The following is a 115,343-nucleotide window of genomic DNA, read 5'->3' as shown; positions in this document are numbered from 1 at the left end:
GCCTCTATTGGTTTTAATTATTGTGTTTGGCCTGCTACTTCATATACAGGAACTGATAATAGTGTTAAGAATTTTGTTTGTACCTACTATAAAGGTGGATCATCGACTGGAGATCAAGATCATACCAACTATACAGGTTATACATGTCGTAAATACGTACATCAGGAAGATAATCTACTTTGGGGCAACCCCGTAAAGCAGAAATTTTACCCTACTTTCCGTTATGCCGAGGTTTTACTAGGTTATGTTGAAGCCATGAATGAAATGACAGGCACATATACTGGAAAGAATGTAAATGATGAAGCAATTACAATAACCAGAGATCCTGCTCAAATTGTTTTCTACTTTAATCAAATTCGTTACCGTGCAGGTCTTCCGGGAATTACGTTGGCAGATGCTTCGGACAGAGATAAAATGAGAAATATTATCAAGCAGGAATGGAGAGTTGAGTTTTTTAATGAAGACCATCGTTATTATGATCTTCGTCGTTGGATGGATGCAAAAAATGCTTATCTAAAACCTGTAATGGGCTTAGATGTATCTCAAAAAGAACAAGCTCGTGCATTATTCTACACAAAAAGAGTCTGGAATACGTTGCCATCAATGAAACGTACCTGGAAGGACAAAATGTATTTCTTTCCTATCTCCCAGTCTACGATAGATAAAAATGGAAGGTTGGTCCAAAACCCAGGTTGGAAATAATAATCAAAAAATTTTAGAATATGATGAAAAATAAAATATTATTACCTTTAGCACTTTTGTCGATCTTGTTTGTAGGATGCGATCAAGAATCTCCTCTGAGCAAAGATTTGTATCCTCAAAGTGTCTATATTGTAGGTGCAGCAGACAAAATTGTTGATAGAGACTTGAACATTGCAGATGCGCCTTATGATACTGTTTCCATTTCTGTGGCAGTGAGTGGTTCACGTCCTAGCGCTAATGATGTAACGGTTACAGTAGGAGAAATGGATACTGCTATTACTATTTATAATACAAAGAATCTATCTGGTACAGCTACTCAGTATAGAAAAATTGCGTCTAGCGTTTATACGTATCCTTCTAAAAGTGTGACTATCAAGGCTGGACAAGTGTATAATACATTTCCAATTTACATTAAACCCGCTAGTTTTCAGTGCGATTCAATGTATATGATAGCTTTGAGATTAACTTCAACTACTGCTTATTCGCTGGTTAAGACAGATACTGTAGCATTGGTAAAGTTAAATATGGTAAATAAGTATTCTGGATTGTACTACATGAATGGTGTAATTAGAAATACGACTAATTCTAAGGATACTGTAATCTATAATATGGCGAGAAACTTGCAAGCTACTGACGACGGTAAAACTGTTCGTATGTACCATTTTGCCAACGAATTTACTCAAGGTGATATTAATGATTATCGCCCTACGAACTGCTTTAAGATTACTGTTAATTCTGATAATACGTTGACCCTTAAAACCTGGGATAAATTTGCAATAATTACAGGAGGTGGGACATATTATCCTGATTTGAAGTTATACTCCATTTGGTACACATTTACCGACGACAAAGGGGTTGTCCGTAAAACTGTAGGTTATTTATACAAAGCAACAAAAACGACTGCTGAACAAAAAGTTATAACTGATTGGATTGAAGATCATCCTCTAGCTAAATAACAGAAGACAAAGGTGTCTGAAACCGATTCTCTTAAAAGGCAATACTTGCAAATATTTCAACCGGAATAATATTATTTATTTCGCAGAAAGATATTTGCAAGTACAACCTTGCTCAACTTTTATGAGATTTGCTTTTCAGACATTTTTGTTAACTGCAAACAGTTGAATCTTTGATAGCTCAAATAATATTTATATTTCTCTTACCTGTATTCTTTTTACTTACGTTTCTCATTGGCATTGAAAAAAGAAGAAACGCTTGTGGATTGTTTCATTGGTGTTTTTCCTATCTATAAAGACAATACAAAAACAAATATTTCTGCGAAGCAGAGATACTGACAATGCTTTAATAGTTAGATTTACATATAAACTCACTTTTGACTTTTTTATCCGTTTATTACTTATTCATGAAACTTCGATCAATTATATTGCTATTCACATTGCTTGCTTTTGGGGCAATCCTTAAAGCGCAAGATTCTATAGATAATCCTGTAAAAAAACTTTTTTACGATCAGATATCTCTTTTTCCTCAAGAAAAAATTTATGTTCAAACAGACAAAAGCGAGTATCTTACAGGTGAAACCATCTGGTTTCGAGCACACTTGGTAGATGCTGTTTTTCTTAAACAAGCTAACGCCAGTCGTTATGTGTATGTAGAACTTGTAAATCCCATGAATCATTTGGTTCAAAGGGTAAAGTTACGACCCGATAGCACAGGATGCTTTTATGGTAATATTGAAACAGAGCAAGAGCTGGGTGAAGGAAACTATTTGTTGAGAGCTTACACCCGAGTTATGCAAAATATTGGAGAAGATTATTTCTTTACCAAAGCAATTTACATCGCTAATCCAATATCCGAAAGAGTGTCGGCCAATATAAAATATCATGCTTCAGGAAGCTCTATCAATGCTGAAATACAATTTTTTTCAAAATTTGATAATAAAGAAATTAGGCCAGATCGTTGTGTGGTTTCTTTGGCTGAAAACAACACCGCTAAAGAAAGAGAAGTTAGTTTTAAGGAGAAAATCGGACTTTATTATTTTAGCGAAAAAGAAATAGCCAAAGAACGAACTTTTCAATTGAAAGCAGAATTTAATGGAAAAATATACAAGAAATACTATAAAATACCCTATTTGAACAAGACATTTGATGTCTCGTTTTTCCCTGAAGGCGGATACGCTCCTATAGGTACAACTATGACGATGGCTTTTAAGTCCATCAATTCAAATGGTTTGTCTGAGGATGTCAAAGGTCAGATTTTTGATGATCAAGGACAATTGTGTAGAGAGTTTGAGACTACTCACTTAGGAATGGGCAGTTTTAATATGTATTATGCACCCGGCAAAAAATATTATGCAGTTTGTACCAATAAAGAAAATGTCTCTAAGAAATTTAATTTACCGGAACCTTCTGATAGTGTTGTTTCTTTGAAAACTTCATGGGTTCACGATAAATTATATGTTAATGTACTAAAGACTCCTAACTATAAATTACAATCGCAAAGTCAATTAATAGCTCATATCCGTGGAGTACCTGTTTATGCAGAACTTTGGGATTCAACTAAAAATTATATTGTATTTGATAAAGATTTTTTTCCAGCCGGCATCGTACATTTTCTGCTTGTCGATTCTAACCGTAACATATTAAGTGAACGACTTGTATTCTCTGCTCAAAAGAGCACATTTACTAAAACGGTTACTCAGCAAGATAAAGATAAATACAAGTTACGAGATAAAATAAATTTGTCTATAAAGATTACTGATGACAATAATGAACCTTTATCAGGAAATGTATCTATAGCCGTAGTTGATTCCAAAAAAACAAACCTAGATACAACCTCCTCAATTGTATCGACCTTACTACTTTCATCCGAACTTAAAGGTTATATTGAGAATCCGATGAGCTATTTGCAAATAAACAACAAAGCTTCAGAACTAGCGCTGGATGTCTTAATGATGACGCAAGGTTGGCGTAGATATGATATTCCCAATCTTTTGAAAGGAAATCCGGTAAAAGATATGAAATACCCTCTTGAACTAAGCGAAGAAGTTTCAGGTAAAGCTGAGGGCGTTTTTTCGACACTAAAAGAAGGTAATTTAAGTTTGCTGGCATTAAAAGACTCTGTTTTGGGAGTGTCTTTTACAAAACCGGACAAAGCTGGGAAATTCATATTTAAAAATCTGGAGTATCCGGAAGGAACAAAATATATAATACAAGCAAATACAAAAACAGGTTCCAGAAAGGTATTTCTTGAAATGGATACTTTAAATCAAAACCCATCTTTCAAAAATTTGCCCAGAATAGAAAAATCGGAATCTGTCGCAGAGGAAGATTCACTGCTCAAAAGAGTGAGTAATGCAGCGATTGCATATGATGGGTTAAAAAATTATGATTTAGCTGAAGTCACTGTTACTGCTAAGCGAAAGCTGCCTTCTATTACAGAGTCTCCATATTATTCAGTTATGTCGTCTTCAGTCATAACCACTAAAGAAATTGATGAGTGGCATCTACTAACGGTATATGATTTACTTAGAAGAATTCCCGGTGTTACGGTTTCGGGCAGCGAAGTCATGTTTAGAGGAAATACACCGATGTTGCTTTTGGATAATGTTCCAACCGAAGGATTCGATTATAATATGTTATCAGTGTCAGACATTCAGGATGCTTTTGTGACACCAGGTACAACAATGGGTGCTATTTTTGGTTCGCGTGGAGCAAATGGAGCAATCGTGATTAACACTAAAAGAGGATTTGTACAAAAGAATACGATAAGTTCTAATATTAAATATGTAAAGGCTATCGGTTATCAGCAGCCGACAACATTTTATTCTCCAGCCTATGAAAGGGAGGAAGATAGAAAATCCAAAAAGCCTGATTATAGAACGACTATTTATTGGAACCCGAATGTACAGATTGGACTAAATGGGATTGCCAATCTCAGTTTTTTTGCTGCAGATAACCCGTCAGATTATATAGTTATATACGAGGGTGTAAGTAAATATGGACACTTAATTCATTCTTCAGATAAATTAATAACTGTATCAGAGGACAAATATTAGATAAATGACAAGTATATATAGATCTTACAACCTTTATTTTGAAAATAAAATTCGTGAAAACAGAATAATCAAAAACTATCTAAATCTTGTTAGTTGAAATAGAATTAATTGAGGCTGAAGGTAGGCTTTCCATTGTATGATTGAGAGAAGATTTCTACGCGAGTAGAAATCTTTTCGCTTTATAGAGTGTGCCTATGATAAAAATTAGAGAATTGGGTAAGGTAATAGTTTTTATTGAAGGTTTTGACTTTTTTTGCAAAGTTTTTAGAGATAGTGCTTGACTTATAACTCCATAATTTAGAGAGAATAACAGCATTAAATCAATTGCTGGAGAAGTTGATTAGTTAAGATCCTGATTTTTTTTTCAAAAGATGTTGTATATTTAAAACATGTTTCTATTTTTGCTTGATAAAAACATGACAGGCAAGATGAATAATTAGAGTTTATTTACAATAAACAGTAAAAAAACATTTTATAACTTGCTTGTATTTCGACAATAAATACTACTTTCGCATTCATTTTTTACGCAAGAAACTGATATGGCCAAATTATCTGCATTAACTACGCAGTTGAAAAAGAACTTCGGGTTCGATAATTTTAAAGGAAATCAGGAGGCAATTATTCAAAATGTACTTGATGGTAAGGACACCTTTGTATTAATGCCAACCGGTGGAGGGAAGTCATTGTGTTATCAACTTCCGTCGTTATTGATGGAAGGAACTGCTATTGTTATTTCTCCGCTTATTGCCTTGATGAAGAATCAGGTGGATGCAATGCGAAATTTCAGTGAAGAAGATGGTATTGCGCACTTTATCAATTCATCGTTGACAAAACAAGCTATTGATCAGGTAAAAAATGATATTTTATCGGGCAAGACCAAATTATTGTATGTAGCTCCTGAATCGCTCACGAAAGAAGAAAATATTGAGTTTCTAAAACAACTTAAAATCTCTTTCTATGCTGTAGACGAAGCTCACTGTATCTCTGAATGGGGACACGATTTCCGTCCTGAATACAGACGCATTCGTCCGATAATAAATGACATTGGTGCTGCACCGCTTATTGCCCTTACGGCAACAGCAACTCCGAAAGTGCAACACGATATTCAGAAGAATCTGGGTATGCTTAACGCTACGGTTTTCAAATCGTCGTTCAATCGTGCCAATTTATATTACGAGGTTCGTCCGAAGACGAACAATGTGGATAAAGATATTATCAAATATATTCGTTCACAAGCCGGTAAGTCGGGCATAATTTACTGCCTGAGCCGTAAGAAAGTGGAAGAATTATCAGAAACACTCCGCATGAATGGGATTTCTGTGCTTCCTTATCATGCCGGAATGGACTCTGCCGTAAGAAGCCAGAATCAGGACAGTTTCCTGATGGAGAAGGCAGAAGTAATTGTAGCCACAATTGCTTTTGGAATGGGTATTGATAAACCCGATGTACGCTATGTGTTGCATTACGATATGCCTAAAAGCCTGGAAGGTTACTATCAGGAAACGGGACGTGGCGGTCGTGATGGGGGCGAAGGCCAATGCATAGCATTTTATGCTTATAAAGATTTAGACAAACTACGCAAATTTATGCAAGGTAAGCCCGTTGCCGAGCAAGAAATTGGCAATCAATTATTATTGGAAACACAAGCCTATGCTGAATCCTCCGTTTGTCGACGGAAATTGTTGCTTCACTATTTTGGAGAAGAATATATGGAGGAAAACTGCGGATGCTGTGATAACTGTATGAAACCACGGAAATTTATTGAAGGACAAGAATTATTGTCGCTCGTATTGGAAACTATTTTATTAGTAAAAGAAAAATTCAAAGCAGAACATATTGTTGATATTTTGAAAGGAAATGAAACATCCGATGTAAAATCTTATCAACACAATGACCTAGATAATTTTAGTTCGGCATCGGATGAAGATGAGCGATTGTTGCATGCAGTCATTCGTCAGGCTATGATTGCCGGATTTATATCGAAGGATATTGAAAATTACGGACTCCTGAAGCTCACCGCCAGTGGTAAAGCCTATTTGAAAAAACCTCAGCCATTCCCGATTGTTAAGGATAACGAGTTTGATGATGAGGAAGAAGAAACCAATGTAGGCGGGAAAAACAGTGGTGGAACTTGTGCTGCCGATGACGTTCTGTTTTCTATTTTGAAAGATCTGAGAAAGAAACTTTCGAAGAAACTGGAAGTTCCTCCGTTTGTGATTTTTCAGGATCCTTCACTTGAAGCGATGGCAACCAGCTATCCTATTACCATGGACGAATTGCAAAACATTCCGGGTGTAGGTGCAGGTAAGGCTAAGCGTTATGGAGAGGAATTTCTGAAAGTGATAAAAGAGCACGTAAAGGAAAACGAGATTATTCGTCCCGAGGATTTGCGCGTTCGTACAGTTGCCAATAAATCTAAATTGAAAGTGTCTATTATTCAGGCTATCGACCGTAAAATAGCCCTTGATGATATTGCACTTTCCAAAGGATTGGAAATTTCAGAATTACTAGACGAAATTGAAGCTATCGTATATTCCGGTACAAAAATCAACATCGATTATTTCCTGAATGAAGTTATGGATCCCGATCATATTGATGAAATTTTTGATTATTTCAGTTCGGCCGAAACAGATAAAATAGATGCTGCTTTGGATGACCTTGGAGAAGACGATTACAGCGAAACGGAAGTTCGTTTAGTTCGTATCAAGTTTCTTTCTGAAATTGGAAACTAAGACCGCATTACAAAATTGATAATAACCGTCGGAAGAATTCTTTCTTTCGACGGTTTTTTTATTCATCTTGGTCATCAAGCTTATTTTTATTTCTGAGAGATTGGATTATCAGTAAAAGTTAAGTATATTTGCACAACAGGATGGAAAGTGTGTGATATAGTATTGAAAATGAAATCGTTCTTTTGTCCTTGTTAGAGACGGTCTATTGATTTTTGTCTCAGTATATTTTGTCTTGGTTTTACTGCAGATTAATTCCCATGTAGGAAAATCGATTTTTTACAAGTGTTTTAGGAATATAAGTTTTAATCAGATAAATGGAAATAGTTATTATTATTGCGCTCATTCTTTTGAACGGCATATTTTCAATGTCGGAGATGTCGTTGGTTTCGGCCCGAAAGTTTAAACTTGAGAGTGCTAAGAAAAAAGGCAGTGCCGGAGCTAAAACAGCTTTAGATTTATCAGAAAATCCTACCAAATTTCTTTCAACAGTTCAGATTGGCATTACGCTTATCGGGATATTGCTGGGGGTGTACAGTGGCGCGAGTCTCACCCACGATGTGGAACTGTATCTGACTCACGTTGACGTTCTAAGCCCTTACGCGCACGACCTGGCAGTGGTAATTATAGTTATAGTTGTTACATACTTGTCTATTGTGCTTGGAGAATTGCTCCCTAAGCGTTTAGGACTTGCATTTCCCGAACCTATTGCTATTTTTCTGGCCAAACCAATGAAAATGTTGTCGGTTATTACTTCCCCTTTTGTTTGGTTGCTTACCATTTCCAACGACATTATCCTTAAGGTATTGGGAATTAAAAATACGATGGAAAGTAGAGTGTCTGAAGAAGAAATAAAGTCGATTATAAAAGAAAGCGCTGAGGGAGGCGAGATTCAGAACATTGAACAGGATATTGTAGAGCGGGTTTTTGAGCTTGGCGACAGGAGAGTAAATTCATTGTACACTCACAAAAATGACATTGTTTTTTTTGTCGAAACAGATGGTTTGCAAACAGTAAGGCAAAAAATTACAGCCGAGAAACATTCGGCATATCCGGTTTGCAGCGAAGATGATATTGATAAAGTTACCGGCATTGTTTTACTCAAAGATTTGTTTACTCCTTCAATTGAACAGGATTTTGATTTAAAAAACTTCATCAAGGAGCCATTATATCTTACCGAAGGAACATACGCCTACAAAGTATTGGAAATGTTTAAGGCTAAACGCATGCATTATGGGATAGTGGTAGATGAATATGGTTCAACAAAGGGAATTGTGACTATGGATGATGTGGTAGATGCGCTTATTGGCGATGTAACAGAACATAATCAGGATGAATATCAGATAACAGTGCGCGATGACAGTAGTTGGTTTGTCGATGGACAATATTCATTTGCGGAATTCTTGCGCTATTTTGATATTGAAATGGAAGAAGAGATTGACGGTGATTTTGTAACAATAGCCGGATTCTTTATTTATAAATTCAATAACCTTCCCAACATCGGAGACACAGTTACGATAGAATCCTATACACTCGAAGTTATTGATAAAGACGGACAGCGTATCGATAAAATATTAGTGACGAAAGGGTCAAGATTGTAATTCATCGTCAGGGAATTTATTCATAAAAAAATGTCGGGAGAACATATTCTTTCGATGTTTTTTTTGTTATTGATATGCTCCACAGCAGATTTGACAGCACTTTTCAACAAAAAAACATTTTTTGGAGTAAAATGCAAATAAAATTAAGTACGGTTTTGTAATTATATCAAATTTATTGATATTTTTGTAATCGAAAACTTCTATTGATCAACATCACATCCAAATCAGATGAAGACTCCTTCCTTTTTACAAAATTTGGTGACATTTTATCGTGACGGCTTCAGGGGTATGACTGTAGGTAAAACTTTATGGTTGTTAGTGCTTATTAAACTTTTTATTATGTTTGCAATACTGAAGGTTTTCTTTTTCCCCAATTATCTGAAAACAAATTTCAAGACTGACGAAAGCAGATCAAATCACGTTCGCCAGGAACTGATAGACAGAACCGACTAAAATACTGCGTAACTCAAACATTGTCACTTTATACTTTTTGATACTCTATCAATAATTTTCAAACAATTATCAAATACTTTAAAAAATTATGAATCTATTGGATGCAACGTTAGTAGATTGGTCGAGGGCGCAATTTGCCATGACTGCCATGTATCACTGGCTTTTTGTTCCATTAACCCTCGGGTTGGGCGTTATCATGTCGGTAATGGAAAGTTTGTATGTGAAAACAGGTGATGAAGCCTGGAAAAAAGCCACCAAATTTTGGATGACTCTTTTTGGTGTAAACTTTGCGATTGGAGTAGCTACCGGTATCATTCTGGAATTTGAGTTTGGTACCAACTGGTCAAACTACAGCTGGTTTGTGGGCGATATTTTTGGTGCTCCACTGGCTATTGAAGCTATTGTGGCTTTCTTTATGGAAGCAACTTTTATCTCTATCATGTTTTTCGGGTGGAAAAAGGTCAGTAAGAAATTTCACCTGGCATCTACCTGGCTCACAGTGCTTGGAGCTACCATTTCGGCATTATGGATTTTGGTTGCCAATGCATGGATGCAATATCCGGTAGGTATGGAGTTTAATCCGGATACAGTTCGTAACGAGATGATTGACTTTTGGAGTATCCTGCTTTCGCCAGTGGCGATTAATAAATTTTTCCACACAGTACTATCCGGTTGGGTGCTGGGAGGTTTATTTGTAGTGGGTGTTAGCTCATGGTTTCTGCTCAAGAAAAGAGATGTTGATTTTGCTCTTAAAAGTATAAAGGTTGGAGCCATTTTTGGACTTGTATCTTCATTACTTATTGCTTATACCGGTGATGGTTCTGCCTACAATGTGGCTCAGCGTCAACCAATGAAACTGGCAGCAATGGAAGGCCTCTATGAAGGGAAAGCAGGTGCGGGATTAGTGGCTGTGGGTGTTCTGAATCCCGAAAAGAAAGCTTATAATGATTCTGTCAATCCTTATTTATTTAAAGTAGAAATTCCGTCCATGTTATCCATTCTGGCTTATCGCGATGTGAATGCATTTGTTCCGGGAGTTAAGGATATTATTGATGGAGGTTATCAGACTCCGAAAGGTACAGCATTATCTTTCGAGGAAAAACATACACGAGGAAAAGCGGCTATTCAATCTTTATCCGATTATCAAAAAGCTGTTGCTGCCAAAGATACTGCAGCTGCAAAAATGCATAAGGCTCAACTGAAAGAAAATTATGCACACTTTGGTTATGGATATATTGATAAAGCCGAGAATTTAATTCCTAATGTGCCGACTATATATTATTCATTTCACCTGATGGTGGCTTTAGGTTTTTATTTTATTGCATTGTTTGGACTGGTACTTTTCTTTAGTTATAAGAAACAAATTGAAAAGTATGGCTGGTTGCTCCGGATTTGTTTGTGGAGTATTCCGCTTGGATATGTTGCCGGTCAGTTGGGTTGGGCTGTTGCTGAGGTTGGTCGCCAACCGTGGGCAATTCAGGATGTTCTGCCATTGAACGCAGCCATTTCCAATATATCAACTTATTCGGTAAAGATTACTTTCTTTTTGTTCTTAATTCTGTTTACAGCTTTGTTGATTGCCGAAATACGCATCATGCTTAAACAGATAAAACAAGGACCGGAAGTTCATTGATACAAGTACATTCTTACAATCAAAAAAATAAAATATTATGATAACATATTCATTTTTACAACACTACTGGTGGTTTCTGATATCACTTCTTGGTGGAATTTTGGCATTTTTACTTTTTGTTCAAGGCGGGCAATCGTTGTTATTTTCGCTCTCTAAAACAGAGGATGAAAGGCGTTTACTGGTGAACACGCTAGGACGAAAATGGGAATTTACATTTACAACGCTGGTAACTTTTGGAGGCGCATTCTTCGCATCTTTTCCTTTGTTTTATTCTACAAGTTTTGGTGGAGCTTACTGGGTCTGGATGGCAATTTTGTTCTGTTTTATACTTCAGGCTGTTTCCTACGAATTTCAGTCGAAACCGGGCAATGTGTTTGGAACCACAACCTATCGTGCTTTTCTTTTTGCTAACGGATTGTTGGGTACATTCTTAATTGGTGCAGCTATTGCTACATTCTTTACCGGTTCTGATTTCATTGTAAACAAAAGCAACATTACGGTACAACTGGCACCGGTTATCAGTTCGTGGGGTAACGAGTGGCATGGGTTGGATGCACTATTTAATCTTCGAAACTGGATGCTTGGATTTGCCGTTTTCTTTCTGGCACGTTCTCTTGCAGTTTTGTTTTTTATCAATAGATTGAATCATGAAGTACTAGAAGCCCGATCCAGAAAATACCTGTGGTATAATGCTATTCCTTTCGTGGTGTTCTTCCTTGTTTTTGTTATTTGGACACTTTTCTCCGAAGGTTTTGCCGTTGATGCTTCAACCGGAGTTGTATCGATGGAAAAATATAAATACTTTACCAACCTAATGGAAATGCCAATAGTTTTGGTGTTGTTTTTATTAGGTGTAGTGGCTGTTTTGTTTGGTGTAATAGCTACCTGGATTTCACCTAAGTTCAAAAAAGGAATCTGGTTTGCCGGAGTTGGAACTATCGTGACAGTTTGTAGTTTGCTGTTGGTGGCAGGTTATAATAATACTGCTTATTATCCTTCTGTAAATCTTCAGAGCTCTCTTACTATTTTCAATTCATCTTCCAGTTTCTTCACGCTGAAAGCTATGTCACTGGTATCTCTTCTTATTCCGATAGTACTGGTTTATATATTTATTGCCTGGCGTTCGATGGAAAAAAAGAGAATCGATATTGAAGATGTGAATGGCGATGACCATGCATATTAAAAGGAGAAATCTCTCTCTTGCCAGATAAAAAAACAGGCTTTCCAATATTGGAGAGCCTGTTTTTTTATAAGAAAAATGAGAATTTATTTAATTCCCAGTTTTTTCAGAATTTCTTTTGGTACTGCATCTTTGTGAACTAGAATATCAATGGTTTTGTGCATTACAAATGCTTCGCTGGCATACCAGATTCCTTTGTATTTTGAATCAGTTCCCCACGAATTTTTTACCAGATAATACTTCGTTCCGTTCTGATCTTTAGCCGTTCCGAAAATAACCATACCATGGTCATCGGTTGTCTGATAGTTGTCAAAACCAGCCTGACGAATTTCCGGAGTTACTTTTACTTCGGGTTGAGGACCTTGTACTTTGTAGATTTTTTCCTCCATCTCTTTTTGCGATATATTCAACCATTTTGCCTGATCGGTGCCGGGTAAATTAGCCACTTTCACTTCAGGGTCAACAGCTATACCGTTGCGGGTAAATCCTTTTTCGCTTACGTCCGACGCCCATGCAATGCAGTATCCTTTGTCGATAGCATTATCAAATACCTGCATAAACTCATTAAGCGGTAAATTATACGATTCGTCATTGCGCCAGTTATCAGGAATTTCTATGGCAAACTTAGTGTAGAATGGATGGTGAGTAAACGAGGTCAATGATACATAATCATCTAAGTTTAATCCTAAAGATTGTTCGTAGCTTTGTGGAGTGAACTTCTTACCGGCTACAGTAAACTCTTTTGGGGTTTGACCCAGATAGGCATCCAGAATTCCATCAAATCCGGCTTTCCAAGCTGTAGAAAGCTTTTTGTTGGGATTAGAAACAATAACCTTCACATAGGCAGATGTCAACGCATCCAACTCACCATGTTTATGTTTTTCTTCACCATAATTTAATCCGGTCATAAGTGTTTCTGGAACAATACCGTAGTTTTTAAGTACGTATACCACATCGTAGAACGAACCTCCGCCTCCAAAATTAGAAGTTCCGTTCATTCTAACATATTTATCGGCTTTATCCGAGTAAGAGTGATGAACCACGAACATTTCAGACAAATCAACTTCCGGCTTTCCCATTCGAAGCAACTCAGCTTCAAAGAATCCTAGGCCGGAAAAACTCCAGCAAGTACCTGAGCTGGCCTGATTTTTTACTGATGTGATTTTGTTTTGTTTTACTACTGTAAAATTGAAAGAGTCAACTTTAGCGGCTGGAACTTTCACTTCTTGAGCAAAGGTAAAGCTACAGCTCAAAACAATCACTACTAACAAAAGTGCTTTTTTAATCATATACTTATTTTTAAATTTATATTTATATTATTTTTTGGGGTCTAGTGTGTCGTTGATGAGGGCAAGCAGATCAACAAAGTGTGCCTTGGTAACACCGGAACTTACAACTGAAGCTTTAGCTATTTCAGATTTCAACGTCAGTAAATGAATGCGGGCAATACCACTTGCATCGGAAGCACTACGAGATGTGCCTGCAGGCTGCAAGGCAGCGCGAACTCCACCGGCATTATTTGCCAGATCAAGCAATGCGTCAATGTAAAATTTTTGCAGGTTGCGTCGATATATATCTACATTTTTACCGGTTCCAAGTTCACTCCAAATACTTTTTTTCAAATAATCAAGCAATTGAAGCGGTGTAAAAGCTGTGCTACCGTTAAAGGACTCATTCTGTAACATTTTATCAAATGTGTTTTTACTGATCAATCGTTGAACGACTGTACGCTGGATACTTCCTATTGAGGTAACAGGATTAACATCCAATTTTTCAATTATATCTTTATTTACTAACCATGCAGGAGTATTGAATAATTGAACGCTCAGAAATGCCAATGCTTCCTTTTGAGTTGCTGCAGGAACGAATTCATACAATGCACCCGGTTGTTCCACTCGTTTTGGAGTGCTGTAAATGCCGGCTACATTTTTAGTAACATGAAGCATATAACGTCCAAACTGGCTTATAATCTGCGTATACATTTTCGTAGTATTGCTGTAATCCTTATTTGGTTCTTTAGTCCAATCAAGCAAATTTGGTAAAATACGTTGCAGATTTTTGATTCCATAAGTGCTGGCTTTCATTGAATTATCGCCCAGATCTTCGCTTTGGTTGCGAGGATCGTTCGGGTCCATTTCTGTGCCAAAAGTAAATCGCTTATCGGAATTCAGTTTTTCAATCACCCTTTTATTCAAATAAGGAATTTCATCTTGCGGAGTCTTAAATTCGGGTAGCCATTTATAGCCCCATTCTATTGACCAGTCATCATAAATGCCAATTCGCGGAAATATACCAGCAGGTCCAACGTGATCTTCGGGTTGAGCAACATAGTTGAAGCGCGCATAATCCATAATGGAAGGTGTGTGTCCATTAGCTTCCACCCATGCCTTGTCGCGAAGTTTTTCAACGGGGACGGTGCTGGAAGAACCGAAGTTGTGACGCAGACCAAGTGTATGTCCTACTTCGTGAGATGAAACAAATCGAATTAATTGTCCCATCAGTTCATCGCTAAAATGCATTTTACGTGCCGCAGTATCAATTGCCGCAGTTTGTACGAAATACCAGTCATGAAGGATTTCCATCACGTTGTGATACCAATTTATATGTGTTTCCAGAATCTCTCCGGTACGTGGGTCGTGTACATGCGGACCGCTGGCGTTGGAAATACTGGATGGTTTATACACAATGGCCGAATGCCGTGCGTCATCGATACTCCAGCTTGAATCTTTGGGAGCTTCAAGAGCGTAGATGGCATTTTTAAATCCTGCTTTTTCAAAAGCCTTTTGCCAATCGTTTACTCCTTGTATCAAAAAAGGAATCCATTTTTTCGGTGTAGTCGGATCAATATAAAAGACAATCGGCTTTTTGGGTTCTACCAGCTCACCTTTTTTGTATTTTTCTATATCTTCGTCTTTTGGTTCCAGTCTCCATCGTGAAATCATGGATATTTGCTCAACTCCCTGCGGATTTTTATCAAAATCGGTATAATTTGCTGTGAAATAACCTACTCTGGGGTCAGCGTAGCGTGGTTTCATCAATACCTTGGGCAAAATTACGATAGACGTATTTAGTTCATACGTAACCGGATCGGGCGTTATTCCTGACGGTGTTTCCGGTTTTTGCATATACGTTTTTACCGTTCTCACCTCTACATTTGTAGGGAATGATCTGATCGTATCAATATAACTACGATCGGGTATAACTCTATCCAGTGAAAAGTTCCTTTTCACTCTTTCGTCAAAAAACCAAATTGAATTATCGCCGTTGGCAAAATCGGTGATTTCTATAACAGAGCTTTGAGCTTTGGATACGGAGTCTTTTTTGTATGCTTTTATATCAAATGCCCCTACTATTGGTTGTACATTTGATTTGAGTACAGAGAAGAACATGCCCGATGAATCTTTTGATTGCTCTGAATAGGAAATAGACTTCATGAACAATTTGTCGTTCGGCCCTTTCTCAAAGCGGATGACGTTTTCTCCAATTTCGTCGCCGGCATAGCCTGAAAAGCCTTTTCTGATATCGGCTGCCGATTTAGAAATACGGTTTACCACCAATAAATCCCGATTTAATACAGAATCAGGAATTTCGAAGAAATAACTGTTATCTACCTTATGAACCATAAACAACCCCGATGTTGTCTTGGCTTTATTGGTTATTACCTGCCTGTATGGCTTTGGTCCTTTAGCTGCCGGTTTATCGGCAACTGCCTCTTTTTTCACTTCCTTCTTTTTGCTTTTGAAAAACAAAAAGTCGGCATACGTCTCTGAACAAATAACAAAACAAAGCATTACGCTTATAAACAAGCTAAATCTCCGCATCTTTCCTCCTTTTTTAAAGATTATTACTAATATATTGCCCTCTCAATTTATAGAATTTTTAAAAACAAATAATCCGATACCAATACCCTCTGCTAAAAGAATATTATAAAAAGATAGTGACCCTTTACCGTGGTTCACCATCTTTTATAATCTAATACTCACACCAATCTTAAGTCCTACTTTAATGGTATATTTTCTAATGTTGCCACTAAGAAATCCCAGAATTTCTGAACAGTAGCGATGTTTACTTTTTCGTCGGGCGAATGTGGGTAGCGGATGGTTGGTCCGAATGAAATCATATCCATTTTCGGATAATGAGTTCCAAGAATACCACACTCCAATCCGGCATGTATTATCATTATTTTTGGGGTAATGCCGTATTTGTTTTCATATACTTTGATCATTTCTTTTAATATGGGCGATTCCAGGTTTGGTTTCCAGCCTGGGTATCCGCCTACCAGCGCGACTTTTGCACCAGCCAGACTGAATACACTCTCTACCATCGATGCCAGTTCCTCTTTGCGCGACTCAACCGAGCTACGAATCAAACAACGTACAGTGATGGTGCTTCCGTCGGATTTTACGATAGCCAGATTATTCGAGGTTTCTACCACGGTCGGCAGTTCGGGGATAAAACGTGCAACGCCGTTAGGGCATGCTGTGATGCTGTTGATTAAGTCATCCTGAACTACTTCGGGAATTAACCCTGTAGGAAGCTCAACCTGTTCGACCGTGAACGAGATTTTGTCCTCCACTCCTTTAAATTCTTCAATGAAGAGTTCTTCGTATTCTTTTACGAATTCAATGATATCTTCAACTCCCTCTTCGGGAACAGTGATAACGGCAAATGCTTCACGCGGAATGGCATTGCGCAGGCTACCTCCGTCTATGCTTGCCAGTCGGGCTTCGTAGTCGGACACAGCATCTTTCAGGAAGCGGAACATTAACTTGTTGGCATTAGCCCGTTGTAAGTGAATGTCCACACCGGAGTGACCGCCTTTGAGTCCGGTGAGCGAAATCTTCAAAGCCACATCGCCTTCTTCAATTTCAACTTCGGTATAGCGGAATGTGATATCTCCGTCAATACCCCCGGCGCAACCCACATACAGTTCGCCTTCGTCTTCGGAGTCCATATTTATCAGAATGTCACCTTTCAGAAAATTGGGCTGCAGACCAAAGGCACCAAACATGCCCGTTTCCTCGTCAACAGTTACAAACATTTCGATAGCGGGATGTGGTATATCTTTCGATTGCAAAACAGACATAGCTGCTGCCAGTCCTATTCCGTTGTCGGCACCGAGGGTAGTATCGCTAGCAGTAACCCACTCGCCATCGATGTGTGCATCAATGGGGTCTGTCTGAAAATCATGTGTTACGTTACTGTTCTTTTGGGGTACCATGTCCATGTGGGCTTGCAGAACCACTGCTTTGCGGTTTTCCATGCCCGGGGTGGCCGGTTTGCGAACCAGCACATTGCCAATTTCGTCGCGGAGGGTTTCTAATCCGAGTGATTTTCCGAAGTTTTCGAGGAAAAGACCGATTTCTTCTTTTTTGTGCGAAGGGCGTGGTACTCTGGTTAGATTATAGAAGTTTTGCCAGAGCGCTGCAGGCTCTAACTGTCGAATGTCGTTTGCGTTCATAAGTAGATAATTCTTGTTTTACTATTGTATATTTATGCTAATTTTAGCAAGTACAAATATCCGCATTTTTTTTGGAATAACCATTTTTATGTAAAGCCTTTTTCGGATAAATTTGATATAAGTAGTTGCTGGTATTTAATGGTATATTTTAGCACAATAGCACACATAGAAATTATGAGATAAAAAGACTTAGGTCACATAGTAAAAGTATCTGACGATACTCCTACTCAGTCTGAAATTATCACGTATTCGGGATAATGCTATGTGTTCTTAGTCTTATATCTCCTATTTAAAACTAGTATGAACTATGTAAAAAAAACATATCAATAATAATTATCATTCCGCTTTTACTTCCTTATTTGGAGCTGTTGTGAATCATATCTTTAATTACAGAAATTTTTCAGTAATTAGTGCTGCAATTACAATGTCAATCAAAATATATTTGGTAATTTTGCGCTCGAATTCCGGATAAGGTCTGTATTTCGGTTTTTTGGCATAAAATCAAACTAACATATTCAAACATAATCAATTGTAAATCGTAGGATTATCAATTGTAAATCAAAAAGTCATGCATAATACGTATAAATTTGTTACTGCCGAAGAGGCAGCAAGCTATGTAAACAACGGCGACGTTATCGGATTTAGCGGTTTTACACCTGCAGGATGTCCAAAAGAAGTTCCAACAGCGATTGCCAAACGTGCTGAAGCATTTCATGCTGAGGGTAAAGAGTTTAAAATAGGTATGTACACCGGAGCTTCTACCGGCGACTCATTGGACGGTGCTTTGGCTCGTGCCAATGCCATTCTGTTCCGCACACCTTATCAGTCTAACAAAGACTTGCGTACTGCTCTGAATGCCGACCGTGCTCCTTACTTCGACATGCACCTTTCGGTATTGGCGCAGGAATTACGTTATGGATTTATGCCGAAACCAAAATTTGCTATTATTGAGGTTTGTGACATTACTGCCGATGGCGAATTGGTTCTTACTTCGGGTGTAGGTATTTCTCCAACTATTGCTCAGTTGGCCGATTTTATCATCGTAGAATTGAATCACAACCATCCGAAAGAGCTTCGCGGATTTCATGATGTTTATCAACCGTTGGATCCTCCTCACCGTAAAGAAATTCCGGTTTACAAACCATCAGATCGTATTGGTTCTACAGTGTTGAAAGTTGATCCTAAGAAAATTTTATGTGTGGTTGAAACAGAGCGCAACGACGAAGTGGGTGGTTTTACTCCAACTGATGCGGTTACAGATCAAATCGGAAACAATGTTGCGTTGTTCCTGGTTGACGAAATCAAATCGGGTAGGATTCCTGCCGAATTTTTACCTATCCAGTCGGGTGTGGGAAATATAGCGAATGCTGTTATGGCTTCTTTGGGAGCAAATCCGGATATTCCACCTTTCGAAATGTACACCGAAGTAATTCAGGATGCAGTTATCAGCCTTATCCGCGAGGGTAATGTGAAGTTTGCCAGCGGTTGTTCGCTTACTGTGACCACTCCGGTGTTGCAGTCAATTTATGCCGACTTGGATTTCTTCCGCGATAAATTGGTGCTTCGCCCTCAGGAAATATCTAACAACCCTGAAGTTGCACGTCGTTTAGGCTTAATTACTATCAATACGGCATTGGAAGCCGATATTTTCGGAAACGTAAACAGTACGCACGTGTTGGGTTCTAAAATGATGAACGGTATCGGTGGTTCGGGCGACTTTACCCGCAATGCTTATATCTCTATTTTCACTACGCCGGCTACTGCCAAGGGTGGAAAAATCAGTTCAATCGTACCGATGGTATCGCACGTTGACCAAAACGAACACTCGGTGAACGTAATCATTACCGAACATGGTATTGCCGATCTTCGTGGTAAATCGCCAATTCAGCGTGCCGAAGAAATCATTGCCAACTGTGTGGCTCCTGAATACAGAGAAATGCTGAGCGAGTACGTGAAACTGACCACCGGAACACATACGCCTCAAAACCTTTCGGCTTGTTTCGGCATGCACGACGAGTTTATCAAAACAGGTAGCATGTTAGGTACCAAGTGGGAAGATTACAAATAAAAATTCTGTTTTTATACATATTCAAAAGCCCTGTTCAAGTAAATTGAACGGGGCTTTTTTGATGCTGGGAATTAGTTTTGATATTACCGAATCTCCTTGCTTAGCAGGAGAGAAATCAGACGAAATGTCCTTTAGTCGGTGCATGGGTACGATTAACTATAGAAAAAGCAGAGTTGATAGGCTCTGCTTTTTTTGAAAAATAGATGATTTTCTTTAGCTTGATAATATCAATCACAGTCTTTCTTTTGAACTAAATCAAAAAAAAGTTTCATCTCGCTATAGGTATAATCAACACCTTCTTCATCTTTCCGTTTAATAGAGCTTTCAGAACGTAATTTTGCCATCTCTAAATCGCCTCCATTTTTAGTAAAGTATTGATGAAGTCCTTTGGTTGAAAGAAAGAATTTTTCTGTTTTTTCATATGCACAATACCTCTTGATTTCCCTTATTAATTCATTTTGACTAAGGAATTGAGCCGTTGTGTTTTTGAAATGGAATAAGAACCAGATTTCTAAACAGCGTTCATTCTCAAAAAATATGATTGTACTTTGTGTCCCTCTACTTGCATTTTTGAAAGTCTTATTATGGAATCTGTCTTTTATTTGTCGATACCGAACTCTATCTTTTACATCTGTTTTATTGTCCATATCAATAAGAACAAATATATTGGAATAACCATTATCAATACATTCCTTAATCTTATCCTCAAGAAATTTGTTACCTGTAGAGTGCTGCGGTAGTTTTGGGGTTATTTTTGCTTTGACGTTGGGAATTGATTGCAAATAATACTGCTCAGTGATTCCTTCACCAATTACAGCGATAGCATTACTATCTAGTGTTGCTCTTTTTCCTGTACTTCTACCCATAATCTCAATTTTCTAGAAATATAGAACCTAATTCGGGCTTTGCTCCAAGCTTACCCACTTTATAGGCTTTATATAGGGAGATATTTTTATGCAATCCAAAATCAGATGCAGAATAAAGTTCCGAACCACCAGTTTCTTTGGATTTATCAGTAAACCAAATCATATCTCTCCGAATAAAATCTTCATCTAGCAAAAGTTGATCGTGTGTCGTGAAAATTAGTTGAGATGCTTGGCTATTCATCATGAAATGACTCAAATAGTGAATCAACAAGTCATAATGAATATTCTTCTCAATTTCATCATATAAAAAGATATGATTCTGATTTACCATTTCATAAAGTTGATCCAATAATTTTATATAGAAACAAGTTCCGGTTGACTCAGAACCAGAGGTTAATTTGAAATCACCATCTTTAGTGTGATGTTGAAATAAAATCTCTTCTTTAGTGTCTTTAAGTAATTGTTCCTTGAAAGACTTTGGGAGCTGAGGATCATTTTCAATTTGTTTTTTGAAATTCTTTGGAATCTCATTTTTGATTTCGGTCAATTCAAATCGGGTTATGTTGAAATCGGCCTTGCACAAAGATTCTAATATGAATTCAGTCTTTTTTTTGTCGGTCAATACTTTTTTTGTTATATCAATCAAAGAGTTATTAAGATTGACTTCATGTACATAATCCTTAATCCAATTGTGAACTTTTTTAAAAGGTTCTGCATCCACAGATATTTTAAGGTAGGTTGAAAGTAGGGTGTGATTGTTTAGTGTATTGTCAATGAGTGTTTTTTTTGATTTAGCGCTAATCCCCAATAAATCCCCAAATTTGATGGCTGGAACCTTATCTTCACCAACAAAATCTCTTTGATAGAAAAGAGACATTACACCGTTCGGAGCATAGTCCATCTTTTCGTGTAGGATATTCTCCTCATTATAAGATAAGGTGTATTGATATTTAACTGAATCTAAATAGAAGGTTATACCTGATTCTGTTGGTATATCTGATGTCAATGCAAATGGACTAAATTTTATATTTTCTTCCTTACTGTTTTTTGGGTAAAACAATATAGACCACATGTTCTGAATAGCGAGTAATAAATTGGACTTGCCTGAAGCGTTTGCTCCATAAACAATAGCCATCTTTAATAGTCTCAAGTTTGGTTTCACTTCAAAAGTCAAATACTCTAATGATGTAGTGTCGCTTGTTGCCTCAAAAGATAAGACTTGCTCTTCTTTGAATGACATGAAGTTCTTTACTTTAAACTCTTGAATCATGATTCTAGTTGGTTGTTTCGTAATTATTTTACAAATATACAGTCAAAAACTGAAATTCAATGTGTTTTGTTCGGAAATATTGAATAATTAACGGAAACGTGTTTTTGTGTCAAATCAAATAAGGCCACCCATTTCTAAGTAGTCTTGTATTTTATATTCGGGGCGCGACTTTAAGTCGAACTCCGAATACTTTTCACTAAATCATTTTTTAATTACCACCTTATCCCAGCTGGGCGGTGTAACACCCATCAGGTTTTTCACAAAGAAGTCGAAGCGTTTGTGCTCGCCATAGTCGCCACCCATGGTGTGCGGCACGCCGGGCAACACTACCAGCTCGAAGTCTTTATTGGCTTTTATCAGTTCGTTGCATACCTTGTAGGTAGTCGAAGGATCTACGTTGTCATCCATCTCGCCTACAACTAACATAAGCGGGCGGGTAAGCAGGTGTGCATTTTCCACATTGGAACTGGCAATGTAACTGGAGTCGACAGGATAGCTCATCCACTGCTCGTTCCACCATATCTTGTCCATGCGATTGTCATGGCAGCCGCACGAAGAATAAGCTGCTTTGTAGTGCTCGGGGTGAAACAGTACGGCACCCATCGCTTCCTGTCCGCCTGCCGAAGCTCCGAAAATACCCATACGCTCTATGTCCATATACGGATATTTGGCAGCCGCAGCTTTTGCCCACAGGATGCGGTCTGGAAATCCGGCATCTTTCAGATTCTTGTAACAGATTTCTTCGAATGCTTTGGAACGGAACGAAGTTCCCATACCATCCAGCTGAATAAGGATAAACCCGAGCTCGGCAAGAGCGGACATGTTCCGGTTGTACGAAATAAATGTTTTGGGAGTATACTGGCTACCCGGTCCGGCATAGATATATTCAATGACTGGATATTTCTTAGTCGCGTCAAAGTTGGTCGGACGGTAAATAATTCCCCAGATATCGGTTTTTCCATCGCGCCCTTTGGCTACAAAAGGTTCGGGTGCAATCCATCCGGCTTTGAGCAACTCGCTGATGTCGGCTTTTTCGAGCGGCATAATGATTTTTCCATCCGCAGCGCTGCGTAATACAGTCACCGGAGCTTTGTTGACCATCGAATAAACGTCTACCAAATACTTTTTATCGTCGGAGAACCAAGCCTGATGCATTCCTTCCTCGGGCGTAAGGCAAGTAAGTCCCGTACCGTCAAAGCGGATGCGGTAATAACGCACCAAATACGGATCTTCATTGGCTTTCATCCCGTTGGCCGAGAAAATGATTTCACGCTTTTTCTCATCCACATTCAGCACATCGCGTACGTACCATGCCCCTTTGGTTATTTGGTTTTTCACCGTCCCTGTCAACCTGTCGTACAGGTATAAATGATTCCAGTTATCACGTTCGCTCATCCAAATCATCTCTTTGCCGTTGTTTACCGTCTGGCGGAAATAGCGTGTGTAGTTCACAAAGGTTTTGGCTGTTTCTTCTACCAGAGTTTTTATCTCGCCGGTCTCAGCCGACATTTCGAGGACGCGATAAACCTGATGTCCGCGCTGATTATATTCGAACAGGACAGATTTACTATCAGGCAACCATTCGAAACCCTTCAAATCCATCTGACTTTTGAAAAGATCGTTTGATGCAACTTTCCGATCGCCACTTGCGATGTCAAAAATAACCGGTGTGCGGGCAGGTAATACGTCGCCCGGTTTCACATAGTCGCGGGTTTGGAGTTTTGGTTGAAACTGATCGGCAGGCGATGACTCTATCAGATACAGTTGCCGGGTTTCAGCACCGTGAATACGCATCACAGCCACTTTCTTTGAGTCTGGCGACCAATAGGGGTAAGCCGAATAATAATCTTCTTTGGTGCCACTTGTACTCAGCGCTTTTTCGATACCTGTTTTCAGGTCTTTCACGTACAGATTATTGTCTTTGACAAAAGCCGAGAGCTTTTTATCGGGCGAAATAACCGGTTTTCCTTCCCTTTCCGTATCTACTTTTCCCCAATACTCTTCTTTTACCGCTACCACTTTGTCTCCTTTTTTGAGTGAGTTCTGTTTAATGGCATACGTCCAGTTGTATGAATTGTACACAAAGTACAAACTGTCTAGCGCTTCGGTTACTTTCAACGATTGAAGAGGCAGTTTAAGTGCATCGACCGGTTTATCAGTAGCCAATGTCAGTTCCAACGCCAGTTTATTATGATCGAAAAGATGGGTATGAGTCTTCTTTTGTGCATCAATGAGGATGTAGGTTTTTCCCTGCGGCGCATTTTGTACATACCAGAATAGACTAGAACTTCCAATCCACTGAGGAGTTACGTTGGCGTAAAATACTTTGTCTTTAAATTTATCCTGAAGCGAAAAGGCCCGATTGTACGATTCCACCGTGCCCTGAGCTAAAAGAGACTGGCCCATAAGCCAAAGTCCGAATGAGAGAAGAGTAAGTTTTTTCATTGAAATATAGCTGAATATTATTTTTGTGATGAATTCCGATTTATTTATTTTCTCTTGCCAGTACCACCAAACCGACCAGCAACGGTATAACAAAATTTACCAACCAGATACACATTCCGGCTAGGGCTATACTGACCACCTGACCGGAAAAAACACCGATAACCAACACGGCATACGAACTACGCACCGCAACATCCGAAAAGGCAAACGTGGGTGTGAATGTCACAAATAGATACGTGGTGGGAATAGAAATTAGTGCCTGCTCCATCGAAAGATCAACTCCAAAAAACCGCAACATAAAGAAAAATTGCGTACAAAAAACCACATAACGCCCAAGTGAAATAAGCGTTATCTGCACAAGGTCTTGTTTTGAGTAAAGAGATAAACAATCGGTGAAGGCCTTTATCTTTTCGGAATAACGACTCCTGTTGAGCATTCTGCTAAATCGGGGAAGCAGAAAGTAAACTATTCCAAACAGTACTAACCCTGCCGCCAAGAGCCATAAGTAAAGACTGGTATTCATTGCGATACTTTCTTTGTGCGAATTTATAAACAATGCACAAGCCGGGACGCCACATAAAACCATGATGATGTTTTGTGTAAGGCCGTTTAGCAGCGTCAGGGTTATTCCGGCTTTACGATGTTCAGGGTTGAGGAACATCACTCGTCCTACCAGTTCACCCACGCGGTTAGGCGTCAGGAATCCGGTGGCGATGCCGACCAATACTCCTCTGAGTGCATCCGTGAGTTGTAGTACTTGAATCTTTGAAACCAGTTGTTTCCATTTAGTGGCTTCAAGTAGCATATTTATCGGAAGTAATAGAAAAACAGCACCCAACCACCAGAACTGCGACAGCGACAGTTGCTTCCATTGCGTAATCAGATCATGATATTGATTAAATGTAAGAAGTTTGTAGGCGAGAAATGAGAATGCAAGGGGCAAGACTATCCATTTCAACAAATTGAGCCAACCCTTCGACGGAATTTTCGGCATGTCGGATTTGTCAGCTGAGAAGTCCATTATTTTACGGTAGAATGATTCTGTTTCTTAGGAGCTTTGAATGTGTATTTCTTTTGCGAGAAATAGCTTATCAAAACGCAAAAGAATGTAGCCACCACTTGCGATGGTGTTGTCCAGAAATGAAATTCATCTACCAAAATTTTCAGGAAAAACGTGTTAATCCAAAAGTTAGCAATTGCTACCACAAAATATCGGTACAGCTGAATGCGTCCTTTCAGGTCGGATTCGGTAAACGTCACGTATTTTTGCAACAAGAAACCGAAAAAAGTAGAAATAGGGAAAGTGATAACCAATGTACCGATGTGCGAACTAAAGGTGAAAAATCCCAGGGGCAACATTTTCTGACCTAACACAAAATTATAAACCAAAAAATACAAAACCAGAGAAAATCCTACATTTACGGCACCGGTAAAGCCATACCGAAAAAACTGTAGTGTCATGTATTTGCGAAATGGTGGATAGAAAAAGTCGATTGCACAGCAAATACGACGACCAAGTGATATGAATTTCTTTCTCATTCGGATGACTTTGAGTTATTCCGGTTGGGTTATTCCGTTGGGAATGTCGAAATAACGAACAATTTTAGTTACTTTTGTGCGCCTTCTGAAAGGCATTAAACATACTCTGCTGTGCAAAGATAGTATTTATGAATTGACAAATAACAATTGGTAATTGACAATTTTACAGCAATTATTTTTTTAACCCAAGTTACACCGATTATCAACAATATGAATCAGGTAAGAGCAAAGAAATATCTCGGACAGCACTTTCTCAAAGACATGGGAATTGCTGGTCGCATAGCCGATAGTCTGATACTGGATGGCAAGACTTCAGTACTCGAAATTGGTCCGGGAATGGGTGTGCTGACTCAATTTCTGCTTCAAAACCCGTTGATAGATCTCACGGCAGTAGAGTTGGACAAAGAGTCGGTGGAATACCTTCATCAACACTATCCACAGCTGAATGTCATTGAGGCCGACTTCCTGAAACTGGATTTAAAAACCATTTTTCCGGATAAATTCTGTGTTATAGGCAATTTCCCGTATAATATTTCGAGTCAGATTTTCTTTAAAATGCTCGACAACAAAGATTCCATTCCTTGTTTGGCCGGTATGATTCAGAAAGAAGTGGCGGAACGCATTGCTGCTCCGGCAGGCAGTAAAACTTATGGAATTTTAAGTGTGCTGATGCAGGCCTACTATAAAATAGAATACCTTTTTACGGTTCACGAGCATGTTTTCGATCCGCCACCCAAGGTAAAATCGGCAGTCATCCGCTTTACCCGAAACGAAGTGTCGAAAATTGATTGCGACGAGCAACTGTTTAAAGCTGTGGTAAAAACATCGTTCAACCAACGCCGTAAAACATTGCGAAACTCCCTTAAGCCGCTTGTAGAGGCCGGTCATCCGATGTATGCCGATCCGATTTTCGATTTACGTCCCGAGCGACTGGATGTAGCAGCATTTATCGATCTTACAAAAAGAGTAGAAGCAGCTTTGGCATCAAAATAACAAGATACGGTAAATCTGTAGCCAAACATTTTTAGCAGAAATAAAGCCCGAATGAAACTATCATTCGGGCTTTATTTATTTCTCTGATGAAAAATCGATTTTAGGCTACAGTCATTTCGCCACATAAACTAACGCTCAGGCGGTGCTTGATGTCGTCTGCAGAATCAAATTCTCCCAGTAGGTGCATCAATTTGGTAACAATGGCTTCGGTGGTGCAATCATAAGCACTCATAACACCGGCATTTACCAGATTCAGACTTGTTTCATAGCGTCCCATTTCTACAGATCCTGTGCTGCACTGAGTTTTATTTACGATCAGTATGCCTCTGTCGGTAGCAGCTTTCAGTGCATTATAGAACCATGTGCGGCGGGGTGCATTTCCGGCACCGAAACTTTCAAGCACCACGGCTTTAAGTCCGGGAATATTCAGAATAGAATTTACCGTATGCTCCGAAATTCCGGGAAAGAGTTTCAAAATGGCTATATTCTGATCAATTTTGGTGCGAACGCGCAAACTGGTATTTGCTGCCGGATAATGGATGTATGATCTGAAGTATTTTATATGTACACCTGCTTTGGCCAGTGGCGGATAATTATATGAATTGAAGGCACTAAAATGCTCGGCATTTTTCTTGGTTGTGCGGTTGCCTCTGAAAAGCGTATCCTCAAAAAATATACACACTTCGGGCACAATAGGTTGTCCATTTTCCTGAGCCGAAGCAATTTCTATTGCAGTAAGCAGGTTTTCTTTAGCATCCGAGCGCATCATGCCTATCGGTAGCTGGGCTCCGGTGAAAATGACCGGCTTAGACAAATTTTCAAGCATGAAACTCATGGCCGAAGCCGTATAGGCCATCGTATCAGTGCCATGCAATATCACAAATCCATCAAATTCATCGTAGTTTTCCTGAATGATTTCAGCCATACGTTCCCAAACCGGAGGATGAACATCCGATGAATCGATAAGTGGTAAAAAAGGGATACTTTTTATACGAACTCCCGTCTGTTTCAGTTCGGGCATATATTCCTGAAGTCTGTCGAAATCGATGGGACGCAAAGCTCCCGTAGCAGGGTCTTCGGACATACTGATAGTCCCACCCGTAAAAAGCAATAATACAGCACTTTCTTTTTCCACGATTTTTTTGTAAAAAAATTTAGTGCAAAGTTAGTATAAATATCCATGTCATGGACAAGCAATCGGACATTATGAAATCATTTTTTGCTTTTTATTTACAGCGAGTCTGCCTCTTGACAATTTATTCGTATTTTTGCTTTCAATAAGTTCGAAACGCAAGTATTTGATTTCAAACATGAATAGATTATAAGAATGAGAAGAGTTTTTCTGATTGGGTATATGGGTTCTGGGAAAACCACCATTGGCAAGCTGGTGGCCGAGAAACTTGGGTATGGTTTTGTGGATATGGATGTGTACATTGAAAACAAATACTTTAATACCATATCGCAGATTTTTGCAGAACTTGGCGAAGAGCAGTTTCGGCTGATGGAACAGCGATGCCTGCATGAAGTGTCTGAATTTGAAGATGTAATCATTTCTACAGGAGGAGGTGCTCCATGCTTTTTCGATAATATGGAATACATGAAGTCAAAAGGGTTGACGATTTACCTTAAACTTACTGCGGCCGAACTTGCTGAGCGGCTGGAATCCTCTCAAGCCAATAAACGTCCGTTAATAGCAGGTAGGAGTGGAGATGAATTAAAGGATTTTATTGCTGATGGATTAGCCAAGCGGGAGGCTTTTTACTCACAGGCAATTTATGCGCTGTCAGGGGATATCGACGAAACAGTAAATGAAATTTGTACGTTAATATCGAGACTCTAAGTCGCTGATAAATATAAGCGAGGTGATTTCTTTACATCATATAATCTTATTTTATGACCTTATATCTCAATTTTATATTTAACTTTGCCGCCTAAATAAGCATCCCGATGCCTATAATCGGTTTTTTTACTTATCAGAACATTATATTTAAAGCATGAATACAAACATCTACAGTGTAATTACCGGAACCGGAAGTTACATCCCGTCACGAGTAATTACAAACGAGGATTTTCTTACAAATGAATTCTTTGAAACAAATGGCGAGAAGCTGAATAAACCAAATCAGGAGATTACCGAAAAGTTTTTAGAAATCACTACTATTGCCCAACGACGCTATATTACTGACGATCTGACTACTTCAGACATGGCTTTTTTTGCTGCAGAGCAAGCCATTAAATCGTCCAATATTGATAAAGAAGAACTGGACTACATTATCGTTGCGAATAATTTTGGTGATACGAAGGTCGACAATCGCGCCTCGGATCATGTTCCGGCCATGGCATCGAAAGTGAAACATAAACTGCAAATTAAAAATCCAGATACAGTCGTTTACGATTTGACATTTGGTTGTCCTGGTTGGGTACAAGGTGTTATTCAGGCTGATTATTTTATCAAATCGGGTGATGCGAAGAAAATTTTGGTTATCGGTGCAGAAGTTTTATCCAGAATCAGCGATCCGCACGACAGAGATTGCATGCTATATGCCGATGGTGCAGGAGCTGTGGTACTCGAAGCCAAAGAAAGTACAACGCCAATTGGAATACTTACTCATAAAACGCGTTCAGACACATTTTCACATGCCGGTTTGCTACACATGGGACCATCGTATAACCCTGAATACGAAAAGCCGAATGATTTGTTCCTGAAAATGAATGGTCGCAGGCTGTATCAATACGCTCTCGAAACTGTACCTCCGGCGATAAAGGCTTGTCTTGACAAAATTAATATGCCTATAACTGAAGTTAGCAAAGTGTTGATTCACCAAGCTAACGGAAAGATGGATGATGCTATGCTAAAGCGGCTTTATGCTCTTTACAATATCGATGAAGCTCCTGAAAATGTGATGCCAATGACGGTACATGAACTGGGTAACACTTCGGTGGCAACTTTGCCTACTTTGCTCGACTTAATTTTGAAAGAGAATTTGGCAAATCACAGCATTGGATCAGGAGATGTTTTGGTGTTTGCCTCGGTGGGTGCCGGTATGAACATTAATGCATTTATTTATAAAATGGCATAATCGTTTTTTTTATAGTTTGCATCCCGTTATAGCTGTAGTTTTGCTACGATTATAACGGGATTTTTTATTCCTCTCCGGGGTCAATGTCCGTAGAATACAGGCATAATAAATGGTCGGGTTACCCATTTTCGCGCAAAAACATCGAATTCGCGCTCGGCTCCGGTTATTATACCCCACTTGTCGGTAACTTTAAATTCAAATGATCCTCCATAAAACGAGTTCGGATAAAGTGTGGATAAATATGGAGGTATTCCGTTTTTAGCTCCACCAATGGAATATTGTCCGAAAGTATTCAGGAAAACTCTGTCAGATAACCTTAACCGGAGGTTTCCATTTAATCCGGAACTGTTGCCAAAGTTGTTGTAAAGATTGTATTTCGAAGCAAAAATTCCGGCTGACAGAACACTGAAGTTACCAAGCTTCATGTTGTAATTTGCACCAACCATATTTACTCCTCCGAGGCCGAAGTAATTGTTCATGGTGCGCGAAGTACTTATCCAGCTCCAGTCGTTGACGCTAAACTGATTGTACAGGTTGTCGGTCAGATTAATTTGCGGAATGTATTTTATAGAAAGCGCAGAAGCATTGAATGTAGGAGTCTGTAGGAATATGCTACCGGATTGTTTTTTCGGAAATAAATCATTTTGTTTGAATAAAGAAGGCTGGCTGTAGTAAATTGGGCTATCTGTCAGAGAACTCTTCCCGTCAAATGTAGTTTTGGTAGTTTCTGTGCCGCTTTGAGCAAAAATTGCTGAAGTGTAGAAAAGGAGTAATATCAGGTAGTTTTTCTTCATGGCTAATCAGATTTGTGTTGTAGAATCAATCGTTTGATTATCAACAAAAATCTTGCCAAATTAAGCAAAAACTATTTTTTCTCCAGCTCCAGTTCCACTCTTCCCAGGTACAATCCGCTTTTGCCAACCTGCGCTATCACAATGGGTTTTCCGGCAGCATTTTTTTCGGTTGTATTGTTTATCATGCTGTGCGAGTGTCCGCCTATGATCACATCAATGTACCGGCTTTTATGAGCAATGTCAAAATCATTTACTTCAGCACCGTTAGCTCCCAGGTGAGATAAGCAGATAATTACATCGCATTTTTCCTCCTTTTTCAGCAAAGTAGAAATCTCATTGGCTTTGATAAAGGGATCTTCGTACTCCATGCCTTTGTAATTTTTGTCGAATATAAGGCTTTTGGGGTTCACATCCAATGCCATAATTCCGATACGTAATCCTGCTCGTTGAAGCACAATGTATGGTTTTATCATACCGGACAAAGCCGTTTTGCCAAAATCATAGTTGGAGCTAATCAGCGGAAAGCGGGCAGTTTTCAAAACCACGGCCAGGGTGTCAATTCCGTTGTCGAATTCATGATTTCCAAGTGTTCCCGCATCATATTGCATACGGTTCATTGCATCAATTTCTACGCGTCCGTTGAAGAAGTTAAAGTATGGACTCCCTTGCGAGTAATCGCCCGCATCAACAAGCAACACGTTCTTTTCCTGCTGTCTGATTTTACTTATTTCACCCATTCGCCGAGCATAACCGCCCATGTCGGATGTTTGCAGACTTGATTTTTCTGTTGGTTCTACCTGACTGTGCGTATCGTTGGTATGCAGGATAACCAGTTTTATTTTTTGTTGAGAAAAAACCGAAACCGATATAAACGCTAACATCAAAAGAAAACCCCTAACCCCTGAAGGGGAACTGAAGTTACTTTTGATTTTTAAATATGTATGTTGTTTTTTCATATGAATTTATGTGAATGGTTTGTATGGAATGTGCTAATCTTAGTCTCCTTTGTAGATTAGGGGTTTGTTATCTTGATTCTTCCGTCTAATTTTGATTGAATTTTGTTCCCTTTTTTTGTCTCGTTCTGGATGTAATTGAGCAGCATGTCTCTAATTTTGATATTTGTATTCAGCCTTTTTTCGTACTGAGCCAGTTGTATCATTTGGTCATTTCCACCTGCCAGATAATCGTTGGTAGCGATGCTGTACACTTTAGCATCATCCAGCGCTTGCCCGTTGATGGTTATATTCACTGCCTTTTTTTGTTTTATTTCCATGCGCAACCCTGATACTCCTTCGCCCCCCATGCTTGCAAAATACTGTAGCAGATCATTGAGTTTATCGCCTTTAATCCAAACAATAACCAATTCGTTCTCGAAAGGCATTAATTCAAACACTTTTCGAATAGTTATATTGCCTGCAGGAACAACGGTGCGCAGACCTCCTAGATTGACGATAGAGATATCCACCTTCGAACCTAAAAAATCTGATGCTGCTTGCAGATAAACATCAGCGCTCAGATTTGACAAAAGGCTTTCCGGTCCGTGACCTTTCATTGTTTCTGCTGTCTGACCAATTACCACATTCATCTGAGCATCTATTTTTTGTTTCATAGGTTGCAAATAAGCTTCATAATTCTTATCCACAATAGCGTCAGTGGTGCTGTCAATTGCAATTTTTGATGAAGTAGCCTGTGTGATTGTCCATGTTTTGCAACTGTAGGAAAGCGTGCTAAAAACTATAAGGCTTATAAACAGGAATTTATTCGATTTCATTTTGAACGGGAGTTTTGTTAGAATAAAAGCGAAAGTAGTAAAAATTACGTAATCTATGCAGGTGTTTGGAATAATTTAAGTCTTAAAAACTTACAGGATGAAGCATTGAATTTATTATTGTTCGTAAAACTAAAAAGTAGTATCTTTGCACGTTCAAAAAAGAAACAGTTGATAATAAACACAAAACGATATAGACAATGAATTTTATCGAAGATCTCGAATGGCGCGGAGTAATTCATACCATGATGCCCGGAACCGAAGAACAGCTAGCAAAGGAAGTTACATCAGCATATATTGGCTTTGACCCTACTGCCGATTCGCTTCATATTGGAAGTCTGGCTCCGATTTTGCTTCTGAAACGCTTTCAGTTGGCAGGTCATAAGCCCATTGCATTGGTTGGTGGTGCTACCGGAATGATTGGCGACCCATCGGGAAAATCGCAGGAACGCAATTTGTTGAATGAAGAAACTCTGGAAAAAAATCTGGCAGGAATAAGAAAGCAACTTGCCAAATTCCTCGATTTTGAAACCGAATCGCCAAACAAGGCCGAAATGGTGAACAACTACGATTGGATGAAAGAGCAAACCTTTCTGTCTTTCATTCGCGACATTGGTAAGCATATTACTGTCAATTACATGATGGCTAAAGATTCGGTAAAAAAGCGTCTTACCGGCGAAACCCGCGATGGAATGTCGTTTACTGAATTCACTTACCAGTTGGTGCAGGGTTATGACTTCTACTGGTTGTACGAAAACATGAACTGCAAGCTCCAAATGGGTGGTTCCGATCAGTGGGGAAATATAACCACGGGGACTGAACTCATTCGCCGAAAAGCAAGTGGTGAAGCTTATGCGTTGACAATTAACCTTATCACTAAAGCTGATGGTGGTAAATTTGGAAAAACCGAATCGGGTAATGTTTGGCTTGATCCTGAAAAAACCACACCCTATGCTTTCTATCAATTTTGGTTGAACACGGCCGATGTTGATGCCGAAAAATACATTCGTGTTTTCACGTTTATGTCGAAGGAGGAAATCGAGGAGCTTATCGAGCGCCATCGTCAGGCACCTCATTTGCGTGAGCTTCAAAAGAAACTGGCTCACGATATCACTATCATGGTTCATTCCGAAGAAGATTACAATGCGGCGGTTGAAGCTTCAAATATTTTGTTCGGAAATGCTACTTCCGATGCCCTGAAAAAGTTGGATGAAAACACCCTGCTTGCAGTATTCGATGGTGTTCCGCAATTCAAGATTTCGAAGAAAGAGCTGGAGGAAGGCGTCAAAGTTATCGATTTGCTGACCGAAAAAGCTGCTATTTTCCCTTCGAAAGGCGAAATGCGCAAGCTGGTTCAATCGGGAGGCGTGAGTATTAACAAAGAAAAACTCGATAATCAGGACGAAGTGTTAGATGGTTCGAAACTTCTCAATAACAAATATTTATTGATTCAGAAAGGCAAGAAAAATTACTTTTTACTTATAGCTGAATAGGCTCAATAAGGCGGTTTTCTGAATAATTTTTCAAAAACATTTTGGGGCAAAGAAAAAATTCGTATCTTTGCACCGCTTTAGAAATAAGGCACAATGATTGTCTCATGGTGTAATGGTAGCACTGCAGTTTTTGGTTCTGCCTGTCCAAGTTCGAATCTTGGTGAGACAACCAAAGCAACGACGGTTGAAATTCATTTTAGGATTTCAACCGTTATTTTTTAGCCCGAAAGGCTTGTAAAAACGATTTTTTTTTGTAATTTTGACACGCAAAAGATTTTCAGAAATCTACATTTAGTAGAAGTTTTTTAAAATTGTCTTATGGTGTAATGGTAGCACTGCAGTTTCTGGATCTGCCTGTCTAGGTTCGAATCCTAGTAAGACAACAATCAATCCCTTGTGAACAAATGTTTGCAAGGGATTTTTTATTTGTAATCTCAAAACAGAATCAGAGGATTTCTTGTTGTTTATATAATTAGCAAACATAAAAATGAACAAGACAAGATTAGAAGCTTTTAGCGATGGAGTAATTGCTATCATTATTACCATCATGGTGTTGGAACTCAAAATCCCAAAGGGTTCGGATTGGCAGTCACTTTCTGGTCTGGCATTAAAGTTCATCAGTTACGTCATAAGCTTCATTTACGTTGCCATTTATTGGAATAACCACCATCATTTGCTTCATACCGTAAAACGTGTAAACGGAGCTATTCTTTGGTCAAATACGCATCTGTTATTTTGGTTGTCGCTAATTCCGTTTGTAACAGCATGGGCAGGCGAAAATCATTTTGCTGAATTGCCTGTAGCTACTTATTCTTTTGTATTAATGATGGCCGGAGTTGCTTACTTCATCCTTTCGAAAACAATTATACATGTTCACGGAAGGGATTCGGTCTTGTCAACGGCCATTGGAAAAGATATTAAAGGGCTTATCTCAATAATAGGATATGCCATAGCTGTTGCCTTTGCGTTTATATACAGAGAGTTGTCAATTTTTATTATTGTGGCAATTGCCGTTTTATGGCTCGTGCCGGACAGACGAATAGAGAAAAAAGTAGATGAAAAAGATTGAAATATAACGAATAAAACACAGAGTAGGTTAAACTGAATGTCAATCTTTTTTGTAGCTTTGTAGCAGGATTCTTTTATAACTTTAATGCTCATGAATAAGCTAGATTTATTTCAGAATAGAAGCAATAAACGAATGACCCTTTTTCTTCTTGTAATGGGTTGTTTGATAATGTTTACTGGCTGCACAAGTTATCAGTATGTGTATGTTGACAGTCATTTGAAAAAGAATGAGTTGAAGGAGTTTGTTCAGGAAACTGATTCTTTTAAAATAAAGTACAATTTTTCCGGGCAGGATTTTGGATTCAAGATTACTATTGAGAACAAGCTGGATAAACCTGTTTATATTGATTGGCGTAAAACTTCGGTAATTGTCAATGACATACAGGAAGATGGTTCTTTTTATAACGATAATCAGGTGGCTGTTGTAGCGCCGAATTCGTCTGTGACAGTAACGAGTAATACATTTGTAAATCAGTTTATCAATCCTACACCGTATGATTCAACGGGTTTAGTGAAGCACGTGAAGGATAAGAGTAAAATACACTTTTACGATGAGAATAATACACCGATTTACTTCAGGAATATTCTGGCACTTACAACTCAAGAAGATCTATCATCGCCGGTCTTTTTTGATAATGATTTTTGGGTTGCGGAGATATTTCAGACAAGCAATAATCTTATCTCCAAAAATTCCCGACCGGATTTGTTTTATATAGCTAAACCCACCGGTTTTGGCAAGTTCATGGGTTGGACTTCCACAATTTCGTTTGCGGTGGTAGTGGGTATAATTGATGGCATGAACAATTAGAAGTTTTGACTCAGAAATTTTTGTTTTATCTTTTGCCCGGTTTTCCTGACGTTCTGTTCCCTTTTGCATTTGATGCAGATCTCGACGGATTTGTTTTCTTTCCTGCCTGACCTGCATAACCTCCACGCAGTTCTTTTGATTTAGGGTTGGGGTTTGATGTACGGTCTGTTTTTGAAGGTTTGGAACCGGACATAGGTCTATCCATTGTTTTTCGCCTTGGTTCCTGATGCTGTATTTTGCTTTCCCCACCATTGCTTTTGGGCTTTGCTGTTGACGATGAATCTTTTATAGCCATCATTATTTCATTCATCTCTTCGGCTTCCAGTTGTCTCCATTCGCCCAGCGGTATTCCTTTCAAGCCAATGTTCATAATGCGAATGCGCTCAAGTTTTACCACCTCGTATTCAAAATACTCGCACATCCTTCGTATCTGACGATTTAGCCCCTGAATCAATACAATGCGAAATGAAAATACGGACTCTTTTATTACGCTACACTTTTTGGTCATTTCACCAAGAATGGGTACTCCATTACCCATTTTGAGGATAAATTCATCGGTAATCGGTTTATTGACTGTGACCAGGTATTCTTTCTCATGTTTGTTTCCTGCCCGTAATATCTTATTCACAATATCACCGTTATTAGTAAGAAAGATTAGTCCCTGAGATTCTTTATCGAGTCGTCCGATAGGAAAAATACGCTCGTGGTAACCTATATAATCAATAATACTGTCTTTTACGCCAATTTCTGTGGTGCTGATAATTCCAACGGGTTTATTGAAAGCTATAAAAGCAAAATCGGTTCCTTCTTTGGCTTCAATCAAATTGCCGTTTAATGTAACCTTATCGTGTTTGGAAACCTGAGCTCCAACAGTGGCTCTTCGCCCATTAATAAAAACATGACCTTGTTCGATATATTTGTCGGCTTCACGACGAGAGCATACACCGCTGTCGCTGATAAATTTATTCAGTCGGATTTTTTCGGTCATTGTTTTATTGGTTGAGTAAGTTTATTGTTTCAGTGATTCAGCACGTCTAGTAGTTCGCTGGTTATCATAGCGGTTGCTCCCCATATTTCAATACCATTAATAGCAAAGTAGGGAGCTTTGATTGTTTTTCCGGCTGTGCCTGTACTGAATTCCTTTTCAAAGATACGGTTTTCCGAGTAAAAATCAGCTAAATCTATTTCAACTACAGCTTGAATTTCTCTCGGATCAAGCTTATATGCCGGTTGATGGGTACAATATCCGACGAAAGGTTTCACTATAAAATTGCTAGGCGGGATAAACAAGTCGGAGAGTTGCCCGATTATTTCTATTTTGTCAGCCGTTACACCAATTTCTTCAAATGTTTCACGCAGGGCAGTAGCTTCAAAACCAGGATCTGTTTTTTCCTGTTTTCCTCCGGGAAAAGCAATCTGGCCGCTATGCACTCCGTCGTATTCGCTGCGTTTTATATAAATAGCCTGTAGTCGGTTGTTGGAAGGAAAAAGTAAAACCATTACAGCGCTTTGTCTGGCAGTAAGGAGATGATTTTCCTTTTCAAGCAATTCTTTTGCCCGGTTTGGTGGTGCCATTTTGAGGTGTGAAGCTGTACCCGGTAATGGTTGTTGGAATTTTTGTTTTAGTTCTGTTTTACTGAATAGCATGGTTTAAAATAAATTTCCCGCAGATTTCTACAGAGCTGATTTCTGCATTTATCTACGGGAAATAAAAATAATTATAGTTTTTTATTGGCAAATTACGCAGCCTTCGCATTTGGATAATTCTCCGCGCAGGCGTTTTTCTACCAACATTTTTATCCTGTCTTGCAATGCCGGAATGCGGATGAATTCAATCACATCGTTGGTGAAAGCAAACATCAGCAACAGGCGTGCTTCCGGCTCGGAAATACCACGTGACTGCATGTAGAATTTGGCCGTTTCGTCCAACGACCCGATAGTAGCGCCATGCGAACATTTTACATCGTCGGCATAGATTTCCAGTTGCGGTTTGGTACGCATCTTAGCCGTTTTGTTCAGCAAGATGTTCCGGTTTGTCTGGAATGCAGCTGTTTTCTGTGCATCTTTTGCCACCAACAGTTTTCCGGTAAACCCACCTTTTGCAAAATCATCCAACACATATTTAAAGAGCTCGTGACTATTGCAATTTGGTTTGTTATGAATAATGGAGGTAAAGTTATCTACCTGCTGGTTTTTATCACCAATCACCATGCCGCAAAGCTGGGTTTCGCAATGTTCGCCATCCAGATCTATTTCCACCGTATTCCGCGTTACACCGTTGTGCAAGGTAATTACATTGGCTATCACATTGGACGACGCACGCTGATCAATCAGCAGCGTAGACAGGTTGGTGGTTTTGGTATGTGTATTTTCGAGTTTGTAATGCTCGTAAGTGGCATGTTCGCCCACAAACACTTCGGTGACGCGATTTGACAGGAAGCGGACTTCATCCACCGTGTGGTCGCATACCAATAGTTGTGCTTTGGCGCCTTCTTCCAGAATAATGAGGTTATGGCTATTCGCCATAAAATCGACGTCCGAACGCATAATGTTTACGAGCTGTACAGGTTTAGTCAGTTGCACGTTTTTCGGTACGTACATAAAGAATCCGTCCTGAGCAAAAGCTCCGTTGAAAGCAACGAGTCCGTCTTTTTTGGGAGTGCTCAGCTTGCCATAATATTCTTTCAATAATTCGGGACGCGTTTCGGCAATCTCTTTCAGGCTACCAATAATTACTCCTTCGGGCAGTTTTAATGCTTTTGGATCCATAGTTGGATAAAATGCATCATTCACCACAAAGAAAAGGTAAGATTGAATGCCCGGCACATCACATTTAAACGCATCGTACGGATTTACCGGAATAGGGATGCGGTTAATGTTTAAGCCATAATCAATAGACAGAGCCGCCTTAAGGTCGGAATATTTATAGTCTTCCAACGCCGTTGTAGGAAATCGTAATTCTTCGAACAGCGCAAAAGATGCGTCGCGGGAATCGTTCATCACGGCAGCCGAATGTTTTTTTATGCTTTCGTGATGTTGTTTATATAAGTCGATATACGAAGCCTCCCCAACCCCTCCCAAAGAGGGGCTTTTTGAGTTAGTTTCGGCTATTATAGTTTTGTTTTCCATTTGTACAATTTTTCTTTACATCCCTTATGAGGAACTTAGATGGCGGCTTCCTCAACTTCTTTTTTTATCCAGTCGTAGCCTCTTTCTTCAAGCTCATAAGCAAGCTCTTTACCGCCCGATTTTACAATACGTCCGTCGTACAATACGTGTACAAAATCAGGGATAATATAATCCAGCAGACGTTGATAGTGAGTAATGACGATGCTCGCGTTGTCAGGACTTTTCAGTTTATTTACCCCGTTGGCAACAATGCGCAAAGCATCAATGTCGAGGCCTGAATCGGTTTCGTCCAGAATAGATAAAAGAGGATTCAGCATGGCCATTTGGAAAATTTCGTTACGCTTTTTCTCACCACCTGAGAAACCTTCGTTTACCGAACGGTTCGCCAGTTTGTTGTCCATTTCCACCAACTCTTTTTTCTCGCGCATTAGTCGAAGAAAATCGGTAGCTGAAATAGGATCCAGATTTTTATATTTACGGTGCTCATTCACGGCTGTACGCATAAAATTGACCATGCTTACGCCTGGGATTTCCACCGGATACTGAAAGCTCAGAAAAATTCCTTCGCGTGAACGATCCTCGGGGCTTAGTTCCAACAGATTTTTACCATTGAAAGTAACCTGCCCTTCGGTAACTGTAAATGCAGGATTTCCTGTCAATACTGATGATAATGTTGACTTGCCGGCACCGTTTGGTCCCATGATGGCATGTATTTCGCCCGCGTTAACGGTGAGACTTAATCCTTTTATAATTTCTTTGCCATTGATATTGGCGTGTAAGTTTTTTATTTCTAACATATGTTTTGTCTAATGTCTTTTATCTAAAGTTCCTGTCGGGAAACAATTAATATCGCGACCGGAGGGAGTAAATATCGCAAAGCAAATATCGCCGTTAGGCTAATAACTTTTATCCTACTGAACCTTCCAAGGTTATTTGCAGCAGCTTTTGTGCTTCTACGGCAAACTCCATGGGAAGTTTGTTTAATACTTCTTTTGCATACCCGTTTACAATCAATCCCACGGCATCTTCGGTGGAAATACCACGTTGATTGCAATAAAATATCTGATCTTCGTTTATTTTTGAGGTGGTAGCTTCGTGTTCCACAATGGCAGTATCATTATTTACTTCCATGTACGGAAAAGTATGTGCACCACACTTGTCGCCGAGTAATAAGCTGTCGCATTGCGAAAAGTTACGGGCATTTTCAGCTGCCGGATTTACTTTTACCAATCCGCGATAACTGTTTTGGCTCTTTCCGGCCGAAATTCCTTTGGAAAGGATATGACTGCTGGTGTTTTTACCAATGTGGAGCATCTTTGTTCCGGTGTCGGCTTGTTGGTGGTGATTGGTTACAGCCACCGAATAAAATTCGGCCGAAGAATTATCGCCGAGCAAGATGCAACTTGGGTATTTCCAGGTTACGGCCGAGCCGGTTTCTACCTGAGTCCACGAAATCTTAGAATTATCGCCTTTGCAAATACCCCGTTTGGTTACAAAGTTGTAGATTCCTCCTTTACCGTCTTTGTCGCCCGGATACCAGTTTTGTACCGTAGAGTACTTCACTTCGGCATTTTTCATGGCCACAATTTCCACAATGGCCGCATGCAGCTGATTCTCGTCGCGCATTGGAGCTGTACAACCTTCGAGATACGAAACGTAACTATCTTCGTCGGCTACAATAAGAGTCCGTTCAAACTGACCGGTATTCATAGCGTTGATGCGGAAATAAGTGGAAAGCTCCATCGGGCAACGAACGCCCTTAGGAATGTACACAAATGAACCATCCGAAAAGACGGCACAGTTTAATGTAGCAAAAAAGTTATCGGTATAAGGCACCACCGAGCTCATGTATTTCTGAACTAAATCGGGGTGATGTTCTACAGCTTCGCTGAATGAGCAAAAAATAATGCCCAACTCAGACAGACTTTCTTTGAAAGTTGTTTTTACCGAAACGCTATCCATAACTGCATCCACCGCTATTCCCGATAAGGCCATTCGCTCATGAAGCGGAATGCCCAACTTTTCAAATGTTTTCAGTAATTCCGGATCCACTTCGTCCAGACTTTTCGGAGCATTTTTGCGTGGAGCTGCGTAATATGATATGCTTTGATAATCAATTTCCGGAACAGTAAGATGCGCCCAGGTTGGCATCTCCATGGTGAGCCAGTGGCGGTAGGCTTTTAGGCGAAACTCTAACATCCATTCAGGTTCGTTCTTCTTCGCCGATATAAGACGTACGACTTCTTCACTGAGCCCGATTGGAATGATGTCAGTTTCAATATCGGTCGTAAAACCGTATTTATAATCTCCCTGGGTAACTTGGTCTAATATATCTGTGGACATGATTTTTTATATTCAAAATTATTAATTTATAATTCCATATAAAAAGTGATACTTTGAATATGAATTAAAAACGAAATTAATGCTACAAAGGTACAAAAAAATGTGTTTTAAAGCATAATTCTGTAACTTATTACAGTACAAAACATAACGTAAAAGGGTCTCTTTTTGTTTTTATTCTACCGGATATTGTGTATTTTTAGAAAAAAGACACAAGTACAATAAAATGAATAAAAAATCGGGGAATAAAATTTCTCCTATTCCCCGGTTTGAATTTTAAAGTGGCTGCTATGCGCTCTTTATTTCTTTTCGAGTTTTTTCTGTATTTTTTTAATCGCAGATTCAATAGACTTTTCGGGTTCTATGACATTGTATTCGCCCCAGAAGTCGGAATCGGTAAAGCCCGACGCTTCATCGGCAATAATTACTGTTGGTTTTAATTTTTCACTAAAGCTTGCTGATTTATCTTCAGAACTTTTGCCCCAGTCAGTTACAGCCATTTCTACTGTCGATAAATAGTTGGTATTAAATAGTTTCTTTTTCCAAATTATTTTCAATCCCAACTCAATACGGCTGTATGAATAATACCATTTACCATCTTTTTCCAGAAAATCTATCCTGTATTTTGCTTCTGTAGGATAAACTCTTGCATTAAAAGGTTTTTTCTTGATAAACAGATCGGCCGCAGCAACCTTATCTGTTAGATTAAGGCTGAATACGGCACTTTTCAAAGCCATATTCTGAGAATCAATGTATAATTTGCCATAATATAAAGGCTCGTTTTTATTATCTCGTTGTTTGAAGTCGATAACGTAGATAAGTTTATTGTCAGCGTAGATGGTATGGTCAAAAGTAAATTCATAATTGGCCAACATATCATACGTGAACACAAATTCAGGATATTTCATTATGTCCAGATACAATGAACTATAGGGTCCGCCCTGAAGCTTAAATGTCAATGTGTCCAGCTTATCGTAGTCGGCTTTTTTTCGGGCTTTATACAGTCTTACAGCGTCATCCTTGTGATTGGTGTATGATTGCTTGTTAATCTCAACTACGGCTTCGGCCAACGAAACGTAAGATCGGTTTTTCTTGATCGTTTCGCGGTAGAATGCGGTCATCAGCGTAGGTGTGTTGAAATAGTTTTCGCCTTTTTTTTGCAGTACGCTCCGGATAATTTCATCGGCATTCTTGGATATTACATTTAGTTCGGGAAGTTGAACGGATGTAGACTCCAGTTCAATTTTGTTTTTTTCGGATTTTAGGCCGGCAAGTGGAACGGATTTATTTATATACCCAATGTAGCTGATTTTTATTTCGGGATTATTTAAATCGTTTGGTACCTTGATTGAGAACTCGCCTTCGGAGTTTGATATGGTAGAAATATTTGTGCCTGCAATAATAATTCCTGCATAGGCCAGGGCATTCCCATTCTTTTTGTCAATAATTTTACCTTTATATTCCGTGTAGTTTTCCGAATCACCTTTTAGTGAAGCTTCAGTCGTGTTTATTGCCGTAACCTGATTTGGAAGTAGAATCAAGAATAAGGCAAAGGTGCATACAAACATGAGTTTGTAAAACGAAAATTGTGATTGTGTGCTCATACTCTTTGAATTTGGTTTTTAAAGTCTACAAAACTATAAAAAAATAATCTATTGTAGAAATCATTATATACGTAATCGATTAAAAATAAAACACTTTTTCGTGAATTATGTTGTCCGAATGGCGTAAATAGACTTTATCGTTGTTGACAATTATGGTAAAGAAAGCCTGAAATACTGTATTTATATTCGGTTGAATTCAAAAAGAAAGGCGTACTTTTGTCATTCGTTTAACTGCAAAATTAAAAGTTATATGAAAAAATTCGTTACGACTACAGTATTCACATTGATAGCATTTACAATAAGTATGGCACAAGAAAACCTTACGTATCAAACGCCGCCGGCAAGCATTATGCGTCTGGCTGATTACGAACGCGCTCCGCAAGTATCTATTGACACCAAGAAACAATATATGTTGCTTAGTTACAGGAATACTTACAAGACGCTTGATGATCTGAATCAGCAGGAAATGAGCATGGGTGGATTAAGAATTAATCCGGTAACGAATATAGCTTCGGCTACAAATTATATCAGTAACCTCAAGGTAAGAAAAGTGACTGACAAGGAGCCGGTTCAGGTAAAGGGACTGCCTGTGAATGCCCGTATTGCTTACGTTACGTGGTCGCCTGATGAGAAAAAGATTGCCTTTACCAATACCACCTCGCATGGCGTAGAACTCTGGGTGCTTGATATTGTTTCGGCGCAGGCTGCCAGACTTACCGAGCCTGTGGTGAATGCCAATATGGGCAATCCGCTTAACTGGTACCGGGATAGTAAGCAGTTGTTGGTACGATTATTACCTAAAAATCGCCCGGCTTTGTTAGATACTAAAAGCGAACTACCCAAAGGACCGATAATCTCAGTAAGCGATGGTTCAAAATCGCAGAATCGTACCTATCCAGATTTGTTGAAAAACGCTACCGATGAAGAAAACTTTGTCACCCTGTCATCATCGGAACTATACAAGGTAGACTTGGATGCAAAATCAGAATTGTTCAAAGGTAAAGATATGTATGCCGGCGAGTCTTTTTCGCCTGATGGAAATTATATATTGGTCACCACATTGAGCAAACCGTTCTCGTACATAGTTCCGTTGAATCGTTTCCCTCAGCTATCGGTTGTGTACGATCTGAAGGGAAATCTGGTAAAAACGGTAAACGAAGTGCCGCTTTCGGAAGTATTGCCCAAAGGATTTATGGCTATTCGTAAAGGCAAAAGACAAATGAGTTGGCGTGCCGATGAGCCTGCCACCTTGTATTATGTGGAAGAGCTCGACGGTGGCGACCCGCAAACTAAAGCCGACTATCGCGATGCCATTTATCTTTGGAAAGCTCCTTTTGCCGAAAATCCAATGTTGATGACCAAAACAGTTCAACGATTTATGAATATCATCTGGGGCAATGCCACTGTGGCTATAGTGCAGGACGAATGGTACGATACGCGCAACGAAAAGACTTATCTCGTTAATCCTTCTAATCCGAAAGAGGAACCCAAGGTAATTGATGACCGTAACTTTCAGGATCTGTATTCCGACCCCGGGCACTTTGAAACATGGAAAAATGTTTATGGAAAATACGTATTGGCCATCAACGATAATTGTTTGTTTCGCATTGGCGACGGACATACGCCCAAGGGACAATTTCCCTTTATTGATGAGTTGAACTTATCCACCCTTAAAATTACTCGGCTTTATCAGTCGGCTTATACGGATAAGATGGAAGAAATTTTTGATATAGAAGATTTCAAAAAAGGGGAGGCGCTGGTGCGTATTCAGTCGAAAAACGAATATCCGAATTATTATTTCCGTAATTTCCGTAAAAAGAATGCACTGACACAGATTACTCATTTCCCTAATCCGTTTGAGAGTATTAAAGATGTGTACAAAGAGCTGATAAAATACAAGCGAGCCGATGGGGTAGAGCTGTCGGGTACGCTCTACTTGCCCGTAGGTTATGACCGCAAAACCAGGAAAGAAAAACTTCCGTTACTGATCTGGGCTTATCCTGCTGAGTACAAAGATAAAAACAGCGCTGGTCAAAGCGCCGCTAATCCGAACGAGTTTACTTTTCCTTACTATGGTTCCTTTGTGTATTGGGTGACGCGCGGTTACGCCGTGCTCGACGATGCTGCTTTCCCCATTATCGGTGAAGGCAAAACCGAGCCGAACGATAACTTTATCGAGCAATTAGTAGCCAATGCCAAAGCGGCTATCGATGCGGTAGATTCGTTGGGCTATATCAACAGGGCAAAGGTAGCTGTCGGTGGACATTCATACGGTGCTTTTATGACGGCTAATCTGCTTACACATTGTAACCTGTTTGCTTGTGGCATTGCCCGAAGCGGTGCTTATAACCGTACACTGACACCTTTCGGTTTTCAGAGCGAACAACGCAATTACTGGGATGCACCGGAAGTCTATAATGCGATGTCGCCGTTTCAGAATGCAGACAAAATGAAAACGCCGTTGTTGCTGGTACATGGCGAAGCCGACAACAATCCCGGCACTTTTACCCTGCAGACTGAACGATACTTTCAGGCACTGAAAGGACTCGGAGCACCTGCCCGCATGGTGATTTTGCCCAAAGAACAACACAGTTATGTGGCTCGGGAGAACATCCTGCATTTGCTTTGGGAGCAGGATCGGTTTTTGGAGAAATATCTGAAGTAAATTATGTAAAGTGATGTCAGTTCAGCCCGGATTGGCATCTCAAGTTCACAACGTGAAGCTAAAGAGACCGAATGATTCATCATTCGGTCTCTTTAATTATTAATTGTGCATTATAAATTATGCATTATACTTACAGGCTTTCTCCAAAATCAGCTTTGAATTTAGCCATAAGTTTCTGAGGCCAGTCGCTGGTAGGTTCCAGTCCTCCCATAAAGAAGCGAAGTACAGGTGGTTCATAGACAAACCTCAATCCACCGATAAGTTCGCGATTGTCATATAACCAATGCATACGGTCTTCCACATATTTTATTTGCGAAAGTGTGAACACTCTGCGTGGCACCGCCAGTCGAAGTAATTCCATGTCGGCATACGTTTCGTTTCCTTCTTCATCACGTTGATTGGATATAGAACCGCGTTCCATACCACGAATCCCCGAGATTAAAAATAAAGCAGCAGCCAATGCTCCGGCAGGATATTCTGTTTGTGGAATGTGCGCACAAACCTGCATAGCATCTACGTGAGCACCTAACACTCCTGCAGGTTTAATCATTGGAACTCCTTTAGCATATAATGAGTCAACAAGATATTTAATGAAATTAGGGCTTTGACAAATCATTGTTTCGTCCAGTGTTTCATAAAGACCAACTGCCATCGCTTCAATTTCGCGAACGGAAATACCACCGTAAGTAAGGAATCCTTCATAAAGTGGCACCAATGCTTCCAGTTCTTTCATTATTTCAAGGCGATCGGTACACATACCACCTCCGCGCGAAGAACTTATTTTACGGGCAGAGAAATAACACAAGTCTGCTAATCCGGTCATGGTCTTAAGTACGGTAGCCATGTCGGAATTTTTAAATTCTTCTTCACGTTTCAGTACCAAATAAGCATTTTCTCCCAACAAACTACAGTCAAGTACAATACGAATACCATATTTGTCGGCTATTGCGCGAACATCTCGTAAGTTTTGAACCGAGAATGGTTGTCCGCCAATCAGGTTGGTCGATGCTTCCATTCTAATAAAAGGAATGTTGGCTGCACTATGACGTTTGATTACTTCTTCCAGTTTTTCGATATTCATGTTCCCTTTAAAAGGATGGTCTGAATTTACCACATAAGCTTCATCGTAAAGTAGTTCCACTATTTGTCCGCCTTTGTCGGTAATGTGAGCCATAGCAGTAGTGAAGTGATAGTTCATTGGCACCAGACTGCCTTTTTTTACATAAGCCAGTGCAATAATGTTTTCTGCGGCTCTACCCTGGTGAACCGGCAACAGGTATTTTTTTCCAAGTACATCTTGTACAGCTTTTTCCAGGCGGTAGAAACTTTGTGAACCGGCATAAGCATCGTCGCCTTGCATCATGGCCGCAAGTTGATTGTCACTCATGGCGTTTGTACCGGAGTCTGTGAGCATGTCAAGGAAAACGTCTTTGGTACTGAGGCGGAAAGTGTTGAACCCACCTTCGTAAAGTGCTTCCAAACGACGTTCGATGGGTACTAAGTGTAGTTTTTGTACAATGCGTACTTTGTGCAATTCCAATGGAATGTTTTCTCCACTGTAAAATTTGATTTCTTGCATGGTGTTAGAGAATGATTTTTAAATTTTATGATTTATTTATGGCTGTTTCTTTCAAAAAATCAGCGTGCTTTGATTAATCAGCCTGCGTTTTGAATAAATATACCTGTTTTATTACAGATTTAAAGTTTGTGACAGGCAAAGGTATGAATATTTCTAAAATAACAATGAATAGATAAAGGAATGACACAAAAATGGCATAATCTCCGATGTGTTTAATACGTATTAAAAACATTTTCAACCCGGATTAATTATTAGTTGTTATTGTAAATAATGGGCCAATGACTCAATGAGTATAACTCCACAATTCGTTTATTCAATAATTAAAAAATGCTATTACCTACAAATACTTTTTCGACTCAATAATTTTTGATGCTGAATCAGGGTTATTATCAAGAATATTAGATGTTAATCTGACTGTTTAGGAGAAAAGTGTTATTCTGGTTTTGCAATAAAATATGTTCTGTAACATGTTTTATGAACGTTATCTCGATCTTGAACTTGTCAGAAAAGTATAAGTTTTATCGATGTTTTTGATAATTCAGCCATCAAACAGCAACATTCGTAGAAAAAGTATCATATAAGGCTAAAATAATATAGTTATTATCGTTCCCTATACTATACTTTTGCACAGTCGGAATACATCAATTCCAACAATAATTAACCTTTTAATATTAAAACTAATTCCATGAAAAGAAAAATCAATTTTCTAATGGCGCTACTCTTATTTGGAGTATGCTTTGTTTCTGCCCAGCAGAATCTTTCAGTTTCGGGAGTTGTTTCAGATGCAAGTGATGGAAGTCCAATGGTGGGCGTTTCTGTATTTGTCAAGGGAACTACATCTGGAGCAATTACCGATGTCAATGGGAAGTATACCCTAAATGCTCCTCAAGGATCTAAACTAATTTTTTCATACATTGGAATGAAAAAACAAGAAGTTTCTGTCAAAAGTAATGTAATTAATGTAAGCCTTGAATCAGACTCTCAAGTTTTGAATGAGGTTGTAGCTATTGGTTACGGAACCATGAGAAAGAAGCTTGTTACTGGTGCGACAGTTCAGGTAAGTGGTGAAAGTCTTCAGAAGCTAAGTACAACAAGTGCTTTGACTGCTTTACAGAGTCAGAGTCCAGGTGTGAGTATTACACAAAGCTCAGGTCAACCCGGTGAAGGTTTTAAAGTAAATATTCGTGGTCTAGGGACTGTAGGTTCTTCAGGTCCTTTATATGTTATAGATGGTGTAGCTGGTGGTAATATTAACAACTTAAACCCATCAGATATCGAATCTATTGATGTTTTGAAAGATGCGGCTTCAGCAGCTATTTATGGTGCACGTGCAGCAAATGGAGTAATCCTGGTAGCAACAAAACAAGGAAAATCTGGTAAGACTTCAGTTTCTTATGATGCTTATTATGGTGCGCAATACGCATACAAAATGCCGGCTTTACTGAATGCAAAAGAATACATGGCTGTTGAAGACATGATAAATTTTAATGAGGGTAATCCTGCAAATAGCTGGTCTACTTTGCTTCCTGCAGCTCTGTATAAATCAATTCAGGACGGAACATGGAATGGCACAAACTGGCTGAAAGAATCCTATAACAAAGCTGCTCCTGTTCAGAATCATGCAATTAACCTTACTGGTGGTACTGAACTATCCAAATTCTCTTTAGGATTTTCTTATGCCTCTCAGGACGGTATTTTTGGAAAACCTGTTGCATCTAGTTATGATCGTTATACAGCTCGTATAAATTCTGATCATGTAATTTTGAAAGTGAATAACTTTGATGCGATTAAAATCGGAGAAACATTGAACTATTCTTATAATACTAAGTCTGGTGTTTCTATTGGTAATATCTATTGGAACTCTATTCACAGCTTGTTAACAGCTAATCCATTATTGCCGGTTTATAATTCAGCTGGTGGATATTACGATTATGCATCGAAGGCTGCTGATGGCTGGAATTTTGATGCAAATGCAAGAAACCCTATTGCAAATACTGCTCTTTCGAGTCAAGGCTTAAATCTTTCCAAAAATCATAATCTACAAGCAACTGCTTATTTGCAAATTCAACCAATTAAGAATTTGATTTTCAAATCTCAATTTGGGTACAAAATGAGTGCTTCTTCTTATCGGTCGTATGACAGAATAAGAAATCTTAGCTCGGATACTCAGGTTTCAACAGAAACAGTTAGCCAGAATGAAAGTGTAGGTACATCTTGGACGATAGATAATACATTGTCTTATAAGTTTAAATTAGAAGACAATACATTTGATGTTATGGTTGGTCAATCTGCTGAAAAATGGGGATTAGGTGAAAATGTTAGTTCTTCAGGACAAAATTCTTTATTCTTGGGCTCTTGGAAAAATGCATATGTTGACAATACTAAGTCTACTGCATTGTCTCAAATAGCAGCAGGTGGTAGCCCTTGGGGTGAAGGAGATTTATCTTCTTACTTTGGTCGTTTAAACTATGACTATAATGAAAAGTATATGGCTTCATTTACAATGCGTGCTGATGGTTCCTCAAACTTTGCTCCCGGCAAACAATGGGGTTATTTCCCTTCAGGATCTGTTGGTTGGGTAATGACCAGTGAGCCTTGGATGGAATCTACTAAGGATTGGATGGATTTCTTGAAACTTCGTGGAAGTTGGGGACAGAATGGTAATTGTAATATTAGTGGTTACCAATATTTAACAACATTCTCTTTTGATGTTACTAATGGTTACTACTTCGGTGGTGATAAATCTACTCAAACAACAGGGGGGTATGCGAATATTCTTAAGAACCCTGATGTGACCTGGGAAACATCTGAACAGACTGATTTAGGCTTTGATGCACGCTTTTTTAATTCGCGTTTAGGAGTTGCTCTAGACTTATATAAGAAGACTACTAAAAACTGGTTGGTTCAAGCTCCTATTCTTTCTACTTACGGTCTAAATGCCCCATATATTAATGGTGGTGATGTTGAAAACAAAGGTATTGAGTTGGCTCTGAACTGGAGGGATAAAATTGGAAAAGATTTCAATTATGGTGTTAATGTAAATATATCAAACAATAAGAACAATGTAACCCGTATCGCAAATGCTGAAGGTATCATCCATGGAGCTTCAGATGTTTTAAGTCAGGGAACAGCAGAGATGTACCGCGCTCAGGTAGGTTATCCTATTGGTTATTTTTATGGATACAAAACAGATGGTGTTTTCCAAAATTATGATGAAATAGCAGCTTATAAGGCAGCAGGTAAAGGTGTGTTAGCTGGAGCTCAACCTGGAGATGTTATCTTTAGAGATGTTAATGGAGATGGTAAAATAGATGATAAAGATAAAACTATGATTGGCGATCCAAATCCTGATTATACTTTAGGTTTAGGTCTTAATTTTAGCTATAAGGGCTTTGACTTTAATGTTGCTGGTGCTGGTGCATTCGGTCAGCAAATTGCCAAATCATATCGTTCATTTGCTGATAGTAAGAATCAAAACTTCACAACAGATATTTTTGGTTGTTGGACAGGTGAAGGTACTTCCAATAAATTACCTCGCTTAACTTCAGGGTCAAATACTAACTGGCAGAATATCTCTGACATCTATATTGAAAATGGCGATTATTTGAAAATTCAAAACGTAACTATAGGTTATGATTTCAAAACCCTCTTCAAAAAATTACCACTTCAACAAGCTCGTCTCTACTTTACAGTTCAAAACCTTTATACCTTCACTAAGTACTCTGGAATGGATCCTGAAGTTGGTTATGGAAATGACCAGTCATGGGTAAAAGGAATCGATTTAGGATTTTATCCAAGTCCAAGAACATTCTTAGTAGGTGCTAATATTAAATTTTAATAGATAATAAAATGAAAAAATTAATATATTTACTAGTAGTGGCTTTTCTGTTCTCAAGTTGTGATAATTTCTTGACTACAGAGAACTTGACACAGAAAAATTCATCGAATTTTCCTCTGAATGAAACTGATGCTACCCAAATGATTACAGCTATTTATGCAACCATGAATATTGCAGTTCAAAAGGGTGTAAATAAAACATATTTCTATGTGGCTCAATTGGCCTCAGATGATTGTTATGGTGGTGGTGGTGAAAATGATAAAGATGCTCAGGCTACAGATCACTTAATGATCAATACTCCAAGTATTTTTGGCGATTTTTGGTCTGCACGTTATCAAGGAATTAACCGTGCAAATATGGCACTGGCTAATTTGGACAATGTGGCTGATGAGACAATCAGAAATCAAAAGAAAGGTGAAGCACTTTTCTTACGTGCCTACTTCTATTTTGAATTGACTCAAATGTTCGAAAATGTGCCATTAATTTCTGCAGCGCCAGAAAATGTTGCACAGGCTCAAACACCCCCTGTGCAGATGCCTGCTGATTCTATTTATGCGCATATTGCTTCTGATTTAAAAAAGGCTGTAGAAATCATGCCTGCCACTAAATGGGTTGCAAACAGTTCAACTAATGGTGCTGCAACACGTTGGGCTGCAGAGGCTTTGTTGGCTCGTGTATATTTGTTCTATACAGGCTTTTATCAAAAGGATGCTCTTCCATTAGTTGATGGAACTAAATTGGCTAAAGATTTTGTGGTAACCGGTTTGAACGATTGTATTCAAAACTCAGGGCATAGCCTTGCTCCTGACTTCCGCAGTTTGTGGCCGTATACAAATTCTGCGACAAGTAAAAACTCTACTTATCAGATTGATAAAACAACTAAGACATGGTTGAAAGATGGTTCAAATCCTGAACAGGTTTTTACTCTTAACTTCTCTTATCAATCAACTTGGAATGGTGATAAACTTGGATTTGCTAATGAATATGCGCTTTTCTTTGGTATTCGTGACGGAAGCACAGACTATGGATTGACTGGAACTTATCCTATCGGACAAGGTTGGGGACAAGGGCCTGTTGCAGCTAATTTGTGGAATGACTGGAGTACTGAAGAACCAACCGACATTCGTCGCGGAGCTTCTGTTTATCAGGTTAAATCAGATTTTCCAAAAGGGCGTGATAGTCAGATGGAAGAAACAGGTTTGTGGCAATCTAAAATTGTTGCAACTCGTGCCATTGTTGGTGCTAATAATCTTCCTAGTTTTTGTTCTACAACTGATTACTATGGAGACGGAACCACTAGCCATTTTCAGGTATCTCATGCTCAGAACTTAAATTTAATTCGTTTTGCAGATGTATTATTGATGCATTCAGAATTGACCGGTACAGCTGATGGTATGAATAAGGTTCGTGCTCGTGCAGGTCTTTCTAATATTGCTTATTCTCTTGATGCGTTGAAAAAGGAGCGTCGTCATGAGCTAGCTTTTGAAGGTCTTCGTTGGGGCGATATTCGTCGTTGGCATGATGCTGAAACAGCTTTAGCTAAGCAGGTTGGTGAGACTATCTGGAATAAAGGTCAGGAGACTACAATGAAAGATCAGGGAACAGGATATGTAGCTCGTTATAAAGCCACTAGAGGATTCTTCCCGATTCCAAAGACAGAGATCGATTTGTCTAACGGTGCTTTGAAGCAAAATCCGGGTTGGGATGACGCATCGGCTAATTTCTCAAGCTGGAATAACTAATAATATAAATTATTAAATAGTAAGAAGAATGAAAAAGTCAATTATATTTTCAATGCTTGTGGGAACTGCAATGTTAATTGCTTGTGACCCTATTGAAGACCGCGATACAATGACTGGAGGCATTACTGCTGATCAGTTGAAGATTTCGGCTACTCCGGTAATTAAAGAAGGTGTAAAGTCGAATTACATCGAGTTGAATAGCGAAGGGAATGCCTGCTTAACTTCCTGGGATTATGGTTTTGGGGTAGTAACCAAGACCAAAGCTACTGTTAAAGTAATGATGGCTGGTGATAATGAAATCGTGTATAACGGTATGAACGCAGATGGAACTATCATAAAGAAAACATTAATTGTACATGTAGATAAATTGTTTGATGTAGAACCTGAATGGGCTGTATTTTGTGGCGATAAAGGGACCAAAACATGGGTTTGGGATGATGTAATGGGAACACCTTGGGGTAATGGTGGTTACCTGGGTAACACAACTCCAGGATGGTGGACTAACAATGTAGATGCAATTGAAACACAGGCTATAGAAAAAGGCTTTCCTGGTGATGGAAAAAACGGATCTATGGTGTTTTCTCTTAAAGGTGCAAAAATAACTAAGAGTGATGGAACTGTTGGATCATTTACTTTCGACATGTCCAAAAAAACTCCCGCAGGAGATAATGTATGGGGTATTGGTAAATTATATACTAAAAGTGTAAATGTACTTTTGGGTATTCAGCCGAATGCTGGAAATAAAGTGATCAATGAGTATGATATTCTTAAGTTAGATGCAGATCATTTGTATTTAGCTTGTCCTGAAGCTGGTGCAGGAGCTTGGGGTACTTGTTGGTTCTGGTGTTTTAAAGCTAAATAATTTATTGTAGATCAAAATCAGTAAATTATAATTTATATATAGGGCGAAATTTAAACTAAATTTCGCCCTATATTCTTGTTAAATATATAGTATTGGGATATTGAGATAAGGAACAACATCTAAAACTATTTGCTATATTTGTAATACGATTAACCTACAATGATAATGCAAAATAAAACACTATACGTATTGCTGCTTATAACTTGTTGTATAAGTTGTAACTCTCCCAAAAAAGATTTCAAAATTACGGGTTCAGTGCCATCAACAAAGTACGATGGAGAATGGATTTATTTAGTCCCCATTGAAGGAGCAAATTCCCACACTGTTGATTCTGTAAAAATTGCAAATGCTTCCTTTACTTTCGAAGGTAATATTGAACGGATGTCTATTATTCGGTCACGAGCACTTTTACGCTTAAAATTACAAGAATTGTTGATTGTTACAGAGCCCGGCACTACTAAGGCTATTCTTGATTCTGTCAGTTCTGCTCATGGTACACCACAAAATGATGCACTGCAATTGTGGAAAGAAGAACGAGAAAAATCGATGTCTGCTTATAGCTTTGTTACAGCAGGATTACGCTCGGTGAGCGGAAAAGACTCGCTTCGTTGGCTATCTCAAAAGGATGCTATCATTAAACGCGAGAAGTTATTTAACGAGCGCTTCCTCAAAGAACAAGGCGATAATACAGTTGGAACGTTTGTCCGGAAGTTAACAGGTAACTCCAACAAATAAGAACAACAACTGTTTCCGAAATTCGGGATAACAATATCCAGAATTAAATCATCTTGCTAGAACGATTAACCTTATTTTATTTATTTCCAAAACCTTAGGTTTAGCCTCATTACGCACATTGTTAAACTAGGAATCTTAAATATAATACGATGAAAGAAATATTAAACACTCACATAATAAAAACAAATACACTACTATCAATCTTATTGGGAGTGTGTGCTTTTATTTTCTTTAATTTCTACTATCCTTTTCATGTTCAATATCATGAATTATTTCAGATGTTTCTGTTTACTCCGAGCTATTTTTTTGAAACAGTATCTGAGCCGGGTGGAATGGCTCTATATTTAGGACGTTTCTTCGTCCAATTTTTTTATTATTCTTGGGCCGGCTCACTCATTATAGCTGTGCTGTTGGTTTTGTTGCAAAGAGAAGTTGCCTGGCTTACAAAGAAGTTGGGTTGCAATAACGCGTTCTATCCAATAACATTTTTGCCTTCTATTGCTTATTGGATTTTGCTGTGTGACGAAAATTATATGCTTTCCGGATTAATTTTATTAATAATAGTATTGGCAGCAGTTATTGTTTGCACGACCATTCATTCCCGTACATTTCGAGTGATATCTACTATTGTCCTTACTCCAATACTGTATATTTCTTGTAGCGGTTGCTTCTGGTTTTTTGCTGTATTTATGGTACTGTTTGAAATTAACTATTGGAGAGTGAAAATAGATTTTCGTTGGTTCGTAATGTCTATTGGTTCAGTACTATTGATCATATTTTCTCCTTTACTATCTAAATATTTCTATCAATATCCGTTAGAAAACTTGTGGTTCGGGATTGGCTTTTATCGCTTTCCAAAGATTTCTCCTTACGGACAACTAATTGTTTGGTCGTTAGTATTTGTCGTGTCAGTTTTGCCTCGTTTCTTACCAAAGATAATTTCAGCAAAGAAGTACATTATAGTAATGGCATTACAAATTGCATTGCTAATAATAAGTGGAGGCTACTTGATTGGCAACGCAGCTAATTGGAATAAAGAGGAGCTAATGGGATATGCTCATTATGTGAAAATGCAAGAATGGGACAAAGTCATCGTAATGGCGGCAAAAAAAACTCCAACTGCACCAATGTCGGTTTCTTGCTTGAATCTTGCTTTAGCCAAGACTGGAGTACTTGGTGATAACATGTTCAGTTATTATCAAAATGGAGTACAGGGCTTAATTCCTCATTTTGAACCGGATTTTACTTCTCCTCTTCCAACAAGTGAGATCTATTATCAGTTGGGAATGATAAATACAGCTCAGCGTTTAGTGTTTGAAGCAATGGAATCGATTCCGGATTATCAAAAGAGTGCAAGTTGTTTTAAACGTTTAGCTGAAACAAATTTAATTAATGGACAATATAAAGTTGCTGCTAAATATTTGAGAGTATTGCAGCATACACTCTTTTATCGTAATTGGGCAACAGAAACATTGACTTATCTAAATGATGAAAAACGAATAAATACGCATCCTGAGTGGGGAAGATTAAGACAATTACGTTATAAAGCCGATTCCCTTTTTAGTGAAGATGAACTTGACGTTATGTTAGGAATTCTATTTCAGAATAATAAAAGTAATCGTATGGCTTATGAGTATTTGATGGCTTGTACTTTGCTTAGTAAAGACATGCAAAAATTCATCAATTATTACCCATTAGGTAAGGATATAGGTTATAGCCATATACCTAAAAGCTATCAAGAGGAATTATTATTTATTTGGAGTTTGAAACATCACCCATTAAAGGAAAAAGCCCCATGGCCTATTGATCCTCAGATAACAGAACGTTTACTGGAATATGCTCCGATATATTTGCAGGAAAAAAACGCAGGCCCAATATTAAAAGAACGATTCGGAGATACATATTGGTATTACTTACATTTTGGAGCTAAAAAATCATGAAAAGAATAAAACGTATAATCTGCCTTCTATTGATTATAATGGCTGGTATTTCTTGCAATAATCAAGTGAAATCACCTTCTCAAATAGATAAATACCCTCTTATTTATCCTGATTATGTAGGTGTAACAATACCGGCTACTATCGCACCTCTGAATTTCACACTGCCTGAAGAGGTTTTTGATAGGATAGATGTAGTTGTCAAAGGTAAAAACGGGAACGAAATACACTTTAGCGGTGATGACGTATCTTTTTCTTCTTCAGAGTGGAAAAGTTTGTTGGAAAGCAATATCGGTGACAGTCTTTTAGTAACGGTTTGTTTGGAGCAGACAGGGAAATGGAGACAATATAAACCGTTCCCAATTTATATAAGTAAATATCCTATTGATTATGGATTAGTCTATCGATTAATTGCTCCAGGATATGAGATTTATAGTAAAATGGGTATTTATCAACGCGAGTTATCATCTTATAACCAGACACCATTGTATGAGAATACTCTTGTTATTGGCTCTTGTGTTAATTGCCATAGTTTTAATAAAACAAACCCAAATTATTCAAGTATGCATGTACGTGGAAAAAATGGAGCTACTTATCTGAATATCAATGGTAAATCTGTGTTTCTAAATACCAAAGCAGATGAAACTATAGGGTCCTTTGTTTATCCATATTGGCATCCATCGGGAAAATATATAGCTTATTCGGTTAATAAAACCCGTCAGGTATTTCATGAGGCAAAAGAGGAGCGCATTGAGGTGGTAGATTTAGAGTCGGATGTAATTGTATATCAACCGGAAACGAATCAGGTGTTGACAACTAATCTTTTAAAAACCCCTTCGTTTGAGACTTTTCCTGCTTTTTCTGCTGATGGGCGTACATTGTATTTTTGTTCTGCTTCGCAGAAGAATATTCCAAAGGATTACAAAGATGTGAAATATAGTTTATGCAGCATTGGTTTTGATCCTAAAAAAGGAACTTTTGGTAGTCATGTAGATACACTTGTGTCTGCAAAGGTGCTGAATAAAAGTGTATCATTTCCTCGTCCATCTTATGATGGTAAATATATAATGTTCACCCTGTCTGATTACGGAAACTTTTCAATTTGGCATAAAGAAGCTGATTTATGGTTACTTAATCTAGCTGATAAAAGTATAAGGAGACTGGATGAAGTGAATAGTGATGATACGGAGAGTTATCATAATTGGAGTAGTAATTCGCATTGGTTTGTGTTTAGTAGCCGCCGTGGTGGAGGATTGTATACGCGTTTGTATATAGCTTCCATAGATGATAAAGGAGTTATAAGTAAACCTTTCCTTTTGCCACAGAAAAAACCTTTCTGTTATTATGATGAGTCTGTCTATTCATATAATGTACCTGATTTTGTGTCTTCACCTGTAAAATGGAATAGAAGAGAAATGGAAAGTGTACTCACATCTGCAGAACGTATACAAGTAAAAGTTAGAAAATAAATGAAATATAGGTCTTATACATTTTCCACTCATAATGTAAATGTAGAGCTTTCTTTTTTTGGAGAGACCGGGCATGCAATGGAGTACCATCTCATGCTTCATGTAAAAGGAAGAGATTTAAATTATGAAACTCAGTTACAAAATTTGCATCGGGCTTATAGAGAGTTTCTGGAAGATGAATCAATGAATGGTGCGAAACCGGTCCTGAAACGTTATTTTCTTAGCGACGCAGCTAATCAAGCTGAACAACTACAGGAAGAGCTGAAATTGTTTCCTGCATGCCCAACTTCCATTCTTCAACAGTCTCCTTTGGATGGTAGTAAGATTGCATTGTGGTGTTATTTAATAAAGGATACTAATCCTGTATATGAACACTATTGGATGGCTGGTTTAGGAATTGCTTCTGGAAATTCAGAAGAGCAGACTCATCTGCTTTTACAAAAATACGAGTTGGAGTTACAACAATATGGGTGTTTATTGGAAAGAGATTGCATACGTACTTGGTTCTTTGTTCAAAATGTAGATGTAAATTATGCCGGATTAGTGAAAGCTCGTCGCGAGAACTTTGTAGAACAAGGACTTACGGAGCAGACTCATTATATTGCAAGCACAGGAATTGAAGGTCGTCATGCAAACCCTAATGTTTATGTATTGTTAGATGCATATGCAGTTAAAGGATTACAATCAGGTCAAATGAAATATCTTTATGCATTGAGCCATATGAGTCCTACGGCTGTATATGGTGTGACATTTGAAAGAGGAGTTTGTGTATTGTATGGAGATAGACGACAACTTTATATTAGCGGTACAGCTAGTATTGATAGTAAAGGAGAGGTACTATATAAAGGGGATGTGGTATCTCAGGCTCGCAGGATGTGCGAAAATGTAGAGAAGCTTCTGGAAGAGGGAGGTTCTAACAGGGAAGATTTAGCACAGATTATTATATATCTGCGAGACGCTGCTGATTATTCTGTTGTCAAGCCTATTCTTGACGATCGATATTTAAGGATTCCAAAACAATTTGTGCTTGCACCTGTTTGCCGTCCAACTTGGCTTATTGAAATGGAATGTATCGCTTTGAGGAAAGATAAAAATGATAAATTTAGTAGTCTTTAAGCACAATGACATTAACATATAATTTTTAGCTCCTTAATCTGTAATATGATAAAGGAGCTTTTTCATATGCAATTAACTGTTTGATAGGCTGATACAAAAGTATTAGGTGCTAAAACTCGCTGTAGTGCTACATTGTTTATTTTTTCGCATAACATTTTTTTATTGCCTTACAACGTCAATTTTAAATTCCTAAAAATGTTGTTTTTCTATCATATACATTAAAAAAATGGAATAAAATAAAGATAAATCCCTTTGAATATAGGTTCTTGATCAATGGCATGTTTTTCTCTTTAATCAATATCGTTGAAAATGAAAAAGGGAATGTTTTTTCACTTCTAAACTGCAGTAAGATTAGATTTTTTATTCTTGATGTAATTATTACTCCAATTTTAAGTCTTATTCTTCTAAATTGTACTATTGAATATTAGTGTCAAAAAATCAGCTACTTGTGATGCTTCTGAATAGGGATAATCACTGTCGAAAACTGATTTGTAATTGTTTTTAGCTAATTATTCCTTTTTTGAACACATTAAGGCTTTTGATTTCTTCAATTGTTTGATTATTCTCGGTTGAAATATTCACCAATTCGAATTAACTGTTTAAGTGTAAATAATAATCAAAGAGTAGAAATAGTATCATGTATGGCTAAATAAATATGGTTTTACTTAGTACGAATGCTTTATTTTTGCGTGTCGAGAATAATTTGTTTCGGGTTGACCTCATGGAAATGTTTAATGGATACTCGTTTGCATTATTATTTAAATTCAATACAATGAAAAAATTACTTGTACCAATTCTTTTATGCCTTGCTTTAAATACTTCAGCGCAATGGGCTTTTCGCTTACCGTCTATTATTAGTAATCATGCTGTATTACAACAATCTACAGATGTGAAATTGTGGGGCTGGGCTCAAAGTGGCAGCACCGTAAAGATAAGTTGTAGTTGGAATCCAACGGATACCGTGAAAGCGGAACCCCGTAAAGACTGGACATGGGATGCTATTGTAAAAACGCCGAAAGCAGGCGGTCCTTACACCATTACATTTATCAGTAGCTCACAAAAAGTGGTTATTGAAGATATTTTAATTGGAGAAGTTTGGTTATGTTCCGGTCAATCGAACATGGAATATGCTTTTAACTGGGAATCAAAGCCCATCGATGTTGGTGATGCAGTGGCTAAATCGGCCAATAATCAGTTGCGCTTCTTTCAACTTTCGCATACTTACAGCATTTACCCCAAAGATAACTCGGATGGTGAATGGAAAATCAGTTCGCCCGAAACTACTCCATCCATGAGCGTTGCCGGCTATTTCTTTGGCAAAACAATCAATGAAAAAACGAAAGCTCCCGTGGGACTCATCGCGTCGTATTGGGGTGGGACAAATGTACAGTCGTGGATTCCAAACGAAGTTTTTGCGGAAAATGCGGAACTAAAAACACTGGCCGAAGATACCAAAGCGGTTAATTGGGCACCGGTCGCACCAGCTGTCATCTACAATTCGATGTTGCAACCGCTGGTGAACTATAAAATTGCAGGAGCTATTTGGTATCAGGGAGAAGGCAATACCGGCGAACCGCAAAACTATAGCAAACTGTTTGAAGGGCTTATAACCGGTTGGAGAAAGGCATTCAATAACGACTTCCCATTCTATTTCGTACAAATTGCGCCATGGAGCGGCTACGGGAAAAACAGTGCGGCTTACCTGCGCGAACAACAGGAGGCAGTACTTCATTTGCCTAAAACGGGGATGATAACAGTAGGTGATTTAGTAGACAACATCAAAGATATTCACCCCAGAATAAAGAAAGAAGTGGGAATGCGACTGGTAAACCTGGCATTGAAAGAACACTATGGTTTTCAGGATGTAAATCCATACCATCCTCGTTATAAAAATTTCAGCATTAAAAAAGATAAAATCAATATTCGGTTTACAACTAGCGGAAAGTTGATTTGTAAAGCCAAAACTCCGGCTAATTTTCAACTGGCAGGAGCCGACAACCAGTTTTTTCCGGCTGTAGCTAAAATAGAAAAAGATGGTTCTATCACTGTTTCAAGCAAAGAAGTGAAAGTGCCCGTGTCAGTTCGCTATTGCTTTACAAACGACGCTACGCCCGATTTATTCGATACCAATGGCTTACCATTAATTCCGTTCAGAACGGATATGATTCAATATAAGCCGTAAATGACGACCCCTAACCTCCGTCAATTGACGTATAAACTCTAAAAGAAAGTAATAGAATAACTTCTAGCCCTTGAAAGGGGGGGACAATATTACTTATGATATTTATAATGATATAACTGTGAGAATGAAAATTAAAGAATATAAAAAAAACAGAACTAATCTAATTCCCCTTCAGGGGTTAGGGGTTCTTCTATTTTTATTAATATCTATGAATGGTTTTGCAAAAACGTCTATGTCTTTTGTAAAAACAAATACCAAGGGTAATTTCGTTCAAAATGGACAGCCTTATTATTTTGTAGGGACTAACTTCTGGTTTGGAGCTATTCTGGGCTCAAAAGGCCAGGGTGGTGATAGGGCACGTTTGATCAAAGAACTGGATTTTATGAAGGAAAACGGGTTGGTGAACTTGCGTGTACTTATTGGTTCCGATGGAAGCAATGGTATTCCATCGAAAGTAGAGCCAACCTTGCAGATAAAAGCGGGTGTCTACAACGATACTATTTTTGATGGATTGGATTTTTTATTGTCGGAATTGGGCAAGCGCGATATGAAAGCGGTATTGTTTTTTACCAACTCATGGGAGTGGTCGGGCGGATACAGCCAGTACCTTAACTGGGCTGGTAAAGGAAAGAATCCAATTCCTTCGGTTGATGGTTGGCCCGCATATATGGAGTTTGTAAAACAGTACGCTGGTTGTGATGAATGCCGTCAGATGCTGAAAAATCACATTAAGCATGTTATTACCCGCACTAACCGTTACACAAATAAAAAATATACTGAAGATCCGGCTATTTTTTCCTGGCAAATTGGTAACGAGCCACGCGCTTTCTCAGATGCCAACAAACCTCTTTTTGCTGCTTGGTTGAAAGATATTTCGGCTTACATTAAGTCGTTGGATAAAAATCACATGGTTTCTATCGGCTCCGAGGGACAGTGGGGCTGTGAAATGGATATGGGTTTGTTTGAGCAAATTCATGCCGATAAAAATGTCGATTACCTGACCATGCATATCTGGCCTAAAAACTGGAGTTGGTTGGATGTGAAAGATATGCCGGGTACTTTACAAAATAGTATTGATAAAACAGCTGAATACATGAATAATCATATGGCTGTTGCCCGTAAGTTGTCAAAACCAATCGTGTTGGAAGAGTTTGGTTTTCCACGTGATCATCATCAATATACGCTCACAGACACTACCAGCTTGCGCGATACTTATTATACTTCCGTTTTTGAAAAAATCCTGAAATCTTCGAAAGAAAAAGATGTTCTGGCCGGATGTAATTTCTGGGCATGGGGTGGTTTCGGTCGTCCCAATCCAAAACATGTGTATTGGGTTAAAGGCGACGATTATCTGGGCGATCCCGCTCAGGAAGAACAAGGTCTGAATGCAGTTTTCAATACAGATGCCACTGTGAAGTTGGTAAAAAAATATGTGATGAAAATGCAAAATATTCCGACGTTGGTGGATATAAACGCTACGCCAAAAACGCAAGCGTTGTTTTACAACATGTTCAATAATCTGGGCAAAGGCATTATGTTGTGTCATCAGGATGACCCTGCTTACGGACACGGTTGGTATGGCAAAGCAGGCGGATCCGATGTAAAAGCAGTTACAGGTGATTATCCGGCCATGGTGGGTTGGGAGTTAGGTCATCTGGAAATCGGTGCAGCATATAATCTTGATTCAATTTATTTTACTGACATGAAACGCATGATGCGCGAAGTGTATGAACGCGGCGGTATCAACACTATTAGCTGGCATGGTGATAACATTGTTACCGGAAAAACTGCTTGGGATTGTGCTCAAAATACAGTGGTAAGCAGTGTATTGCCGGGTGGAAGCAATCATGCGAAATTTCTGACCTGGCTGGATCGTTTGGCCGTTTTCTTTAATGATTTGAAAGATTCGAAAGGCGAAACGTTCCCTGTTATTTTCCGCATGTTCCACGAGCATACCGGTAGTTGGTTTTGGTGGGGAGCCAAACAATGTACTCCTGACGAATACAACCAATTATATCGTATGACCGTAAGTTATTTGCGCGATGTAAAGGGTGTTCATAATATTTTGTACGCTTTTTCGCCAGCAGGCATAACTACCGAAACTGAATTTCTAAGCCGCTATCCGGGTAACGACTGGGTGGATGTGGTAGGTTTCGATAATTATTGCGGTTCAGATAAATTGTCTATCGAAAGATATAAAAAGGATGTGACTGCAGGATTACATGTAGTGACTGATTATGCAAAGCTTAATAATAAGATTCCCGTTTTGGCAGAAACAGGTATGGAGTCTATTCCGGTAGCCGATTATTTTACAAACATTCTGTTGCCAATTATAGAGCCTTTCAACATTAGCTATGTGTTGCTTTGGAGAAATGCATTTAACAAAGAAACTCATTTTTATGCACCCTACCCAGGGCACTCGTCGGCTAATGATTTTAAAAAATTCACCGAAAGCAAGAGGATGGTGATGAGTAACAATATGCCACCCATGTATGTACCGTTAAAATCTCAGAAAAGTATAGTCCGGAACTAGGCAAACCTGCTATCGAAGCAGGACAAGGTAGTTCGGGACTAGGAAAACCTGCTATTGAACCAAGATAATGTAGTTTAGGAGTTGGATAGCCAACTATTGAACTAGAAAAAGGTAGTTCGGAAGTAGGATTACCTGCTATTGAAGTAGGATAAGGTGGCTCGGAATCAGGAAAATTATATTTGGAAATTTAAAATAATGGGTTGCAACGAATAAATATCAGTAGAAATGATAAAAAAGAATATCTCTTTAGCGCTAATTCTATTTCTTGGGGTGATGTCTGTTTTTTCGCAAAACGAAAAGACAAGCTTTTCTACACAAGGGCGGGAGAGGCTGTTGATGGACTTCGGCTGGCGTTTTGCACTGGGTCATGCCACCGATTATACTAAAGATTTTACAACAGGAACAAGCTATTTCACCTATTTTGCCAAGACTGGATATGGTGATGGAGTTGCGGCGGCGCAATTCAAAGACAGCACCTGGCGCGAAGTGGATTTACCGCACGACTGGGCAGTAGAGCTTCCTTTTTCGGGCGATGCAAGTCATAGTCACGGATATAAAACCATCGGTTACAAATACCCCGAAACATCGGTGGGATGGTATCGCAAGAAATTCACGGTACCTGCATCTGATATGGGACGTAAAATAAGTATTCAGTTTGACGGTGTGCACCGAAATGCAACAGTTTGGGTGAATGGTTTTTATGTGGGTAACGAGCCAAGCGGCTATGCTACTTCGGTATACGACATCACTGATTATCTGAATTATGGTGGTGAAAATACAGTTGCTGTTCGCGTGGATGCGAGCATTGAAGAGGGTTGGTATTACGAGGGTGCGGGCATTTATCGTCATGTGTGGTTGAATAAAACTGACCGACTACACGTAGCTCAGTTCGGTACATTTGTAACAACGGAATTGACCGGCAACAATGCTGAACTTACTGTGCGTACCAAAGTGCAGAATCAACACGATAAGTCGTCTGTATTTACTATTGAACAAAGCTTGTTGGACGCTAACAACCAGCAAGTCTTATCTAAGAAACTTGAAAACGTAAGTTTGAATGGAAATGTAGACAATACGTATTTCCAAAAAATAAAGGTGGAAAAGCCAACCCTTTGGTCGCTCGAAAATCCCTATTTATATAAACTGAAAACCAACATTATTACTGATGGTAAAATTGTGGACAGTTACACCACTAATGTAGGTATTCGTACTGTTCGTTTCGATCCGAATCAGGGATTTTTTCTAAATGGTAAAAGTGTAAAGATTGTTGGCACCAACATGCATCAGGATCATGCAGGGGTGGGTACAGCCATTCCCGATGCTTTGCAGGAATTCAGAATCAAAAAGCTCAAAGAGATGGGCAACAACGGCATTCGTACTTCGCACAATCCGTCTACACCGGAAATGTTGGATGCTTGTGACCGTCTCGGAATGCTTGTTCTCGACGAAAACCGCCTGATGGGAATCAATCAGGAGCATTTTGATTTGATGGAACGCTTTATGGTGCGCGACCGTAACCATCCTTCGGTGGTTCTATGGTCGGTAGGAAATGAAGAGTGGGCTATCGAGAGCAACGAAAAAGGAGCACGCATCACCAAAACTATGCAGGAGTTTGCACAGAAAATTGATTCGTCGCGGGCATTTACCGTTGCCATCTCAGGCGGTTGGGAAAATGGAAGCGGAAAAACAACCCAGGTAATGGGCTACAATTATATTGTTCAGGGAAATATTGATGAACATCATAAAAATTTTCCTTGGCAAAGCGGTATCGGTACCGAGGAAAGCAACACGATAGGAACACGTGGCGTTTATGTGGACGATAAAGCTAATGGGCGCATGGCTGCTAGCAATCGTATGCCGGAAAATGTGGGTACCGAGTCGGGTTGGAAATTCTATGCAGCCCGTCCATTTTTGTCGGGTCTGTTTTTCTGGACAGGATTTGATTACAGAGGTGAAGCGAACCCACTGTTGTGGCCAGCCGTAAACTCGCAATTTGGCATTGTCGATCTGTGCGGTTTCCCGAAAGATATTTTCTACTACCTGAAATCGTGGTGGGGAAAACAACCGGTGATGCACATAATGCCACACTGGAACTGGAAAGGCTGTGAAGGGAAAAATATAAAAGTAACTATTTACAGCAATGCGGAAGAAGTAGAATTGGTATTGAACAAAAAATCGCTGGGCAAGAAAACCATGGAGAAAAACGGACATCTCGAGTGGGAGGTGGCGTATCAACCCGGAACACTTGTTGCCAAAGGATTTGTAAACGGAAAACCAACCGTTTCGGAACAAGTTGAAACAACCGGTGCACCGGCTAAAGTAGCACTATTGGCTGATCGCTCGCAACTGAATGCCGATGGAGAAGATGTTGCGGTTATCACTGTTCAGCTAAACGATTTGAAAAACCGTTGGGTGCCAACAGCCAATAAGGAAGTTGTTTTCACCTTAAGCGGTCCTGGCAAAATCATAGGTGTTGGCAATGGTGATCCGGCTTCGCATGCTCCAGAGCAATTTGTGGCAACGGCATCGAATCCTACACCACAATGGAAACGAGAGACCTTTAACGGACTGGCTCAGATTATTGTGAAAACAACAAAACAAGCCGGTGAAATAACGCTGATAGCAAGTTCGGAAGGAATGACTTCATCCACATTAAAACTGACTACAACTACCTCGGTTTTGAGACCAACTACAGAAATAATTAAAAAATAAATATAATAGAGCATGACTGAATTTATCAAAGCTTTGAATCACCTCAGAGCAAACCACGAGGAATTATTAAGTAAGAAAAACGAGAAATTACCATTTGGAAATGGAATTTACGACCGTTATACAAATCCTGTACTGACAAATGAGCATGCACCCATCGAGTGGCGCTATGATTTCAACCCTGAAACAAATCCTTATTTGATGGAACGCATAGGCGTGAACGCTACTCTGAATGCAGGTGCTATGAAATGGAACGGCAAATATATTTTGGTGGTACGCGTGGAAGGTAACGATCGCAAATCGTTTTTTGCCATTGCAGAAAGCGAAAACGGGGTGGACAATTTCCGCTTTTGGGACGAGCCTGTAACCTTACCCGAAACTGACGAGCCGGATACCAATGTGTACGATATGCGTCTGACAGCTCACGAGGATGGTTGGATTTACGGTGTTTTCTGTAGCGAGCGCAAAGACCCGAATGCACCGGTAGGCGATTTATCGTCGGCAGTGGCTGCAGCCGGTATTGTACGTACCAAAGATTTATTGACCTGGGAGCGTCTTCCCGATTTGAAAACAAAAAGTCAACAACGCAACGTGGTGCTTCACCCTGAATTTGTTGATGGTAAATATGCTTTGTATACCCGTCCACAGGATGGATTTATCGATACCGGTAGCGGCGGCGGAATCGGTTGGGGATTAGTGGATGATATGACCAATGCGGAAGTGAAAGATGAGAAAATCATTAATCACCGTTACTACCATACGATCAAAGAATTGAAAAACGGCGAAGGTCCGCATCCTATCAAGACAAAAGAAGGTTGGTTGCATTTGGCACATGGTGTGCGCAACTGTGCTGCCGGACTACGCTACGTGCTGTATCTTTACCTTACCGATTTGCAGGATCCAACAAAACTGATTGCTGAACCGGCAGGATTTTTTATGGCTCCTCAAGGCGAAGAACGGATTGGTGATGTATCGAACGTATTGTTCAGCAACGGTTGGATTGCTGATGAGGATGGAAAAGTATTTATTTATTACGCTTCGTCTGATACCCGCATGCATGTGGCTACTTCTACTATCGACCGTTTATTGGATTATTGTATCAATACTCCTGCTGATGGATATCGTTCATTTAAATCGGTAGAAACGATTAAAAAACTGATTGCAAAAAATAAAACATTGGAAAATCAAAAAGCTGTGTCGGCGAAGAACTAAGCAGTGTATTCAAATCACTTAAATCTAATTGAATCAAAAATGAAGAATACCCGTTTTTTTCTATTGTTAGGCTGTGTTTTGCTGGCTTCGACAGTTATGCAGGCGCAGAAATTTCAGGGATTGGCACTCACACCTCCAATGGGTTGGAATAGCTGGAATAAATTTGCTTGCAATGTAAGCGAAGAATTGATCCGCGAAACAGCCGATGCCATGGTGGCTACCGGTATGAAAGATGCCGGATATGAATACATTGTTATTGACGATTGCTGGCAGGTAAGTCGCGATAGTCTTGGCTTTATCGTTGCCGACCCGAAACGTTTTCCATCAGGAATAAAAGCATTGGCCGATTATGTACATGCTAAAGGATTGAAATTTGGCATTTATTCATGTGCCGGAAACAAAACTTGTGGTGGTCGTCCTGCCGGTCGCGGACACGAATATCAGGATGCTTTGTCGTACGCCAAATGGGGTGTCGATTATCTGAAGTATGACTGGTGTGATACTGAAAACCTGAATGCCATAGGTGCTTATACCACCATGCGCGATGCGTTGTTTGCTGCGGGACGTCCCATCGTTTTCAGCTTGTGCGAATGGGGCAACAATAAACCGGAGCTTTGGGCGAAGGAAGTCGGACACCTCTGGAGAACAACCGGTGATATTTACAATTGCTTTGATTGTGTTCAGAATAATGGAACATGGAAAGCTTTTGGAGTGATGCAAATTATGGATAAACAAGACGGATTGAGAAAAAATGCAGGACCGGGTCATTGGAACGATCCTGATATGCTTGAGGTGGGCAATGGAATGTCGTTGAACGAATCGAGAGCTCATTTTTCGATCTGGTGCATGATGGCGGCTCCACTTATTGCCGGTAATGATTTACGTTCTATGAATGCAGAGACTTTGACGGTACTTTCGAACAAAGAAGTAATTGCCATCGATCAGGATTCGTTGGGAGTTCAGGGATTCAGACATGCGGTTAAAGACAGTGTGGAAACCTGGCTTAAACCCCTCAAAAATGGTGAATGGGCAGTGTGCCTGCTGAATCGGAGTACTACGCCAAGAGTTGTAGCGCTCGATTGGAAAACATTCTCGGTGATCGACTCATTGTCGAACCGCACACTCAACACTTCAGCCAAAGAAGTGTATAAGTTACGTGACTTGTGGTTGAAGAAAAATGTGGGAGACACGCGCAAACCTTTTAAAGCGACAATTCCGGCTAGAGATGTTCTCTGTCTGAAGTTATTTAAATAAAGTATCGGCTGTCTCAAAACAGTACTGTTTTAGAAACATTCGATGCTTTATGTTTGGCTAAGAATAGATACTTTTACGCCCTAAAAATAAAGTTTACCTCTGAATTAAAATATTAAAAAACACAAAACAAACAATAATATGGATATTAAGAAACTCAGTTTAAAAGAAAAAATTGGTTATGGTTTCGGAGATGCGGCTTCGTCGATGTTCTGGAAACTTTTCGGAATGTATATTATGTTCTTTTATACAGATATCTATGGTATCCCTGCCGCAATAGTGGGAACCATGTTTCTGATTACTCGTGTAGGTGATGCCATAATCGATCCGTTTATCGGAATCATGGCCGATCGTACCGAAACCCGTTGGGGTAAGTTTCGTCCGTATTTACTTTGGATGGCTATTCCATTTGGCATTATCGGGGTTTTGACCTTTACAACTCCAAATATGGGTATGACGGGCAAAATTATTTATGCTTATGCTACTTACTCGCTGATGATGATTATCTATTCAATGATTAATGTGCCTTATGCTTCGTTAATGGGCGTAATGACATCGGATGGTAAAGAAAGAACAACCCTTGCCACTTTCCGTTTTATCTTTGCTTTTGGAGGTAGTTTTCTTGTGTTGGCATTGTTTCAACCGCTTTTCGACGGATTCGGAACTAAAACGGTTAGCAACTATAGCGAACCTAAATTAGTTCAGTTAACTGACAGTACTCAGGCTTCTGCAGCAAATTTATATGTTTGGAACGGTCAGATTACTTCCGAGTTAAAAGACAAACCGGTTGATTCTCTTCTTTTTGTCTCTGCAAAAATTATTACTAAATCGAAAGATGCATTTAAAATTGGTGTTTTAAATACAACCACAAACCAATACAGTTGGGTAAACTTTGCGGCTGGAAAAGATACATTGGGACTACTTCGTGATGGAAGCACAAGCAATGTGCTTATTAGACTATCAAGCATTGTTCCAAAAGAAACACTTAATAATCTGGGTATTTTAAAAGTAGTTTATTCATCTGAAAAGGATAGTGATGTAAAATTCACCAAAGTTGCCATCAAACAAATTGACTACAAAACAGGCTTCCAATATGCTGTAATGGTTATTGCTATAATGGCGGTTATCTTCTTTTTGTTGACATTCTCATGGACTCGCGAACGAGTGAAACCAATTTCAGAAAAGACCAAACTGAAAGATGATTTGAAGGATTTGACTAGAAATATGCCTTGGTTTATCCTGTTGGGCGCAAGTGTTTCTACGATTTTCTTCAATACTATTCGTGACGGTGCAGCAGTTTATTACTTCTTGTATTATTTCAAGGGCGAAAGCAGTATAGAAATTACATCTACTACAGCATTGGCAATCAGTACTGTATATCTATTGTTAGGTCAGGCTGCGAATATCGTTGGAGTTGTGTTGGCTAAACCTGTTTCTGACAGAATAGGTAAGAAAAATACGTTTCTTGTCGCCATGTTGTTTGCAACGATATTAAGTGTTATTTTCTACTTTGTTGACAAATCAAATCTTTACGCTATCCTCGGGTTCCAGTTCTTAATCAGTATCAATGCCGGTATTATTTTCCCATTAGTATGGTCAATGTATGCCGATACAGCCGACTATTCTGAATGGAAAAACAAACGTCGCGCAACAGGGTTGGTATTCTCAGCAGCTTCAATGTCGCAAAAATTCGGAGCTTCATTGGGTATTGCCGCTGTGGGTTGGATTATGGCTATGTATCATTATATTCCCAATGTCGAACAAGCTATTTCAACTCAAAATGGTTTCCGAATGATGTTGAGTTTGTTCCCGGCAATTGGGGCTTTACTTGCAGCAGTTTTCATGTTTATCTATCCGTTGAATGAGAAAAAGATGAAAGAAATAGCAACTGATTTAGCCGTAGAAAGAGATAAAAAATAAGCATTCTTCAAAATAAATAAAACAATACTAACTTCTCTTGTTCCCCTAGGGGCTAGGGGTCATTTCTAATTATGAAATACGGACATTTCGATGACAACAGACGTGAATACGTCATTACCAATCCACGTACGCCATGGCCTTGGATTAATTACCTCGGCAATGAGGACTTTTTTAGTTTAGTTTCCAATACCGGTGGTGGATATTCTTTTTATAAGGATGCCAAGTTCCGCCGCATTACACGCTATCGTTACAATAATGTACCGATGGACAGTGGTGGAAAATACTTCTATATCAACGATGGAGAATCGGTGTGGAGTCCGGGCTGGAAACCCTGTAAGACGGAATTGGATAGCTACGAGTGTCGTCACGGGATGAATTACACCACCATCAAAGGGGTGAAAAACGGGGTAGAAGCAGAGGCTTTGTATTTTGTGCCATTGAAAACATGGGCCGAAGTACAAAAACTGACGCTTAGAAATACCACGAACGAAGTAAAAACGCTGAAGATTTTCTCTTTCGTGGAGTGGTGTTTGTGGAATGCAGCTACCGATATGGAAAACTTCCAACGTAACTTCTCAACCGGTGAGGTGGAAATAGAAGATTCGGTGATTTATCACAAAACAGAATACAAGGAACGTCGCGACCATTTCGCTTACTACTCGGTAAATGAACCGATGCAGGGCTTTGATACCGATCGCGAGACTTTCTTTGGCTTGTACAATGGTTTTGACGAACCACAAACCGTACTCGAAGGTGCACCGCGCAACTCGGAAGCACACGGTTGGTCGCCTATCGCTTCGCACTATGTAGAAGTAGTATTGCAACCGGGAGAATCGAAAGAGTTGGTGTACGTGTTGGGTTACGTGGAAAATGCACAAGACGAGAAATGGGAAAGTAAAAACGTCATCAATAAAACCAAAGCGAAAGCCACTATTGCGCGTTTTGATACAGCTGCCAAAGTGGATGCTGCCCTTGCAGAACTGAACGCTTATTGGGATAATTTATTGAATGTATTCACGATCAAAACCGGCGAAGAAAAACTGGATCGCATGGTAAACATTTGGAATCAATACCAATGTATGATTACCTTCTGTTTCTCGCGTTCAGCTTCGTTCTTCGAAAGCGGTATCGGACGTGGAATGGGATTCCGCGATTCCAATCAGGATTTGGTGGGTTTTGTACACCAGATTCCGGAACGTGCCCGCGAACGTATCATCGACATTGCTTCCACGCAATTCCCCGACGGCGGTTGCTATCATCAATATCAACCGTTGACCAAAAAGGGAAACAACGAGATCGGACAAGGTTTCAACGACGACCCTATGTGGTTGATTCTCGGAACAACGGCTTATATCAAAGAATCGGGCGATTTCACTATTTTGGATGAACCTGTTCCGTTTGATAATGAAGTGGGTTCGGAAGTCTCACTTTTCCATCACCTCACCGTTTCGTTCAATCACGTGGTGAATAACCTCGGACCTCACGGTTTACCATTGAGCGGTCGTGCCGATTGGAACGATTGTTTAAACCTGAACTGCTTCTCCAACGATCCGAACGAAAGCTTCCAGACTACCGAAAATAAATCGGAAGGCAGTCAGGCGCAAAGTTTAATGATTGCCGGACTTTTTGTGGTGTACGGTCGCGATTATGTGGAATTGTGTAAAGTAATTGGAAAAACCGAAGAAGCGGCGCGTGCTCAACAACATATTGATGCCATGGTGGCAGCCATTAAGTTGAACGGATGGGATGGCGACTGGTTTATTCGTGCGTACGATTATTTTGGGAATAAAATTGGGTCTAATGAAAACGAAGAAGGTAAAATCTTTATCGAATCGAATGGATGGTGTACTATGGCCGGCATTGGTTTGGAAGAGGGCATGGTAGCCAAGGCACTGGACTCAGTAAAAGAACGTCTGGACTGCGAACACGGTATTGTGCTCAATAATCCTGCCTACACAAAGTATTATATCGAATATGGCGAAATTTCCAGTTATCCTCCCGGTTACAAAGAAAACGCGGGTATATTTTGCCACAACAATCCGTGGATTATTATTGGCGAAACCGTTCAGGGACGTGGCGACAGAGCGTGGGAGTATTTCCGCAAAATTTGTCCTTCGTACACCGAAGAAATCAGCGATTTGCACAAGGTAGAGCCTTACGTGTATGCCCAAATGATTGCCGGTAAAGACGCTTTCAAACCGGGTGAAGCGAAGAATTCCTGGTTAACCGGAACGGCGGCCTGGAACTATTACGCCATTACACAGTACATTTTGGGAATTCAACCCACTTACAACGGTTTGAGAATAGAACCTTGTATTGCCCCCGAATGGAAAGGTTTTACTGTAACCCGTAAATTCCGTGGAGCGACTTACCTGATCGAAGTCAAAAATCCAAATGGATCGATGAAGGGTGTTGCCTCATTAACCGTCGATGGTAAAGCCATTGAAGGAAATACTATCCCATTGATGCCTGTAGGTGGAACTTACAAAGTAGAGGTGGTTATGAATTAAATAAGGTTTTATCTCTTCCCGGTTTAAACCGATGGGAGAGATAAAACGTAATAAAATAGCTTGCTAATTGAATTAGCAAGCTTGCCAGAAGCAATAGCAAGATGGCTAAAAGCATTAGCGAGCTTGCCAGGAATAATAGCAAGATAACTAAAGGGATTAGCAATCTTGCCAAAAGCAATAGCAAGGTGTCTAAAGGAATTAGCAATCTTGCTAAAAGCAATAGCAAGCTAGCCAAGCGTGTTGGCAAGCAGGTTGTGATAAACAGCCGGATTACTTTTTACAATGAATTTGTTTACTACACAATATGAAATACGAACTTCTTCAACTCAAACAAGAACTTAAAGAAGAGTTGACGCACAATATCCTTCCGTTTTGGATGGATAAAATGATTGATGATATAAACGGTGGTTATTATGGTCAGATGACAGGGAGAAACCAACTGATATCTAATGCACCCAAGGGTGGCATATTGAATGCCCGCATTATGTGGACATTTTCGTCGGCTGCATTGTATTTCAACATTCCGCTTTACACACAATATGCCAAACGTGCCAAGGATTACGCCTTCCAGTATTTCTTCGATACCGAAAATGGTGGAACCTATTGGATGTTGAATGCTGATGGATCTCCTGTTGATACAAAAAAACAAATCTACAGCCAGGCATTTTTCATATATGCTTTAGTGGAATACTACCGTGTTACAAACGATGCAGCATGTTTGGATAAAGCTATCGATCTTTTTCGCTTAATCGAAAAATATAGTTTTGATGCCACGCAAAATGGCTATTTCGAAGCTTATAGCAAAGAGTGGGTTCTGTTGGAAGATTTGCGTTTAAGCGAGAAAGATGCTAACGAAAAGAAAACCATGAATACGCATTTGCATATTCTGGAAGCTTATACGAATTTATATCGCATCTGGAAGAACGAAGAACTGGCTAAGCAATTGAAAAACCTGATTGATATATTTTTAAACAAAATTATTAATTCGAAAACATATCATCTTGATTTATTTTTCGATGAAAACTGGAATTGTAAATCAACCTTGTTTTCGTACGGTCATGATATTGAAGCGGCATGGTTACTCGAAGAAGCCGCTGTTGTCCTTGGTAATGCTGATGTATTGAAGACAGTGCGTGATGTGGCACTGAAGGTTGCCGATGCGGCGGCGGAAGGTATTCAATCAAACGGCTCAATTGTAAACGAGAAAAACTCAGCAACCGGACACGTTGATACTAACTGCGATTGGTGGCCGCAAGCTGAAGCCATGGTTGGTTTTTTCAGTGCGTATGAATTATCGAAAAACGAAACTTATGCCATGAAGACACTTGCTACCTGGGAGTTTATAAAAGCGAACATTATCGATACCGAAGATGGAGAATGGCATTGGTCGGTTTCGTCAACCGGTAAGGTGGATAATAACAATGATAAGGCCGGGTTCTGGAAATGTCCTTACCATAACGGGAGGATGTGTTTGGAATTAATGCATCGGATTCACGATTGATTTTTCTTATATCAAATTGATTTTTCGAATAACCTTTAAATAATATACAAAATGAAACTCTCAACTAAAATTGCTTTGATTTTTATTGTTGTGATGCCTATAACGCTATGTAATGCTACATCGAAAACAACAAAAAAGATTCCTCCTGCAAACTCTCCCGTTGCCTTAAATGGCAAACTTCAGGTTATTGGTACTCAGTTATCAAACTCAAAAGGAAATTCTCTGGCACTTCATGGTGCTAGCCTTGGATGGCATAACCTTTGGCCACGTTTTTATAATGCGGGAGCTGTAAAGTGGCTTGTTTCCGACTGGAAATGTAATGTTATCCGTGCTTCAATGGGCGTGGGTTTGGACGACAGCTATCTGGAAAATCCTGATTATGCACTCAAATGCATGACAAATGTAATCGATGCTGCCATCAAGAACGGAGTTTATGTATTGATTGATTTTCATAGCCATAAACTACATACGGCTGAAGCAAAAAAATTCTTCACAGGTATGGCTGCCAAGTATAAAAATAGCCCGAACGTCATCTACGAAATATGGAATGAGCCCGATTATTATTCATGGAAAGTAGTGAAACAGTATTCAGAAGAAGTTATTTCAACGATTCGTGCCATTGATCCTACTAATATAATTCTTGTGGGCTCTCCTCATTGGGATCAGGATATTGATTCTGTTGCAGGTGACCCAATCGTTGGACAAAAGAATATCATGTATACTATGCATTTTTATGCAGGGACTCATAAGAAATGGTTGCGTGACAAGACTGATGCCGTCATAGCAAAAGGAATCCCGATTTTTGTTTCTGAATGTGCCGGAATGGATGCGACAGGAGATGGACCGATTGACCAAGCAGAATGGAAACTGTATATCGATTGGATGGATAGAGCTAAATTAAGTTGGTGTGTATGGTCAGTTTCAGATAAGAACGAAACTTGTTCGATGTTACTTCCACGCGCTTCTTCTACCGGAAACTGGGACGATGGACTGTTGAAAAGCTGGGGTAAAATCAGTCGTTCTTCTATTCGCGAAATGAATAAATAGAAATTGAAAATAGCCTTTGAATCTGCTTATATTAGTGTTCTAATGGCGGCATTTGTTTTTTAATAAAAACCTATATTGTTTATTCAATGATAATTTGTACAATTGCAACTTGATAGAATCATGATAACTATGCAACCATCTAACCTCTTTCGCGAAGTAACACTTCTTTCCGACGAAGACTGCTTTGTTGTTAACTCCAGAGTGAAGTCGGATTTTACATATCCTGTACATGTGCATCCGGAATATGAACTGAACTTTATTGAAAATGGCAAAGGAGCCGGTCGTTTAATTGGCGATTCAATTGAAGAAATTGACGATTTGGAACTCTGTTTGATTGGCAATGAGAATTTGGGCCATGCTTGGATGAATGGTCATTGCTCATCAGATGAAATTCACGAAATCACCATTCATTTTTACAAACAGCTTTTATTTGACAGCTTATTGAAGAAAAAGCAGTTTCACTCCATAGCGGTAATGCTTGAGAAAGCAAAGAAAGGAATTGTTTTTTCGAGAAAAACAATTGAGTTAATAAAACAGGATCTATACATATTATCCAGTAGTTCGAAAGGCTTTTATTCAGTAATCGATCTGTTTACTATTTTATATAAACTATCACTTGATACAGAATCTCGTATTTTATGTACGGGAACATTTGTTAATCAGGATGATTCCTCAGAAAGCCGCAGAATCCAAAAAGTAATAAGTTTTTTAAACAACAACTATCAGAAGGAAATCCGCTTACTGGATGTAGCCAATCATGTAAGTATGTCTGAAGTTTCATTTAGTCGGTTTATGAAAAAGCGGACCGGGAAAAATTATATCGAGTACCTGAATGACCTGCGCTTGGGTATTGCTTCGCGCTGCCTGGTCGAAACTTCAAAGACAATAGCCGAAATAAGCTACGAATGCGGTTTCAATAATTTATCCAATTTTAATCGGATTTTCAAAAAACGTAAAGGTTTTACGCCCAAAGAATTCAGAGAAAATTATCACAAAATGCGTATTATGATTTGAAATGGATGCTGTTCAAACTCAATCTTATATTTTGTGCCAGAACTATGTAAACAAAGAAAGCCAACTATTATAGTTGGCTTTCTTTGTTTTATTGTACGAATTCAAAACCACTTTTTCTTAAACCGAAAAGCAACATTAACCAGAGCTATCATGACGGGCACTTCTACCAAGGGACCAATAACGGCGGCAAAGGCTTCACCCGAGTTTATTCCAAAAATGGCAATCGCAACAGCAATGGCCAATTCGAAATTATTGCTGGCAGCAGTAAACGACAGGGTAGTGGATTGCGCGTAAGTAGCCCCCACTTTTTTGCTCATAAAGAATGAGCCTACAAACATAATTACAAAATAAATAAGCAGAGGTATTGCTACCAGAACCACATCCAGAGGTATTTTTACAATATATTCGCCCTTAAGCGAAAACATAACCACTATGGTGAATAGCAAAGCAATCAACGTTAGAGGGCTGATGGCAGGTATAAACTTGGTCTGATACCACACTTTGCTTTTTACCCTCACTAACACGAAACGAGTAAGAAATCCGGCAATAAACGGTATGCCTAAATAGATAAAAACACTCTCGGCTATCTGCTGAATCGTTATTTTCGAAACAGCATCGCTGGTAGGAATGCCAAACCACGCAGGTGCCACGGCAATAAAGAAATAAGCATAGACTGAGAAGAATAGCACCTGAAATACACTGTTGAAGGCAACCAAACCGGCGGCATATTGAGTATCGCCTTTAGCCAAGTCGTTCCACACTATCACCATGGCAATGCATCGGGCCAGCCCTATCATTATTATTCCATACACATAAGGCAGGTTGGAATTATTCTCTCCGGGGAAAAACTTAAAGAGAAGAACAGCCAGTGCGAACATCAAAACCGGACCAATAATCCAGTTTTGAATCAGCGATAGAGCAAGTATTTTTGTGTTGCGAAAAACTTCACCCAGTTCTTCATACTTTACTTTTGCCAGTGGTGGATACATCATTATTATCAGTCCGATGGCTATGGGAATGTTCGTAGTTCCTACCGAGAAGCTATTCCAGAATTTCGCCACATTCGGGCTAATCCAACCGGCAAAAACACCTATAAACATGGCTGTGAATATCCACAGTGTCAGGTATCTGTCAAGAAATTTTAGTTTTGTTTTCATATTTTTTAGTTTATATCAATGTTTTGTTAGTTGTGAGCTAGGGAAGTTGATTTAAAGCCGGATATCCCAGCATATCCAGCAATTTTTCATTCAACCGTCGGTTTTTACCTTTATACGGATGGCAATGAATGTGTATTGCGGGATTGAAATTTAATTCAATTATAGCGTAATTGTCTTCAGTTGCTTCCTGCTTATAATCAGGGATAATCATGTCTAACCCTGTGATTTTTACTCCTAAAGCCTGAGCCGCTTTTACGGCTATTTTTTTATAGGAGGCTGGAATCTCGTCCGTGAAATCAATGCTGTCGCCACCCGTACTGATGTTTGAATTCTCACGTAAAAATACGACTTCATCTACCCGAGGAACATAGTCAAAGTCTTTATCCTGAGCTTTGAGAAAAATAGATTCGGCTTCGCCGAGTTGAATTTTCTCCAGCGGTGTGTGATAACCTTTACCGCGCAATGTATCTTTATTTTTTTCAATCACAAGTTCACGAATCGAAAGTACTCCGTCGCCGGTTACATTAGCTGGTACTCGATGTAAGATACCGACTACTTCGTCATTCATAACGAATATTCTAAATTCTTTTCCATCAATAAATTCCTCGATCAGTATGCTCGCATCTTGCTCAAATGCTATATCGATGGCTCGTTCATAAATAAGGTGATCGCTATTTTCTTTAATGATAGTTATTCCGAGTCCAAAATTTGTAGATTTGGGTTTAATAACCACGGCTGTATCTCTAAAATAATTGAAATCGGCTTTAGCGCTGGCTTTGTCGGTATAATTTAATCCTTTGGGTACTCTGATTTTATGTTCTTCCAGTATCAGTTTTGTAACTACTTTGTTTTCCATAGCCAGAATGCTGGAATAATTGTCGAGCGATGTTTTGGTAGCCTGACGCACATACTGAATATTTCCATCTCGCTTTAGACGAACAAAATTTTCTGCTCTATCTAAAATCTCAAAGCTAACACCTCGTCTTACCGCTTCGCGAAGAAGAAGCTGCGTGGAGAGTTCCATATCTTCGAGCCCTTTAAAGTTGTAGCTGTTTTGCTCACTCAGTATTTTATATTCTGCTGCTTTTTGAAAGTGAAATGGAATGTAACCGTTTTCACCGGTTAGTTTTATTATTTGATGAACTGGTCTTAATTCCGGTTGGGTGGCTATTTGCAGAGCATATTCCAACGCCCGCAAATAATCTGTTTGATTTATTTCGAGTGCAGAATATAATTCTATCATTTTTTGTATAATTGCTTTGGCCTCACTAAATGCATTTACTTCTTTGCCCGACATTGTTTTAACCGGAATTTTATCGTCTAAGCCATGCAGAGCAACGTACCTGAAGTTTGAGTTTGCGATGGTTTGATATTCATTAGAAAAATCATCATGCTCTTCAGTCAACAATCCGTAGATAGCCATCCAATGTATAAAATGAAGCATTTCGGGTGTTACGCCAACCTTTGTCAGGGGATTAATATCTACAAAACGGGCTTCCACGTATGAAATAGACTTGGATTGATTGAGGAACTTTGGTCTTACTGATGCATAAAGTTCTTTGGAAGCCATTAGCTTATTATCTTCAACCATTTTTTGAATACTTCGATTGTACCTATCGGCAGTACTGTAATCAGGATAAAGTTCTTGCTTGTTACCATATCCATAGCAGCTGTTGCGAAGCGACAATCCCCAGGTTTTAGTACATATACGAACAGGAAAGTTTTGGCATTTTAGGTCGAAAGTTTGATTGACAACCGGGCTAAACCCGAAAACCAACACATAAATCCAGCGGTTTCGCAACAGTTGGCGTGTTATCTTTAAATATATTTCATCTTTAAATTGTTCAAAGCTAAGTATTTGAATTGATTGCTGATACAATGCTTGCAGCAGAGTTTCATTTAACGAGATATTGAAATGAATTCCAGAAAGAGTTTGTTTCTTCTTTCCGTATTTTTCTGCCAGTTTTTTTCTGTATTCTTCGTTTTTCTTTCCTGCTTCGCAGTAACGCGCAATGGGGATATGGTCATCATCAGGAAGAACCGGAGGCATACTTTGTGGCCAGAGAAGCTCTTCGGAAAGTTCTATACTTACCAAATCATGTATGGTTTCCAGAAATCCTAATGCTTCATTCACAGACGACATCGGAGGCGTTATCATTTCTACCTGACTTTCGGAAAAATCGGTAGTGATGTACGGGTGGGTAAGCTTGTCTCCATACACAGCAGGATGTGGAGTTTGCGATATCACACCTTGTTTATCAACACGGATGTTTTCTTTTTCGATGCCGAACAATCCTTTAAGCCAGATATTTCCCCTGACTGCGGATTCTTTATATGTGATATTCATACTCATTTGATATGTTTTTTTGAGAAAAGTGTATTATTGTAGCCGGTAAATCATGCAAATTGCCGTACTGGGACAAATAGAAGAAAATTCGTTCGTTGACTGTATATCATCCGGCACTTTTGATCTTTCGATTGTATTCCAACCGAGTTTTTCGAAATAGGAATCAGCCGTTGTGGTAAGTAAGAAGAATTCGCTTATACCCAGATCCTGTCCCATTTCTAAAACCTTTTCGGTAAGTGTCAGGGCTATTTGCATGTTTCTGTAAAGGGGCTTAACTGCGAGCGATCGGAACAATGCTTTACCACTATAAGCTTCAAGTCCGGCACAACCGACAATTTTATGGTCAATTTCAGCTACAACCATGTTTTGTTTTTCGACAGATAAATCCGAATGAGGCAAATCACATTCGGCAAGAAGAGTTTTTATTTCAGGAAAATCGTCATCAGAAGCTCTCCTGTAGCTTATAAAATCGAACTCTTCTATTGGAGTTGTATTGCCTGAACATGAGTATTGCACTCTCACCAAACTATTTTTTGCAAGGTCCGTGTATTTCTCACGAAGGTTTATTTTTTTAGTCTTATCTTGCATAGTTCATAACTGAGGTCTAATTTGTTCTATATAGAACTTATAGAAACCTTCTTTGATTTCGTCGCGAACGCGTACAAACTCGCTTCGGATAAATTCTTCTGTTCCTTCGGCATGGCTTGGGTCGTCGTAACCCATGTGTAAGCGATGTTTTACCTTTCCAAAAAATGCCGGACACTCTTCGTTGGCACCTCCACAAACGGTAATTACATAATCCCATTCCTCTTTCAGGTATTTGTCTACCGAATCTGAAGTGTGGTTGCTAATGTCTACTCCAGCTTCTTTCATTACGGCAACAGCCTTTTGATTAAGTTTACCTGAGGCTTGAGTTCCGGCAGAACAAACTGTGATGGAGGAGTCGAACGATTGTAGGAAGCCGTGTGCCATTTGACTGCGGCAGCTATTTCCGGTGCAAAGTATTAATATTTTCATAATGTGTAATTGTTTTTAGTGTTTATCTTCGTTCTCACAAGTGATTTGTTTAGGATCAATTTTTTCGAAGAAGTTGTTTAGCATTGAAATGGATTTAGAGATGGATGAGCAGCACAGACAGTAATTAATTTTCAGTCCGTCTATTTCTCCACGGATTAGTCCCATATCGCGCAGTTCTTTTAAATGCTGCGAAACGGTGGTACGACTTAGCGGTAATTTATCCGATATATCTCCTGAAATACAGGTTCTTGTTTCAGCTAAATACTTTAAAATAGCCAGGCGTGCCGGATGCGAGATTACTTTCGCAAAACAGGCCAAATCTTGTAGCTCTTTATCAAATACTTCCGGTTTTCTCATTTTGAAATGTTTTATGTCGCAAACATACGACATAGTTTTGAGAAATCCAAATTTCCGGAATGAAATTTATGTTACAATTTTACTCACTCGCGAATAATTCACTCATTAGGAATGATTTGTTGATAGTTGAAATTATTTACTTTAATTTTGTTGTGAGTTTTTTTCATTTTTGATGTTATACTTTCGTCACTCAGTCGTCATAGTTATAAATGAGTCAGGAACGATTTAAGGCAGAGATATTGCCATTACGTGAAAAGCTTTTCTACATTGCGCAAAAGATACTTGTAGAAGAGCAGGAAGCAGAAGATGCCGTACAGGAAGTTCTTCTAAAGCTTTGGCACACGCGTGACTCATTGGAAAAGTATGATAGTCCTGCTGCATTTGCCACCACGGTTACAAAAAATCATTGCCTGGATAGATTGAAAGTAAAAAACAGGCAGGATTCATTGGACGAAACATACTACGCCAGGGCAGGCAATGATAATCCTTACCTGCAACTGGAAAGGAAAAACACTGAAGAGATACTACAGAAAATAATTGAGAATCTTCCGGCATTACAGCAAGCAATTATCCGAATGAAAGATATGGAAGAATATGAAGTAGAAGAGATTGCTGAAATAACAGGAACTAAAGTAGAAGCAGTAAGAGTAAACCTCTCGCGAGCAAGGAAAAAAGTAAGAGAAGAATACATTAAATGGACAAACGTATGATAATCAATATAAAACGAAAACTCGATTTTGTCGAAGCAGACCGATTGATAGAGAGATACTACGATGGATTTACTACGGTGGATGAAGAAAAGAAGCTCCGTAAATTCTTGATGCAATCTAACCTTCCTGAGCGTTATCAGGTGGAAAAAGATATCTTGGGATTTTATGAGACTAAAAAACAAAAAGCTAAGGTTCATACGATGCCATTTGCACGTTGGTCCGCTGCTGCCGCCATTTTGGTTGTGTGTTTATTATCGGTAAAAGTTTACACAACTGCTACTCCGAGAAGTTTCGCTTACGTCAATGGGAAAAAAATAACCGATGTTCAGGAAGTAAAACAGACAGCCTTGGCATCGTTAACCGAAATATCTTCAGCAGACAATGACGTAGCTGATGGTTTGAATTCTTTACATGACAACGAGTTGATTGATCAACAACTCGATGTTTTTACAAATAATTAATCTACTCAAAGTGAGTTAATAAGGAGAAAATACAGATATGAAATCAATTAAAATGCATTTTGTGCCAATTCTGATATTGTTACTGACAATATCGCCTTCGCTACTTGCTCAAAAAGATTTGCAGATAAGTAAGGTTTTTGATCAGTATGGAGAAAAAAAAGGAGTAGTAATGGTTGACCTGACGAATGAGATGCTGGATGGCTACGATTTTTCGTCGTTCAAAAGTATTACCATTAAAAATAATCCTTCGGCTGCCGATTTTATTCGAAAATGTCTTGAAAAAGATCAGGAAGGAGCCAAGAAGGTGAAACAAGTGGTAGCTAACGGGGTATTAACATCGGTGTATTTGCAGCTTCCCCGCAAGGGTCAGTTGTATCGGCTGATTTTGTTTAACGAGACTTTTAATCCCGAGAATAAAATCACACTGATTTACATTGAGTCGAAAAACGATTCGGAGAATATTCTGAAGCTAATTTTAAAAAAGAAATAGATATAAACCTCTAATAATAAACAAAATGAAAAAGATAGTTTTTAGTATAATTGTATGTTTTGTAGCAATCGCTACTGTAAGTGCAGTCGAAATAAGTAAAGCAGACACCACGGTTTTTTACAACAAAAAACGGATTGAACTCAAAGATAGCGTGGGTCAGATGAAAGTAAAAGTATTTGATGCTGCCGGAGTTAATGATTCAGTTCCTTACAAGCCGGTGTACGAAGGGATTTTTTCAGACGGAAAAACCTATGAGAAATGGACGGTGATGGAAGAAATTGGACTTCAGATTCCATTTATGAAGAAAACATTAAGTAGACATTATGGAAAAATGGAGCCTCACTGGGCCGGTATTGGCTGGGGATTTGCTAATATCTCCGACGCATCGCTTAAGATAAACAATATAGCTGGTGTGCCGTTGAAGTCGGGTTCAAGTACTGAGTTTTTCTTCAACCTGATCGAAAAAATACTTCCGATATATAAAAATCGTGTAGGGATAACCACCGGTTTGGGTTTCAACTGGCGAGCTTACTACCTAGATGATAATACGCACCTGGTAGAAACAAACGGAGTAACCGGTGTACAACCTGCACCAGCGGGAGTAAACTATGAATACAGCAAACTTAAAATAGCTCATATAACTTTACCTGTACTCGTTGAGTGGCAGCCCGCTTTGGGCAATCCTCATGATAAGTTCTTTGTATCAGCCGGTTTAGTTTTTGGGATTAAAACGTATTCAGTTTCAAAAACCAAATTCAGAAATCAGGATGGAGATATGGTTAAGCGTGATGAAGCTAAAGGGCTGAATGTGTTGCCACTTTCGCTTGATTATATGGCTCAGGTTGGATACGGCGATTTCAATGTTTACGCTAAGTATTCTCCTTTCAGTATTTTTGAATCCGGCAAAGGTCCCAATGTAAGAGCCGTTTCGTTAGGACTGATGTTGAATTTTTGATGTATCTATAGAGAAAAAAGTGCGGGCTAGCTGTTGAGAAAAAAACGCTAGCCCGCACTTTTTTTAATAGAATATGTAGTTGAAAATGAATCCTACTATCATAATTCCAGTACCAACAACGGCAATGAATGTTAGAATTAAAGGCATTTTCAGTACTTTGCGGAGAATAATCATTTCGGGCAATGACAAGGCAATTACTGACATCATAAATGCCAGAGAGGTTCCAAGTGCAGCCCCTTTTTCGATTAATACAGAAACGATTGGAACTATTCCTGCCGCATTAGAATACAATGGAATACCAATCAATACAGACAGTGGAACAGCATACCAGACATCTTTGCCCATTAACGATACCATAAAAGATTCAGGTACAAAGCCATGCGCTCCTGCACCAACTAAAATACCGAATGCCACATACAACCAAACTTTACCGACTATTTCTTTTACAGCATCGTAACCCATCGTAATGCGTCTTGAAAAAGAGATTTTATCATCTTCTGCTTCGCCCTCGCCCAATTTGGTAGCATACACCCATTCTTCCACCCATTTTTCCAGTTTCAATTTGCCAATAATCCAACCAGCCACAATGGCAATGGTTAAGCCTGTTCCGATGTAGATGGCAGCCACTTTCCAGCCAAACATTCCGTAAAGAAGTATGATGGCAACTTCGTTTATCATGGGTGCTGCAATAAGAAACGAGAATGTCACACCTAGCGGCACACCGGATTCAACAAAACCCAGAAACAGCGGAATAGCCGAACAAGAACAGAAAGGCGTTACAATCCCCAACATAGAAGCCATGATGTTCCCCATAAATGTAGATTTACCTTCCAAGGCTTTACGGGTACGTTCGGCAGTAAAATAACTACGAAGAATACCCACGAAAAAAATAATTAATGCCAACAGCATTAATACTTTCGGAAACTCGAAAATAAAGAATCGCAGTGCTTCTGTTATATGAGAGCCTTTTGTCATACCAAACACGGTATCTACAAGCCAATCGGCTATCTGTTGGAGATTGGCATATACCATATACCAAGCAGGCAATAGAATGATTGGTATTATTATGTTTTTATTGAGTTTCATTTTTTAGTTTAAATAAAGAAAATGGCTATATAATATATCCCAACCACAATAAATATGACAGAAACAACCCGCCTGAACCACAATTCAAAGGTTTTAATTTGATTGTACAATTTACCTACATTTCCGACGGCGTAAGCTAAGAGCCACGCAAAAACAATGACAGGTAAACCGGTGGCAATGGCAAATAAAACAGGAAGATACAGACCGCTTGCACTGGCTACGGTCATCGGAATTAGCATCGCAAAATAAAGCACTCCGCTATATGGACAAAAAGCCAGAGCGAAAACCATTCCCAATAACAAAGTGCTCCAATAACTTCCTTTGCCTTTCTCTCCAATTTTATCGGTCAGAGCCGAGAATCCGGGGAATTTGATTTTAATCACATCGAGCATAAACAACCCTATGAGAATGAGTGCAGGACCTAATAGTTTTTCACCCCAACCCTGAAAAATCATGGAAATATGCATTTTGCTTGCACCAAAGAAAATGATTAGTGCCAGAACGGTATAACTAATGGTCCGGCCGAGTGTGTAAACTAAGCCATTGATAAAAACACGACGGTGGTTTTCGATGTCCCGACTGATAAAGCCAATAGCTGAAATGTTTGTTGCCAAAGGGCAAGGACTAATGGCTGTCATCAGTCCTAGCAGAATGGCTGTAACAAATGAGTATTGTGAATTCTCTAATATGCTTTGCAAAAATTCCATGATTTCAATTTGACAATATGCAAGTTACAACAATGGGTCGATGGTCTTTTTTAGCTCGGCTTTTAGTTTGTTCGGGGTGCTTTTGGCATACATAAATCCCTGTTCGGTAAGATCAATACGTTTGCCGCCACTAATGACTAAAAGTGCCTGACCTTCAGCTTTACATTTCTTTGCTAATGCTTCAGATTTTTTTTCGTCGAGGTTCACGGCAGTAAAAGTAATCAGCCCCTTTTTAGCTTGAGCAGGGTAAAGTGCCGCAATGGCCGATTTTGTTTCGGTTTCTACAGCCTGACAAGTTACGCAACGGCGGGTAAAATGGAAGTAATACACTTCGACTTTAGCTGCTTTGGAAACTGTTGTCTGCGTTTTCTTGTCGGCAGCAAGAGTATTTACGGATAAAAATGATATTGCTAAAAGTAGTACTGACAATAAAATTAACTTTTTCATATTGTTGAATTATTATTTGATGAGTAATTGTTTTAATTCGTAGTTGGAAGGTACTCGACCTTTTACCACAACTTTACCATCAATTACCAAAGCCGGTGTGGTCATAACGTTAAATTTCATTATTTCAACAATGTCTTCAACTTTAGTGATTGTGGCATCGATATTGTTTTGAGCTATTACTTCGCGAGTGGCTTTTTCAAGTGATTTACACTTTTGGCAGCCTGTACCTAAAACCTGAATGTGCATAAAGATAAAATTTTGACTACAGCAGATAAATGGCTGTATTATTGATTACTAATAATTATTTGAATTGATAATATTATAAAATAGCAATTGCAAACTACCCCTTTAGGAGTTAGAGTTGCAACAACTTGTTTTTTCTTTCTTATTTGCGAAAAAGGTTTCAAAATAGATTCTTGCTTTTTCCCAGTTTTCCTTGTTGATACAGTATTTCACTTTGGGAGTTTCTATTTCTCCCTGTATGAGTCCAGCGTCTTTTAGTTCTTTTAAGTGTTGAGACACCGTAGCTTTTGCGATAGGCAATTCTTTATGTATTTCGCCAAAATAACAACTATCCATAGATGCTAGGAAAAGTAGGATCGTAATACGTGATGGATGTCCCATGGCTTTAGCAAATCTTGCAAGTTGTTCGTTTGTAGAAGAGTAGTCTTTTTCTGGCATGTTTTATCGGATTGGATTTGAAAACTGTTGTTTGTTGTTCGCAAAACTACGAATATTAATTTCATTGACAAAAAAATACAGCCTCAAATTTTCAAAAATGTTTCTGTTTAGAGTTAAACACCGTGTAATCCTATTTTTTTATTGAAAAATTAGGCGAGAATTTTCTTTTGTTTAAAATAATGATTACATTTGCTAAATTATTCTCAAAAGCAAATTTTAAATTCGAACTATATGAAATTCATTGTTTCAAGCACCGACCTATTGAGCCATTTACAAGCCATCAGCCGTGTAATAAACAACAAGAACTCACTACCAATATTAGATAACTTTTTGTTCCACCTGGAGGGCAAAACATTGACCATGACGGCTTCCGATATTGAAACTACATTGATTACGTCGATGGAAGTGGAAAGTGCAGATGGAAATGGAAAAGTTGCAGTAGCATCTCGTTTATTGCTTGATACCCTTCGCGAATTCTCCGAGCAACCTCTTACTTTTTCGATAAACGATTCCAATTTAGCCATGGTTATTACCTCTGCCAATGGATCGTATAATTTTATCGGTCAGAATGGTGACGAATATCCACGTTTACCACAGTTGCAGGATGATGCTCAGTCGCTAACATTGCCGGTGTCTACGCTTTCCGCTGGAATTTCAAAAACACTGTTCTGTACGGCAGATGATGAATTACGTCCGGTGATGAATGGTGTGTTTTTTGATATTGTGGCTGATAGCCTAACGTTGGTAGCTACCGATGCACATAAACTGGTACGTTATAAAACGTCTCATACTTCGGCATCAGTAGAAGGTGAAGAAACTGTCAACTTTATCTTGCCGAAAAAACCGGCAAATATGCTTAAGAATATCCTGCCAAGAGAGAGTGGAGAGGTTGAAATTCGTTTCGATAACAAAAACGCTCATTTCAAGCTGGCTAATTATACCATGATTTGTCGTCAGGTTGAAGGACGTTATCCAAATTATAATGGCGTAATACCGAAATCAAATCCGTTTAAGATTATTATTGATCGTGTAACATTGCTAAATGCATTGAAGCGCGTTTCGGTTTTTGCTAATCAGGCAAGCAATCTGGTGAAACTGGCTTTTGGTCAGAATCAAATTCATATTTCGGCTCAGGATATTGACTTTTCTATTTCTGCAGAAGAAACCATTACCTGTCAGTTCGATGCCGATCCGATTAAAATTGGATTTAAATCTTCATTTTTGATTGAAATTCTTGGAAACATCAATGCAACTGACATCATTTTTGAATTATCGGATGCATCGCGTGCAGGATTGATACTTCCGTTTGAGAACGAAGCTAATGAAGAGATTCTAATGTTGTTAATGCCTATGCTGCTTAACGATTAAAGTCCGGTACATATTAAGTATAAGGTCTAAAGGTCGAAAATCTTTAGACCTTAATTTTTTAAAACAATTGAAATCAAATATATAACAAGCGGAAGTGCGTAAGAGTCTGCACTTCCACCCATTGCCAACTAAAGAAATGAAACTCCAACTAAAAAATCCTATAGTCTTTTTTGATCTGGAAACCACCGGAACTAACATTGTAACGGACCGTATTGTAGAAATAGCATACCATAAGGTTTCGCCTAACGGGCGTGAAGAGACAAAGTCGATACGTATAAATCCGGAAATGCACATTCCTGAATCTTCTTCGGCTATTCATGGTATTTATGATGCTGATGTTGCCGATTGTCCTACATTTAAGGCTGTTGCAAAGGAGATTGTACGTGACATTGAAGGTTGTGACCTTGCGGGATATAACTCGAACAGATTTGATATTCCGCTGTTGGCAGAAGAGTTGCTACGTGCCGATATTGATATTGATTTGATGAAAAGAAAATTTGTAGATGTGCAGGTGGTGTTTCATAAAATGGAGCAACGTACGCTGGGTGCAGCTTATAAATTCTATTGCGATAAAGATTTGGTTGGGGCTCATGGAGCGGAAGCCGATACACTGGCTACGTACGAGGTACTTAAGGCGCAATTGGATCGCTATCCGGAACTTAAGAACGATGTTGATTTTCTGGCAAAATTCACCACGCAGAGTAACAATGTGGATTTTGCAGGAAGAATTGTTTATGATGACAAAGGCGAAGAGATAATCAATTTCGGAAAATACAAAGGCCAAAAGGTGGTTGATGTTTTGAAAAATGATATGGGTTATTATGGTTGGATGATGAACAGTGACTTCTCATTGCATACCAAAAAAGTGCTGACAAATATAAAGTTGCGAAACTTCAATAAGTGATAAAGTCTTATAAAGAGAGAATTTAGAGGCTTTGCGGGAATTAAATCAGAATGAAGTATTTAAGGGTTTCTGGCACAATGATTGTTATGCTATTAGTTGCTTCAATAAGAAATTTCGCGGCAATATGAAAACTGTAAAACTGATTTTGCTTTTCTTTGTACTCATACTTAAACTCCCGGCTTTCAGTCAGGATAATACAGTTGTGCTGCAAAGAACTCCGGAACAGGAGGCGGTGAAACAGACTGAGAAATTACAGAAGGAGCTGAACTTAAATGCCGAGCAGGCGAAACAGATTTATGAAATTAACCTGCGTTATGCGCGTGAACGTTTAATTTCCAGTAAACGTAGCGAAGGATTGGAGCGGGCGAAGAATAAAAATGCTGAAATTCAGCAGGTGCTTAGTGCTGATCAAAACGATAGGTTACAGAGTAAACGCTATGAGAGAACCTCGACTGATCGTCAGGCTATTTATAATAGTCAGCAGGTCAATCCGTCCGGATTCAGGTCAACCACCAACTTCAGAACTAATCAGGCTGAGTTAAACTCCAGAAATGCAAATCGTGCAGTCAACCCGAACTTTCAGAATGGTAATCCCACGAACAGACCTGTAAGAACGACGCTTCCATCTAGTACATTTAGAGCCACCCAGAATCAGGATAACCAAAATGCAGCAAGGATGTCAACCGGTAATCCGAATAGTTCTTCGGTGCGAAGATCTGATAATCAGGCCCGACAAACCGTGGCACCTAGCAGGTCGCAGTCGATGCCAGCTAATGAACCTCGAAGAGAAGCTACAACCAGAATACAGAACACTCCAACACAGACTGCGAGTCCTTCCAGACAAACGGAAAACCAACCGGCTACGAATAGGAGATAATTATGTCCAATCCATATTTCAGATTTAAACAGTTTACTGTCTTTCACGATAAATGCGCGATGAAGGTTGGCATAGATGGTTTTATGTTGGGCGTTTGGGCACCCATTGGCGAGGCTAAGAATATATTGGATGTTGGTACAGGTACCGGCTTGATAGCTTTAATGCTGGCGCAACGAAGTTCGGCAATGATTACTGCAATAGATATAGATCAGGATGCTGTGTTTCAGGCCAGAGAAAATACACTGAATTCTCCGTGGAAAGATAGAGTAGCAGTTCAAAGTTCTTCTTTGCAGGAGTTTACTGCAAATGAGTCTGCTACTTTTGATTTGATTGTTTCCAATCCACCTTACTTTGTGAATTCTCTGAAAAATCCGGATAAGAACAGAGCTACTGCCCGACATACCGACTCGCTTACACACGAGGAGCTGATAAATGGCTCTCTAAAGTTGTTGAGTGCCGGGGGGAGGCTTTGTATTATTCTACCGGTAAATGAAGGAATGCAATGTGTGGATTTTGCTCAAAGCAAAGGATTGTTTTGCTCTAAGCTGGTTAAGGTGTTTCCTAAGCCGGGAGTTGTGGCCAAGCGGTTGTTGCTCGAATTTGGTTTTACTAAAGTAGATACCGTGCTTTCTGAGCTTGTGATTGAAACTGAAGAGCGCCATCAATACTCGGATCAGTTTTCCCTGCTGGCAAAAGATTTTTACCTGAAACTATAGAGAATACATAAGAATAGCCTTTTTATTGCTAAGCAGCAATAAAAAGGCTATCCACGTTTGTATATAATATCCGACAGATTAAAGCAGAGCCTCAACTTTAGCTACTAAAGACGATTTTTGCGTTGCACCAACTTGTTTGTCTACCAATTGACCATCTTTGAAGAACAAAATAGTAGGGATATTACGAATGCCATATTCGTTAGGGGTGTCCACATTGTTGTCCACGTCCATTTTACCAATAACTACTTTTCCGTCGTATTCTTTAGCCAGTTCTTCTACAACAGGGCCAACCATGCGGCAAGGTCCGCACCACTCTGCCCAAAAGTCGATAACTACAGGTTTTCCACTGTTAATAAATTCTTTGATGTTTTCATCTGTAAATTCTAATGCCATAATATTTAAGTTTTAAAATGTTTCTTGTAAAGTATGTATTTAAACAGTTCCTGGTCGAAATTGTTTCTTATTCTAATAGAAATATGCTTATTGAGAAAATCTATGGATTAATTAATGAACCTGAAATTCAAGTATTTCTTCTTGCTGAGCGCGTTTCAGAGCATGATATACTTTGGTGTTTATCTGTATGCGATGATGACGCGAAAAGAGCATTACTTTATTCGGCGAAAGTTCATCTACCACCTGAATATACAAGTTTACATTCCCTTTGTTCTGCAAAGTTAATTCATTTAGTTCAATTGCGAAATCTTCGGTCAGTTGCTGAAGTCGGATTGTCAGGGTCAACGTATTGATTAATTTGTCTTTAATGTCCGAGAATATTTCTATTTTTTGAATCTTTAATTCCAGTTCTTTAGGAATGTCCGGATTTGTGTTTTCTTGTTTCTTAAATTTATAATCTGCCCCTCTCTCCTGAACTATAGCATTGATAAACAGATATAAATCTTTAATCATGTATTTGCCAAATTCAATATAATTTTTACCGAACAGGGCAAACTCAAATGCTCCGGCATAATCTTCCAGCGTGAAAATTCCATAGGGATTTCCTGCTTTCGATGTCCCGTGTCGGAAATTGGTAACCATTCCGCCTATTTTCAGTCCTTTACCCTGCAAGCTCGATAAATCTTTCAGGTCTACAGTGGTGGCATTGCATATATGATTAATCTCAAACTCATATTCATCCAACGGGTGAGCAGAGAGGTACATGCCAATCAGATCACGCTCTTTATTTAGTTTTTCAAGCGGCGACCACTCAGGGGCATACGGAATTTCAGGCTTGGTAATTTCAACCGAATCCAGTCCGCCAAACAATGAATTCTTTGTCATCGCCAGATCGGTCTGATATTTATTTCCGTAGCGAAGTATAGACTCGAGAACCTGCTCGCCTTTGCTGTTCTCTACAAAAAGCTGTTCGCGATGCACATCTGAAAAACTATCGAATGCACCCGATAATGCCAGACTTTCCATAGCTCTTTTGTTGCAGGCAGTCAGGTTCACGCGTTCAATAAGATTGAACATGCTGGTGTATTTTCCATTGGCATTTCTTTCATTTACAATGGCTTCTACGGCTCCTTCACCTACGCCTTTGATGGCTCCCAATCCAAACCGCACATTGCCATCGGCGTTTACTGTAAAGGTCAAATCACTTTCATTGACATCGGGACCCAGTACATTCATGCCCAGATTTTTGCATTCGTCCATGAATTTGCCGACCTCGGTAATATCATCCTTGTTGCGCGTTAAGTTGGCAGCCATAAATTCTGCCGGATAATGTGCTTTGAGGTATGCTGTCTGGTAAGCAATCCACGAGTAACAGGTGGCGTGCGATTTGTTGAAAGCATATTTCGCAAATTCAGCCCAGTCGGACCAGATTTGTTCCAATTTTGCTTTCGGTCCGAAACCGTTTTTCTCACATCCGTCCATGAATTTCACTTTCAGCGCCTCCATCTTGTCGATGAGTTTTTTGCCCATCGCCTTCCGAAGCTCATCCGACTGACCACGGGTAAACCCGGCCAAGTCGCGACTTAAAAGCATGACCTGTTCCTGATAAACCGTAATACCATAAGTATCTTTCAAACGGTTTTCCATGATAGGAAAAGGATATTCTATTTTTTCCCGACCGTGCTTTCTGTTGACAAACTGAGGAATGTATTGCATTGGACCCGGACGATACAAGGCATTCATCGCAATCAAATCTTCGAACTGGGTAGGTTGAAGGTTGATAAGGTGTTTTTGCATTCCGGCAGATTCAAACTGGAATGTCCCGACGGTTAATCCCTTGCTGAAAAGTTCGTATGTTTTACAATCGTCTATCGGAATACTGTCAATGTCAAGATCAATTCCTTTGGATTTTTTGATGTTGGACAGGGCTTCTTTTATAATGGACAAGGTTTTAAGTCCCAAAAAGTCCATTTTTATTAGCCCTATTTCTTCAATGACAGACCCCTCGTACTGTGTTACGAGCATTTCTTCATTGGTTTCCTTGTCCATTGCCGTACTTAGCGGTACTAAATTGGTCAGGTCGTCGGCACCAATAATGACACCGCAAGCATGCACTCCGGTTTGGCGCACAGTTCCTTCCAACATCTCTGCATACCGCAAAGTATTAGCCAGATTTAAGTCCGAAGAGTTGCGGGCAGTTTGCATCTCGGGCACATATTTCAGGCAGTTACTAATGGTAATTTTAGGAGCTTTACCATCGGCTCCTTCAGGAAATTTATCAGGGATAAGTTTTGTCAATCTGTCGGCTTCCGAGAGTGGTAGCCGCTGAACACGCGCCACATCTTTGATTGATGATTTGGTGGCCATTGTTCCATAGGTGATGATGTGAGCTACCCGCTCTTTTCCGTATTTTTCAGTCACCCAGCGCAAAACCTGTCCGCGTCCGTCATCATCAAAGTCAATATCAATATCGGGCATGGAGATACGATCCGGATTGAGGAAACGCTCAAACAGCAAGTCGTATTTAAGTGGATCGATGTCGGTAATTCGGAGGCAGTACGCCACTACTGAACCCGCAGCCGATCCACGACCCGGACCTACTGATACTTTCATGTCGCGGGCTGCTCGTATAAAGTCTTGTACAATAAGAAAGTAACCCGGGAAACCCATGGTTTTCATTACTTCCAGTTCAAAATCTATACGTTCTTTCTGGTCGGCAGTAAGCTCGCTGCCATAGCGGACGGCAGCACCTTCGTAAGCAAGTTTTGTCAGGTAATCAGCTTCCAGTTTTACGCGAACCGCTTTTTCATATCCTCCTAGTCTGTCAAAACCTTCTCCAAATTCCGAACGAAGCATCTCTTCGGAGAATTTAGCGCGGTATTGTTCTTCAGTGCCAAAGCTTTCGGGGATGGGAAATACCGGCATCATGGCATTGGAGTCAATATCGAAAAATTCAACTTTCTCGGCTATCTCCAACGTATTGTTAAGCGCTTCGGGTATATCGGCAAAGATTTGCCACATTTGCTCAGGCGACTTAAGCCATTCTTGTTTGGTATAGCGCATACGGTTCGGATCGTCCAGATCCTTGCCAGTGCTTAGGCATATCAGACGTTCATGAGCTTCGCCGTGTTCTTCTTCAACAAAGTGTACGTCGTTGGTAGCAACTATTTTAGTGTTGGTTTTACGCGCCAGTTTAATGAGCTCCTCGTTTTGGCGCATTTGTTTATCGAAAGTAGAATAATCCGCGTTTGGTTTGTCGGTTTTGTGTCGTTGAAGTTCGATATAGAAATCATCACCAAACACTTTTTTGTACCACATAACCGATTTCTCGGCTTCATCCATATTGCCGCTTTCTACTTTCTTGTGTATCTCACCTCCAAGGCATGCAGAAGATGCGATCAATCCTTCGCTGTATTTCTCTAATATATCATGGTCTATGCGTGGACGGTAATACATCCCTTCAATCCACGACATCGAAACAAGTTTACACAGATTTTGATAGCCTTTTTTGTTCTTTGCCAGTAGCACGAGATGATATCCGCTTCTGTCTTCGGTACCCTCTTTTGATAAGCGTCCGCGGCGGGCTACATAGGCCTCACAGCCAATGATCGGTTTAAAAATTTTGTGTTTGGCTTCTTCTATTTGTTCCAGAATAGAGGTTTTTTCTTCTTCCGTCAGGCCTTCCGCTTTTAGTTGCTTCTGTAGGTCGGCAATCTGCCCCTTTACCTTACCATTTTTTTTCTTGGCATAGTTGAAGAACTCCTTAACGCCAAACATATTTCCGTGGTCGGTCAGTGCCACGGCATGCATCCCACTTTTCGAAGCTTTATCTACAAGCCCTGAGATGGTAGACATCCCATCCAATACTGAATAGTGAGAGTGAACGTGAAGATGAACAAAGGAATTCATGTTAAGCGGTTGTTTATTGGTACATTACAATTCCACTTGTGGAATTGTTTTTTGGCTGCTAAAGATACTGTAATTTTTGAAAGCGAATAAAATTTTTACTATGAAGTTATCGACAATTTTCATAAAAGACATCAATGTATTCATTGAAATAATCATGAAAAACACAATAATTTCTTAAATATTTACACTGTAGCGCAGAAAAAAGTTACTTTTGTCGTTCAACAGATTTTATAAAAGGGTCTTCTAATTCTGGCCTTAAAAAGAACATATTTGAAGAAAAAGAGTTTTATAAAAATAAAAAAGGATTATGACGACAATTGTCCGTTGTGTAATATCTGAGAACAGCTTTTAAACCTAAGTCGTTTCGTATTGTCTGTATTATAACATTAAATATAAATTTCAAAAAAAATAAATTGATTCAGGAATGTTTAGAAAAATAGTTTTTGTATTGTTGTTGGTAGGAACAGTAGCGTTCGCACAAGAGAGACCGGGAGGAGGAAAGGAAAAAAATCCTGTATTGCACGAAGTGTCTAATAAGGATGTAGTTCAGAGCGTTTACCCTGATGCAGTAAAAGTAGAAAAAGTAAATGACTATTGGTATCGGATACTCAATGCCAAGAATAAAACCATAGGTTTTGCGATGTCGAGCATTTCGTTTTGCAAAGATGTGAAAGGATACAACGATTTGACTCCGGTGATGATTTTGGTGGATAAGAGCAAGGTTGTTAAGAAAGTAGCATTATTGTCAAATTGGGAGACTCCCAGATTTGTGAGTAAGCTTGAGCAAAATGGTTTTTTTGACTCGTGGGTTGGAAAAGATTTACAGTCGGCTAAAGCCGTTCAGGTAGATGCGCGTACAGGTGCTACTTATACGGCTAAAGCAGTTGCCAAGAACGTAGATTTTCTTCTGAATACTGCTGTTGCCAAGCTGCCGAAGAAATAAAACAGGTTTTGTCTGGAAATTAAAAAAGCAAGGTTTATCGCCTTGCTTTTTTTGTTTAATGATGTGGCTTGTTGTTATTGTTTTGAAGCTGTTTTGCGAGTAACATATCCGTAAATAAGTAATGCAATGACCGATATCAACCCTATACCTACAAAGACATACCAAATATAATGAGCATGTGATGTAGCGGCTACAAAGTCGGCTTTTGAGGCAAATTTGCGTGGGTCGGGGCAATATTTTTCAAGTAAAAAGCCAGATAATCCGAAAGCAAACAGGTAAGAGATAAACGAGTGTAGATGGCTGAATCCCAAATAAAGTCCTTCTTCTCCCTTTGGAGCCTGCATGGAAAAATACTCTAAATAACGGGGCGAAATAAAGCATTCGGCAATGGCTTGTAAGGCAATTCCCACAATCATCATAAATGCTACGGGGTGTAATCCAAGGATATATTCTGCCCCAATCTGGGTGCCAAAAGACATAGCAAGAGCCGAAAGCGGGATGATAAGCATGCCTATTGTCATGGATGTCAGAGCAGTTTGTTTTTTCATCAGTGAAGTAATGAAATTTACGCATACAAATATAATCAGGGGGTTGACATTGGCATACCAGCCGGGCGAGGCCTCGGCTCCAATCATGCGGATAACGTATTTAGGCATAGTGGCGTACATTTGACTTTGAATCATCCAAAATCCGCTGATAATAAGAATCAAGATGATAAGTCGTCCGTTTCCCAGCACTTTTAGTAAGCCTTTCCCCAGTTCAGCAAAGCTTTTCCCTTGTCCTTCAGTCTTTACTGATTTATACATGAAGAATACGGCTACAAATGCAAGCAATGTCATACCGGCAGAGAAAAAATTGAGATAAACAAGTCCCTGGTCTCCGAGGCTTTTGCGTAACGGATCAACCACTGTTTTGCCCATGAAAGCACCGATGTTTACCATCATGTAAAAAACGGCATAACCACGAGCACGCGTCTCGGTAGTGGTTTCGCGGGCAACAGTTCCGGAGATAACTGCTTTGATAAATGAACCTCCGATAACAATTAACGTCAGTACCGGAACGATTGTCCAACGGAGTGGACTGGTGTCTAGTCCATTAAAGGAGGTAGTCATTTCGTATTTCACCAATCCAGCGCTTTCCAGCAAGGTGGGAAGAAGTCCCAGGCCTCCATATCCGAGTGTCAACAATCCGAAAGCTATCATTATAGCTGATCGGAATCCTATTTTATCGGCATAAGCTCCTGCGAAGGTAGGTAGTAAATACAAGGTTGCTGAGAATACTCCGGAAATGAAACCTGCTTCTACATCGCTGAATCCCCATACATTTGACAGATAAAGCGTTATAACTATAAAGACGGCGTAATAAGCAAGTCTTTCTAATAATTCAACTGAGTTGGCAACCCAGAACGGGCGAGAAAATTTAGTCATGCAATTGCTGTTTTGTTGGTTTAATATTCGACAAATATACAAATAACCCATCGATACTTAAAGGGTTAATTTCCTAATTATGATTAAATCAGTGGTTTAATGAAATTGCGGAAGTGATTATATATAAAATGAGTGATTAAATCGTTTTGGGTAAGTCTTTGATAGTATTTATCCTATTCGAGGTGTAGTGAAGTTTTGTAAGATATTCGTTTATTTTGTCTTGATAATCAATCAAGTAATCGGGGTGAAGTTTTTTTGTAATTAAGTTGATAAGTCGCTTAAGCAACAATCCAACTTTGTAGTCGTAACCGGAGAAACGGGCTCCAAATACATTTATCGGGTGGCTGAATTGCTTTTCGAGTACATGGAGTACTAAATCGGCTTCCAGCTTTTTACTCTTGGTCTCGATTGTGAATTCGCCGATTCTTTTGGTACAAGCATTAAGCTTTTTGACGAGCTGATGTTGAATAGTTCTCCCTTTAAACTCCTTCTGAAAGAGTTGATCAATATCTTCCCGGGCTTCTTCAAACAAAGTTTGTTCTCCACCATCTTTATCCAGAAAATTGACCAACAGAAATTCATAATTGTAGCGTTTCCCAGCAAGTTTCAGCACCATTTCGGCTAATTCATTTTTAGAAAGTTGTGCAAGTTGTTCTTTGAGAATAGCTTTGTCGCGTGGCATGGGAGTTGGAGATTTATTTTGGCATACAAATATATGCAAATTTTGAGAATTTGTCCGTATCTTTGCGTCCCGTTTCAGGTTATTGGTTTGTAAGTTAATTGGTTGTTGTGAAAAACAAGCCGGAAAACCAATAAGCCGATTAAGCGATCAACAAGTTGATCATTCAACTATTCAACTAATCAACAGATTATCTACATGACTAATTTCAAACGTACCACCGTTACTTCTGCATTGCCTTATGCCAATGGTCCTGTTCATATCGGACATTTGGCGGGTGTATATGTTCCTGCCGATATTTATGTGCGCTATCTCCGCCTGAAAGGCGAAGAGGTACTTTTTGTCGGAGGCTCGGATGAGCACGGCGTACCCATTACCATTAAAGCTAAAAAAGAAGGTGTTACACCACAGGATATTGTGGATCGTTACCATGGAATTATCAAGAAATCATTTGAAGATTTTGGTATTTCGTTCGATATTTATTCGCGCACCACTTCTAAAACGCATAAAGAGCTTGCTTCTGAAATTTTTAAAACCATCAACGATAAAGATGGTTTTGTAATCCAAACCAGCGAACAGTATTATGACGAAACGGCTCAGCAGTTTCTGGCTGATCGATATATTACCGGAAAATGTCCGCATTGTGGCAACGAAAATGCGTATGGCGACCAATGTGAAGCCTGCGGAACCTCGTTGAATCCAACGGATTTGATTAACCCAAAATCGGCTATCAGCGGTTCTGCTCCTGTAATGCGAGAAACCAAACACTGGTACTTGCCGCTGGATCAGCACGAAGCATGGCTTCGCCAGTGGATTTTGGAAGACCATAAAGAATGGAAACCAAACGTGTACGGACAGTGTAAAAGCTGGCTCGATATGGGCTTGCAACCCCGTGCTGTAAGTCGCGACCTCGATTGGGGAATTCCTGTGCCTGTAGAAGGAGCCGAAGGTAAAGTGCTGTATGTGTGGTTCGATGCGCCGATTGGTTATATCTCTAATACAAAAGAACTTTTGCCGGATAGCTGGGAAAAATGGTGGAAAGACCCCGAAACCCGTTTGCTTCATTTTATTGGAAAAGATAATATTGTTTTCCACTGTATCGTTTTCCCGGCTATGTTGAAAGCCGAGGGTTCGTATATTTTGCCTGATAATGTTCCGGCTAACGAATTTTTGAACCTTGAGGGCGATAAAATTTCTACTTCGCGCAACTGGGCAGTTTGGTTGCATGAGTACTTGGAAGAATTTCCCGGGAAACAGGATGTGTTGCGCTATGTGCTCACTGCCAATGCTCCCGAAACCAAAGACAACGACTTTACCTGGAAAGATTTTCAGGCGCGTAATAACAACGAGTTGGTGGCTATTTTTGGCAATTTTATCAATCGTGCGTTGGTGCTGACTCAAAAATACTACGATGGCAAAGTGCCTGCTTTGGGGCAGTTGACCGATTATGACAAACAAACGCTCGACGAATTTGTAAATGTAAAAGCCGATGTAGAAAAGCTACTCAATAACTTCCGTTTCCGTGATGCGCAGAAAGAAGCTATGAATCTGGCACGTATCGGTAACAAATACTTGGCCGATACCGAGCCGTGGAAAGTTGCCAAAACAGATATGGACAGGGTATCCACCATTATGCATCTGAGTTTGCAGATTGCGGCTAATCTGGCCATTGCTTTTGAGCCGTTTTTGCCGTTTACGTCCGAAAAACTGCGAACGATGTTGAATCTTTCTACTTTTGACTGGAAAGAGCTGGGGCGTATTGATCTGCTGAAAGCCGGCGATCAGTTGGGAACTCCCGAACTGTTGTTTGAGAAAATTGAAGACGAAACAATTGCTGCTCAGGTACAAAAACTGTTCGATACCAAAAAGGCTAACGAGGCTGCGGCTTATAAACCCAATGATGTGAAAGAAAACGTGGCTTTTGATGACTTTATGAAGATGGACATCCGTGTAGCTACCGTGCTCGATTGCCAAAAAGTACCTAAAGCCGACAAGCTGCTTCAGTTTAAACTGGACGATGGCATGGGCGAACGCACTATTCTTTCGGGTATTGCCGCTTCATATCCAAACCCTGAAGAGTTGATTGGTACGCAGGTTTGCTTTATTGCCAACTTTGAACCCCGCAAACTCCGCGGTGTGATGAGCGAAGGTATGATACTCTCCGCTGAAAATGCTGATGGTAAGCTGGTACTTATCCGTCCGAGTGTCAAGGTTACGAATGGCGTGGAAGTAAAATAAGGAACAAAATATAACTTATAGAATCGTCCGATCGGTTGTTGAACCGGTTGGGCGTTTTTTCTATATGCTTCAATTAAACAATATGTAGTTTTAAAAAGAAAGTAAATAAATAAATATTGCGACAATATGATTGTTATTATTTGATATTAACGGATATTTGATTATATTTGTGCTGTAATTAATTATTCAATCAATAAACGTATATGTCTAAACAGAGTGTAGAAAATCTGCTTGCAAAGGGAGGCAGTGATAAGGAATTTAGAGTGAAGTATGATAATGTAATGTCGAAGGAGAAATTTGTTGAGTTGGCCATAGCTGATGGTTATGATTTCACTATTGAGGAGCTAACTCAAGTCATTCGTGAAAATGGCGACCAATTCGAAAATTACGGAAATCCACCCAAACGCAGTATTTGGGGGTAAGTTAAGGTCTATTAATGTCGACTGAACTATTTTTAGATTTGTGGCAGTAGCTCTTTACTGATTTAAAAGAAACTTTTAAGCAGTATTGCACGATTAAATTCGTTCAATGCTGCTTTTTATTTTGCTGATTTATAGCGTGATAAATTATTTTTTGAAATAAATTCTCAAAAAACATTGTTTTTTGTTTTGTAAATTAAAAAATTGTCCGTTATTTTGTGGCATAGAAACATAGGTCACTAAACTATTATGCCATGATCAACATTCAAAACGTATCATTTCATTACAAAAAGAAGTCGCCGCTGTTCAACGATTTTTCGTTGGAGGTAGAAAGCGGACGCATCGTTGGACTGCTCGGTAAAAACGGAGCAGGCAAATCGACCCTGCTGCATTTAATCTCGGGATTAATTCAGCCCAAAAGTGGAAAAATCAAAGTAAACGGGTTTGTACCGTTCGATCGCAATCCAAATTATTTGGCAGATATCTATATGGTTCCCGAAGAGTTTGCATTCCCTTCCATTGGTATTTCTACTTACGTGAAAGCATTCAGTCCGATGTATCCTAACTTCGATTATCACAAACTGTATGACATTTTTAATGAATTTGAATTGCAGCCTTCTTCTAACCTGAACAAACTTTCGCACGGGCAGCGCAAGAAATTCCTTATAGCGTTTGCTCTTTCCACCAATTGCAAAATGTTGGTATTTGACGAGCCTACAAACGGACTTGATATCCCATCCAAAAGCCAGTTTCGTAAAATTCTGGTGAGCTCGGTGACCGAAGAGCAATTGGTCATCATTTCCACCCATCAGGTGAAAGACATCGACACGGTGATTGACAAAGTGGTGGTAATTGAGAACGGTAAAATGATTTATCAGGAAAATATTGAAGAAATAACTCAGAAATTGTATTTCGATTTGGTTCCATCGCTCACCGGAGTAGAAAATGTGCTTTATAATGAGCAATGCCCACTGGGACAAAAAATTATAGTTCCTGCAACCACTGACAATGAGTCAAGCATCGATTTAGAACTTTTATTTAATGCGATTATCAACAAGAAAATCTAATTCCGGAAAAATATGAATTCAAATAAGTTTTTTAGTGTCAGCAGGTTTTACCTTCTTTTGAGGAATGACTTGTTAATCAATTATAAAAAATACCTGCTCACCATTGTGGGTGGGTTTATTCTGGGCTTTATTTTTATGCGAATGTACATGCCAAGTTATATCTATAGTAGTACAACCTATAAATTTGATGCTTCAAGGTATAGAGATCTTTTTTCAATGTGTCTTGTGGGACTTGGAGCATTTGTAGGTTCTGGTTTTTCAGAGCTAAGCTCAAAAATTAAAACAAGCAACTATTTGCTTATGCCGGCATCTACATTTGAAAAATTTCTTTGCCAGTTTGTTCTCAGAGTTTTAGCAGGAACAGTAATATTTTTAGCTATTTTTTGGATTGATGTGCACTTAGCACGTATAGCAGCACTTAGACATATAGAATACTCGAATGGACAATTGGCAGGACCTGAAAAATACAGCTTTATTGAAAAATTCCATTACTCCATGTTTTTGATTAAAAATAATTATCCAATCGTAAAAAACTGGAGGCTGTTTGAAGGAATTGGTATGATCCTGATAATCTTTTCATCGGGTATGTTTTTATTTTCAGTAAAGATATTCTTTCGGAAATTAGGGTTAATAAAAACCGGAATTGCACTTGTTGCCGCAATATTTTTGATAGTATTTTTAATGGTAGGCGTTTCTTACCTTTTCTATCCTGAAACAAAAGGTTTTAACGTGGCCAATATCGGCTATTTCTTATCCAATGGTTATATAAATGAGGAGATATTTCTTTATTCTATTGCTTATTTGGCACCTTTATTTTTACTTCCGCTGGGTTATTTTAAACTTAAAGAGAAACAACTATGAGTATAGATTTTAAATCGACCAAAGGTATTTTTCAGCAAATAGCTGATAACCTTTGTCACCAGATACTGGAAGGCAAGCTCAGTCCCGGCGAACGTGTACCTTCGGTGCGCGATCTGGCGGTGGAGTTTGAAGTAAACCGAAACACGCTCTTACGAACGTATGCCATACTGCAGGATGCAGGAGTGATTGATAACAAACGCGGGATTGGATTTTTTGTATCCGAGGATGCTCTGGATCGTATTCTGAAAACCGAAAGAGAAACCTTTTTCAAGAATGAATTGCCCGAATTTATTCAAAAAATTAAAGTGCTGAAACTTACAAATAATGATTTAACGGACTTACTAACAGCTATACAAGAAAATGAAAACAAGTAACATAATTATAACCGCTTTTGCTATCCTTATCGTAGGAGCAGTATTTTTTTTATTTGCCGACTCAAAAACACACAAGGAAGAAGAAAATAATAAGATTAGCTATAAAGAATATGTTTTACCAAGTTTTAAGGTAATTGTAGCAGAAGAAGCTTCGGATATTCATGTTGACCGTTCTGACAGCAATCTAATGAGGGTAGAATACGTGAAGGGAATAAAAACACCCAGAAAATTGTATGAGGTCACTCATGATACCTTGCACGCTTATTGCGGACTCAGAATGTTTATAAAATGTAAACAAATTTCTCAAATTGTTGGGAAAAAACACTTGTGGATAAATGTTAGTAATTTTGAACCGGACTCGTTAATGGTTAAAGTGACGCGAGGAAGATTTGTTTACAATAGTGATCAGGATAAAAGATATACAATTAATAAAAAATATTACAATATAAGCATCATTGCAAATGACAGTGCTCATGTTGATCTTGATAACTCCAAATTTGGAAATCTCACTATAAAATCAAACAACGCTTTTGTAAATAATTATTGCGAGACTAATCGCCTTAGTGCTGTGTTAACAAATTTCTCCAGATTTTATAGCAAGGATAAAAATGGATACATTGCCATTGAGAAAGATACAAATAGCAATGTTTTTATTGACGATAACAATTATGCTGCAAATAGATAAGATTTCGCCTCATTTAAGTATTGCTTAAATGAGGCGAAATTGTGTTTGCTTTATGCGAGGGTATTTGCTAGATGTGTTAATAAGTGTTTAGCCACTTTCTTGTAAGAGTGACAAGTATCAATGTAGAGAGTAGTTTTAGCAACTTCAGATTAACTGTTTTTGCAATATAAATAAAAGATTGTTAATAATGTATAACTAATTTATTAGTTGTATGGATATTTATTTACTTTGCTTAAAATTTAAATCATAGGGAATCTCATCTCAAAGGAGATAACCAAAAATAAAATACTTAAATCAATTAAATCATTTACTTTATGAAATTAAAATCACTATTACTGTTTATTCTGTTTGTGTCATTTAATCTTCATGCACAAAACAAGTCTGCTAATTATCAAATCTCAGGGCAAGTTATTGAGGCTACTACAGGGAAAGACATACCTTATGTTACGGTGACAATACAGAATGATAGCGCTAAAATAATTAAAAAAATCAGTTCTGATGCATCAGGAAAATTCACTTTCACTGTTGCAGAAAAGAAAACATATTCACTCATATTCACTTCTATCGGATACTCTGAAGTTACTAAAAAAATCGATGTAACAGATACCAAAACCGATTTAAGTAAGATAAAAATGGATGAGGGCATCGCTCTTAAAGAGGTATCGGTAAGTGTACAGAGACCCTTGGTTAAGGTTGATGCTGATAAGATAACCTACAACGTAGAGTCCGATCCGGATTCGCATACCTCTAACGCGTTGGATATGTTGAGAAAAGTTCCACTCGTTACAGTCAATTCGGAAGACGAAGTGACTCTTAACGGACAATCAAACTTCAAGGTGTTGATTAATGGGAAAAGTTCTTCTATGATGTCAAATAATTTTAAGGATATCATTAAGACAATTCCTGCAAACAGTATAAAAGATATAGAAGTGATAACCAATCCATCTTCTAAATATGATGCTGAAGGTGTAGGGGGTATCATTAATATTATTACAACAAAGAAAAGCATTGCCGGATACAATGGGAGTGTGACGGCGGGAGCAGATTCTCGTGGGGGATTAAACGGGAGCTTATATCTGGCTGCCAAAATCAATAAATTCGGATTTTCTGTCAGATATTCGGACTCTGAATATAAAAATGCACCAAATTCAAATACTTCTGAAAGAAAAAATTATCTGAGCGATACTTACAGAACGACTAATTCTACAGGATCATCTAAATCTTCTGGGAATTCATCTAATTTTTCAGGAGAACTAAGCTATGAGATTGACTCATTAAACTTGATAAGTTCTTCGTTTTGGGGTTACGGATATACTGCGCGAAATAATTCACAGGGCATTACCAATACACTTGATATAAACAATGTCAGATCGCAATATTACGAAAGCCTGAGTAATGGAAAATATACCTATAATACGTTGTCGGGCAATATTGATTATCAGAAAACCTATAAAAAGCCGGATAAAACTTTCACGCTGTCTTATAAATTAGACAATTCTCCCAATACATCTAATTATGAGACAGATGTGATTAATACGCTTAATTACAGCCCTTATGCTCAACGCTCAGTCAGAGATGCGTTATCGAGGGAGCAAACACTACAGGTCGATTATTATGATCCACTGTCTGCAAACCACCAACTAGAATGTGGCGTGAAGGCAATTTACCGCCAGAACGACAGTAATTCCGATACGTACAGGCTTAACACAACAACCAATTTGTGGGAGTATAGCCAAACAAAAAGTAATGATTTGGATTACAATCAATATATTCTTGGTGCTTATGCAGGCTATGTGTTTAAATTAAAAACTCTCACTGTAAAAGGTGGACTTCGGGCGGAATATACCTGGAATAATGCAACTTCTAAATCAGACTCAGTAATTAAATTCAGTAATAAGTTACAGAATGTAGTTCCTTATGTCACCTTTAATTATCAAGTTAAGCCGGGGCGTACTTTGCGAGCATCTTATACACAACGCCTATACCGTCCGGGCATCTATTATCTAAACCCATACGTTGACACTTCTACTCCCCAATACATTTCTTATGGTAATCCTCATTTGAAGTCAGAAGTTTCTCATTCATTCGAATTGGGATATAGCACTTTCACACAAAAATTAAATTTGAGTCTGACAGGAAGGGGCTCGTTTACAAATAATTCCATAGAAAGTATTTCTACTGTCAATGCAAATGACGTTAGAACTACAACTTATGAAAACATTGGTACTAACATGAATGTAGGATTGAATCTTTATTGCTCGTATCGCCCGAACGAAAAATTCAACATTTATTGTAACGGCAATGGCTCATACATCAAGATGGAGGCGAATAATGGAACTACATTGTCGAATAAAGGATATATGTATTATGGATCTTTTGGTGCGAGAGCAGTATTGTGGAAAGATAACTCTATTTCCATTAATGGAAATGTCTCATCTCCGTCCATTATGCTCCAGGGAAAATCTTCGGTATACTTCTATAATGGTGTAAGTATATCCCAAATGTTTCTTAATAAAAAGTTAACTCTGAGCCTATCAGTAACCAATCCATTTAAAAGATTCATGACACAATCCTATTCAATGACAGATCAGAATTCTATACAAAATTATGAGTATAAATATGAGACTAGAAACGCAAGATTTAGTCTAAGTTATAATTTTGGAAAAACTAATATGGAAGTCAAAAAAGCAAGACGAGGAATCTCAAACGACGATGTGAAAAGCGGCGGATCAAGCAATTAATTATAAGAGATTATTTCTATCTTTGTCTGGTTGACAAAAATAAAGGTAAGGATATGAATATAGAAGAACTACGTGATTATTGCCTGAGTATGAAAGGTGCAACTGAACATTTTCCTTTCGACGAATTTTCGTTGGTGCTCAAAGTACAGGGGAAAATGTTCGGGTTGATACCGCTAGACAATACCGAACCACAAATAGCGCTTAAATGTGACCCGGAAAGAGCTATACAGCTTCGTGAAGAATACGAAGCGATCACTGCTGCCTATCACTTCAATAAAAAACACTGGAACTCCGTACGCATCGATTCGTCTATTTCGCAGTCGTTGCTGCTTGAGCTGATACAGCACTCTTATGACCTGGTCGTGGCAGGGTTGCCCAAAAAACTGCGTGAAGAATTAGCATAGAAATTCAGTCTTATTGACAGGTAATAATTATATCTGCTTCTCAGGTTTATTGTACTTAATTGATATTAACTACGATATGACCTGAATAATATCTTAAATATTCTCAATTTGTCTGAGGATTCCAACCATAACTTACAAAATACTCCAAAATCTATCCAATTAAAGTTTTTTTTTAGGCGTCGGTTGTTTAGCACTCGTAAATAATATGTAAATTTGCAAGCAATTTTTAATTGTGGATAACTGCTATCAACCATATCATAGAAACTAATAGAACGTCAATAACAAATTTATGAAAAAAATAATTCTTTCGCTTCTTTTACTTTTAAGCATTTCACCTCTGAAAATGATGGCTCAAAAAAACGTTGTTGACGAAGTCATTTGGATTATTGGCGATGAAGCTATTTTAAAATCAGAAGTTGAAGAACAGCGCTTACGGGCTCAGATAGATAATACCCCGATAGATGGAGATCCGTATTGCGTAATTCCTGAGCAAATAGCAATTCAGAAGCTCTTTTTGCATCAAGCCGTACTTGATAGTGTTACAGTAAATGAATCATCTGTAATCAATCAGGTAGAAAAGCAATTAAATTATTACGAGTCTCAGATAGGATCGAAAGAGAAAGTGGAGGAGTACTTCAAAATGAGTACCAAAGAGCTTCGAGAGCAATTGCGTGAAATAACACGTAATCAGCAAATTATACAAGACATGCAACGAAAACTGGTGGGAGACATAAAATCAACCCCTTCTGATGTTCGTCGTTTTATGAAAGATCTACCTGCCGACAGTATACCTACTGTACCTGCCGAAGTAGAGTTGCAGATAGTAAGTTTTGAGCCGCCGGTACCGGTTACGGAAATCAATAGAATAAAGGAAAGACTGCGCGACTTTACCGAACGTGTAAACAGCGGTTCATCGGATTTCTCTGTATTAGCTCGGTTGTACTCGGAAGATAGTGAAAGTGCAAAGCGCGGTGGTGAACTTGGATTTATGGGAAGAGGTCAGTTAGTTCCTGAATTTTCGGCCGTTGCGTTTAATTTGCTTGATCCCAAAAAAGTTTCCAGAATTGTACAAACCGAATTTGGGTTTCATATTATTCAACTAATAGAAAAGCGTGGTGACCGAATAAATTGTCGTCATATTCTCCTAAAACCACGAATTGCTGCAGAAGATAAAGAAAAAGCAATTCATGTGCTGGATTCAATTGCCAATCAGATTCGCGAAGACAAAATTACGTTCGAAAAAGCTGTATTAAATTTCTCTATGGATAAAAACACTGCTATGAATGCTGGATTGATGTTAAACGAAAAATCAGGGACTTCGAAGTTTGAATATCAGGACTTACCACCGGAAGTAGCCAAAAAGGTTTATGATATGAATGTCGGTGAAGTATCAAAACCGTTTTCGATGATAGATAAATCAACCAATAAAGAAGTCGTTGCGGTAGTAAAGCTCAAGTCTAAAGTTGATGTTCATAAAGCAAACCTGACTGATGATTATCAAATGCTGAGAAACTTCTACGAATCAAAGAAAAAGCAAGAATTCATAAGTACCTGGATAGCCAAAAAGCAAAAGGAAACTTATATAAGTATTGATCCAGCATGGCAAAATTGTAAATTTCAATATCCGGGTTGGATAAAGAAATAAGAAAAGGAATATTTATATTTTATAATCATTGGTCAATTAAGAAATCATTGAAGTCTCTTCTTAATAAAAGCAACATAAATCACAGGCACATCGTAATTTTCGGTGTGCTGTGTTTGTTTATTGCCGTAATTCACGGTCAGCAGATTCGCCCTAAGCAGCTGCGTAAGGAAATAATGCAAAACCAAATGCCTGCCAAACCTGTCAAAAAGGTTAGTCGGCAGAGATCGATCCAGCAAGCTCAAAAACCATTGGTGCCAATGGTAAATCCGTTGAGCAACAAAAGGGCGACATTGGTTTATCTCGAAAACTCAGAAACAATAACTTACGATGATGTTCTCAATCCCAATGTACAGGTGTTGAAGGGTAACATCAGGTTCAGGCATGACAATGCCCTGATGTATTGTGACAGCGCCTATTTTTTTGAAAAAAACAACTCTATGAATGCTTACGGCAATGTACGCCTTGTGCAGGGTGATACTCTTTTTGTTTATGGTGATGTGTTGTATTATGATGGTAATACGAAACTTGCAAGGTTGAGGCATAACGTGCGGATGGTGAACCGAAAAACCACGCTTGTAACCGATAGTTTGAACTACGACCGGATGGCAAATCTGGCATATTATTATACCGGCGGACAGATATCCGATCCGCTCAACGTACTTAACTCGGTATGGGGCGAATACTCTCCATCGACTAACGATGCTGTTTTTAGGAATAAGGTAAAGCTGAAAAATAAGAATTTTGTACTAAGCGCTGATACGCTGAAATATAATACCAAAAGCAGTATTGCCAACATTGTAGGTCCGACGCACATTCTTTACAACGAGGAAACAAACATTTACAGTAACCGTGGCTGGTACAATACAGCTACAGAAAGGTCGATGCTGTTGAATCGCTCAAGAGTAGTCCACAAAGACGGTAAAACACTCGTTGCAGATACCATTTTCTACGATAAGAAACAAAACTATGGCGAAGGTTTCAAAAAGGTGGTGATGACGGATTCCGTTCAGAAATCGACTCTGTATGGTGAATATTGCTACTACAGCGATAAAACAAAGAATGGATTGGCTACGGATTCGGCTTTGCTGGTAGATTGGTCAAGCAAAGATACCATGTCTGTTCATGCAGACACGCTTTTTACCTCGAAGGATTCAATATACAATGTGGTAAAAGGCTATTATCATGTTCGGTTCTTTAGGAATGATGTTCAGGGATTGGCTGATTCGATAGCTTATTCGTCGCGCGATTCGATAATGAACCTGCACGGTGAACCGGTGCTTTGGGCTGAAAATAATCAGTTGTCCGGTGATTTTATTCAGGCTTTTACCAAGAACAAAAAAATTAATAAGGTTTTTATTCAACAACAGGCGGTAGCTATTCAGCATGAAGATTCGGTGTATTACAACCAGCTTTCGGGTAAAGAGATAATTGCCTATGTGGATAGTGGTCAGTTGAAAAAAGTGAATGTCAATGGTAATGCTGAAACGATTTACTATCCTCGGGATGATAAAGATTCTACGTTGGTAGGGATGAACAAAACTCAAAGTAGTTTTGTCGTCATGTATCTGAAAAATAAAAAAATAGACAAGGTTGTTCTTACATCATCCAGTACAGGTACGATGGATCCGTTGTTAGGCCTTAATACATCTGATATTTACCTGAAAAACTTTTTCTGGATTGAAGATCAACGACCTAAAAAGGTGAAAGATTTGTTTTCTATATTTCCTAAAACCAAGCGTTTTAAGCCTGCAACCGACAAGAAGTCTGCTTCCGGTAAGCCCAAATAGAAAACGGGAAATTGCTATCAAAACATACATAACTCAAATAGAAAGAGTCCGAAAAGTAACTAAACTTTTCGGACTCTTTCTATTTGAAAATTATAAGCTAGAAAATCAGAACAAGGTCATTTGTCCTGTCAGATCATCAATTATGCGTTGCTGATCTATCACATCATCATCGCTAGTTTTGGTTGTCTCAGCCGGTTTTGCAGGCTTTTCCTTTTTCGGCGGTTTGGCTTGTGTTACAGTCAATTCCGGTTCATCGGAGTATTCCGCAAGTTCTTTATCTTCAACGGCTACGGTATTATCTTCCACATCTATTTCTGCTGATTCAGTGTCATCGGCAGTATCGGATCCCTCCTCGTTGTTATCGGTTTCTTTGACCGGAGCAAAACGAACAGGTTCCAGTTCGTTGATTGTATCCACCTCAAAAGTAGTGAGACGTTTTCCCTTGGCTTTGTAACTTTTTATGCCAATAAACTCTTCGCCGTCAACCACCAATGCATCACGAAATGCATCATTTCCCCCGAAGACTACTTCGAAGCGTGGAAAATCTGCATCGGTCATCAACATTAAGCGCGATTCAGGATTATCTCCCAGAAAATTCTGAGGTTTCGTTGTAGCCTCCAGTTGAAAGCGTTTTAAATAATAGTATTTTTGGTCTGCATCATATAGCGCCACCGACCAGACTTTGTTTGCATCGAATTTTTCGATAACCAGAATGTCTTTCTCGTAATGATTGCTCAGGTCGAAATTGCTGGTGTAGAAAGTTCCTTTGCTGGATACCACCAGAATAGAATCTTCGCTCAGGAATTCGCCGAGATATTCTCCCCGGTTATCGTAGTTCAGCCGTAACACATCGCGGTCGAACCAAACCTGACGACCGCCCAGTGTGGAGCCTCCTTTTTGTTTCAGTGTAATTTTCTGAATATCGTTTTTGGTCAGGATATTTCCCATCGATTGTCTGCCCTTAATAGCTATGTCGCTGAAATCTTTTTCAAATACGAGTTTAAATAAACGGGCACGGGGTTTTAGAGTCACGCGTATAACCTCTGCTTCGGCATTGGGGTTCGACGTAAAATAAACCACTTTGGATCCGGCTGTGCCCTGCGTGATATCGTAATCTTTATCACGTGTAATTCCGTTTACAGCGAAGCGTTTGATGTAATACGGTCCTGTTTTCCCATCACGGTATACGGCATTATAAATGGTTCTTTTATCGTTTTTCTTGAACACATCCAAATGCAATATATTTTTGCCGATAAAGATTTTGTCCGCTACTTTCACGATTTTGTATTTCCCGTCTTTAAAGAAAATAATAATGTCATCGATGTCCGAGCAGTTGCAAACGAATTCGTCTTTACGCAGCGAAGTGCCGATAAATCCTTCATCGTAGTTGACATATAGTTTTTCGTTTGCTTCCACCACTTTAGATGCTACGATGGTTTCAAAGTTGCGTATTTCTGTCAGGCGGGGATGATCCTTTCCGTATTTGGCTTTCAGTCCCTCGTACCATGAAATGGTATAGTCAACCAAATGAGCCAGATGGTGATTAATCTCATCAATTCTTTTCTGTATGGATATCAATGTTTCGTTTGCTTTGTCGGAGTCAAACTTGGTGATACGCATCATCTTTATTTCAAGAAGCTTGATAAAATCTTCCCGTACAATTTCCCGGATAAAGTCTTTTTTGAAAGGTTCCAGTCTTTTATCAATGTGTACGATAACTTCGTCTTGCGAAGTGCTATCCTCGAAACCTTTATCTTTATAAATCCGGTTTTCGATAAATATTTTTTCGAGCGAAGTAAAGAAAAGTTGTTCCTGTAATTCCGCTCTTTGGATTTCAAGTTCGGCTTGCAGCAAATCCATTGTATGCTGGCAACTTATGCGAAGCATTTCGCTCACTCCGCAAAACCGTGGTTTATTATCGTGAATTACACAGCAGTTTGGCGAAATACTCAGCTCACAATCGGTAAATGCGTAAAGCGCATCAATTGTTTTGTCGGATGATGAGCCGGGTAGTAAGTGCACTAAAATTTCGACATTCGCCGATGTGTTATCATCAACTTTGCGAATTTTTATTTTGCCTTTATCGCTGGCTTTTATAATCGATTCTATCAGTTTGGATGTGTTAGTACCAAATGGAATCTCGGTTATTGCCAGCGTTTTATTATCTATCTTTCCTATTTTAGCCCGAATTTTAACGGCACCTCCACGCTCGCCGTCGTTGTAGCGACTTACGTCAATAGAACCTCCTGTCTGGAAATCAGGGTAAAGAATAAAATCTTCACCTTTCAGGTTGGCTACGCAAGCGTCCAGCAGTTCGTTGAAGTTATGGGGTAGGATCTTTGAATTAAGACCCACAGCGATACCTTCAACACCTTGCGCCAGCAATAGCGGAAATTTTACGGGCAATGCAATCGGTTCTTTATTTCTGCCATCGTAAGAAGATTTCCATTCGGTAGTCTTCGGATTGAAAACCGTTTCGAGTGCAAATTTAGAGAGGCGGGCTTCAATATAACGAGGTGCAGCAGCGCCATCGCCTGTGAGGATATTTCCCCAGTTTCCCTGACAGTCAATCAGCAGGTCTTTTTGTCCGAGTTGTACCAATGCATCGCCTATTGATGCGTCACCATGTGGGTGAAACTGCATGGTATGCCCGACGATGTTTGCAACCTTGTTGTAGCGTCCATCATCCAATCGTTTCATGGAGTGAAGTATACGACGCTGAACGGGCTTTAATCCATCGTAAATATCTGGAACAGCACGCTCAAGAATTACATACGAGGCATAGTCCAGAAACCAGTTCTGGTACATACCGGACAAGTGATGCTTGACTGCATCGTCCGAAATTTTAGGTACTTTATAATTAGAATGCGCAGCAGATTCAGCATCATTCACGATTTCATCGGCTGCGCCAGTCATTTCGTTTTCTTCGTTTTCTGCTTCAATTATTTCGTCTGTGCTCATGGGAAAGTATTATTTTAAAGCCTCTTGTGCTGTATATTTTTCAAATTCAATCGACAAAAATACAAAAAAAATAGTAACTTTGCACCTCATTTCTCAGTACAATTTGTGTCTGGATTTGTCTTTTTTTTAATTTCTCACAGGTTTGTAATTTGTTACTCATAACTAAATAGTATGGCTTCACAAGAAGATGTTTTCAAAAAATTAATTGCGCATTGTAAGGAGTATGGTTTTGTATTTCCTTCGAGCGAGATTTATGACGGACTGGGTGCCGTTTACGACTATGGTCAGAATGGCGTAGAGCTCAAAAACAATATCAAAAAGTATTGGTGGGATAGCATGGTGCTCCTCAACGAAAATGTGGTGGGAATTGATGCAGCAATTTTTATGCACCCTACTACCTGGAAAGCTTCTGGCCACGTGGATGCTTTCAATGATCCGTTGATTGATAACAAAGACAGTAAAAAGCGTTATCGTGCTGATGTGTTGATCGAAGACTTATTGGCAAAGTACGATGACAAAATGAGTAAGGAAGTGGAAAAAGCCGCTAAACGTTTTGGTGCAAGCTTTGACGAAGCTGTTTTCCGTTCTACCAACGAACGTGTGCTCGAAAATCAGGCTAAACGTGATGAAATCCACACTCGTTTTGTAAAAGCGCTGAACGATTCAGATTTGGCTGAATTGAAAGCTATAATCGAAGATTATGAGGTAGTTTGCCCTATTAGCGGAACACGCAACTGGACTGATGTACGTCAGTTCAACCTGATGTTCTCCACCGAAATGGGTTCTACAGCCGAAGGTGCAATGAAAATTTACCTTCGTCCTGAAACGGCACAGGGTATTTTTGTAAACTTCCTGAATGTTCAGAAAACCGGTCGCATGAAGATTCCTTTCGGTATTGCTCAGATTGGTAAAGCTTTCCGCAACGAAATCGTAGCCCGTCAGTTCATTTTCCGTATGCGCGAGTTTGAGCAAATGGAGATGCAGTTCTTCGTTCGTCCGGGCGAAGAAATGAAATGGTTTGAACACTGGAAAGCATTTCGCCTGAAATGGCATAAAGCACTGGGTCTGGGTGATCAAAAATATCGTTTTCATGATCATGATAAGCTGGCTCACTACGCCAATGCTGCAACTGATATCGAATTTGAAATGCCTTTCGGATTTAAGGAGGTGGAAGGTATTCACTCACGTACCGATTTCGACTTGAGTAGCCACGAAAAATTTTCCGGAAAAAACATCAAATATTTCGATCCAGAGATTAACCAATCTTATGTTCCTTACGTTATCGAAACATCCATTGGTGTGGATCGTACTTTCCTTTCAATCATGGCTGCTTCGTACAAAGAAGAAACGCTTGAAGGAGGGGATAGTCGCGTAGTGCTGACACTTCCTCCGGTTTTGGCTCCGGTTAAAGCTTGTGTTATGCCGTTGGTGAAAAAGGATGGCCTTCCTGAAATAGCCCGCGAGATTATAAACGATTTGAAGTTTGATTTCAAATGTGCTTATGATGAAAAAGATTCTATTGGAAAACGTTACCGTCGTCAGGATGCTGTGGGAACTCCATTCTGTATCACTGTTGACCATCAGACTCCGGAAGACAAATCTGTAACCATTCGTCATCGCGACAGTATGTTGCAAGAGCGTGTGGCAATAGCCGATTTACATAAGATTATTG

The 115,343-nt window shown here is 39.2% G+C and carries 87 protein-coding genes, 1 tRNA gene and 1 pseudogene (2 of these 89 running past the window's edge); 55 read left to right on the top strand and 34 right to left on the bottom strand.

The genetic code is table 11. The annotated features are described in order from the left end of the window. The 8 genes from PALPR_RS09320 to PALPR_RS09285 form a co-directional block, all read left to right on the top strand. Positions 1-702: the 3' portion of a RagB/SusD family nutrient uptake outer membrane protein gene (locus PALPR_RS09320; RefSeq protein WP_013445371.1), read on the top strand. 1,314 nt of this gene lie to the left of the window's left edge; 702 of the gene's 2,016 nt are visible here — the last part of the coding sequence; the start codon falls outside the window, past its left edge; its stop codon occupies positions 700-702. Positions 703-722: 20 nt separating this feature from the next. Beyond that, positions 723-1,658 carry a BT_3044 domain-containing protein gene (locus PALPR_RS09315; RefSeq protein ID WP_013445370.1) on the top strand — a complete coding sequence of 312 codons (936 nt, stop codon included), beginning with the start codon at positions 723-725 and terminating at the stop codon, positions 1,656-1,658. Positions 1,659-2,062: 404 nt separating this feature from the next. Then, entirely contained in the window at positions 2,063-4,714 is a 2,652-nt protein-coding gene (locus PALPR_RS09310) for a TonB-dependent receptor plug domain-containing protein (protein ID WP_148226454.1), read from the top strand. A 539-nt stretch (positions 4,715-5,253) separates the two neighbouring features. Continuing rightward, positions 5,254-7,446, top strand: coding sequence for a DNA helicase RecQ (gene recQ / locus PALPR_RS09305; RefSeq protein WP_013445368.1), 2,193 nt, complete (start codon positions 5,254-5,256; stop codon positions 7,444-7,446). A 314-nt stretch (positions 7,447-7,760) separates the two neighbouring features. Further along, positions 7,761-9,044, top strand: coding sequence for a hemolysin family protein (locus PALPR_RS09300; protein ID WP_013445367.1), 1,284 nt, complete (start codon positions 7,761-7,763; stop codon positions 9,042-9,044). Positions 9,045-9,272: 228 nt separating this feature from the next. Continuing rightward, positions 9,273-9,497: a DUF4492 domain-containing protein gene (locus PALPR_RS09295; protein ID WP_013445366.1), complete on the top strand. Its 225-nt coding sequence runs from the start codon at positions 9,273-9,275 to the stop codon at positions 9,495-9,497. Between the two features lie 85 nt (positions 9,498-9,582). Continuing rightward, positions 9,583-11,130, top strand: coding sequence for a cytochrome ubiquinol oxidase subunit I (locus PALPR_RS09290; protein ID WP_041620359.1), 1,548 nt, complete (start codon positions 9,583-9,585; stop codon positions 11,128-11,130). A gap of 37 nt (positions 11,131-11,167) precedes the next feature. Beyond that, positions 11,168-12,313 carry a cytochrome d ubiquinol oxidase subunit II gene (locus tag PALPR_RS09285; protein WP_013445364.1) on the top strand — a complete coding sequence of 382 codons (1,146 nt, stop codon included), beginning with the start codon at positions 11,168-11,170 and terminating at the stop codon, positions 12,311-12,313. A gap of 83 nt (positions 12,314-12,396) precedes the next feature. Here PALPR_RS09285 and PALPR_RS09280 read toward each other — a convergent pair whose 3' ends face one another. From PALPR_RS09280 to PALPR_RS09270, 3 genes are all read right to left on the bottom strand, one after another. Then, entirely contained in the window at positions 12,397-13,596 is a 1,200-nt protein-coding gene (locus PALPR_RS09280; protein ID WP_041620861.1) for a C1 family peptidase, read from the bottom strand. A 30-nt stretch (positions 13,597-13,626) separates the two neighbouring features. Beyond that, entirely contained in the window at positions 13,627-16,131 is a 2,505-nt protein-coding gene (locus PALPR_RS09275; protein ID WP_013445362.1) for a zinc-dependent metalloprotease, read from the bottom strand. Positions 16,132-16,307: 176 nt separating this feature from the next. Further along, on the bottom strand, positions 16,308-17,771 hold the full coding sequence (locus PALPR_RS09270; protein ID WP_013445361.1) for an aminoacyl-histidine dipeptidase: 1,464 nt from the start codon (positions 17,769-17,771) through the stop codon (positions 16,308-16,310). 568 nt (positions 17,772-18,339) lie between these two features. Here PALPR_RS09270 and PALPR_RS09265 point away from each other — a divergent pair. Next, positions 18,340-19,839: a butyryl-CoA:acetate CoA transferase gene (locus PALPR_RS09265; RefSeq protein ID WP_013445360.1), complete on the top strand. Its 1,500-nt coding sequence runs from the start codon at positions 18,340-18,342 to the stop codon at positions 19,837-19,839. Positions 19,840-20,066: 227 nt separating this feature from the next. On the opposite strand, the gene PALPR_RS09260 is transcribed toward PALPR_RS09265, so the two are convergent. The 5 genes from PALPR_RS09260 to PALPR_RS09240 all read right to left on the bottom strand — a co-directional run bounded on the left by PALPR_RS09260 (position 20,067) and on the right by PALPR_RS09240 (position 25,959). Next, positions 20,067-20,705: an RloB domain-containing protein gene (locus PALPR_RS09260; RefSeq protein WP_013445359.1), complete on the bottom strand. Its 639-nt coding sequence runs from the start codon at positions 20,703-20,705 to the stop codon at positions 20,067-20,069. A 4-nt stretch (positions 20,706-20,709) separates the two neighbouring features. After that, positions 20,710-21,945 (bottom strand): AAA family ATPase, encoded by a 1,236-nt coding sequence (locus PALPR_RS09255; protein ID WP_245544412.1) that lies wholly within the window; start codon positions 21,943-21,945, stop codon positions 20,710-20,712. 231 nt (positions 21,946-22,176) lie between these two features. Further along, positions 22,177-24,420: a S9 family peptidase gene (locus PALPR_RS09250; protein WP_013445357.1), complete on the bottom strand. Its 2,244-nt coding sequence runs from the start codon at positions 24,418-24,420 to the stop codon at positions 22,177-22,179. 40 nt (positions 24,421-24,460) lie between these two features. After that, positions 24,461-25,441, bottom strand: coding sequence for a lysylphosphatidylglycerol synthase transmembrane domain-containing protein (locus PALPR_RS09245; protein ID WP_013445356.1), 981 nt, complete (start codon positions 25,439-25,441; stop codon positions 24,461-24,463). Further along, positions 25,441-25,959 carry a GtrA family protein gene (locus tag PALPR_RS09240; RefSeq protein ID WP_013445355.1) on the bottom strand — a complete coding sequence of 173 codons (519 nt, stop codon included), beginning with the start codon at positions 25,957-25,959 and terminating at the stop codon, positions 25,441-25,443. The genes PALPR_RS09245 and PALPR_RS09240 overlap by 1 nt, the downstream gene beginning before the upstream one ends. Positions 25,960-26,169: 210 nt before the next feature. Here PALPR_RS09240 and rsmA point away from each other — a divergent pair, with 210 nt between their 5' ends. Continuing rightward, positions 26,170-26,952, top strand: a complete 783-nt coding sequence (gene rsmA / locus PALPR_RS09235) for a 16S rRNA (adenine(1518)-N(6)/adenine(1519)-N(6))-dimethyltransferase RsmA (protein ID WP_041620358.1) — start codon at positions 26,170-26,172, stop codon at positions 26,950-26,952. A gap of 100 nt (positions 26,953-27,052) precedes the next feature. On the opposite strand, the gene PALPR_RS09230 is transcribed toward rsmA, so the two are convergent. Then, positions 27,053-28,087 (bottom strand): asparaginase, encoded by a 1,035-nt coding sequence (locus PALPR_RS09230; RefSeq protein ID WP_013445353.1) that lies wholly within the window; start codon positions 28,085-28,087, stop codon positions 27,053-27,055. Between the two features lie 192 nt (positions 28,088-28,279). Here PALPR_RS09230 and PALPR_RS09225 point away from each other — a divergent pair, with 192 nt between their 5' ends. Continuing rightward, positions 28,280-28,792, top strand: coding sequence for a shikimate kinase (locus tag PALPR_RS09225; protein WP_013445351.1), 513 nt, complete (start codon positions 28,280-28,282; stop codon positions 28,790-28,792). A 154-nt stretch (positions 28,793-28,946) separates the two neighbouring features. Further along, positions 28,947-30,032 (top strand): 3-oxoacyl-ACP synthase III family protein, encoded by a 1,086-nt coding sequence (locus PALPR_RS09220; protein WP_013445350.1) that lies wholly within the window; start codon positions 28,947-28,949, stop codon positions 30,030-30,032. Between the two features lie 80 nt (positions 30,033-30,112). On the opposite strand, the gene PALPR_RS15415 is transcribed toward PALPR_RS09220, so the two are convergent. The 3 genes from PALPR_RS15415 to PALPR_RS09205 form a co-directional block, all read right to left on the bottom strand. Continuing rightward, the gene (locus PALPR_RS15415) at positions 30,113-30,826 is read right to left on the bottom strand and encodes a hypothetical protein (protein ID WP_013445349.1); all 714 of its coding nucleotides are present in this window, start codon (positions 30,824-30,826) and stop codon (positions 30,113-30,115) included. A 71-nt stretch (positions 30,827-30,897) separates the two neighbouring features. After that, positions 30,898-31,782, bottom strand: coding sequence for a bifunctional metallophosphatase/5'-nucleotidase (locus tag PALPR_RS09210; protein WP_013445348.1), 885 nt, complete (start codon positions 31,780-31,782; stop codon positions 30,898-30,900). A gap of 56 nt (positions 31,783-31,838) precedes the next feature. Further along, a complete protein-coding gene (locus PALPR_RS09205; RefSeq protein ID WP_013445347.1) occupies positions 31,839-32,597 on the bottom strand; it encodes a 5'-nucleotidase C-terminal domain-containing protein in 759 nt (252 codons plus the stop codon). A 197-nt stretch (positions 32,598-32,794) separates the two neighbouring features. On the opposite strand from PALPR_RS09205, the gene tyrS reads away from it, so the two are divergent. The 4 genes from tyrS to PALPR_RS09180 all read left to right on the top strand — a co-directional run bounded on the left by tyrS (position 32,795) and on the right by PALPR_RS09180 (position 35,963). Continuing rightward, on the top strand, positions 32,795-34,087 hold the full coding sequence (gene tyrS / locus PALPR_RS09200) for a tyrosine--tRNA ligase (RefSeq protein ID WP_013445346.1): 1,293 nt from the start codon (positions 32,795-32,797) through the stop codon (positions 34,085-34,087). A gap of 98 nt (positions 34,088-34,185) precedes the next feature. After that, a tRNA-Gln gene (locus PALPR_RS09195) sits at positions 34,186-34,259 on the top strand. A gap of 315 nt (positions 34,260-34,574) precedes the next feature. Then, positions 34,575-35,156 (top strand): TMEM175 family protein, encoded by a 582-nt coding sequence (locus tag PALPR_RS09185; RefSeq protein ID WP_013445345.1) that lies wholly within the window; start codon positions 34,575-34,577, stop codon positions 35,154-35,156. Positions 35,157-35,246: 90 nt separating this feature from the next. Continuing rightward, the gene (locus PALPR_RS09180) at positions 35,247-35,963 is read left to right on the top strand and encodes a hypothetical protein (RefSeq protein ID WP_013445344.1); all 717 of its coding nucleotides are present in this window, start codon (positions 35,247-35,249) and stop codon (positions 35,961-35,963) included. Between the two features lie 25 nt (positions 35,964-35,988). Here PALPR_RS09180 and rluF read toward each other — a convergent pair whose 3' ends face one another. The 6 genes from rluF to PALPR_RS09150 all read right to left on the bottom strand — a co-directional run bounded on the left by rluF (position 35,989) and on the right by PALPR_RS09150 (position 43,036). Continuing rightward, positions 35,989-36,951 carry a 23S rRNA pseudouridine(2604) synthase RluF gene (gene rluF, locus PALPR_RS09175; protein WP_013445343.1) on the bottom strand — a complete coding sequence of 321 codons (963 nt, stop codon included), beginning with the start codon at positions 36,949-36,951 and terminating at the stop codon, positions 35,989-35,991. 29 nt (positions 36,952-36,980) lie between these two features. Beyond that, positions 36,981-37,610, bottom strand: coding sequence for an NUDIX hydrolase (locus tag PALPR_RS09170; RefSeq protein WP_013445342.1), 630 nt, complete (start codon positions 37,608-37,610; stop codon positions 36,981-36,983). Positions 37,611-37,691: 81 nt separating this feature from the next. Then, positions 37,692-39,092 (bottom strand): Fe-S cluster assembly protein SufD, encoded by a 1,401-nt coding sequence (gene sufD / locus PALPR_RS09165; RefSeq protein WP_013445341.1) that lies wholly within the window; start codon positions 39,090-39,092, stop codon positions 37,692-37,694. 35 nt (positions 39,093-39,127) lie between these two features. Continuing rightward, positions 39,128-39,889 (bottom strand): Fe-S cluster assembly ATPase SufC, encoded by a 762-nt coding sequence (gene sufC, locus PALPR_RS09160; protein ID WP_013445340.1) that lies wholly within the window; start codon positions 39,887-39,889, stop codon positions 39,128-39,130. A 109-nt stretch (positions 39,890-39,998) separates the two neighbouring features. Then, positions 39,999-41,435, bottom strand: coding sequence for a Fe-S cluster assembly protein SufB (sufB, locus tag PALPR_RS09155; protein ID WP_013445339.1), 1,437 nt, complete (start codon positions 41,433-41,435; stop codon positions 39,999-40,001). Between the two features lie 296 nt (positions 41,436-41,731). Next, positions 41,732-43,036, bottom strand: a complete 1,305-nt coding sequence (locus PALPR_RS09150) for a carboxypeptidase-like regulatory domain-containing protein (RefSeq protein WP_013445338.1) — start codon at positions 43,034-43,036, stop codon at positions 41,732-41,734. 250 nt (positions 43,037-43,286) lie between these two features. Between PALPR_RS09150 and PALPR_RS09145 the strand changes: the two genes are divergently transcribed. Next, the gene (locus PALPR_RS09145; RefSeq protein ID WP_013445337.1) at positions 43,287-45,701 is read left to right on the top strand and encodes a S9 family peptidase; all 2,415 of its coding nucleotides are present in this window, start codon (positions 43,287-43,289) and stop codon (positions 45,699-45,701) included. A gap of 130 nt (positions 45,702-45,831) precedes the next feature. On the opposite strand, the gene PALPR_RS09140 is transcribed toward PALPR_RS09145, so the two are convergent. Next, positions 45,832-47,280 (bottom strand): tryptophanase, encoded by a 1,449-nt coding sequence (locus PALPR_RS09140; RefSeq protein WP_013445336.1) that lies wholly within the window; start codon positions 47,278-47,280, stop codon positions 45,832-45,834. Positions 47,281-47,965: 685 nt separating this feature from the next. Here PALPR_RS09140 and PALPR_RS09135 point away from each other — a divergent pair. The 18 genes and pseudogenes from PALPR_RS09135 to PALPR_RS09045 all read left to right on the top strand — a co-directional run bounded on the left by PALPR_RS09135 (position 47,966) and on the right by PALPR_RS09045 (position 76,858). Continuing rightward, the gene (locus PALPR_RS09135; RefSeq protein ID WP_013445334.1) at positions 47,966-51,118 is read left to right on the top strand and encodes a SusC/RagA family TonB-linked outer membrane protein; all 3,153 of its coding nucleotides are present in this window, start codon (positions 47,966-47,968) and stop codon (positions 51,116-51,118) included. An 11-nt stretch (positions 51,119-51,129) separates the two neighbouring features. Then, positions 51,130-52,860 carry a RagB/SusD family nutrient uptake outer membrane protein gene (locus PALPR_RS09130; protein WP_013445333.1) on the top strand — a complete coding sequence of 577 codons (1,731 nt, stop codon included), beginning with the start codon at positions 51,130-51,132 and terminating at the stop codon, positions 52,858-52,860. 28 nt (positions 52,861-52,888) lie between these two features. Further along, positions 52,889-53,722, top strand: coding sequence for a hypothetical protein (locus tag PALPR_RS09125; RefSeq protein ID WP_013445332.1), 834 nt, complete (start codon positions 52,889-52,891; stop codon positions 53,720-53,722). A 159-nt stretch (positions 53,723-53,881) separates the two neighbouring features. Then, complete coding sequence (locus PALPR_RS09120; RefSeq protein WP_148226453.1) at positions 53,882-54,457, top strand: DUF4369 domain-containing protein; 576 nt, start codon at positions 53,882-53,884, stop codon at positions 54,455-54,457. 149 nt (positions 54,458-54,606) lie between these two features. Then, a complete protein-coding gene (locus PALPR_RS09115; protein WP_013445330.1) occupies positions 54,607-56,397 on the top strand; it encodes a DUF6057 family protein in 1,791 nt (596 codons plus the stop codon). Then, positions 56,394-57,863 carry a TolB-like translocation protein gene (locus PALPR_RS09110; protein ID WP_013445329.1) on the top strand — a complete coding sequence of 490 codons (1,470 nt, stop codon included), beginning with the start codon at positions 56,394-56,396 and terminating at the stop codon, positions 57,861-57,863. Before PALPR_RS09115 ends, PALPR_RS09110 begins: the two co-directional genes overlap by 4 nt. Further along, the gene (locus PALPR_RS09105) at positions 57,864-58,979 is read left to right on the top strand and encodes a Rid family hydrolase (RefSeq protein WP_013445328.1); all 1,116 of its coding nucleotides are present in this window, start codon (positions 57,864-57,866) and stop codon (positions 58,977-58,979) included. A 772-nt stretch (positions 58,980-59,751) separates the two neighbouring features. Continuing rightward, complete coding sequence (locus PALPR_RS09100) at positions 59,752-61,161, top strand: sialate O-acetylesterase (RefSeq protein ID WP_041620851.1); 1,410 nt, start codon at positions 59,752-59,754, stop codon at positions 61,159-61,161. Positions 61,162-61,285: 124 nt separating this feature from the next. Further along, a pseudogene (locus PALPR_RS16190) lies at positions 61,286-62,614 on the top strand (glycoside hydrolase 5 family protein); the annotation flags it as partial. Next, positions 62,597-63,694 carry a glycoside hydrolase family 26 protein gene (locus PALPR_RS16185; protein WP_216086329.1) on the top strand — a complete coding sequence of 366 codons (1,098 nt, stop codon included), beginning with the start codon at positions 62,597-62,599 and terminating at the stop codon, positions 63,692-63,694. The pseudogene PALPR_RS16190 and the gene PALPR_RS16185, both read left to right, overlap by 18 nt. 225 nt (positions 63,695-63,919) lie before the next feature. Beyond that, positions 63,920-66,406, top strand: a complete 2,487-nt coding sequence (gene galA, locus PALPR_RS09090) for a beta-galactosidase GalA (RefSeq protein WP_013445325.1) — start codon at positions 63,920-63,922, stop codon at positions 66,404-66,406. 12 nt (positions 66,407-66,418) lie between these two features. Next, positions 66,419-67,615: a glycoside hydrolase family 130 protein gene (locus PALPR_RS09085; protein ID WP_013445324.1), complete on the top strand. Its 1,197-nt coding sequence runs from the start codon at positions 66,419-66,421 to the stop codon at positions 67,613-67,615. Positions 67,616-67,654: 39 nt separating this feature from the next. Further along, complete coding sequence (locus PALPR_RS09080; protein WP_013445323.1) at positions 67,655-68,869, top strand: glycoside hydrolase family 27 protein; 1,215 nt, start codon at positions 67,655-67,657, stop codon at positions 68,867-68,869. 138 nt (positions 68,870-69,007) lie between these two features. Continuing rightward, positions 69,008-70,786, top strand: a complete 1,779-nt coding sequence (locus tag PALPR_RS15405) for an MFS transporter (protein ID WP_013445322.1) — start codon at positions 69,008-69,010, stop codon at positions 70,784-70,786. 71 nt (positions 70,787-70,857) lie between these two features. Then, a complete protein-coding gene (locus tag PALPR_RS09065; protein ID WP_013445321.1) occupies positions 70,858-73,296 on the top strand; it encodes a glycoside hydrolase family 94 protein in 2,439 nt (812 codons plus the stop codon). 304 nt (positions 73,297-73,600) lie between these two features. Beyond that, positions 73,601-74,797: an AGE family epimerase/isomerase gene (locus PALPR_RS09055; RefSeq protein ID WP_013445320.1), complete on the top strand. Its 1,197-nt coding sequence runs from the start codon at positions 73,601-73,603 to the stop codon at positions 74,795-74,797. 51 nt (positions 74,798-74,848) lie between these two features. After that, on the top strand, positions 74,849-75,844 hold the full coding sequence (locus tag PALPR_RS09050; RefSeq protein ID WP_013445319.1) for a glycoside hydrolase family 5 protein: 996 nt from the start codon (positions 74,849-74,851) through the stop codon (positions 75,842-75,844). Between the two features lie 120 nt (positions 75,845-75,964). Then, the gene (locus tag PALPR_RS09045; RefSeq protein WP_041620354.1) at positions 75,965-76,858 is read left to right on the top strand and encodes an AraC family transcriptional regulator; all 894 of its coding nucleotides are present in this window, start codon (positions 75,965-75,967) and stop codon (positions 76,856-76,858) included. A 101-nt stretch (positions 76,859-76,959) separates the two neighbouring features. Here the strand turns inward: PALPR_RS09045 and arsB are convergent, their stop codons facing one another. Genes arsB through PALPR_RS09020 form a run of 5 tightly spaced genes read right to left on the bottom strand, consistent with a single transcriptional unit; the run spans position 76,960 to position 81,736 of the window. Further along, positions 76,960-78,015, bottom strand: a complete 1,056-nt coding sequence (gene arsB, locus PALPR_RS09040; RefSeq protein ID WP_013445317.1) for an ACR3 family arsenite efflux transporter — start codon at positions 78,013-78,015, stop codon at positions 76,960-76,962. Between the two features lie 37 nt (positions 78,016-78,052). Further along, a complete protein-coding gene (gshAB, locus tag PALPR_RS09035) occupies positions 78,053-80,368 on the bottom strand; it encodes a bifunctional glutamate--cysteine ligase GshA/glutathione synthetase GshB (RefSeq protein WP_013445316.1) in 2,316 nt (771 codons plus the stop codon). Positions 80,369-80,395: 27 nt separating this feature from the next. Then, complete coding sequence (arsN2, locus tag PALPR_RS09030; protein ID WP_013445315.1) at positions 80,396-80,950, bottom strand: arsenic resistance N-acetyltransferase ArsN2; 555 nt, start codon at positions 80,948-80,950, stop codon at positions 80,396-80,398. Between the two features lie 3 nt (positions 80,951-80,953). After that, positions 80,954-81,379, bottom strand: coding sequence for an arsenate reductase ArsC (locus tag PALPR_RS09025; protein ID WP_013445314.1), 426 nt, complete (start codon positions 81,377-81,379; stop codon positions 80,954-80,956). Positions 81,380-81,394: 15 nt separating this feature from the next. Beyond that, the gene (locus tag PALPR_RS09020) at positions 81,395-81,736 is read right to left on the bottom strand and encodes an ArsR/SmtB family transcription factor (protein ID WP_013445313.1); all 342 of its coding nucleotides are present in this window, start codon (positions 81,734-81,736) and stop codon (positions 81,395-81,397) included. A 209-nt stretch (positions 81,737-81,945) separates the two neighbouring features. On the opposite strand from PALPR_RS09020, the gene PALPR_RS09015 reads away from it, so the two are divergent. Genes PALPR_RS09015 through PALPR_RS09000 form a run of 4 tightly spaced genes read left to right on the top strand, consistent with a single transcriptional unit; the run spans position 81,946 to position 84,352 of the window. Further along, entirely contained in the window at positions 81,946-82,446 is a 501-nt protein-coding gene (locus tag PALPR_RS09015) for an RNA polymerase sigma factor (protein ID WP_013445312.1), read from the top strand. Beyond that, the gene (locus PALPR_RS09010) at positions 82,443-82,907 is read left to right on the top strand and encodes a hypothetical protein (protein WP_013445311.1); all 465 of its coding nucleotides are present in this window, start codon (positions 82,443-82,445) and stop codon (positions 82,905-82,907) included. Before PALPR_RS09015 ends, PALPR_RS09010 begins: the two co-directional genes overlap by 4 nt. Before the next feature lie 37 nt (positions 82,908-82,944). Next, complete coding sequence (locus PALPR_RS09005; protein ID WP_013445310.1) at positions 82,945-83,397, top strand: DUF6108 family protein; 453 nt, start codon at positions 82,945-82,947, stop codon at positions 83,395-83,397. A 25-nt stretch (positions 83,398-83,422) separates the two neighbouring features. Further along, positions 83,423-84,352, top strand: coding sequence for an outer membrane beta-barrel protein (locus PALPR_RS09000; protein WP_013445309.1), 930 nt, complete (start codon positions 83,423-83,425; stop codon positions 84,350-84,352). A gap of 63 nt (positions 84,353-84,415) precedes the next feature. Here the strand turns inward: PALPR_RS09000 and PALPR_RS08995 are convergent, their stop codons facing one another. The 5 genes from PALPR_RS08995 to PALPR_RS08975 all read right to left on the bottom strand — a co-directional run bounded on the left by PALPR_RS08995 (position 84,416) and on the right by PALPR_RS08975 (position 87,273). Beyond that, positions 84,416-85,438: a permease gene (locus tag PALPR_RS08995; RefSeq protein WP_013445308.1), complete on the bottom strand. Its 1,023-nt coding sequence runs from the start codon at positions 85,436-85,438 to the stop codon at positions 84,416-84,418. 8 nt (positions 85,439-85,446) lie between these two features. Beyond that, the gene (locus tag PALPR_RS08990) at positions 85,447-86,145 is read right to left on the bottom strand and encodes an aromatic aminobenezylarsenical efflux permease ArsG family transporter (protein ID WP_013445307.1); all 699 of its coding nucleotides are present in this window, start codon (positions 86,143-86,145) and stop codon (positions 85,447-85,449) included. A gap of 24 nt (positions 86,146-86,169) precedes the next feature. Further along, on the bottom strand, positions 86,170-86,592 hold the full coding sequence (locus tag PALPR_RS08985) for a nitrophenyl compound nitroreductase subunit ArsF family protein (RefSeq protein ID WP_013445306.1): 423 nt from the start codon (positions 86,590-86,592) through the stop codon (positions 86,170-86,172). A gap of 12 nt (positions 86,593-86,604) precedes the next feature. Then, positions 86,605-86,838, bottom strand: coding sequence for a thioredoxin family protein (locus PALPR_RS08980; RefSeq protein ID WP_013445305.1), 234 nt, complete (start codon positions 86,836-86,838; stop codon positions 86,605-86,607). Positions 86,839-86,940: 102 nt separating this feature from the next. After that, positions 86,941-87,273, bottom strand: a complete 333-nt coding sequence (locus tag PALPR_RS08975; protein WP_013445304.1) for an ArsR/SmtB family transcription factor — start codon at positions 87,271-87,273, stop codon at positions 86,941-86,943. 231 nt (positions 87,274-87,504) lie between these two features. Here PALPR_RS08975 and dnaN point away from each other — a divergent pair, with 231 nt between their 5' ends. The 4 genes from dnaN (at position 87,505) to PALPR_RS08955 (ending at position 91,138) form a co-directional block, all read left to right on the top strand. Further along, the gene (gene dnaN / locus PALPR_RS08970; RefSeq protein WP_013445303.1) at positions 87,505-88,641 is read left to right on the top strand and encodes a DNA polymerase III subunit beta; all 1,137 of its coding nucleotides are present in this window, start codon (positions 87,505-87,507) and stop codon (positions 88,639-88,641) included. Between the two features lie 136 nt (positions 88,642-88,777). After that, complete coding sequence (locus PALPR_RS08965; RefSeq protein ID WP_013445302.1) at positions 88,778-89,545, top strand: 3'-5' exonuclease; 768 nt, start codon at positions 88,778-88,780, stop codon at positions 89,543-89,545. A gap of 124 nt (positions 89,546-89,669) precedes the next feature. Beyond that, on the top strand, positions 89,670-90,422 hold the full coding sequence (locus PALPR_RS08960; RefSeq protein ID WP_013445301.1) for a hypothetical protein: 753 nt from the start codon (positions 89,670-89,672) through the stop codon (positions 90,420-90,422). A 2-nt stretch (positions 90,423-90,424) separates the two neighbouring features. Further along, positions 90,425-91,138: a tRNA1(Val) (adenine(37)-N6)-methyltransferase gene (locus PALPR_RS08955; RefSeq protein WP_013445300.1), complete on the top strand. Its 714-nt coding sequence runs from the start codon at positions 90,425-90,427 to the stop codon at positions 91,136-91,138. Between the two features lie 78 nt (positions 91,139-91,216). On the opposite strand, the gene trxA is transcribed toward PALPR_RS08955, so the two are convergent. After that, complete coding sequence (gene trxA, locus PALPR_RS08950; RefSeq protein WP_013445299.1) at positions 91,217-91,531, bottom strand: thioredoxin; 315 nt, start codon at positions 91,529-91,531, stop codon at positions 91,217-91,219. 111 nt (positions 91,532-91,642) lie between these two features. Further along, complete coding sequence (gene dnaE / locus PALPR_RS08945; protein ID WP_013445298.1) at positions 91,643-95,440, bottom strand: DNA polymerase III subunit alpha; 3,798 nt, start codon at positions 95,438-95,440, stop codon at positions 91,643-91,645. Positions 95,441-95,864: 424 nt separating this feature from the next. On the opposite strand from dnaE, the gene PALPR_RS15400 reads away from it, so the two are divergent. After that, complete coding sequence (locus PALPR_RS15400) at positions 95,865-96,383, top strand: FMN-binding protein (RefSeq protein WP_013445297.1); 519 nt, start codon at positions 95,865-95,867, stop codon at positions 96,381-96,383. 74 nt (positions 96,384-96,457) lie between these two features. Here PALPR_RS15400 and PALPR_RS08935 read toward each other — a convergent pair whose 3' ends face one another. Both PALPR_RS08935 and PALPR_RS08930 read right to left on the bottom strand, forming a co-directional pair. Then, a complete protein-coding gene (locus PALPR_RS08935; protein WP_041620351.1) occupies positions 96,458-97,810 on the bottom strand; it encodes an MFS transporter in 1,353 nt (450 codons plus the stop codon). A gap of 136 nt (positions 97,811-97,946) precedes the next feature. Further along, complete coding sequence (locus PALPR_RS08930; RefSeq protein WP_013445295.1) at positions 97,947-98,492, bottom strand: hypothetical protein; 546 nt, start codon at positions 98,490-98,492, stop codon at positions 97,947-97,949. A 195-nt stretch (positions 98,493-98,687) separates the two neighbouring features. Here PALPR_RS08930 and metG point away from each other — a divergent pair, with 195 nt between their 5' ends. The 10 genes from metG (at position 98,688) to PALPR_RS08880 (ending at position 110,710) form a co-directional block, all read left to right on the top strand. Beyond that, positions 98,688-100,727, top strand: coding sequence for a methionine--tRNA ligase (gene metG, locus PALPR_RS08925; RefSeq protein WP_013445294.1), 2,040 nt, complete (start codon positions 98,688-98,690; stop codon positions 100,725-100,727). 203 nt (positions 100,728-100,930) lie between these two features. Next, the gene (locus PALPR_RS08920; protein WP_013445293.1) at positions 100,931-101,149 is read left to right on the top strand and encodes a Nif11-like leader peptide family natural product precursor; all 219 of its coding nucleotides are present in this window, start codon (positions 100,931-100,933) and stop codon (positions 101,147-101,149) included. Positions 101,150-101,400: 251 nt separating this feature from the next. Then, entirely contained in the window at positions 101,401-102,213 is an 813-nt protein-coding gene (locus PALPR_RS08915; protein ID WP_013445292.1) for an ABC transporter ATP-binding protein, read from the top strand. A gap of 147 nt (positions 102,214-102,360) precedes the next feature. Next, positions 102,361-103,074, top strand: coding sequence for a hypothetical protein (locus PALPR_RS08910; protein WP_148226452.1), 714 nt, complete (start codon positions 102,361-102,363; stop codon positions 103,072-103,074). Beyond that, positions 103,071-103,448, top strand: coding sequence for a GntR family transcriptional regulator (locus PALPR_RS08905; protein ID WP_013445290.1), 378 nt, complete (start codon positions 103,071-103,073; stop codon positions 103,446-103,448). The genes PALPR_RS08910 and PALPR_RS08905 overlap by 4 nt, the downstream gene beginning before the upstream one ends. Further along, positions 103,435-104,133 (top strand): hypothetical protein, encoded by a 699-nt coding sequence (locus PALPR_RS08900; protein ID WP_013445289.1) that lies wholly within the window; start codon positions 103,435-103,437, stop codon positions 104,131-104,133. The genes PALPR_RS08905 and PALPR_RS08900 overlap by 14 nt, the downstream gene beginning before the upstream one ends. Before the next feature lie 314 nt (positions 104,134-104,447). Next, positions 104,448-106,874, top strand: coding sequence for a TonB-dependent receptor (locus PALPR_RS08895; RefSeq protein WP_013445288.1), 2,427 nt, complete (start codon positions 104,448-104,450; stop codon positions 106,872-106,874). A 53-nt stretch (positions 106,875-106,927) separates the two neighbouring features. Further along, positions 106,928-107,278 (top strand): MmcQ/YjbR family DNA-binding protein, encoded by a 351-nt coding sequence (locus PALPR_RS08890; protein ID WP_013445287.1) that lies wholly within the window; start codon positions 106,928-106,930, stop codon positions 107,276-107,278. A 289-nt stretch (positions 107,279-107,567) separates the two neighbouring features. Next, a complete protein-coding gene (locus tag PALPR_RS08885; protein WP_013445286.1) occupies positions 107,568-108,923 on the top strand; it encodes a peptidylprolyl isomerase in 1,356 nt (451 codons plus the stop codon). A gap of 47 nt (positions 108,924-108,970) precedes the next feature. After that, positions 108,971-110,710 (top strand): OstA-like protein, encoded by a 1,740-nt coding sequence (locus tag PALPR_RS08880; RefSeq protein ID WP_148226451.1) that lies wholly within the window; start codon positions 108,971-108,973, stop codon positions 110,708-110,710. Between the two features lie 105 nt (positions 110,711-110,815). Here PALPR_RS08880 and PALPR_RS08875 read toward each other — a convergent pair whose 3' ends face one another. Further along, positions 110,816-113,671, bottom strand: a complete 2,856-nt coding sequence (locus tag PALPR_RS08875; RefSeq protein WP_013445284.1) for a DNA gyrase/topoisomerase IV subunit A — start codon at positions 113,669-113,671, stop codon at positions 110,816-110,818. A 171-nt stretch (positions 113,672-113,842) separates the two neighbouring features. Between PALPR_RS08875 and PALPR_RS08870 the strand changes: the two genes are divergently transcribed. After that, positions 113,843-115,343 carry the 5' portion of a glycine--tRNA ligase gene (locus tag PALPR_RS08870; RefSeq protein ID WP_013445283.1) on the top strand. It continues 47 nt past the right edge of the window, so 1,501 of the gene's 1,548 nt are visible here — the first part of the coding sequence; it begins with the start codon at positions 113,843-113,845; its stop codon lies off the right edge, out of view.

Origin of the sequence: Paludibacter propionicigenes WB4 (genome assembly GCF_000183135.1) — a bacterium.
Taxonomy (GTDB): Bacteria; Bacteroidota; Bacteroidia; order Bacteroidales; family Paludibacteraceae; genus Paludibacter; species Paludibacter propionicigenes.
Note: the sequence above shows the minus strand (reverse complement) of the source record. Positions and strands in the feature narration are given on the sequence as shown.

Coding starts and splice junctions, on each gene's coding strand:
- sufD (WP_013445341.1), bottom strand. CDS start 39,092: ATGGAAAACAAAACTATAATAGCCGAAACTAACTCAAAAAGCCCCTCT.
- sufC (WP_013445340.1), bottom strand. CDS start 39,889: ATGTTAGAAATAAAAAACTTACACGCCAATATCAATGGCAAAGAAATT.
- rsmA (WP_041620358.1), top strand. CDS start 26,170: ATGAATCAGGTAAGAGCAAAGAAATATCTCGGACAGCACTTTCTCAAA.
- PALPR_RS09010 (WP_013445311.1), top strand. CDS start 82,443: ATGATAATCAATATAAAACGAAAACTCGATTTTGTCGAAGCAGACCGA.
- PALPR_RS09130 (WP_013445333.1), top strand. CDS start 51,130: ATGAAAAAATTAATATATTTACTAGTAGTGGCTTTTCTGTTCTCAAGT.
- PALPR_RS09100 (WP_041620851.1), top strand. CDS start 59,752: ATGAAAAAATTACTTGTACCAATTCTTTTATGCCTTGCTTTAAATACT.
- PALPR_RS09080 (WP_013445323.1), top strand. CDS start 67,655: ATGAAGAATACCCGTTTTTTTCTATTGTTAGGCTGTGTTTTGCTGGCT.
- PALPR_RS09005 (WP_013445310.1), top strand. CDS start 82,945: ATGAAATCAATTAAAATGCATTTTGTGCCAATTCTGATATTGTTACTG.
- PALPR_RS08930 (WP_013445295.1), bottom strand. CDS start 98,492: ATGCCACGCGACAAAGCTATTCTCAAAGAACAACTTGCACAACTTTCT.
- PALPR_RS08955 (WP_013445300.1), top strand. CDS start 90,425: ATGTCCAATCCATATTTCAGATTTAAACAGTTTACTGTCTTTCACGAT.
- PALPR_RS15400 (WP_013445297.1), top strand. CDS start 95,865: ATGTTTAGAAAAATAGTTTTTGTATTGTTGTTGGTAGGAACAGTAGCG.
- metG (WP_013445294.1), top strand. CDS start 98,688: ATGACTAATTTCAAACGTACCACCGTTACTTCTGCATTGCCTTATGCC.
- tyrS (WP_013445346.1), top strand. CDS start 32,795: ATGAATTTTATCGAAGATCTCGAATGGCGCGGAGTAATTCATACCATG.
- PALPR_RS09225 (WP_013445351.1), top strand. CDS start 28,280: ATGAGAAGAGTTTTTCTGATTGGGTATATGGGTTCTGGGAAAACCACC.
- PALPR_RS08910 (WP_148226452.1), top strand. CDS start 102,361: ATGCCAAGTTATATCTATAGTAGTACAACCTATAAATTTGATGCTTCA.
- trxA (WP_013445299.1), bottom strand. CDS start 91,531: ATGGCATTAGAATTTACAGATGAAAACATCAAAGAATTTATTAACAGT.
- PALPR_RS09260 (WP_013445359.1), bottom strand. CDS start 20,705: ATGGGTAGAAGTACAGGAAAAAGAGCAACACTAGATAGTAATGCTATC.
- PALPR_RS08975 (WP_013445304.1), bottom strand. CDS start 87,273: ATGCCAGAAAAAGACTACTCTTCTACAAACGAACAACTTGCAAGATTT.
- PALPR_RS09045 (WP_041620354.1), top strand. CDS start 75,965: ATGATAACTATGCAACCATCTAACCTCTTTCGCGAAGTAACACTTCTT.
- PALPR_RS08935 (WP_041620351.1), bottom strand. CDS start 97,810: ATGACTAAATTTTCTCGCCCGTTCTGGGTTGCCAACTCAGTTGAATTA.
- recQ (WP_013445368.1), top strand. CDS start 5,254: ATGGCCAAATTATCTGCATTAACTACGCAGTTGAAAAAGAACTTCGGG.
- PALPR_RS08985 (WP_013445306.1), bottom strand. CDS start 86,592: ATGAAAAAGTTAATTTTATTGTCAGTACTACTTTTAGCAATATCATTT.
- PALPR_RS08895 (WP_013445288.1), top strand. CDS start 104,448: ATGAAATTAAAATCACTATTACTGTTTATTCTGTTTGTGTCATTTAAT.
- PALPR_RS09310 (WP_148226454.1), top strand. CDS start 2,063: ATGAAACTTCGATCAATTATATTGCTATTCACATTGCTTGCTTTTGGG.
- PALPR_RS08875 (WP_013445284.1), bottom strand. CDS start 113,671: ATGAGCACAGACGAAATAATTGAAGCAGAAAACGAAGAAAACGAAATG.
- PALPR_RS08915 (WP_013445292.1), top strand. CDS start 101,401: ATGATCAACATTCAAAACGTATCATTTCATTACAAAAAGAAGTCGCCG.
- PALPR_RS09255 (WP_245544412.1), bottom strand. CDS start 21,945: ATGTCATTCAAAGAAGAGCAAGTCTTATCTTTTGAGGCAACAAGCGAC.
- sufB (WP_013445339.1), bottom strand. CDS start 41,435: ATGTCCACAGATATATTAGACCAAGTTACCCAGGGAGATTATAAATAC.
- galA (WP_013445325.1), top strand. CDS start 63,920: ATGATAAAAAAGAATATCTCTTTAGCGCTAATTCTATTTCTTGGGGTG.
- PALPR_RS09115 (WP_013445330.1), top strand. CDS start 54,607: ATGAAAGAAATATTAAACACTCACATAATAAAAACAAATACACTACTA.
- PALPR_RS09245 (WP_013445356.1), bottom strand. CDS start 25,441: ATGGACTTCTCAGCTGACAAATCCGACATGCCGAAAATTCCGTCGAAG.
- PALPR_RS08965 (WP_013445302.1), top strand. CDS start 88,778: ATGAAACTCCAACTAAAAAATCCTATAGTCTTTTTTGATCTGGAAACC.
- PALPR_RS09265 (WP_013445360.1), top strand. CDS start 18,340: ATGCATAATACGTATAAATTTGTTACTGCCGAAGAGGCAGCAAGCTAT.
- PALPR_RS08905 (WP_013445290.1), top strand. CDS start 103,071: ATGAGTATAGATTTTAAATCGACCAAAGGTATTTTTCAGCAAATAGCT.
- gshAB (WP_013445316.1), bottom strand. CDS start 80,368: ATGAGTATGAATATCACATATAAAGAATCCGCAGTCAGGGGAAATATC.
- PALPR_RS09185 (WP_013445345.1), top strand. CDS start 34,575: ATGAACAAGACAAGATTAGAAGCTTTTAGCGATGGAGTAATTGCTATC.
- PALPR_RS09110 (WP_013445329.1), top strand. CDS start 56,394: ATGAAAAGAATAAAACGTATAATCTGCCTTCTATTGATTATAATGGCT.
- PALPR_RS09065 (WP_013445321.1), top strand. CDS start 70,858: ATGAAATACGGACATTTCGATGACAACAGACGTGAATACGTCATTACC.
- PALPR_RS09105 (WP_013445328.1), top strand. CDS start 57,864: ATGAAATATAGGTCTTATACATTTTCCACTCATAATGTAAATGTAGAG.
- PALPR_RS09025 (WP_013445314.1), bottom strand. CDS start 81,379: ATGAAAATATTAATACTTTGCACCGGAAATAGCTGCCGCAGTCAAATG.
- PALPR_RS08900 (WP_013445289.1), top strand. CDS start 103,435: ATGAAAACAAGTAACATAATTATAACCGCTTTTGCTATCCTTATCGTA.
- PALPR_RS08960 (WP_013445301.1), top strand. CDS start 89,670: ATGAAAACTGTAAAACTGATTTTGCTTTTCTTTGTACTCATACTTAAA.
- PALPR_RS08920 (WP_013445293.1), top strand. CDS start 100,931: ATGTCTAAACAGAGTGTAGAAAATCTGCTTGCAAAGGGAGGCAGTGAT.
- arsB (WP_013445317.1), bottom strand. CDS start 78,015: ATGAAAACAAAACTAAAATTTCTTGACAGATACCTGACACTGTGGATA.
- rluF (WP_013445343.1), bottom strand. CDS start 36,951: ATGACCGAAAAAATCCGACTGAATAAATTTATCAGCGACAGCGGTGTA.
- PALPR_RS09015 (WP_013445312.1), top strand. CDS start 81,946: ATGAGTCAGGAACGATTTAAGGCAGAGATATTGCCATTACGTGAAAAG.
- PALPR_RS09275 (WP_013445362.1), bottom strand. CDS start 16,131: ATGCGGAGATTTAGCTTGTTTATAAGCGTAATGCTTTGTTTTGTTATT.
- PALPR_RS08890 (WP_013445287.1), top strand. CDS start 106,928: ATGAATATAGAAGAACTACGTGATTATTGCCTGAGTATGAAAGGTGCA.
- PALPR_RS09120 (WP_148226453.1), top strand. CDS start 53,882: ATGATAATGCAAAATAAAACACTATACGTATTGCTGCTTATAACTTGT.
- PALPR_RS09150 (WP_013445338.1), bottom strand. CDS start 43,036: ATGAGCACACAATCACAATTTTCGTTTTACAAACTCATGTTTGTATGC.
- PALPR_RS09180 (WP_013445344.1), top strand. CDS start 35,247: ATGAATAAGCTAGATTTATTTCAGAATAGAAGCAATAAACGAATGACC.
- dnaN (WP_013445303.1), top strand. CDS start 87,505: ATGAAATTCATTGTTTCAAGCACCGACCTATTGAGCCATTTACAAGCC.
- PALPR_RS09020 (WP_013445313.1), bottom strand. CDS start 81,736: ATGAGAAAACCGGAAGTATTTGATAAAGAGCTACAAGATTTGGCCTGT.
- PALPR_RS15405 (WP_013445322.1), top strand. CDS start 69,008: ATGGATATTAAGAAACTCAGTTTAAAAGAAAAAATTGGTTATGGTTTC.
- PALPR_RS09220 (WP_013445350.1), top strand. CDS start 28,947: ATGAATACAAACATCTACAGTGTAATTACCGGAACCGGAAGTTACATC.
- PALPR_RS08980 (WP_013445305.1), bottom strand. CDS start 86,838: ATGCACATTCAGGTTTTAGGTACAGGCTGCCAAAAGTGTAAATCACTT.
- PALPR_RS15415 (WP_013445349.1), bottom strand. CDS start 30,826: ATGAAGAAAAACTACCTGATATTACTCCTTTTCTACACTTCAGCAATT.
- PALPR_RS09000 (WP_013445309.1), top strand. CDS start 83,423: ATGAAAAAGATAGTTTTTAGTATAATTGTATGTTTTGTAGCAATCGCT.
- PALPR_RS09125 (WP_013445332.1), top strand. CDS start 52,889: ATGAAAAAGTCAATTATATTTTCAATGCTTGTGGGAACTGCAATGTTA.
- PALPR_RS09270 (WP_013445361.1), bottom strand. CDS start 17,771: ATGAACGCAAACGACATTCGACAGTTAGAGCCTGCAGCGCTCTGGCAA.
- PALPR_RS09300 (WP_013445367.1), top strand. CDS start 7,761: ATGGAAATAGTTATTATTATTGCGCTCATTCTTTTGAACGGCATATTT.
- PALPR_RS09050 (WP_013445319.1), top strand. CDS start 74,849: ATGAAACTCTCAACTAAAATTGCTTTGATTTTTATTGTTGTGATGCCT.
- PALPR_RS08995 (WP_013445308.1), bottom strand. CDS start 85,438: ATGAAACTCAATAAAAACATAATAATACCAATCATTCTATTGCCTGCT.
- PALPR_RS08885 (WP_013445286.1), top strand. CDS start 107,568: ATGAAAAAAATAATTCTTTCGCTTCTTTTACTTTTAAGCATTTCACCT.
- PALPR_RS08990 (WP_013445307.1), bottom strand. CDS start 86,145: ATGGAATTTTTGCAAAGCATATTAGAGAATTCACAATACTCATTTGTT.
- PALPR_RS09055 (WP_013445320.1), top strand. CDS start 73,601: ATGAAATACGAACTTCTTCAACTCAAACAAGAACTTAAAGAAGAGTTG.
- PALPR_RS09210 (WP_013445348.1), bottom strand. CDS start 31,782: ATGAAAAAACAACATACATATTTAAAAATCAAAAGTAACTTCAGTTCC.
- PALPR_RS09170 (WP_013445342.1), bottom strand. CDS start 37,610: ATGCTATTCAGTAAAACAGAACTAAAACAAAAATTCCAACAACCATTA.
- PALPR_RS16185 (WP_216086329.1), top strand. CDS start 62,597: ATGAAAATGCAAAATATTCCGACGTTGGTGGATATAAACGCTACGCCA.
- PALPR_RS09250 (WP_013445357.1), bottom strand. CDS start 24,420: ATGAAAAAACTTACTCTTCTCTCATTCGGACTTTGGCTTATGGGCCAG.
- dnaE (WP_013445298.1), bottom strand. CDS start 95,440: ATGAATTCCTTTGTTCATCTTCACGTTCACTCTCACTATTCAGTATTG.
- PALPR_RS09135 (WP_013445334.1), top strand. CDS start 47,966: ATGAAAAGAAAAATCAATTTTCTAATGGCGCTACTCTTATTTGGAGTA.
- PALPR_RS09315 (WP_013445370.1), top strand. CDS start 723: ATGATGAAAAATAAAATATTATTACCTTTAGCACTTTTGTCGATCTTG.
- PALPR_RS09240 (WP_013445355.1), bottom strand. CDS start 25,959: ATGAGAAAGAAATTCATATCACTTGGTCGTCGTATTTGCTGTGCAATC.
- PALPR_RS09085 (WP_013445324.1), top strand. CDS start 66,419: ATGACTGAATTTATCAAAGCTTTGAATCACCTCAGAGCAAACCACGAG.
- PALPR_RS09205 (WP_013445347.1), bottom strand. CDS start 32,597: ATGAAATCGAATAAATTCCTGTTTATAAGCCTTATAGTTTTTAGCACG.
- PALPR_RS09140 (WP_013445336.1), bottom strand. CDS start 47,280: ATGCAAGAAATCAAATTTTACAGTGGAGAAAACATTCCATTGGAATTG.
- PALPR_RS09295 (WP_013445366.1), top strand. CDS start 9,273: ATGAAGACTCCTTCCTTTTTACAAAATTTGGTGACATTTTATCGTGAC.
- arsN2 (WP_013445315.1), bottom strand. CDS start 80,950: ATGCAAGATAAGACTAAAAAAATAAACCTTCGTGAGAAATACACGGAC.
- PALPR_RS09145 (WP_013445337.1), top strand. CDS start 43,287: ATGAAAAAATTCGTTACGACTACAGTATTCACATTGATAGCATTTACA.
- PALPR_RS09285 (WP_013445364.1), top strand. CDS start 11,168: ATGATAACATATTCATTTTTACAACACTACTGGTGGTTTCTGATATCA.